90 protein-coding genes, 9 tRNA genes, 2 rRNA genes and 1 pseudogene are annotated in these 91,080 nt (G+C 49.2%); 36 read left to right on the top strand and 66 right to left on the bottom strand.

The annotated features are described in order from the left end of the window. The coding region (locus COV06_03470) for a histone (protein PIR47530.1) at window positions 1-135 on the top strand (135 nt) is incomplete at its 5' end. Window positions 136-201: 66 nt separating this feature from the next. Here the strand turns inward: COV06_03470 and COV06_03465 are convergent. The 9 genes from COV06_03465 to COV06_03425 form a co-directional block, all read right to left on the bottom strand. Continuing rightward, on the bottom strand, window positions 202-960 hold the full coding sequence (locus COV06_03465) for a hypothetical protein (GenBank protein ID PIR47484.1): 759 nt from the start codon (window positions 958-960) through the stop codon (window positions 202-204). Between the two features lie 62 nt (window positions 961-1,022). Further along, window positions 1,023-1,442, bottom strand: coding sequence for a hypothetical protein (locus COV06_03460; GenBank protein ID PIR47483.1), 420 nt, complete (start codon window positions 1,440-1,442; stop codon window positions 1,023-1,025). 138 nt (window positions 1,443-1,580) lie between these two features. Then, window positions 1,581-1,997 carry a hypothetical protein gene (locus COV06_03455; GenBank protein ID PIR47482.1) on the bottom strand — a complete coding sequence of 139 codons (417 nt, stop codon included), beginning with the start codon at window positions 1,995-1,997 and terminating at the stop codon, window positions 1,581-1,583. 113 nt (window positions 1,998-2,110) lie between these two features. Next, window positions 2,111-2,221, bottom strand: a 5S ribosomal RNA gene (gene rrf / locus COV06_03450). A 195-nt stretch (window positions 2,222-2,416) separates the two neighbouring features. Then, a 23S ribosomal RNA gene (locus COV06_03445) occupies window positions 2,417-5,443 on the bottom strand. A 630-nt stretch (window positions 5,444-6,073) separates the two neighbouring features. After that, window positions 6,074-6,664 carry a hypothetical protein gene (locus COV06_03440; protein PIR47481.1) on the bottom strand — a complete coding sequence of 197 codons (591 nt, stop codon included), beginning with the start codon at window positions 6,662-6,664 and terminating at the stop codon, window positions 6,074-6,076. A gap of 93 nt (window positions 6,665-6,757) precedes the next feature. Next, window positions 6,758-6,834 (bottom strand) — tRNA-Val (locus tag COV06_03435). Window positions 6,835-7,010: 176 nt separating this feature from the next. After that, a tRNA-Leu gene (locus COV06_03430) sits at window positions 7,011-7,095 on the bottom strand. Window positions 7,096-7,343: 248 nt separating this feature from the next. Then, window positions 7,344-8,333, bottom strand: coding sequence for a hypothetical protein (locus COV06_03425; GenBank protein PIR47480.1), 990 nt, complete (start codon window positions 8,331-8,333; stop codon window positions 7,344-7,346). Between the two features lie 289 nt (window positions 8,334-8,622). On the opposite strand from COV06_03425, the gene COV06_03420 reads away from it, so the two are divergent. Together COV06_03420 and COV06_03415 are read left to right on the top strand one after the other, a co-directional pair. Continuing rightward, window positions 8,623-10,164, top strand: a complete 1,542-nt coding sequence (locus tag COV06_03420) for a hypothetical protein (GenBank protein PIR47479.1) — start codon at window positions 8,623-8,625, stop codon at window positions 10,162-10,164. Window position 10,165: 1 nt separating this feature from the next. Then, a complete protein-coding gene (locus COV06_03415; GenBank protein ID PIR47478.1) occupies window positions 10,166-10,375 on the top strand; it encodes a hypothetical protein in 210 nt (69 codons plus the stop codon). 41 nt (window positions 10,376-10,416) lie between these two features. Here the strand turns inward: COV06_03415 and COV06_03410 are convergent, their stop codons facing one another. Together COV06_03410 and COV06_03405 are read right to left on the bottom strand one after the other, a co-directional pair. Continuing rightward, window positions 10,417-11,643 carry a hypothetical protein gene (locus COV06_03410; protein PIR47477.1) on the bottom strand — a complete coding sequence of 409 codons (1,227 nt, stop codon included), beginning with the start codon at window positions 11,641-11,643 and terminating at the stop codon, window positions 10,417-10,419. 621 nt (window positions 11,644-12,264) lie between these two features. Beyond that, window positions 12,265-13,059 carry a hypothetical protein gene (locus tag COV06_03405; GenBank protein PIR47476.1) on the bottom strand — a complete coding sequence of 265 codons (795 nt, stop codon included), beginning with the start codon at window positions 13,057-13,059 and terminating at the stop codon, window positions 12,265-12,267. A gap of 162 nt (window positions 13,060-13,221) precedes the next feature. Between COV06_03405 and COV06_03400 the strand changes: the two genes are divergently transcribed. Continuing rightward, entirely contained in the window at window positions 13,222-13,833 is a 612-nt protein-coding gene (locus tag COV06_03400; GenBank protein ID PIR47475.1) for a hypothetical protein, read from the top strand. Window positions 13,834-13,980: 147 nt separating this feature from the next. Here COV06_03400 and COV06_03395 read toward each other — a convergent pair. Continuing rightward, window positions 13,981-14,055 (bottom strand) — tRNA-Gly (locus COV06_03395). A gap of 141 nt (window positions 14,056-14,196) precedes the next feature. Here COV06_03395 and COV06_03390 point away from each other — a divergent pair. The 4 genes from COV06_03390 to COV06_03375 all read left to right on the top strand — a co-directional run bounded on the left by COV06_03390 (window position 14,197) and on the right by COV06_03375 (window position 16,695). Continuing rightward, window positions 14,197-14,282, top strand: a tRNA-Leu gene (locus COV06_03390). 544 nt (window positions 14,283-14,826) lie between these two features. After that, on the top strand, window positions 14,827-15,882 hold the full coding sequence (locus COV06_03385; protein PIR47474.1) for a Holliday junction branch migration DNA helicase RuvB: 1,056 nt from the start codon (window positions 14,827-14,829) through the stop codon (window positions 15,880-15,882). A 9-nt stretch (window positions 15,883-15,891) separates the two neighbouring features. Continuing rightward, window positions 15,892-16,137 carry a hypothetical protein gene (locus COV06_03380; GenBank protein ID PIR47473.1) on the top strand — a complete coding sequence of 82 codons (246 nt, stop codon included), beginning with the start codon at window positions 15,892-15,894 and terminating at the stop codon, window positions 16,135-16,137. 3 nt (window positions 16,138-16,140) lie between these two features. After that, window positions 16,141-16,695, top strand: coding sequence for a hypothetical protein (locus tag COV06_03375; protein PIR47472.1), 555 nt, complete (start codon window positions 16,141-16,143; stop codon window positions 16,693-16,695). Window positions 16,696-16,720: 25 nt separating this feature from the next. Here the strand turns inward: COV06_03375 and COV06_03370 are convergent, their stop codons facing one another. From COV06_03370 to COV06_03360, 3 genes are read right to left on the bottom strand one after another with little or no spacing between them, the layout of a single operon-like run. Then, entirely contained in the window at window positions 16,721-17,788 is a 1,068-nt protein-coding gene (locus COV06_03370; protein ID PIR47471.1) for a hypothetical protein, read from the bottom strand. A gap of 47 nt (window positions 17,789-17,835) precedes the next feature. Next, window positions 17,836-18,300, bottom strand: coding sequence for a hypothetical protein (locus COV06_03365; GenBank protein PIR47470.1), 465 nt, complete (start codon window positions 18,298-18,300; stop codon window positions 17,836-17,838). Between the two features lie 10 nt (window positions 18,301-18,310). Continuing rightward, window positions 18,311-20,164: a hypothetical protein gene (locus tag COV06_03360; protein ID PIR47469.1), complete on the bottom strand. Its 1,854-nt coding sequence runs from the start codon at window positions 20,162-20,164 to the stop codon at window positions 18,311-18,313. Between the two features lie 456 nt (window positions 20,165-20,620). Between COV06_03360 and COV06_03355 the strand changes: the two genes are divergently transcribed. Next, entirely contained in the window at window positions 20,621-22,057 is a 1,437-nt protein-coding gene (locus COV06_03355; protein ID PIR47468.1) for a hypothetical protein, read from the top strand. Continuing rightward, window positions 22,054-23,343 carry a hypothetical protein gene (locus tag COV06_03350; GenBank protein PIR47467.1) on the top strand — a complete coding sequence of 430 codons (1,290 nt, stop codon included), beginning with the start codon at window positions 22,054-22,056 and terminating at the stop codon, window positions 23,341-23,343. Before COV06_03355 ends, COV06_03350 begins: the two co-directional genes overlap by 4 nt. Here the strand turns inward: COV06_03350 and COV06_03345 are convergent. The 5 genes from COV06_03345 to COV06_03325 all read right to left on the bottom strand — a co-directional run bounded on the left by COV06_03345 (window position 23,332) and on the right by COV06_03325 (window position 26,869). Continuing rightward, window positions 23,332-24,801 (bottom strand): hypothetical protein, encoded by a 1,470-nt coding sequence (locus COV06_03345; GenBank protein PIR47466.1) that lies wholly within the window; start codon window positions 24,799-24,801, stop codon window positions 23,332-23,334. The genes COV06_03350 and COV06_03345 overlap by 12 nt on opposite strands. Window positions 24,802-24,927: 126 nt before the next feature. Further along, a complete protein-coding gene (locus tag COV06_03340) occupies window positions 24,928-25,629 on the bottom strand; it encodes a F420-0--gamma-glutamyl ligase (protein ID PIR47465.1) in 702 nt (233 codons plus the stop codon). Between the two features lie 178 nt (window positions 25,630-25,807). Beyond that, window positions 25,808-26,206, bottom strand: coding sequence for a hypothetical protein (locus tag COV06_03335; GenBank protein PIR47464.1), 399 nt, complete (start codon window positions 26,204-26,206; stop codon window positions 25,808-25,810). 4 nt (window positions 26,207-26,210) lie between these two features. After that, the gene (locus tag COV06_03330; protein ID PIR47463.1) at window positions 26,211-26,687 is read right to left on the bottom strand and encodes a TspO protein; all 477 of its coding nucleotides are present in this window, start codon (window positions 26,685-26,687) and stop codon (window positions 26,211-26,213) included. A 90-nt stretch (window positions 26,688-26,777) separates the two neighbouring features. Then, window positions 26,778-26,869 (bottom strand) — tRNA-Ser (locus COV06_03325). A gap of 217 nt (window positions 26,870-27,086) precedes the next feature. Between COV06_03325 and COV06_03320 the strand changes: the two genes are divergently transcribed. The 7 genes from COV06_03320 to COV06_03290 all read left to right on the top strand — a co-directional run bounded on the left by COV06_03320 (window position 27,087) and on the right by COV06_03290 (window position 31,793). Then, entirely contained in the window at window positions 27,087-28,010 is a 924-nt protein-coding gene (locus COV06_03320; protein PIR47462.1) for a UTP--glucose-1-phosphate uridylyltransferase, read from the top strand. Between the two features lie 38 nt (window positions 28,011-28,048). After that, a complete protein-coding gene (locus COV06_03315) occupies window positions 28,049-29,515 on the top strand; it encodes a hypothetical protein (GenBank protein PIR47461.1) in 1,467 nt (488 codons plus the stop codon). Beyond that, a complete protein-coding gene (locus tag COV06_03310) occupies window positions 29,512-30,063 on the top strand; it encodes a hypothetical protein (protein PIR47460.1) in 552 nt (183 codons plus the stop codon). Before COV06_03315 ends, COV06_03310 begins: the two co-directional genes overlap by 4 nt. Before the next feature lie 3 nt (window positions 30,064-30,066). Continuing rightward, window positions 30,067-30,402 carry a hypothetical protein gene (locus COV06_03305; protein ID PIR47459.1) on the top strand — a complete coding sequence of 112 codons (336 nt, stop codon included), beginning with the start codon at window positions 30,067-30,069 and terminating at the stop codon, window positions 30,400-30,402. 23 nt (window positions 30,403-30,425) lie between these two features. Then, entirely contained in the window at window positions 30,426-30,869 is a 444-nt protein-coding gene (locus COV06_03300) for a hypothetical protein (protein PIR47458.1), read from the top strand. Between the two features lie 85 nt (window positions 30,870-30,954). Continuing rightward, window positions 30,955-31,350 (top strand): hypothetical protein, encoded by a 396-nt coding sequence (locus tag COV06_03295; GenBank protein PIR47457.1) that lies wholly within the window; start codon window positions 30,955-30,957, stop codon window positions 31,348-31,350. A 38-nt stretch (window positions 31,351-31,388) separates the two neighbouring features. Then, complete coding sequence (locus COV06_03290; GenBank protein ID PIR47456.1) at window positions 31,389-31,793, top strand: hypothetical protein; 405 nt, start codon at window positions 31,389-31,391, stop codon at window positions 31,791-31,793. Between the two features lie 402 nt (window positions 31,794-32,195). Here COV06_03290 and COV06_03285 read toward each other — a convergent pair whose 3' ends face one another. Further along, the gene (locus tag COV06_03285; GenBank protein PIR47455.1) at window positions 32,196-34,196 is read right to left on the bottom strand and encodes a hypothetical protein; all 2,001 of its coding nucleotides are present in this window, start codon (window positions 34,194-34,196) and stop codon (window positions 32,196-32,198) included. A 485-nt stretch (window positions 34,197-34,681) separates the two neighbouring features. Between COV06_03285 and COV06_03280 the strand changes: the two are divergent. The 3 genes and pseudogenes from COV06_03280 (at window position 34,682) to COV06_03270 (ending at window position 38,238) form a co-directional block, all read left to right on the top strand. After that, window positions 34,682-34,798, top strand: a pseudogene (locus tag COV06_03280) (hypothetical protein). A 1,128-nt stretch (window positions 34,799-35,926) separates the two neighbouring features. Continuing rightward, window positions 35,927-37,129, top strand: a complete 1,203-nt coding sequence (locus tag COV06_03275; protein PIR47454.1) for a hypothetical protein — start codon at window positions 35,927-35,929, stop codon at window positions 37,127-37,129. 38 nt (window positions 37,130-37,167) lie between these two features. Next, window positions 37,168-38,238, top strand: coding sequence for a hypothetical protein (locus COV06_03270; protein ID PIR47453.1), 1,071 nt, complete (start codon window positions 37,168-37,170; stop codon window positions 38,236-38,238). A gap of 33 nt (window positions 38,239-38,271) precedes the next feature. On the opposite strand, the gene COV06_03265 is transcribed toward COV06_03270, so the two are convergent. Genes COV06_03265 through COV06_03255 form a run of 3 tightly spaced genes read right to left on the bottom strand, consistent with a single transcriptional unit; the run spans window position 38,272 to window position 40,446 of the window. Then, window positions 38,272-38,541, bottom strand: a complete 270-nt coding sequence (locus tag COV06_03265; protein ID PIR47452.1) for a hypothetical protein — start codon at window positions 38,539-38,541, stop codon at window positions 38,272-38,274. Continuing rightward, window positions 38,538-39,224, bottom strand: coding sequence for an iron-sulfur cluster assembly scaffold protein (locus tag COV06_03260; GenBank protein PIR47451.1), 687 nt, complete (start codon window positions 39,222-39,224; stop codon window positions 38,538-38,540). Before COV06_03260 ends, COV06_03265 begins: the two co-directional genes overlap by 4 nt. A gap of 4 nt (window positions 39,225-39,228) precedes the next feature. Continuing rightward, window positions 39,229-40,446, bottom strand: coding sequence for a cysteine desulfurase NifS (locus COV06_03255; GenBank protein ID PIR47450.1), 1,218 nt, complete (start codon window positions 40,444-40,446; stop codon window positions 39,229-39,231). Between the two features lie 88 nt (window positions 40,447-40,534). Here COV06_03255 and COV06_03250 point away from each other — a divergent pair, with 88 nt between their 5' ends. Then, a complete protein-coding gene (locus tag COV06_03250; protein ID PIR47449.1) occupies window positions 40,535-40,756 on the top strand; it encodes a hypothetical protein in 222 nt (73 codons plus the stop codon). 50 nt (window positions 40,757-40,806) lie between these two features. Here the strand turns inward: COV06_03250 and COV06_03245 are convergent, their stop codons facing one another. From COV06_03245 to COV06_03235, 3 genes are all read right to left on the bottom strand, one after another. Then, window positions 40,807-41,073, bottom strand: coding sequence for a hypothetical protein (locus tag COV06_03245; GenBank protein PIR47448.1), 267 nt, complete (start codon window positions 41,071-41,073; stop codon window positions 40,807-40,809). A gap of 445 nt (window positions 41,074-41,518) precedes the next feature. Beyond that, a complete protein-coding gene (tig, locus tag COV06_03240) occupies window positions 41,519-42,916 on the bottom strand; it encodes a trigger factor (protein PIR47447.1) in 1,398 nt (465 codons plus the stop codon). A gap of 251 nt (window positions 42,917-43,167) precedes the next feature. Beyond that, window positions 43,168-43,473, bottom strand: coding sequence for a hypothetical protein (locus COV06_03235; protein ID PIR47446.1), 306 nt, complete (start codon window positions 43,471-43,473; stop codon window positions 43,168-43,170). A gap of 240 nt (window positions 43,474-43,713) precedes the next feature. Between COV06_03235 and COV06_03230 the strand changes: the two genes are divergently transcribed. Continuing rightward, on the top strand, window positions 43,714-44,523 hold the full coding sequence (locus COV06_03230) for a hypothetical protein (GenBank protein PIR47445.1): 810 nt from the start codon (window positions 43,714-43,716) through the stop codon (window positions 44,521-44,523). 56 nt (window positions 44,524-44,579) lie between these two features. Here the strand turns inward: COV06_03230 and COV06_03225 are convergent, their stop codons facing one another. The 3 genes from COV06_03225 to COV06_03215 are packed head-to-tail and all read right to left on the bottom strand — an operon-like array spanning window position 44,580 to window position 47,292. Next, the gene (locus tag COV06_03225; protein PIR47444.1) at window positions 44,580-45,923 is read right to left on the bottom strand and encodes a hypothetical protein; all 1,344 of its coding nucleotides are present in this window, start codon (window positions 45,921-45,923) and stop codon (window positions 44,580-44,582) included. Between the two features lie 50 nt (window positions 45,924-45,973). Then, a complete protein-coding gene (locus COV06_03220) occupies window positions 45,974-46,672 on the bottom strand; it encodes a hypothetical protein (protein ID PIR47443.1) in 699 nt (232 codons plus the stop codon). Continuing rightward, window positions 46,669-47,292, bottom strand: a complete 624-nt coding sequence (locus tag COV06_03215; GenBank protein PIR47442.1) for a ribonuclease HII — start codon at window positions 47,290-47,292, stop codon at window positions 46,669-46,671. The genes COV06_03220 and COV06_03215 overlap by 4 nt, the downstream gene beginning before the upstream one ends. A 74-nt stretch (window positions 47,293-47,366) precedes the next feature. On the opposite strand from COV06_03215, the gene hppA reads away from it, so the two are divergent. Then, entirely contained in the window at window positions 47,367-49,358 is a 1,992-nt protein-coding gene (gene hppA, locus COV06_03210; GenBank protein PIR47441.1) for a sodium-translocating pyrophosphatase, read from the top strand. Between the two features lie 110 nt (window positions 49,359-49,468). Next, window positions 49,469-49,801 (top strand): hypothetical protein, encoded by a 333-nt coding sequence (locus COV06_03205; protein PIR47440.1) that lies wholly within the window; start codon window positions 49,469-49,471, stop codon window positions 49,799-49,801. Window positions 49,802-49,837: 36 nt separating this feature from the next. On the opposite strand, the gene COV06_03200 is transcribed toward COV06_03205, so the two are convergent. From COV06_03200 to COV06_03180, 5 genes are all read right to left on the bottom strand, one after another. Beyond that, complete coding sequence (locus tag COV06_03200; protein ID PIR47439.1) at window positions 49,838-50,728, bottom strand: Fe-S cluster assembly protein HesB; 891 nt, start codon at window positions 50,726-50,728, stop codon at window positions 49,838-49,840. A 137-nt stretch (window positions 50,729-50,865) separates the two neighbouring features. Beyond that, on the bottom strand, window positions 50,866-51,096 hold the full coding sequence (locus COV06_03195; GenBank protein ID PIR47438.1) for a hypothetical protein: 231 nt from the start codon (window positions 51,094-51,096) through the stop codon (window positions 50,866-50,868). Between the two features lie 151 nt (window positions 51,097-51,247). Further along, on the bottom strand, window positions 51,248-52,222 hold the full coding sequence (locus COV06_03190) for a hypothetical protein (GenBank protein ID PIR47437.1): 975 nt from the start codon (window positions 52,220-52,222) through the stop codon (window positions 51,248-51,250). Between the two features lie 20 nt (window positions 52,223-52,242). Next, window positions 52,243-52,944, bottom strand: a complete 702-nt coding sequence (locus COV06_03185; protein ID PIR47436.1) for a hypothetical protein — start codon at window positions 52,942-52,944, stop codon at window positions 52,243-52,245. A gap of 50 nt (window positions 52,945-52,994) precedes the next feature. After that, window positions 52,995-53,744, bottom strand: a complete 750-nt coding sequence (locus COV06_03180; GenBank protein PIR47435.1) for a cytochrome C biogenesis protein — start codon at window positions 53,742-53,744, stop codon at window positions 52,995-52,997. A 117-nt stretch (window positions 53,745-53,861) separates the two neighbouring features. On the opposite strand from COV06_03180, the gene COV06_03175 reads away from it, so the two are divergent. Next, a tRNA-Cys gene (locus COV06_03175) sits at window positions 53,862-53,935 on the top strand. Between the two features lie 95 nt (window positions 53,936-54,030). On the opposite strand, the gene COV06_03170 is transcribed toward COV06_03175, so the two are convergent. Beyond that, complete coding sequence (locus COV06_03170) at window positions 54,031-56,958, bottom strand: hypothetical protein (GenBank protein ID PIR47434.1); 2,928 nt, start codon at window positions 56,956-56,958, stop codon at window positions 54,031-54,033. A gap of 288 nt (window positions 56,959-57,246) precedes the next feature. Between COV06_03170 and COV06_03165 the strand changes: the two genes are divergently transcribed. Beyond that, window positions 57,247-57,762: a hypothetical protein gene (locus COV06_03165; protein ID PIR47433.1), complete on the top strand. Its 516-nt coding sequence runs from the start codon at window positions 57,247-57,249 to the stop codon at window positions 57,760-57,762. A gap of 37 nt (window positions 57,763-57,799) precedes the next feature. Here COV06_03165 and COV06_03160 read toward each other — a convergent pair whose 3' ends face one another. From COV06_03160 to COV06_03135, 6 genes are all read right to left on the bottom strand, one after another. Beyond that, complete coding sequence (locus tag COV06_03160; GenBank protein PIR47432.1) at window positions 57,800-58,330, bottom strand: hypothetical protein; 531 nt, start codon at window positions 58,328-58,330, stop codon at window positions 57,800-57,802. Window positions 58,331-58,425: 95 nt separating this feature from the next. Next, on the bottom strand, window positions 58,426-59,553 hold the full coding sequence (gene dnaN / locus COV06_03155; protein ID PIR47431.1) for a DNA polymerase III subunit beta: 1,128 nt from the start codon (window positions 59,551-59,553) through the stop codon (window positions 58,426-58,428). Between the two features lie 252 nt (window positions 59,554-59,805). Further along, on the bottom strand, window positions 59,806-61,251 hold the full coding sequence (gene dnaA / locus COV06_03150) for a chromosomal replication initiator protein DnaA (GenBank protein PIR47430.1): 1,446 nt from the start codon (window positions 61,249-61,251) through the stop codon (window positions 59,806-59,808). Between the two features lie 194 nt (window positions 61,252-61,445). Beyond that, the gene (yidD, locus tag COV06_03145) at window positions 61,446-61,706 is read right to left on the bottom strand and encodes a membrane protein insertion efficiency factor YidD (GenBank protein PIR47429.1); all 261 of its coding nucleotides are present in this window, start codon (window positions 61,704-61,706) and stop codon (window positions 61,446-61,448) included. Beyond that, a complete protein-coding gene (gene rnpA, locus COV06_03140; GenBank protein PIR47428.1) occupies window positions 61,703-62,089 on the bottom strand; it encodes a ribonuclease P protein component in 387 nt (128 codons plus the stop codon). Before rnpA ends, yidD begins: the two co-directional genes overlap by 4 nt. Window positions 62,090-62,105: 16 nt before the next feature. Continuing rightward, the gene (locus COV06_03135) at window positions 62,106-62,243 is read right to left on the bottom strand and encodes a 50S ribosomal protein L34 (GenBank protein PIR47427.1); all 138 of its coding nucleotides are present in this window, start codon (window positions 62,241-62,243) and stop codon (window positions 62,106-62,108) included. Window positions 62,244-62,481: 238 nt separating this feature from the next. Between COV06_03135 and COV06_03130 the strand changes: the two genes are divergently transcribed. Beyond that, a complete protein-coding gene (locus COV06_03130; protein ID PIR47426.1) occupies window positions 62,482-62,880 on the top strand; it encodes a hypothetical protein in 399 nt (132 codons plus the stop codon). A gap of 19 nt (window positions 62,881-62,899) precedes the next feature. Here COV06_03130 and COV06_03125 read toward each other — a convergent pair whose 3' ends face one another. From COV06_03125 to COV06_03100, 6 genes are all read right to left on the bottom strand, one after another. Next, a complete protein-coding gene (locus COV06_03125; GenBank protein PIR47425.1) occupies window positions 62,900-64,408 on the bottom strand; it encodes a magnesium chelatase in 1,509 nt (502 codons plus the stop codon). A gap of 11 nt (window positions 64,409-64,419) precedes the next feature. Continuing rightward, window positions 64,420-64,887, bottom strand: coding sequence for a hypothetical protein (locus tag COV06_03120; GenBank protein PIR47424.1), 468 nt, complete (start codon window positions 64,885-64,887; stop codon window positions 64,420-64,422). A 623-nt stretch (window positions 64,888-65,510) separates the two neighbouring features. After that, a complete protein-coding gene (locus COV06_03115) occupies window positions 65,511-66,515 on the bottom strand; it encodes a hypothetical protein (protein ID PIR47423.1) in 1,005 nt (334 codons plus the stop codon). Further along, a complete protein-coding gene (locus COV06_03110; GenBank protein ID PIR47422.1) occupies window positions 66,515-68,764 on the bottom strand; it encodes a polyribonucleotide nucleotidyltransferase in 2,250 nt (749 codons plus the stop codon). The genes COV06_03115 and COV06_03110 overlap by 1 nt, the downstream gene beginning before the upstream one ends. Window positions 68,765-68,940: 176 nt before the next feature. Next, window positions 68,941-69,672, bottom strand: coding sequence for a hypothetical protein (locus COV06_03105; GenBank protein PIR47529.1), 732 nt, complete (start codon window positions 69,670-69,672; stop codon window positions 68,941-68,943). 232 nt (window positions 69,673-69,904) lie between these two features. Next, entirely contained in the window at window positions 69,905-70,168 is a 264-nt protein-coding gene (locus COV06_03100) for a 30S ribosomal protein S15 (GenBank protein PIR47421.1), read from the bottom strand. A 584-nt stretch (window positions 70,169-70,752) separates the two neighbouring features. Here COV06_03100 and COV06_03095 point away from each other — a divergent pair. After that, the gene (locus COV06_03095; protein PIR47420.1) at window positions 70,753-71,682 is read left to right on the top strand and encodes a hypothetical protein; all 930 of its coding nucleotides are present in this window, start codon (window positions 70,753-70,755) and stop codon (window positions 71,680-71,682) included. A 99-nt stretch (window positions 71,683-71,781) separates the two neighbouring features. Here the strand turns inward: COV06_03095 and COV06_03090 are convergent, their stop codons facing one another. Together COV06_03090 and COV06_03085 are read right to left on the bottom strand one after the other, a co-directional pair. Then, a complete protein-coding gene (locus tag COV06_03090) occupies window positions 71,782-72,438 on the bottom strand; it encodes a hypothetical protein (protein ID PIR47419.1) in 657 nt (218 codons plus the stop codon). 105 nt (window positions 72,439-72,543) lie between these two features. Further along, window positions 72,544-72,620 (bottom strand) — tRNA-Arg (locus COV06_03085). 119 nt (window positions 72,621-72,739) lie between these two features. Between COV06_03085 and COV06_03080 the strand changes: the two genes are divergently transcribed. Further along, on the top strand, window positions 72,740-73,486 hold the full coding sequence (locus COV06_03080) for a hypothetical protein (protein PIR47418.1): 747 nt from the start codon (window positions 72,740-72,742) through the stop codon (window positions 73,484-73,486). A 42-nt stretch (window positions 73,487-73,528) separates the two neighbouring features. On the opposite strand, the gene COV06_03075 is transcribed toward COV06_03080, so the two are convergent. From COV06_03075 to COV06_03040, 8 genes are all read right to left on the bottom strand, one after another. Further along, window positions 73,529-75,298 carry a hypothetical protein gene (locus tag COV06_03075; GenBank protein PIR47417.1) on the bottom strand — a complete coding sequence of 590 codons (1,770 nt, stop codon included), beginning with the start codon at window positions 75,296-75,298 and terminating at the stop codon, window positions 73,529-73,531. A gap of 62 nt (window positions 75,299-75,360) precedes the next feature. Then, window positions 75,361-75,726: a hypothetical protein gene (locus tag COV06_03070; GenBank protein ID PIR47416.1), complete on the bottom strand. Its 366-nt coding sequence runs from the start codon at window positions 75,724-75,726 to the stop codon at window positions 75,361-75,363. 66 nt (window positions 75,727-75,792) lie between these two features. After that, window positions 75,793-75,867: transfer RNA gene (locus COV06_03065), tRNA-His, on the bottom strand. A gap of 99 nt (window positions 75,868-75,966) precedes the next feature. Continuing rightward, window positions 75,967-76,296: a hypothetical protein gene (locus COV06_03060; GenBank protein PIR47415.1), complete on the bottom strand. Its 330-nt coding sequence runs from the start codon at window positions 76,294-76,296 to the stop codon at window positions 75,967-75,969. A gap of 94 nt (window positions 76,297-76,390) precedes the next feature. Then, a complete protein-coding gene (locus COV06_03055) occupies window positions 76,391-76,795 on the bottom strand; it encodes a hypothetical protein (GenBank protein ID PIR47414.1) in 405 nt (134 codons plus the stop codon). A 125-nt stretch (window positions 76,796-76,920) separates the two neighbouring features. Then, window positions 76,921-77,154, bottom strand: a complete 234-nt coding sequence (rpmB, locus tag COV06_03050) for a 50S ribosomal protein L28 (GenBank protein PIR47413.1) — start codon at window positions 77,152-77,154, stop codon at window positions 76,921-76,923. A 47-nt stretch (window positions 77,155-77,201) separates the two neighbouring features. Next, window positions 77,202-78,014 (bottom strand): exodeoxyribonuclease III, encoded by an 813-nt coding sequence (gene xth / locus COV06_03045; GenBank protein ID PIR47412.1) that lies wholly within the window; start codon window positions 78,012-78,014, stop codon window positions 77,202-77,204. 24 nt (window positions 78,015-78,038) lie between these two features. Then, window positions 78,039-78,584, bottom strand: coding sequence for a hypothetical protein (locus COV06_03040; GenBank protein ID PIR47411.1), 546 nt, complete (start codon window positions 78,582-78,584; stop codon window positions 78,039-78,041). Here COV06_03040 and COV06_03035 point away from each other — a divergent pair. The 3 genes from COV06_03035 to COV06_03025 all read left to right on the top strand — a co-directional run bounded on the left by COV06_03035 (window position 78,544) and on the right by COV06_03025 (window position 83,258). Further along, complete coding sequence (locus COV06_03035; protein ID PIR47410.1) at window positions 78,544-79,002, top strand: hypothetical protein; 459 nt, start codon at window positions 78,544-78,546, stop codon at window positions 79,000-79,002. The genes COV06_03040 and COV06_03035 overlap by 41 nt on opposite strands. A 391-nt stretch (window positions 79,003-79,393) precedes the next feature. Further along, window positions 79,394-80,392, top strand: a complete 999-nt coding sequence (locus COV06_03030) for a hypothetical protein (protein PIR47409.1) — start codon at window positions 79,394-79,396, stop codon at window positions 80,390-80,392. A gap of 169 nt (window positions 80,393-80,561) precedes the next feature. Further along, a complete protein-coding gene (locus tag COV06_03025) occupies window positions 80,562-83,258 on the top strand; it encodes a DNA polymerase I (protein PIR47408.1) in 2,697 nt (898 codons plus the stop codon). A 33-nt stretch (window positions 83,259-83,291) separates the two neighbouring features. On the opposite strand, the gene COV06_03020 is transcribed toward COV06_03025, so the two are convergent. After that, a complete protein-coding gene (locus COV06_03020) occupies window positions 83,292-84,026 on the bottom strand; it encodes a hypothetical protein (protein PIR47407.1) in 735 nt (244 codons plus the stop codon). A gap of 202 nt (window positions 84,027-84,228) precedes the next feature. Between COV06_03020 and COV06_03015 the strand changes: the two genes are divergently transcribed. Both COV06_03015 and holA read left to right on the top strand, forming a co-directional pair. After that, the gene (locus COV06_03015) at window positions 84,229-84,711 is read left to right on the top strand and encodes a hypothetical protein (GenBank protein PIR47406.1); all 483 of its coding nucleotides are present in this window, start codon (window positions 84,229-84,231) and stop codon (window positions 84,709-84,711) included. A 154-nt stretch (window positions 84,712-84,865) separates the two neighbouring features. Beyond that, a complete protein-coding gene (holA, locus tag COV06_03010) occupies window positions 84,866-85,840 on the top strand; it encodes a DNA polymerase III subunit delta (protein PIR47405.1) in 975 nt (324 codons plus the stop codon). 35 nt (window positions 85,841-85,875) lie between these two features. Here holA and COV06_03005 read toward each other — a convergent pair whose 3' ends face one another. The 7 genes from COV06_03005 to COV06_02975 all read right to left on the bottom strand — a co-directional run bounded on the left by COV06_03005 (window position 85,876) and on the right by COV06_02975 (window position 90,340). After that, window positions 85,876-86,139 (bottom strand): 30S ribosomal protein S20, encoded by a 264-nt coding sequence (locus COV06_03005; GenBank protein ID PIR47404.1) that lies wholly within the window; start codon window positions 86,137-86,139, stop codon window positions 85,876-85,878. Window positions 86,140-86,243: 104 nt separating this feature from the next. Next, entirely contained in the window at window positions 86,244-87,005 is a 762-nt protein-coding gene (locus COV06_03000; GenBank protein ID PIR47403.1) for a hypothetical protein, read from the bottom strand. A gap of 1 nt (window position 87,006) precedes the next feature. Then, complete coding sequence (locus COV06_02995; GenBank protein PIR47402.1) at window positions 87,007-87,726, bottom strand: ABC transporter; 720 nt, start codon at window positions 87,724-87,726, stop codon at window positions 87,007-87,009. Window positions 87,727-87,872: 146 nt separating this feature from the next. After that, window positions 87,873-88,280, bottom strand: coding sequence for a hypothetical protein (locus tag COV06_02990; GenBank protein ID PIR47401.1), 408 nt, complete (start codon window positions 88,278-88,280; stop codon window positions 87,873-87,875). A gap of 14 nt (window positions 88,281-88,294) precedes the next feature. Then, window positions 88,295-88,606: a hypothetical protein gene (locus COV06_02985; protein PIR47400.1), complete on the bottom strand. Its 312-nt coding sequence runs from the start codon at window positions 88,604-88,606 to the stop codon at window positions 88,295-88,297. 3 nt (window positions 88,607-88,609) lie between these two features. Further along, a complete protein-coding gene (locus COV06_02980; protein PIR47399.1) occupies window positions 88,610-89,323 on the bottom strand; it encodes a hypothetical protein in 714 nt (237 codons plus the stop codon). 27 nt (window positions 89,324-89,350) lie between these two features. Continuing rightward, a complete protein-coding gene (locus tag COV06_02975) occupies window positions 89,351-90,340 on the bottom strand; it encodes a hypothetical protein (protein ID PIR47398.1) in 990 nt (329 codons plus the stop codon). Window positions 90,341-90,439: 99 nt separating this feature from the next. Here COV06_02975 and COV06_02970 point away from each other — a divergent pair, with 99 nt between their 5' ends. After that, complete coding sequence (locus COV06_02970; protein ID PIR47397.1) at window positions 90,440-90,781, top strand: hypothetical protein; 342 nt, start codon at window positions 90,440-90,442, stop codon at window positions 90,779-90,781. Between the two features lie 22 nt (window positions 90,782-90,803). Continuing rightward, window positions 90,804-90,879 (top strand) — tRNA-Arg (locus tag COV06_02965). The last annotated feature ends 201 nt before the right edge of the window (window positions 90,880-91,080 follow it).

Below are 91,080 nucleotides of genomic sequence, written 5' to 3'. Positions count from 1 at the left end.
TGCAAGCGAAAGCCTGCTGCGAAGAAAGCTGCTCCTAAGCGAAAGGCTGCTGCAAAGCGAAAGCCTGCTGCGAAGAAAGCTGCTCCTAAGCGAAAGGCTGCTAAGCGAAAACCCGCTGCAAAGCGAAAGAAATAGTTTTCTATCCCGGGATAGAACAAAAACACCCTCGATGCTTGTCAGGGTGTTTTTGCTTTCTAGCCTCTATTGTCCCTTATGATCTGGACAGATAAGGTTCTCAGCGATCGCAACCTCCTCCAATGTATTCACGCCAATGCCATGTTCTGGATCACAGTGAATTGTCTCCACACGCCGATCTTGTTGCAGCGCTCGTGCAATGAGATCTGTTAACAAATATTCTCCTTTTGCATTGTCATTTTGAAGCGCATCAATATTCGCCCACAACCAAGCTCCATCAAAACAATACATCCCATTATTTACCTCCGTGATCGTCTTCTCTTCCTCTGTGCAAAGTTTATATTCGGTAATCGATGCAACAAAACCCTGTGTATCACGAACGATTCTTCCCCAATGTAAAAACAACGATCGCCAACCATCATAATTCTGCAACTTCGTTGTAAGCATAGTAATGGTCGCATTCGATGCATCATGCTTTTCTACAATCTCTTTATACGTTATTGGCTTATACAGAGCGTGGTCTCCATAGGATACAAGAACCGTCTCGGCATCAAATAATTGGTCCTCTGCCACCATTACGGCATGTCCCGTTCCAAGTTGTTCGTTCTGAATCACAAACTCAGCACGATCTCCAACGTGCTTCATGAGATCCTCAAGATCATGACCCACAACAAGGGCCGGCTTTGAATCAACTCCACTTTCTGCAATCGCCTCCAAAATATAATCAATGATCGGCTTTCCACAAATTGGGACAAGTGACTTGGGCACTGTTGCTCCCATACGAGCCCCCTTGCCTCCTGCCAATATTAATACGCGTATATTCATAGTGAGGGTATTTTCTCATACTCTTATCAAAATAAAAAATGAGAGCGACCCGTACGGCCGCATTAGAGGAGGAAAAGGTTTGCACCATTCTCAAGCTGATCACACCAATCTTCTTGGGTTAGGGCGATCACTCGAATGCGCTCGTATAGCGCGTCGAAAACCGCTTCCGAGAGTTGAGGATCATTGATCAATTCGTCTTCCATGAGGCTGTACGTTCCTGCCACGTGTGTACCCTCAACAAGAAGTCGGTGTAATACTCCTACGGCAATCACGTGATCTGATAGAAGCACAACATCCTCATCGAGGCGCAAAACCTCCGTCAACACAGCTACCACGACGATTACCCAGGACCCCACCTGACAAGCATGCTCAAGCCGATCTCTCAGGTAATCGATAGCGTTCCCGGGTTGACGACGCACATCAAATCGCCCGCCGCCGGGATCAATGATTTTCATAACCCCCTCAATGTCAAAAGAAGTCATGCAACGAACAACGAATGTCCTGTTGGCCATCTCTCCTCCTTCTCTTAAGAGGTGTTCTTCTTTGAGATTAACACAAAATTGATAAATGTATAGGCGGGAACCTGTTGGCCCCGCCCACGTGTTGTTGGTCCGTTGTTTCTACGCCTTCGGAGGACCCTTGGAAACGTATCCTCCCTGTTCTACGTCAATGGTCCGCACGATCACCTCACACCAGGCCTTGGGCGAAAGGTGTTGTTTAACCCACGCGTCACAAACTATCGCCAGACACTCGGCAAGCTCTTGGCACAGCTGTGGAGTGCGTCGTATCATGTTCGCCTCCGCTCCAGTGACCTCTGCAAAGAGATCTGAGATGATCACTACCACCTTTCGCGTCATCTCCGGGGATGCGACCAGCTGATTCCCGTGCAGGAACACGGCCACAGCTTCCATACCTAGGCTCAAACCCCTTACACTCGCTACGGCGTCCTTGATCTGTCGCTCAAAACCTTCAAGTACTCCACTCAGGAGCACCGTTGGCAAGTTCCACGGAAGTCCATCAAGCATCACGTTCGGCATTGATTCTCCTTCTCACCGTTCATTGTGGCGATTTAAATCATCCTATCAGTCTGAATGATACGCGTCAACGCATCATACAAACAAAAAATCCCACCCGAGGGTGAGACATTTTGTCCTGGCGATGGCCTACTTTCGCGGCAAAGCCACTATCATCGGCGCTAAGAGGCTTAACTTCTGTGTTCGAGATGGGAACAGGTGTGACCCTCTTGCTTGAGATCACCAGGCATGTTTGAACCGGCAGACAGGACACGTAGAGTAGTGCCTCGCCTGATTCAAACAGGTCTAATGATCTCAGTTGTAACGATTGTGCTCAAAAGAACACAATCAATCATACAAGGAAGAGTTAAGTAAAGAAATTGTAACCACGTTTATAGATATCCTATACAGGATTCACCCACAAACGTCAACAAACAGCTCTGTGTGGTAATAGAGCTCGACCGATTAGTACTCCTCGGCTAAACATGTTGCCATGCGTACACCTAGAGCCTATCAACGTCCTCGTCTCGAACGGGTCTATAATGATGACTAATCTTGGGAATAGCTTCGCGCTTAGATGCTTTCAGCGCTTATCTAGACCGAACATAGCTACCCAGCGATGCTCTTGGCAGAACAACTGGTACACTAGAGGTTCGTCCACCTCGGTCCTCTCGTACTAGAGGTAGGCTCCCTCAGTCATCGACGCCCACAGCGGATAGGAGACCGAACTGTCTCACGACGTTCTGAACCCAGCTCGCGTGCCGCTTTAATTGGCGAACAGCCAAACCCTTGGGACCTTCTTCAGCCCCAGGATGCGACGAGCCGACATCGAGGTGCCAAACCCTGCCGTCTATGTGGACTATTGGGCAGGATCAGCCTGTTATCCCCGGAGTAGCTTTTATCCGTTGAGCTTCCGCCGTCCTATCTCGTACGGTCGGATCACTAACTTCTACTTTCGTAACTGCGCGACATGTACGTCTTGCAGTAAAGCTGGCTTCTGCGTTTGCACATTCAGCCCGATGTCCATCCGGGCTAAGCCAACCTTTGTAAACGCCTCCGTTACTCTTTAGGAGGCGACCGCCCCAGTCAAACTACCCACCAGCTACTGTCTCCGTCACCAGATTCATGGCAACAGATTAGGATTCACAAAACACAAGGGTGGTATCTCACTGGCGCCCGAAGGCTCCCACCTATACTGAACATGTGAGTCGTAAACCCAATAGCAAGCTGTAGTAAAGCTTCACGGGGTCTTTTCGTCCGGCTGCGGGAAAACGAGCATCTTCACTCGTACTGCAATTTCGCCGAGTACATCCTTGAGACAGTTCTCAGATCGTTATGCCATTCGTGCGGGTCGGAACTCGCCCGACAAGGAATTTCGCTACCTTAGGACCGTTATAGTTACGGCCGGCGTTCATCCGCGCTTCAGTCAAAAGCTTCTCTCCCGAAGGAGATAACCCTCTTCTTTAACGTTCGGACACTGGCCAGGCATCAGCCCCTATACATCACCTTACGGTTTAGCAGAGACCTGTGTTTTTGGTAAACAGTCGCCTGAGACCTTTCGCTGCGGCTCCCTATCTCCCGATAGGAAGCAGACCTTATCCCGAAGTTACGGTCGCTGTTTTGCCTAGTTCCTTAAGGATGTTTCTCTCGTTCACCTTAGTATACTCAACCCAACCACCTGTGTCGGTTTGCGGTACGGGTTTCTATTGTTTAGCCCTAGAAGCTTTTCTTGGACCTTTCTCCCTTCCCCTTGTCTACCGAAGTAGACTCGCGATCGGCCACGCCCTTATGTGAAACGGATTTGCCTATTTCACGGGAACGACCGCCCAACGTCATAGCCATAGGACGCGGGAAGCTCGAAAAACCGTCACTCCATCAGAAACAATAGAAAGTGCAGAAATATTAATCTGCTGTCCATCGGCTACGCCTTTCGGCCTCGTCTTAGGACCCGACTAACCCTGGGACGATTTACGTTGCCCAGGAAACCTTGGTTTTTCGGTGGGCAGGGTTCTCACCTGCCTTTTTGCTACTTATGCCAACATTCTCTCTTCCATACGCTCCACGCCGGGTCGCCCCTTACGCTTCAACGCCTATGGAATGCTCTCCTACCGCTCCTAGATAAATCTAGAAGCCCTCAGCTTCGGTGTATTGTTTAGCCCCGGTACATTTTCGGCGCAACGTAACTTGACCAGTGAGCTATTACGCTATCTTTAAAGGATGGCTGCTTCTAAGCCAACCTCCTGGTTGTATACGTCATGTCACCACCTTTTACACTTAACAATAACTTAGGGACCTTAGCTTGAGATCTGGGCTGTTTCCCTTTCGACCGATGGAGCTTCGCCCCCATGGTCTAACTGGCAGGAACATATGTGAGTATTCGGAGTTTGGCTGGGCTGGGTACCCGAAGGCCCCGAACCCAATCAGTGCTCTACCCCCCACATACTATTAACTGCCGCCAGTCCTAAAACTGTTTCGGAGAGAACCAGCTATTACCGAGTTCGATTGGAATTTCTCCGCTAACCTCAGGTCATCCAAGCGTGTTGCACGACGCAATGGTTCGGTCCTCCACGGCTTGTTACGGCCGCTTCAACCTGCCCAAGGTTAGGTCACTCGGTTTCGGGTCATGTAAACGCGACGAACGGGGGTTAACCCTCGCTTTCACTGTGGCTTCGCTCTATCGAGCTTAACCTGCCACGTCTACATACTCGTTGGCTCATTCTTCAATAGGAACGCCATCACGGACTAAATCCGCTTTGACTCTCTGTAGGCACACGGTTTCAGATACTATTTCAAACCCCTCCCGGGGTACTTTTCAGCTTTCCCTCACGGTACTTGTTCACTATCGATCAGGATGTGTATTTAGCCTTACCGCATAGTCGCGGCAGATTCCCACAGGATTTCACGTGTCCCGCGGTACTCAGGAACAAAACCATAGTAACGTGTCTATTTCGGATACAGGACTGTCACCCTCTTTGGTGCTCCTTTCCAGAAGCTTTTCCTATAAACAACATTATTCTATTGCTACTTTAGGGGTGTAGCTAGATTTTGTCCTACAACACCATATACACAACGGCCCCTGCCTTTCAACGTCGCACGCACCTAACCGAAGTTAAATACGGAACAACATTTTCATGTATATGGTTTAGGCTGTTCCCCGTTCGTTCGCCACTACTAAGGGAATGTATTAGACTTATTGCTTTTAGCGAGCCTATGTGACGAATCACATAAACCACTAAAAGCAAGTCTAACGTTATTTTCTTTTCCTCCAGGTACTGAGATGTTTCACTTCCCTGGGTGCCTGACGACTAGCTATATATTCACTAGCCGACGACGTGGCATTACCCACGCCAGGTTTCCCCATTCGGAGATCTCCGGATCAAAGGTTGTTTGAAACCTCCCCGAAGCTTATCGCATTCTACTACGTCCTTCTTCAGCACATCCTGTCAAGCCATCCACCGTATGCCCTTGATGCTCTATTACCACACAGAACTGCCGATTCATTCCTATTAAGATGAATCAGTGCGTGATCCTTTTGCAAGGAATCAAGCTGTCTATGTAACAATACTTTCGTTTTCTTTAATCTATTATGACCCGGACGGATCATAATAGAGTCAATGACTTTCTTTAACTCTTCACTTGTAATGATCATGTCTGACACCGGCGCGTTCGCGACGAGTGGTGCTGCATCGGGGTCAGAGAAGAATGCGGCAAAGCCGTACTCTTCTCTAGTCCAGATACGGACAGCAAGAAAAGGCGCGATCCATTTAGATCGTGTCGGAGGTCCCACGGGGACTCGACAAGGTATTCTTTAATTGTGTGCCCGGGGTTATGTGGGCATAACCTGAGCAGCAGAAGTAATTTCTGCAGGAGCGTTGAGTCCAACAACGTTTCCTACCTATCAACCAGAGGTTGAAAAGGGTTTGAAGAGATAGGCTTTAAATGGGACCGCCTTGTACGGTTCCCAAGCGTGGCCGCATTGTATACGACCCCTAAAAACCTGTCAAGTCTTTTGCTGGGGTGACCTTCTCCCCTGCCTTTCCACGGCTTTTCCACAGGGATTTCCACAGGTTCTGCACAGCAAAAACCAGCCTTGTGGCTGGTTACACAACAATATCAATTTCATCAAAGTCACTCGGAAGACTACTTCCCGGCTCTACGTTGCGATCATCAATCAAATCCAGAATTAACGGAAGCTCTTTTACCTCATTAAAATGTCCACCCGTCTCCAACTCCATTAGCTGACCGTGTAATAACTGCTCATGCTTCTGTGCATGGTTCAATGGAATTTTAACATCGTCTTGTGCGTGAATAATCACAAACCCCTGACTCTTCCATTCCACCGTGTCCCAATCCACGGGCGGTATAAAGAAGCTTTCAAACTTTTCTGATCCAATAAAGTACGGTGGAGCAATGAGAACAGTCGATTTTGGCGTACCCGTCATTTCCGCCTGCTCAAAATAATGTAATAACGCTACACAACCAATGGAATGGGCAATAAACATTGTATCCCCTCCTGGTTCGTGAATCGAGGTGTTGATTGCCTCCACCCAATCAGCACAATTTAATTCGTCGTCATTTGGAATCTCCGGTAACAAAACTTCATGGCCTCGATCGCGAAGTGCGCCAATTAACCACGGCCAAAAGCCGCTTTCAAAATCCGCTCCCAATCCATGGACTAATACAATTCGCATAGTAGGCGCAGCGTACCCAAGTCCACGGCGAGTGTCAACGCACAAACAGAAACCCACCGACGCGCGGTGGGTTTCGTGGATTTCAATTGAAGATGGTGGATGTACGTGGACTCGAACCACGGACCTCTGCAATGTGAATGCAGCGCTCTAACCAGCTGAGCTATACATCCTTCTTTATACAACAAGCCACTAGTAAAATTAGATATCTCTTTCAGCACAGAACAAAAAGGATCACATTGGATGCTATTTCGCTGAAGGTATGAGTCTCACAGAGAGTCGTACATAAACGTACGGCGGGCAAGAAACGCATGCGTAAAGTGAAAGATCGACAATTTGATACTTTTTGTGGTGGGCGAGGAGGGACTCGAACCCTCACACCTTGCGGCACTAGCTCCTAAGGCTAGCGTGTCTACCAATTCCACCACTCGCCCAACGGGGTGCAGCATAGCAGAATAATCGCCGGCGTCAACATCCTTCTAAAATCCTCTTGCTTGTGGATCGTTGGAGGTTGACAAAAAGACAAATGTAAACGAGCAAAATAATCCCATCTGCTACCCTTTATCTAGAACCCACCCAGCCTGGGACGGTTCTAGAAGTTACTAGAATCTAGTGGTGCTCACATACTACTGATAACTGATAAAAAATGGAGGCGGCCCAGGTTGGACCGCCAATGCATCGTCTAGTTGTTCAGAAGCTCTGCCAGCTGGCGCAGCAGGTCATCTGCCTTCGCAAGCTTCTCGTGATCCTTCGGTGCAGCCGCCAGGAGACGGTTCAGCTCTGAAAAGGCCGCCTCGCGAGCCACGAGCGTTTCCTCGCCCTTGCGCTTGGCTTCCTCAAGAAGGTCAGACGCTGCGTTGCACGACGCCAACAAGGTCTGTTGATGATCCCATGCTCGTTGCGATGTAGCACTCATGTCGTCAAAGACCGATCGTGCTTCAGTAAGCTGCTGCTCTAGAGCGGCAACATCTTCCTGTGCACGCCCAAGCCGCAAGTCAAAGCCAAGACACTCCCCTTCTGATTGCAGTACCTCTACCCGAACCAGATTGAATTGCTCCTCTGCTTCACGCTCCGAATCGCTCGCCTCTTGCAGCCTCTGCTCCATCCTGGCGAGCTCTACACGGGCAGCCGCCAGAGCACTCCCATGCTCAACGATCTCTGCCTGGCGAGACCTAAGGTTCTTCAGCAGCTGCACAGGATCCGGAGTGCTGACCTTGGCCACCGGTCTTGCGGTCGCGACCCCGTCTGGCACTCCACCCATGTCGGAGTCAGTGGCGGCCTCAGCCGCCGCAGCATCCTCCAGATCCTTCAGCAACCGACGCGCCCGCTTTGCTGCCGACTTGTGCGTCAGATGGTTCCAAGAACCATCTCCGTTGGTGTGCTGAACAAGCTGTTCGAATCTTGGCAGATCCACCACGATCCGACCATCTTCCAGTTCAAGCGCAACACCAAGGTTCAGGTATGCACGTGTGGCGTCATCTGCCTTTGCCCGGTCTCCGCCAAGACCACGTCCACCGTTGGACTTGATCCATGTCTTGAATGCGGAGTTGTCCGCAAACACAGGAACCACACCCAGCTTCGACAAAGCACGCAACGTTGTCTTCATCGCCAAGGGCGGGTTGCCTATGTGATAGCGCGTTGCGTGCGCCGCCTCAAATCGTTGTTCTGACATTACCCATCTCTCCCATGCCATGATTGGCATATGCTTCGTACCTGTTTTTTTAATTATTGTCAACCATCCCCACTCTATCCACAACCCGACCCTTGACACATAAAAAAACTGTGATGTAATGAAAGCACACGAGACAGCACTGCCATCTCGCCCACACAACACAACTCCCCACCAGTTTTTTTTGGCGGAGTTGTGTTTGTTTTAGGCGCAACGTATTTATCGACAGTACCTCGTGTTTCCTACTCTCCCTACGTCCCTACAAGGACACCTCATTCATAATGGATTCGCTATGCAAACCGTGCTTACACGTTTATTCGTGCTCGGACTTTTGGTCTCTGCGCCGTTTTCTGTATCGGCCGCCACCATTAATCTCTCAGATTGGAATGTGACCGCCACAGAAAGCGCCACGCACAAATTAAATCTTGCCGTGGAATACCTGGGCTCTGAAGACCTTGCACCCGCGCAGGATCCGATTGTCCTCGACGTAACGGCGCCACCAACCGATACGGTGGAAGCCGTGGTGACACCAACAGCGTCTCAACCAAACGATATTTTGATTAATGAATTTGTCAGCGATCCAATCGCCGGTCAAGAAGAATGGGTAGAGCTCTACAACAACACGGAACAGGAAATTAATCTTGTCGGTTGGTCGCTCGTTGATGGATCCGGCAAAGCAACGCTGCTAGATGGATCGATTGCATCTGAATCTTACGTCCTGGTGCATCAACCAAAGGGTGCGCTCAACAACAGCGGAGATTTGATTCAACTCTACAATGCGAGCCAGATTTGGATCGACGGTGTGGCTTACGGAGATTGGGAGGATGCCACAGCGTCTGCCGTCAACGATCCATTTTCTGTAGGTCGAGACTCTGCAAATGTATTTGTACAAATGGACCCAACGCCTGGAGAGCCAAACCGTGAACCAGTAGATGCGGCACAAACCGAGACGCAAAATGATGTCTCAATCGCAACAAGCAATGCCAACACAGACACCACACAAACAACAACACAAACAGATACGAGTTATGACAACGCTACGGGAGATGATTCGACAACAAGCACGAATACAACGTGCACAACGACAGAGTCTGCAGCAGTCACTTCGGATAACACTTCATCCGCAGACCCCTTCGTCCAGCTTAGTGACATTCGATCCTACCCCGCAGGAACCAAACTGCTAACGGAAGGGTTGGTTTCCGCGCTGCCGGGAGTTTTGGGCAAGCAGTTGTTTTATCTTGCAGGCTCTGGCGTCCAGGTGTTCTTGTATAGTGCAGACTTTCCAACGCTTCAACGAGGAACCCGCGTACGTGTGTCGGGAGAATTGACCGATGTTCAAGGAGAGACACGCCTCAAAGCATCACAGACGTCCGATATTCAAATAATGAGTCAGGAGGACGCACCGCAACCGCATGATGTTACAAGCACACAGGTAGGGGAAGAGACGGAAGGCTGGCTTGTGCGCCTTACCGGATCTGTAACAGAGAAGAGTTCCGGTGAGTTAATGCTCGCCGACGCCAACGGAGAGATCCATGTGGTAATCAAACCAACAACTGGCATTGCCATGTCCTCCAATGTGGGAGACACACTGACGGTTACCGGCGTTGTAAGTCAGACAACTTCCGGCTACCGTCTCTTGCCTCGTGATCAACAAGATATCGTGGTACGTACAGAAGCAGAAAATCAAGATCCCGCCGTCGCTGGAACACTTGGCTCAAGCGGAGGAGGAGGTGCAGGAATCGCTTTGTCTGGTGCAGCGCTTCTGTCCATGGCCGGGTCTGCAGGCGTGTACTATCTACGTAAGCGTGCGGCGGCAAAACTCGTAACCGCATAATATGCCCGAGAAGAAAACCTTTAAATCGGGTGAGGAGGTGCGCACCGAAATCACGCAAAAGTTTAACGCCCTCAATGTAGATGCATCCGTTCAGCAATCAATCCTAGATCTTGTTTTAGAAGAAAACAGACAAGCATGGATCCGAGGAAAAGAATACGGATGGACCAAGGCGTGGAATTGGAAACGGAAAAAAGAAGCGCAATCCGCGTAAAACAAATCCCCTGCACCGTGTGGTGTAGGGGATGTTTGTCTTTATGACAATCGTCCAATTACTTGATCCACCGTAAGTTCCTCAATCTCCCCCGTGGAACGCGGACGTAACTCCACAAAACCTTCAATCGCCCGGCGTCCAACGGTTACGCGATACGGCATACCAAGCAAATCCGCATCGGCAAACTTCTCACCCGGGCGCTTGTCACGGTCATCGAGCAACACCTCAATACCTTTTGCTTGTAGTGCACGATAGATCTGTTCCGCAATCGTTTTCTGCGTTTCATCCTCCCAACTAACCGGTACAATTTGCACCAAGAACGGCGCCACGAATTCTGGCCAAATAATTCCTGCGTCGTCATGATGTACTTCCACAATAGATCCCATGACACGCGATGGACCAATGCCGTAAGACCCCATAATAACCTCCTTCATTTGCCCATCGGCGCCCTGCACCTTTAGGTCGATCGCCTTAGAGAAGCGTGTCTCGAGCGGAAAGATATTCCCCACCTCAATCGATTTTTGAATCGTGTACTTGTCTGTATTCTCCCAATCCGCCTCATCTACGACCTCCTTATTCAGCACGTCACCCGTTTGTTTATCGGTATAAATCATATCTTCTCCAGACTCTGCGGGCACCTGAAATTCGTGCGAAAAACGCTCCGTAAAATCTCCGCCCGATGCCTTGGCAATAACCGCTTCAAGCCCGCATCGTTTGTAAACATTCAGATATGCTTCCTTGGATCGTTCGTAATATTCCGCAAATCCCTCTTGATCCAAATGGAAACTGTACAGATCCTTCATGGAGAACTCGCGTCCACGCAGCAAACCCGACTTAGCTCGTGGCTCGTTTCGGAACTTATCTTGGATTTGATACAGCGTGATTGGGAAGTCTTTGTACGACGTAACCTGCTCTTTTACAAGCGGAGTTATGAGATCCTCTGCCGTGCATTGAAGTGCGTATTCCTTTTTCCCGGCACCCTCTAATTTAAACAAGACGTCGATCGAATTCCATCGCCCCGTAGCCACCCATGGATCCTTTGGCGACAACATAGGAATGGAGATTTCTTGGCCGTCGATCGCGTTCATCTCCTCACGGACAATCTGTTTGATTTTATCGAGTACACGTAAGCCGAGGGGCAGATAGGTGTAGATCCCTGCCGCCATTTGACTCACAAATCCACCTTGCAACAACAGCCGCGCGTTTGCCGAATCGGCGTCTGAAGGCTTCATCTTATTGGTTTTTCCAAATAATTTTGAATAATACATAAATATCTCTAATGGAACATGAGATTAGTTTAAAACAAAAAACAGTCGTAGTACCCCGAAGGGACGGCGCGTATAGGTGTAAACAATATTCTTTGCCGTGTTCTTCATAGATATACAATAGCGTTCATTCTCCCTCCTGGCAAGATCGTTGACAGTCCCTGCCCCATATGACAAAATCTTGTTTGGTGGTGGACGAGTGTGAACACGTCGACCGCAGGTTGATCTCAGACTCCGACCCGGTGCGGGCGCAAGAAAAACGGAGCAAGATCATAACTCGTCCACCACCACCTACCGAAACGCGGGAGCCCCAAGGCTCTCGCTGTTCTTTTTTCTCCTATTTATCCACCAAAGATCCTTTACAAATGCACCAACGGGCGTACAGTTTACGTGGGGCCGGGGGCGAATGACAAACACGCTGTTCCCTCTACCGGAACGGAGAGACGAGTCGCACCTAAAGGCGAGCTCGAATTGGCGAGGATTCTGCCTCTCTCTTCCGTGTACGGATACAGTGACGGTTTCTTGTGTGGTCAGGCTAGCTCACACCCCATACAAGCGATCGATTTTCATCTCCCCGGACCCCTACTTCCTTCCCGGTGGCGCCCTCGTGGTTGCCGCCTTCTTTTATTTATTCTGTTTAACGATCAATTCTTCTAATATCGCTTTAAACAATGCACGTTGGTTCTCCGCAAATCGCGCATCTTTAATCTCTACCAAGTATTGCGGAGAGGAGGAGAGAACAAACATCACCACATATTCCCCCATGACCCACGTCGTAGCTGAGAATTTGATATTCTCTTTCCAAAATGTCATTTTGCGATCCGGAATCGTGCTCATAGCCACACGCTTCTCTGCCTCTGAATCATTGCTCAAAAGATTAAACTTCATACCTTTTGGGCTACGACCCCAATACCACTCAATCCAATCCGCATATTGTTCCGCGAGCGCCTGTTCTTGGAATCCCAAATATAATCCGTCGGTTTCCATGATGCTTCTATCCCATTCAGGCGAACGACTGTAAAGAAAATCTTCTAATTTTTCTTCCGTAATAAATTGGATCTTTGGTACGGCATACTGAGCCTGTCGCGAGATATCTTGCACTGCCGCCATGGCTTGATTCACGACGTCCTTCTCTTTATCAAGTTCTTTTTGCTTACGTCGAACTGTTCCGGCAAGGCTATCTGCGCTCGAAGCAATGAGAAAACGCTGCTTTTGACCTAAATCCTCTGCAATCACTCCCCTTTTAATGAGTTCCTTTGCGAGAGAATAAACTGTTGTACGGTTTATTCCCGTAACTTCTGCTAATTGAGCAGGAGTAATCTTTCCGTGTTTTTGCACGCCTAAATACACTTCTGCCTCATTTTTACTAAATCCTAGCTGAAAGAGCAGTGTTTCTAAGGTTTTTGTGTCTTCTGCCATGTTCCCAGGATAGCATGTTGTTGAGATTTCGTCAACACATTATTCTTTGTTGGCTAATGTTGGCTTATTATTGCGTTGATCAACCATTGACAAGGAGAGACTTTTCTGGTATAACGTAAGCAAGATCAAGCAAAGCAACAGCCAAGCCTCTGGTCTTAGGGAATGATCCCGCAACTGCCACACAGTGGCACGGAGGAACAAATGGAATCACTTCGCATTCTGGTTATTGACGACAGCCCCCGACACCGGGAGTCCGCAAAGCAGACGCTGGCCGAGCATGAGCTCACGATTGCCTCGTCCTTCAAGGAGGCTATCTCTCTCCTGACGTACACGGGATCGTGGGATCACTACCTGGAAGCGAAGCGCGAGGCAGGTCTGACAAGACAGAGTCCGAACTACGAGCAGGTGGACTTTGAACTCCTGCAGCAGTTTGCACCACCGAGCTTCGACGTGGTCCTTACGGACATGGAGCTTCCCGTAGAGAAGTTCAGTTACGAGGAGGTTCGTCCTGGCGAAACGGCGCCGCTTGGGCTCATTCTGGCAATGTTTGCCGGCTATGTTGCCGTCCCTTACGTGGCAATGGTTACGGACGCCGGGCATCACGGAACGGCCATGGCAAGTGCGTTGGGTCTCATCGGACGCAGACTCTTCGAAGAGCCGGCGTCCGCCCCAAGCTTCAAAGTCAACGGCTCGCGGGTCCAGTACGTACATGCGCCGCTCACCGAAGAAGGTGGCAAGGATTGGGGACAGGTCCTCAAGGATCTCCTCAAGTAACACACCTTCCGCCTGGTCCACTCACTCCCTTCCCGTCGGGTTTATAGACGGGATCCCCTTTGAGCAAAGAGACCCTTCTTTTCCCAAATAGGGATAGTGACAAACCTTTCATAACACAAAACACACCCATTGCTGAGTGCGCTTTGATGGAGCGGAAAACGGGGATCAAACCCGCGACCTCTTCCTTGGCAAGGAAGCGCTCTATCGCTGAGCTATTTCCGCACGTGCGAAAATATAACACGTCCCTCCCCGGCTGGCAAGACGCACAAAACCCGTAATTTACCTAAATAGACAATGGAATCGCCCCTTTTACAGCAAATCTCTCTCGACAAAGCATTTTAATTATGTTATGTTCTCGCCGATGCCGCGGTGATGGAATGGTAGACATAGGGGACTTAAAATCCCCGGGCCTCACGGCCTTGCGGGTTCAATTCCCGCCCGCGGTACCAGTTGACTCCTCCACGAGGAGTTTTTTTTATAGGGGAATTGAACCAGAGGGGGCGACGGGGGAACTGGGTGTTCCCCCGTGGCGGAAATATTAAAACCAAAGGGTTTTAAAGCGCAGGCAAAGCCGAGCAGTGAAATTCCCGCCCGCGGTACCAGTTGGCTCCTCCACGAGGAGTTTTGTTTTATAAGGGATTTTTTTCTTTACCTCATCCCTTGACAAATATAAATAAATCCTCTATACACAGTAAGGATGTGGGCTGGCGCTTATGGATTCGCGGGTTGTGGTATGTCTGCAATACGGCAGACGGAGACCAGCACAAAGATGAAAGAAAGCGAATAACGGTCCAGGCTACACGAAGCCCCGGGAGTGTCATCAACGACGAATCCTCCGCTCCCGAAAAAGGTACGTACCCGCCCCGGTCAATGACTGTGTGGGCTCGTACAAACACCTGCATCCACATTGAGTGGTCGCGCCCACCTGGCCGACCGCTCTCTTTATTTTACAAAAACCCGCATTTTTCTCCTTTTTGCTATACTGGTTCTACTATGTCAGCCCTTCCTGCCGATCCATTTGCCCCCGTCGTGACAGACGAGGCACCGGCCAACCCCGTTGTTGCAAACACCCTCACACAAGAGGAGGAGGTTTTTGATGTCGGTCTACGCCCACAGAAGCTTCAAGAATTTATTGGGCAACAGCCATTAAAGGATAACCTCTCGATTCTCATCGAGGCAGCACGTCGTCGCGAAGAACCCATGGATCACGTGCTCTTTTACGGAAATCCCGGACTCGGAAAAACAACACTTGCCCATATTATTGCTAACGAGGCCGAAGTCAATATTAAGGTTACGAGTGGTCCGTCGCTCACACGTGTAGGAGATCTGGCGGCTATTCTCACCAATCTCAAACGCGGAGATATTCTATTTATCGACGAAATTCACCGCATGAGCAAGGCCATTGAGGAAGTACTCTACCCCGCCATGGAAGACTACGTGCTGGATCTTATTGTCGGCAAAGGACCGTCGGCGCGCACCATTCGATTAAGTTTGGAACCGTTTACCATTATTGGCGCCACAACACGCGCAAGTCTCCTCTCTTCTCCGTTACGAGATCGATTTGGAGCCACGTATCACTTAGAGTTTTACAACGAGGTCGACATGCGGCAGATCATTGATCGGTCGGCGCAGTTGTTGGATGTAACCATCGACGCAGATGCGCTCAACTCCATTGCCGGTCGTGCACGCAGAACGCCTCGTATTGCCAATCGCCTCCTGCGCCGCGTGCGCGATTATGCGCAAGTCAAACACGATGGACACATTAGCCCCACCATCGCCGAGGCCGCCATGGACGCGCTCGCTGTGGATCCGCATGGACTCAATAGTGTGGATCGACTCATCCTCACGACCATCATTAACACATTCCAGGGTGGTCCGGTGGGGCTCAAAACACTCGCCGCTGCAAGTGCTGAGGACGAGCAAACGATTGAGGAAATGTATGAACCGTACTTATTACAACTTGGTCTGTTGAATCGCACCTCACGCGGTCGCATTGCCACCTCGCGTGCCTATCAACTACTCGGTATTCAACAACCACCAACCGCCTGAGCGTCGCCTATGATCCCCATCAACCTCTTCCTATTTGTCTTCTTGTTCTTTATGCTCCTAGTGCTGCTTTTTACCTTTTTTAACGTGTACCACATGGTGCGCTACGGGCGTGCGTGCAAATTTACCATCGTTATTACAACTCTATACGTGGTGATTGTCCTTGGAATGATTGGCCTCTCCATGTACTTCATCTCGCTCGCCGACTGGAGTACACGCATCTCCATTATTCCCGAGACCACCAATCAGATTTTTTAGACTATGTTGCATCTTCACCACCTCCCCAACAGTAAGCCCGGCGAGAAGCCTGTGTTGTTTTTACGACGTCATTGGCTTGCCGTTGCGCGACTCTTCTTCTTTGTCGCACTCGCATCCGTTGCCCCGCTATTGATCACCTGGCTCCTTGGTCAGACTATGCCGAGTCTCCTCCATAGTTCCGAGGGAGGCGCCATTGGTTCCGTGTTCCTCTCCATCTATTACCTTTCCGTCATCACGTTTTTATTCCAAGAGTTTATTGATTACTATTTGGACGTGTGGATTGTGACCACAGAACGTATCATTAATATCGAACAGCACGGATTGTTTAATCGCGTGGCGTCTGAGATGCACATTGCACTCGTGCAAGATGTCACGGCAGAAGTACAAGGTGCGACGGCGACGTTTCTTGATTACGGGCAGGTGTACATTCAAACCGCAGGAGAAGACAAACGCTTCCTCTTTAAGAACGTCCCGCACCCCGAGCAAATTCGTAACACCATTTTACGGCTCGCCGAGGAAGATCGATTCCGCGAAGAATCAGTTGGACACACCCTTTAAGTTAAAACGAGCCGCGAGGCTCGTTTTAGTTCCAATCAAATTCGCTCCACACCCACTTACTTAATCGTTGCACATTATCAAAACTCTCACCGCGCGAGGCGGACCCAAACACTACCACAATCAACTCACGTTCCCCTTCATACTGCGACGGTCGCAACTGCTCCACCACATTCCACTCCGACTCATAGAGGAATCCCGTCTTTCCACCCGTCACCCAAACGTCATCATACTGCGGCTTGTAGAGCATCCAGTTTGTGGTGGTAATGGTTCGCACAATCCCATCCGAACCCTGCAACGGCGCCCGCACGGTCTGCGTGGTTTTGCGCACGGTTTCATTATTGGCAAATACCTCTCGCGCCAGGTAGGCGATCTCTCTTGCCGTCGATTGATTCTCCACTTCTATCCCCGTAGGGTCCACCAAGGTCGTTCGTCTGAGTCCCATGGTGCGCACGCGGTCATTCATTAATCCTACAAACGTTGATTGGGGCACGCCGAGAACGCGGGAGATGGCATATGCCGCGTTATTGGCCGATCCAATGAGCGCGGCAGAGAGTAACTCCCGTACGGGAAACCACGTTCCATCTTCTACATACAAACGCGCACCTCCCACATTATCTGTATTGCGAACGTCCCAAGACTGATCGAGAGCTGTTGTCTGCTTAGTGACGACATCCGTTGTAACGAGTTTGGTGATACTCGCGATCGGCCACAGCTTCTCTGCCCCGTTTGCCGCTAAGATCTTTCCACTCGACCTGTCCACCACGATCCACGCCGCCGCATCCACCACAGGATCCGCATGGAGGTTTAACCTCTGCGGTGGCGCGACCTCTGGCGCGTAGGAAGCAAGCTCCGGAACAGATTGCCATCCATACTGCTGCGCCCAATCCTCCAAATGCATTAAAAATCCCGCCGCTCCGGGTGCAACCGTCTCGCCTTCTTGGGTAAACACCGCCTGCAAGTCTGGCCGTTGATCATACACATCTCGCAAGGTATCGGACATCGCAAAGACACTCTGCGGGAGCAAGAGCGTCAGCACGGTAAAAATATATAAGGGATATTTCATTTCTCCAACTATAACACAAAACGAGCTCATTCGAGCTCGTTTTCTTGGTTCTTTTTTAAATTTGATGTCCTGTACAACTATGATACGTCTTGCGTTGGTGGCTCAGGATATTCATCTTTTGGATGGGGTCTGTGTTCGAGGCCTAGATCCTCTTCTAACGTATAAAGGGAATTCTTAAGAACCTCGTAGATCTTATCAAGTGCCATCTTGAGTGCACCCTCATCCTTCCACTCCCTACCGTTCAAATCCATGCCTGCAAAATACTTTCTTAAAACCTTCTCTGACTGTTGTTGTGTGCGGTCCTCATTCAACAAAACGGCATAATCCGCAAATCCCTCTCTTATTGTATTGAGCTCCGATAAATCCGTATCCCTTACATAACGATCGTTCTCCATCGCTTCCATTACGCGATCAAAACGCAGCTGATCCACCGCTGCGTCCGTAACATCTGCAATCATTCCACGAAGTTCATAAACTCCTTTAATTTTTTCCGCCTGAGCCTGAGCACGCTCAAAATTCGGATTACCTACGTTTTCTCCCATACATCTCTAATTACCAACGTTTTATAAGATCCACATCTGTATAAAAGTGATGCAGAATTTGACTATAACTGTAACCTTCCTCCTCCGCTAAGCACACCGCACCCATGGCACTCATGCCAACACCGTGCCCCCACATGGTTTGTCCGACTTCGCAGGGAACACTCACGCCAATCGCATACGGCACATTGCGTCCCCACACATCCACCCAAGATCGTGTGTGCCCGTCAGACCGAGAAAAGTACGCCGCAATAATGGTCTGCCCGTCGTATTGAATGCTCTGCCCCGCCGTCGCTTTTACCTGCTCCACCCAATTTGGTCGACGAATCTCCGCACCATATCCGTGATACACCTGGTCGTACGTGTCGGATCGCAGGTCAATAAACTCTCCCGCGTACTTGGACTTATGCTCCCAGGCATACAACGCATATGTGCGTGCCGTGGTCGCAAGCGCCTTGTGATACTCGTCCGGCGCTGTGTTACTGGTCTCATCAACAGCATACAAATAATCCTCGATCTGTAATTCATTGATCAACCATGTGCGATCTTTGACCGTATTAAACCGCAGCTCCAACGTATCTCTAAATGTATTGTCATTCAGTGAGGTGTTCCAAGAACGAACATCGCTAAAACTGGCCACCGTAAAAATCGTGTTGTGATCTACGCCTTCAAAACGCAGATAATCACCCGCTGTGTAGACTACGCCTCCGGATTCAAACACGTATTGACCTGTTTTTACATTGTAATTGACTCGCATCGCCTGTTGCGCCGGGATCAGATACCGTTCTGTCTTGGCATCGGACTCCAATACGCGGACAGCTGTATTTGCGGAAAAAATCACTTCTTGCCCGGTTACTTGGTCGATTCCCACACGCACGCGAGGTTCCTCCATCATCTCACCCACGCGATACACTTGATTGACCACAGGTTGATTGAGCAATGCAGGCGATCCATCCGTTACAAACACGGGGATGTTGACCACCGCGTCTCCCAACTCCACGGTGTCTGCAACTAATTGAAACATTGCCGTGTGTTGACCATTAGAGGCAGGCGCTTGAAAAAAGACATCCGCTACAAACGTTTGACCTGGCGCCACATTTGCCTGCATATCACGATACGCAATCTGATCACTCACCCACGAGAGGTGACGAAAATCTGAGGCCGTCCCTGTGGCTACATGTGCACCAGGTGTTTGGAGAGAAACTTGCTTCCAAGTAGTGCTGCCTGTGTTGGAAAATGCGAGTTTGAGCGGGATCATTTGCCCAGCCTTTGCGCGCACCTCGTTGACGGATGATGCAACCAACACACCCCCATAATTAGATGAAGAAGAAACGGCGGGAGTGTTTGCTACAGGTGTTGCTTCCACGGACGTTTGTGTGTCACCTACCCGCATGGTGAGATCAAACGACGATCCAATCCACGATGTATCTTCGGCTGCCAATCTAAACGACTCAACGAGTGTCCCAGTAAATGCAGGTGGCCCATAGACAAAAAATTCGAGCGTACCTGTTTGCCCAGGGGCAACAGACGTCTCGAGTAGTTGGCCAAGTTGATGATCGCTGTACCAGCTCGGTCCACGGTAAGGACTCGTATGGTAATTGGGATTCACGGAGTAGGCAGAAACAAAGACATCACCGTTTTGATACCAGGTTTCTGTCCCCGTATTTTGCACCTGCACGTGCACAACTTGCGACGCACCAGAAGCCACAGAAACAGTCTGTGGAGAAACACTCATCACGAGACCGTCATACCCGGCGCGTGCGTCCACGGATGGCGCCAACAGGAATAAGAATCCAAGCACGGAAAGTGCCAAAATCGCACGTTTTATAAAGGAAATAGATGATTGGAGGAGAAAAGAATCCGACATGTGTTTTTCTGTTAGTGTAGGGCTATACTAGCACGATTTGGAACCCGACTCAAACATGTGAGATAAAAATCGATCCCCCGCGCGGCCATATGCCACACGAGGGTCATGAGTGCCTCCAATGAGGCAATGTTGGATCAGGTCTCAGGCGTTGCCGAGGACGCGTCCTTCAGCGGCATGCCCGGATGGCACATCCACGTCCGCAACGTACTCAATTGTTCTCTCATGCGCATCACAACCTCCATCGCGCTTCACGCACGCTCGTTCAACACCCCATATAGGGCATTATCCGCCGCCGCCAACGTCGCAGAATATAGTTGTTGAGCGTTACGCTGAGACTTCGGCGCTGCCGGCCTCGAAGCTGCGTATGATTGGCACCCACATTTAGCCTGTTTATTTTGAATGTGTTAACTCCTCCACCTCCTATCTCCCACCCTTCCCTTTTGCTATACTGCCTCCATGTCACAGGTTCACGCGATTGCAAAAAACACCCTTGTTCAACTTATCGGCCGCGTGGTTGGTACCGCGTTTGGCGTGTTTACTATTGCTATTCTCACCCGCTCGCTGGGCGTTGACGGGTACGGTCAATTTACGCTTGCTATGACGTTCTTGGCCGTGGCCGGCGCCCTGGCCGATTTTGGATTTACCCTCACAACTACACAGATGATCAGTGAGGAGAAAGCCAACATCAACACCATCGTCTCCACCGCGTTTACCTCTCGCCTGCTCTCCGGGCTCTTTTTCTTTGCGCTTGCCGTATTGATCGCCTGGTATATGCCCTACGCACCCGTGGTCAAACTCACTATTTCCGTGGGTGCCTTCTCCTACTTCTTTATGACGAGCAGTCAGATGCTCATTGGCGTCTATCAAAAAGGCCTCGCAATGTGGCGCCCAGCGCTCGCCGAAGCCGTAAGTCGCGGACTCATTTTGCTCGTGGTTGCCTGGTTTGCCACCGCTTACCCAAGTGCACCGTACATGATGGGAGCCTTTGCCATTGGCAATGTGTTGCTCCTTATTATGAACATTGCGTTTGCACGTCGTTTTGTGTCCATTCGCTTCTCCATCAATTTTGCGCTCCTTAAACAGTTTCTTTCTCGCAGCTGGCCGATTGCCATTTCTATTTTCTTTAACCTCCTCTACCTTAAAGGCGACATTCTCTTTCTCTCCTTTTACAGATCCGACGCCGAGATTGGTCTCTACGGCGCCGCCTACAAAGTATTAGACGTTGTGACCGTTATTCCCACCATGTTTATGGGGCTTCTACTCCCAATGATGGTGCGTGCCTGGAGCACAAAATCCAAAGACAAAATGAACGCGCTTATCCAACAGGCGTTTGATTTTTTTGCGCTCGCCAGTTTTCCTATGCTCGGAGGTGCCATTATTCTTGCGGAGCCGATTATGCGACTCATTGCAGGTGCGGAATTTTCCGGTGCTGCTCCCTACTTGGTGATCCTTATGATTGCCAACACGATCGTCTTCTTTGGAATCCTGTTTGCGCACGCAATCGTAGGCGTTAATAAACAACGCGCGATTCTCCCCGCCTACATTGCAACGGCCGTCGTCGCAACCACCCTATACCTTATTACAATTCCTCTCTACGGCGCGTTTGGTGCCGCCTGGACTACCGTTATCTCCGAGCTACTTATTGCCATACTCACAACAACGGTCGTCATCCGCCAGACATCGTTTAGACCACGCGTACGCAATGTCAGCGTCTATCTCCTCGCAACGGCTGTTATGACAGTAGCCCTAGCAAGCATTACCTCCATCTTGGTCGTCAATCATCTCCTTCTCCTCGCCCTTATACTCGGAGGAGGAGCAATTTATGTCGCTATTGTGTTGGGCCTTGGTGGTGTTAAGATGGAAACAGTCAAACTCTTTCTCAAAAAATCATGACCGCGCTGTTATCCATCGTGCTTCTCTCCATCTACGCCTACCTCTGCACACGTACCGTTCGCAAAGGCGTTCTTGTGTTTGTCGCTTCTCTCCCCCTCTATTTGATCAAATTTACAATCGGTCCATTTCCAACCAACTTCTTAGAGCTCATGTTTTTAGTGCTTGTTGTAGTATGGGCGCTCGGATTTATGCAAGAACGTCGACGTGATTCGTTAAAGAATCTGTCATCTGGGCACCGACTCATCAGTATTGGGATTCTACTCGTACTAATAGGTGGAATCTTGGGTCTTTTGCAAACATCCGACCCATTAAGTGCCATCAACGTGATGAAAAGTTATCTCATTGAGCCAATGCTTCTTGGCGCAATTATGTGGAGCATAAGTCGATCCTCTGAAAACTTCCGCATGCGTCATTTTTTGATCGCCCTCTCCATCCCCGTAATCATTCTAAGCGTGGTCGCCATCTTCCAAGCGCTTACCGGTATTACCATCCCAGAGGCTTGGGCGCTCGAACGCCGAGTAACAGGTCTCTACCCTTATCCAAACGCGCTTGGTCATTTTATTGCGCCCATTATTACCATGCTGGCGGTGTTTTTTATGGATGATAAAAGTCGACTCACCACGGCACAGCGACGCGTGTTGGGGTCCGCGTTCTTCTTGGGGCTTATGGCCGTTTACCTCGCACAGACAGAGGCGGCGCTCTTTGCTATCGTTGCAAGTCTCGTCTTGGTCAGTTTTCTCTACAAAAAAGGAGCGTCCATCACCCTCCCAATCGTTATTTTTCTCAGTCTCACGATCCTCGTTATTCCATCCCTTCGCGCGACCGTCTTTCAAAAAATCACACTGCAAGATTGGTCTGGTCAGACACGCACCGCTCAATGGAATGAAACGGCCCATTTTCTCCTTGCCTCTCCTCAGAATTTTTTACTCGGCGCCGGACCCAACAACTTCCCTGTTGCCATCGCCCCATTCCACACACATACGCATTTGGAAATTTTTCAATATCCACACAACGTCTTTTTAAACACCTGGGTTGAATTTGGCGTACTTGGACTTGCCGGATTTTGTTTGATCGGATTTGGTATTTGGCGCGTCACGACCAAAAAAGCAAACCGCTATTATGTGGTTGCGTTTGGCGCCGGGCTCACAGAAATGATGATCCACGGAATGGTAGACGTTCCCTTTCTTAAAAACGACCTCGCCTTGTTGGGCGCGGTGTTTATCATCCTGCTCCTCATCGCAGCAGAAAAAGAACGTGCATTTTCACCTAAAAAGCTACTCGGCTAGCGTCTCATACAACGACAAGAGATCGAGCTCAAGCAGCTCGTCTTTTTTTATTGCCATCCGTTCCAAAATTGTCTCGCGAGACAAGCCGAGATCGTCGTGGAGTTGATTCGCCACGCGCACAATGAGTCCAAAGACGGGTCCCGGTTTGAGTCCAAGATGCATAAGGTCTGATCCGCGTACCACATCCCCTGGCGGGTGATCCAATACATCCTGTTTACACGCCTGCTCGCGGAACCAATCCGCAATTTCTGGGCGTCGCATGCCTGTTGCATCTGCTGGGTACGGACCACGACTGCGTAAATCTACCTCCGTGGCGTAGGAGAGCATGCGCATCGTGAGGGGTTTAAGCTGTCGCGCGAGTGCATGAAGGCGACCCTCTGTGGATTCCTCCTGATGTTCAAACAGCCACATGGGGTGGTGGTGAAATCGCATAATTTTTTGTGACGAATCCACAAATTTTTCAAATCCCATTGCCGTTAATACAGGTGCAATATAGGGTTGACCAACTTCCTGGTGTCCCGCCGAGTGCACATGGCCTCCACTACGTGTGGTCGTGTCGATCTTTCCAATATCGTGGCACAGGTTTCCTAAAACAAGCGTAAGACGATCCTCTTCCGAGAGTTCTTCGCGTTCTGCAAGCAATGCCGCTTCGTCACATCCCCACACCGTATGATTCCAGACAGATCCCTCCGGATGCCAAGTGGGGTCCTGCTCGGTCTGCGCCATCTTCTCTAAAATCGCCAACGGACCCACAAACAAATCCAGATCGCGTGCTAGTTGCAATCCAATGGAAGGCTTCCGTGCCTGTAAAAATAATTTTTGCCATTCTACACGTTTGCGATCTATGGAGAGTTCCGCAAGTTGATCCACCATGCCACGCATAAGCGAGCACGTCTCTTCTTCGACCATGAGTTCAAACCGCGCGGCAAACTGCACCGCTCGCAACACACGCAGAGGATCGTCGCTAAACAAATCTACATCAACGGCACGCAAAATTCCCGCCTCAAGATCCAGTTTTCCGCCGAACGGATCCACAACCTTACCCGTGAGTACATCTTGCATCATCGCGTTGATGGTAAAATCACGACGTTGTGCCGCTGCCTCCACGCCCATAAACGGATCCACTCGTACATCAAATCCCGTATGGCCCGGAGCTACTTTTGAGTCTGTTCGCGGAAGCGAGATATCAATTTCTACCTGTTCCGACTTATCCGACGACTGCCAAAAGACACGCAACACACCAAATGACTCTCCTTGTTCTTGTACGTCCTTAAAATGGTTCTCGACAATAAGCCGTAGTGTCTTCGGCTCCACCCCGTGCACCTCAATATCAATATCCTTGCTCGCAATCCCGCGCAGCTGATCGCGCACGTACCCACCCACAAAATAGGCTCGTCCTTTATTGAGGGATACCGTCTGCGCAAACGTGATCAAGAATTTTTGAAGTTCTGCATGCATGCGTGCATTCTATCAGGAATCCCGATTCCCTCTCAATCCGCAAACCAAAAAGGTTTCAAAACACCGACGATCGTCGTATATTTGAAACCTCTCAAAATACACCACTCAACGCAGAATTGATTCCTCCTAAGCCGCAAGACGCACAATACAAATCGGCGTTTGCTCGGTGCTCTGTCCCATAGGATTGTCCTTAAACAACTCCTTACAAAAACGTGTAGAAATTTTACGGCTCGACTTACCAAGAATATTGACGCCAAGATCATTTGCATCGATCACTACCACGTCAAACCCGAGCTCGCGCTTGAGTTCCTTGGCCACGCGGCTTGGTTTCTGTGGAGCCATTTTTGCATAGTGATTATAAGGCGGGATCGCAAAGTCACAAGGACCATCGATCGCGTTTACACTGTTACCCGCCACCAAATAAAAGACTCCATGAATTCCAAATGGTCGCGTAAGCGCAGAGGCAACAGTCGCCAATAACATACGTGCTACACCAGCCTGTTTAAATGCAAGTTCCATGGTATAGGGGCTCGCGAGTCCAATACCGTTTGGAGATTTTGAAACGTACTGGCTCAGCCACACCGCAAGAGGACGCGGGTGAATATGCATCAACGGATACGCGCGGCCCTGACTAATAGCTACGATCTTCTCGCTCACAAACAAAATATCATCCTGTTGCATCAAGGATTTCGTGCCGCTTACACACACGTCCACGAGATTATGCTCCTTTGTAATAAGGGGCGTCTTGATAGGCAATCGATCATAAGAACGGCCTCCCACATGGATGGACTTGTTTTTGTGTTTTCCAATAGTGATGCTGTTTTTCATAACGCGCGATCATACAGCAACTGTTGCTTTTTGTCAACCCATAAGCCTCAATCTCGTGAGGATCACGCGCCCATAAAAAACAGCACGCAATTGCGTACCATCCTCCTTTAATGTTTCAAAACACCGACGATCGTTGTCTATTTGAAACCTTCTATAATGCGCCCTACGTGCCACCCGCTTAACCGAGTTGATCCTTGATTGATGCAAAAAATGCTTTGTCGCTAGCGTACGTAAGGCGAGCCTCAACCGCATCCAACGGCACCCACACGGCTTCACCTCCCGCAAATTCCGGCTTAAGTTCTGCGTCGTCATGTGATTGTGTCCTAAACCAGTGCACGGATATTTCCTGCCCATTTGGATGTATATATTGGGTGACTCCCAACTCCTCACCTACCTCAACATCTAGTCCTGTCTCCTCTTTTGTTTCTCGTCTCGCTGTTTGCGCGAACGATTCACCAGGTTCCACGTGTCCTTTTGGGAATGTCCAATCCCGCTGTTTGGTTTGATATAGAATCACCACGCACATTGGATGCCTATGACTTACAATGATGGATCCAGCCTTCTCCAAAAAAAACATAGCGTTAATTTAACAGCCAAAGAGCCAAGTTAAGATACGTTGCAAAACTCACCCAAGCCGCATAGGGTAGGAGGAGATATGCGGCTGGGCGAGAGATTTTGTAAAACTCCACAATGGTCCAAACAATCGCAAGGAGTAATAAGACGATGTCAATAAATGCGAGTCCAAGGTTGTGTGCGCCAAAAAAGATGGGTGTCCAGATACCATTAAGGACGAGCTGCGCGGCAAACACGGCCAATGCGCGATTGTGCGATGTGCGTTTTGTGCGTTTCTGCCAGATCAAGAACACGGCGATGCCCATGAGCGCGTAGAGCAGTGTCCACACCGGACCAAAGACCCAGCCTGGAGGATTGAGCGCTGGTGTGGCGAGCGTGGTGTACCAATTATTAACGGACGAGAACGTAAACAACGATCCAGCAATTCCAACAAATTCACAGATAAGTATAGAGGCAACGAGCTGAAGGGAGGATTTGAGTGTCATAGGTGTTGGTGTTTGCTGATGTGATTATAGCATGGCATGTGCTCTACCTCGCCAAAGAAAAAAGCTCGTCTTGCAACGAGCCTTTTTCTTTGGCGGAGAAGGAGGGATTCGAACCCTCGGAACCACTTGCGTAGCTCACTTGATTTCGAGTCAAGCCCATTCGACCACTCTGGCACCTCTCCGTATAGTGATATGTACAGGTCTGATGCGATCAGATCAAATATCATAGGCAACATATACACTCTATAGATCATTTTGCTCGGTTTCAAAACACCGACGATCGTCGCATATTTGAAACCTCACTCATCGACACCCTAAACCTCCCCACAACGAGCACAAACCTACCACGCCCACAGTCATTGGTCAATCGTGATTTGTGCTAGACGTCGCCCCCAAAATATGCAATCATCCCCACATCTACTGATTCAAACACCTATGAACAATCGACCAATCACCAAAGCCGTGTTCCTTGTCGCCGGTATGGGAACACGCGCACTCCCTGCCTCAAAAGCCATGCCAAAAGAGATGTTTCCTATTGTCGACAAGCCTATTTTGCAATATATCGTCGAGGAGTTTGTAGAGGCTGGCATTAAAGACATTATCTTTGTAACGTCCAACGGTAAGGCAGCCATTGAAAATCACTTTGATCGCAACTTTGAGTTAGAGTATCGCTTGGAGCAATCCGGAAAAACAGAGCTCCTCGCCAAAGTAAAAAACGTAGGCAAGCTCGCGAACTTTGCGTACGTGCGACAAGACAAGCCCCTGGGTGACGGACACGCGCTACTCGCAGCCATCCCGTTTATTGACGAAGGTGAGGCCGTGGCCGTGTGTTATGGAGACGATTTGATTGAAGGCACGTCGGGTCCGGCGATTGGTCAGCTCATGGATGTTTACAATGAGTTCGGGGGGTGTGTGACGCTCGTGGAAGATGTGGGAATTGATCGCGTAGAGCGTTTTGGTGTGATTGATGGCGAACCCGTAAACGACGTTGCATGGAAAGTGAGTAAGTTTGTGGAGAAACCCGCAAAGAAGGATGCACCCTCTACCTACGCGCACATTGGGCGTGAGATTCTCACGACAGAATATATCAACGTATTGAAGAATGAACCAAAAGACGCCTCGGGTGAGATCCGACTCGCAAACGCTTTTGATTCCTACATCAAAACCGGTGGTACCCTACACGCGCGTATCTTGGATGGAACCTGGTGGGATTGCGGCACCAACCTCGCCTATGCAAAAACCTCCATAGCCTACGCACTCAAACATGCAGACATGAAGGACGACATCCTTGCTTACATGCGTTCGCTTATTGACCAAGCCTAAACACAAAAACATCCGAGCGATCGGGTGTTTTTTATTTCATGCACACACATCTTTTGCATAAATCCGCTATAATAGAATCATCTTTTGAAATGAATGAACAATCGGTACGTATGTTACGAACACGTCTTTGGATCCTTACTCTCTTAAGCGTTGGACTCGCCATCTTTCCTGGTCTTGGTTGTCGTGGTGGAAGCAATGCCGCACAACAAGCATTGCAACCAATTGAACTCACGGTTTGGCGTGTGTTTGATGGACAGGATACATTCGATCCCATGATCGAAGCATATCGTCGCATTCACCCAAACGTTAAAATCAACTATCGCAAATTGCGGTTTGAAGAGTACGAGGGCGAGCTGATTCGCGCGCTTGCGGAAGACCGTGGACCAGACATTTTTTCCGTGCACAACACCTGGATGAAAGGCTACACGGATCTCATTTCCCCCATGCCTGACACAGTTAAACTCACCTACCAGGAGATGAAGGGAACCCTCAAAAAGGAACTCGTCGTCGCCCTTAGAACTGAACAAACGCTTTCGTTACGAGAGCTGACGGATTCATTTGTGCAAGTGGTTCCAGAATACGTGGTCTACCCCGCAACGGACGCCGCTGGTACAAAGAATCGTATCTATGGGCTTCCACTCTCCGTAGATACACTGGCGCTGTACTACAACAAAGACATTTTGGATGCGGCTGGTATTCCTCAACCGCCAGCAACGTGGGAAGAATTTCAAGCAGACGTTGTTAAACTCACCAAGTACAACGCCAATGGAGGGATTGCTCAATCAGGTGCAGCGATTGGAACCGGTAGTAATGTAGAACGATCAACGGATATTCTCTCGCTTCTCATGATGCAAAGTGGCGCACAGATGAGCGACGCAAGAGGACAAGCACGTTTTGCAGAGACAGTGAGCGGCCCTAGCGGTCGAAGCCTTCCTTCCGCCGACGCGCTTCGCTTTTATACCGACTTTGCCAATCCAACCAAGGAAGCCTACACCTGGGACAAGAGCTTTACGGGGAGTTTCGATGCATTCGTTGCGGGTCAAACAGCATTTTTCTTTGGCTACAGCTACCACGATCCGCTGATTAAGGCCCGTGCACAGAAGCTCAACATCGGGCTAGCGCCTATGCCGCAGATCTCAGAAGACCTTCGCGCACGCATTAACTACGCTAACTTCTGGATCGAGAGTGTCTCTAAGAAAAGTGATAACCCAGACTGGGCTTGGGATTTTATCCAGTTTACGGCAGCAGAAGAAAACGTCGACAGTTTCCTCAGTGCTGCGAGAAAACCAACAGCGCTTCGCAGCCTCGTGCTCAAACAAAATGAAGACTTTGACCTTTCCGTCTTTGCAGATCAGGTCTTGTCGGCGCAGGCCTGGTACAATGGAAACGATGCAACAAGCGCAGAGAAAGCTATGGAGAAAATGATCGACAGTATTGTATCGGGAACGCATACCATCGAAGAAGCCTTGGGTATTGCACAAAACGAAGTCAATCAAACGCTATGATCCCATTTATCCATACAGCGCTCGCGGCGAATGCGACGATTCCCAATACACCGGGACTCTCAACAGGAACCGCAATCGATGCGTCCGGTATTATTCCCACATGTGCGACAAAGCCTGGGGGACCAGATGCAAATCTTGCCCTCGACTGCGCGCTACAGCTCTTTATCAACATTGCCGATATCCTTATGGGAATGGTGGGGATTATTCTGCTCGTCGTAATTGTTTGGGGAGGTGTTCTCTATCTCACCGCGCGTGGAGATTCTGCAAAGGTAACCAAGGCAACCAAGATGTTTATCTCTTCCTTTATTGGACTTCTGATTGTCTTCGGGGCGTTCTCTGGCGTGCAGTACGGCGTCAACGTCTTGCGCAGCGGTGATGCAAGCAGCGTGAGTAGCAGTGAATTCCTTACCTGTGGTGCACCACCACCCGCGCCAGTTTCCGAGCAACTCAACAATGGAAAAGCCTGTGCTCCAGGATTTATCTGTAAAGCGGGTGTTTGTTGTGACACGACCGATGCAGAAGGCGAATGTTATATTCAACAACCATAGATTATGAAGCGTCTCTACTATTTGTTTCTCTCACTCGGTTTGAGCCTATTACCGCAAGCAGCGTTTGCAAGTCAGTTGTACAATCCATTGGGGTCACGCAGTATTCCGCAGCTCATAGGATTCGTGATTCAGGCGGTTCTTGGAATCACCGGATCGCTCGCATTGGCCATGGTTATTTGGGGTGGATTTCTTTGGTTGACGGCCGGAGGTAAACCTGACAGAATTACAAAAGGAAGAGACACGCTCATCTGGGCGGTCATAGGCCTCGCGGTTATTTTCGCGGCAAACATTTTAGCAACCTTCGTCATCAACACACTTGGTGGCGCGACAGCAGCCTAAGCTGTCATAAAAACAAACACTGTATGACCAACGTACGTTTCGCTCTTCGCAACCTTCTTACATCGTTCGCAATCGCTGCCCTCTTGTTTGGCGGTACCATGGCCGTGTCTATGCTTACACCTGTGCTCGTTGATAGTGCACACGCGGCGTCAACACTCACGGCCGATGATTTGTTGAGTGATGATTTTACGGGTGCAACAGGGCTTGGACAGGCAAACCTCAAGTCCACAATCGGAAACATCATTAACGTGCTACTTGGATTTTTGGGAATCGTAGCTGTCATTATCATTCTCTACGGTGGTGCCATTTGGATGACCGCTGGTGGAACGGAAGCAAAAGTACAAAAAGCACAGCAGATTATTGTGGCAGGTGCGATTGGGCTTGCGATCATTCTCTCCGCTTACGCAATCACCAACTTCGTTATTACTGAGTTTATTAGCGCAACAGCAAACTCGATCACTGAGTAAGCTAGGTTCCCTACCCCTCCCAAATCGGGAGGGGCGCCCCTTGTGGGTCCTGGCGTGAGCAGATGAATCCTCGTCCTCTCACGTTATGACCGCAACCAAACAACGACTGTTGTTGGCGGGCATGTCGCTCTTTCTCTTCTTTGGTCTTGCCGTTGCAACCCCTGTTTTAGCCGTCATTAACGCGGAGACGACAGGGCTGAGCGAAACCGCTTCTGCTGCAGCGTTTGCGTCTGACCCTGTATCACTCCCCTTCCTCATTGGTAGAATTATCGATGTGGTCGTAGGGCTCTCAGGACTACTCGTCTTTATCCTGTTTGTCTATGCAGGGACGATCTGGATGACGGCGCAAGGGGACCCGGCCAAAGTAAAGAAAGCGCAAGACATTCTCGTCACAGCCACTATCGGCCTCCTCATACTGCTCTCGGCGTTCTCCATTACCAACTTTGTGGTAACGCAGCTCGATATTGCAACAAACGTTTAACGGTTCTCTCTAAAACACATTGATTCAACTTTTTACCTATGACACGCACACAACAATTCTTCACAACACTCTTTGCGAGCTTCCTCCTTCTCGGCGCCTTTGCATTCTCAATTCCTGCGCAAGCAGTTTTTGATGCGGGTGACCCAACGGCTGCGCTTGATCAGGCGGCAGATATTACAACCATCGGAGGTGGAGGCCAAGATCAGATCTTTAATACAATCGGAAACGTTGTAAACGTGCTCTTGGGTCTCTTGGGAATCATCTTCTTCCTCATTACACTCTACGCAGGTTTTATTTGGATGACCGCGCAAGGAGATCCTGCAAAAGTGACCAAGGCAACCACGATGCTTACACAGGGAGTTATTGGCATGATCATTATTCTGTCCGCATTCGCAATTTCCAACTTCGCGATAAGCCAGCTCCTGCTCGCCTCCCAGGTCTAGTAACAAGTTGAGTAGCAAATTGATCGGATCCAGTGAGATCGAATCAGATAAAACCACTCGCCTCTTGGCGGGTGTTTTTTTGTATCAGATTTGTCATAGGTACGACATTTTTGATATGGCAGATGTAAATAAGTTTGGTGGAGGTGAGTGAGCAAACAAAAGAAATGAACGAGGGAGGGAAGACGAAGCGATCTGAGATGGAATGATCAAAAAAATGAAAGATAAATACAAAGACACAGGCGCAACGAACGGTGAAACAGCAAAAGCCAAACACCTATTGTAAAAAAGAAGACACCCCCGACCGTGAACCGGTCGAGGGTGATGTCTTCGTGAGTACTCAGCTTTGGGTCCTAGGTGCTGAGCAACCTGTGTCCTAACCCCGGCGTTGCACCGGGGTTTACATCACCTACGCGCATTCCGTTGCGCGCGGTGGTGGTGGGCCGACGTGCGGCGGGAGGAGGGCCGCGGACGGTGGTGAACCGTACGCTGTGCCCTTTCCTCCCGCTCGCGGAGGATCTCTCTGATGTTCGGCTTCTCCGGCACGAACATGTCGAGGTCCTCCTCCCACTCTTCCTCATCCTCAATCTGGATCTCCTCGCGCTCGGTTGCAGCCGAGCTTTCGCGAGGCACCCGCAGGGCGATGTCCGCCTTGCGGGTGGGGCCACCCAGTTGACGCATTGCGAGGACCGGGTCGCCGACGACAATGACGGTCTTCCCCGCCTCCGCCACCTGCCGCTGGAGACGAAGGGTCTCCAGCTGGAGGGCATGTTCCTGCGCCCTCTGCTCCTGTGCGGCCTCGGCGCGCTTGGGCGCCGAAACGGAGCAGTCCACGATCCACGAGAGGGGGACCGCGATCACCACGAGGGCGATCGCGTGCCACACCTTGCCCTGCTTGAGGGCGAAGGCGACTGCGGCCACCAAGAGGATCGTGAGTCCTCCCGTGACCACCTGTCCCATGCTGAAGCTGGTCGCCCAGCCCCAGAACTCGTGGACATTGCCCATGAGCCGCATCCCCTTGCCGGGGAGTTGGCTCTGGGTGAAGGCGTCGTACACGTCCCAGGCCATGGAGGCCAGCAAAACGGGGAGGAGGTACTTGATCCCCGCATCGAGGAAGAACTTGGCGTGGCTCGTCTTGGCCATGTCCCAGATGCTGATCAGGATACCGACCGAGACGGTCGCCATCAAGATCATGATCGCGAAGTTGAATGCTCGCGGGGTCTCCCCCAGGAGCAAAATCAAGATCGCGTTGAGCACAGTAGCCACCAGCAGGGGGCTGGAGGCCTGCGCCCTCAGGGACTGGAGGGCAGGAAGCTTGTCCCCGCCACCCTCCTCCTTCTGGCCGAGGAAGTGCAGCACTCCCCGGTACAGGGACGAATGAACCCCGACGACCAGACCCAGCACCTTGAGGGTGAACTGGGTCACGATCAGATTGAGCGCCGCAAGGATGAACATCCCGACGAAGCTCCCCGCACGCGCGGCGTAGAACCACGGAACCGCCGTGGTCACGTAGCACGCGACCCAGAGGGCCACGAGGAACGCCACGAACTGCCCGTCCTTGAGCAGTCCGGGGGCGATCCAGTTCCCGAGAACGTTCATGAAGTTCTGGCGGGTCCCGTTGACCCCGAGCCAGTTGAGGCCGCGCGCCAACAAGCGGCGCGCCATGAACGTGGTCCGCATGCCGCTGTGGTCGGCGGCGGTGTTGGCCTGGACCACGGCCGCGCACGCGTATACCAGGTTCTCGAAGGATCCCTGGTGCTTCTTGGCCGTCTCCACGAACGTGATCACGGAGACCACGCTCGAGAAATCGCCGTGGTTGAAGGCCATCCCGGCCTCCACGGCGAGGCTGTCCTGGACGTTCATGTCCAGGGCTGCCCTTGCGAGGCAGCTCACCCCGTGGCAGTACCACGCGAGGATCTCCCTGACGGAGTCCTCGTCGTACTTCTCCTCCAAGGCCTTGAGCACGGCATCCGACAGCACGAAGCTGCCGGGCTTGACCGCCCCCCCGGAGACCGGGGCGTGCGCGATCATGGACTCGTTGGCCGCAGCCAACAGAGCCATGCGCGCCTGGGCGTCCGTCGCACCGGGGAACTTGGCGAGGTGGGAGAAGAACCCGTTGAGGAGGCCCTCCATGGCCTCCTCCAGAACGGGATCCGCGAGGTTCTTGAGGACCGGGATCCGGCCCTTCAAAACCTGGAACGCCGTCTTGCCGACGCCGGCCGTCAAAGACGGCCCCGCCAACCTGAGCGCTCCGAGAACCTGATCGTTCATCATCGACACCAGGAGGGTGACGATGTGGGAGTGCGACAGGCCCTTACCTGCCGCGTGACCGACCTGCTGGCCGATCATGTCCTCCACCGTCTTCCAAAATGGAACGGTAGGGGACGGGGTCTTCTTGGGTGCCATATTTGGCTCCTTCCGTGTTGGGTGTCTCGTACGCTTTCGCGTTTCAATTTTAGAGAACGGTTCAACACGGCAGAAGCCGCGGCTATTCCTAAGGAATAACGTAGAAATATACCAGAAAAACACGGTTTTGTCAACCCTCACCCAAACACCTCCCCCATTGACAAAATTGCATTTTTCTGGTATGTTGCTTGGCTCACACAAGATGTGAGAAACCCCAAAAACAAGGGCTAAACGCCCGGAAAGGAGGCCGCATGGCCCACAGATTCAGGCTCCTCCGGAGTACCGGCGTTGCGTTGGGCCCCGACGAGGTCTCAAAGGGTCACTACATGGTGATCCTCGAGACCACCCCCAACCCCGACCTCCTGGCCTGGGTGGAAGCTGCCAGAGGGCTCCAGGGGGATTTGGAGGCAGCCGTCAACCTCCGCCGGCCCTTTGGCGGCGGAGAGACGGAGACCTCGCGGCGAGAGTGGGTAGCACGGCAGTGCGCCGCCCTCGTGCCGGCGGCCAAGGCTGCACCGGTCCCGCCTCCCGCGGCACCCGCAGTTCCAAAGGCTGCACCGAAGGCAGCTCCCAAAGCTGCCCCTGCGGCCGCCCCCGCCCCTCCGACGGCTCCGGCCAAGAAGGTGAAGCTGGCCAGATTCACCTTCACCCCTGTCGGAGGGTCTACCCCACCGGCCAAGAAGGCCCTCAACCTCGGGACCATCGGCACCAAGCCGACGGTGTTCTACAAGGTGGTGGAGAGGAAGAAGGAGAAGGTGGTGAAGATCGCCAAGGAGCCCTTCACCACCACCTCAGCTGGGATGTTGCGGCTCTACGCCCTCATCCCCGCCATGGTCCTGGCCCTCTGGGGCCTGGCGGTGATGGTGGCCGGCGCCGGCACAAACCCCGCCGGCGAGCCTCGGGGGATGTGGGCCCTGGCCTACATCCTCATGGGGCTCGCCCTCTGCGGTGTGGGAGGCTTGTTCGCCTTTTATGCCGTGATGGGCTGGTGGCCGATTCGGAGGGGCGGGAAGTTCCTCCAGTTCGCCCCCCGCCCCACGACGGCCACCGACGACGAGGAGACCTGAGCCGCCCCCCACCTCGCGCAATGCTGATCGTGCGCGAGAGAACAGACTCCCCGTCCTGGGTTGAGTCAGATCAGAACACGAACGACGCGCTCCAGGAATCCTGGAGCGCGTTTCGTTTTCATTGAGAGTTTGAAGTCAGGCATCCAGATAATCCTAAAAATTACTATCGTGTCCAAATATCAAACATGTGCCGATCGTCACATGTTTGATATTTCTTCATCGCCTCTTAAATCATTGTTTATTGCGGTTTGTTGAAATCTCTTAAAACCACCTGTTTCAAAATACGGGCGATCGTCACATATTTGAATATTGAGGATTCGTATAAGTGTGAGATGCATGGGTCAGATCTGGACCTTATCAGATCCAGCCTTCGTCCCCGAGAACACAGGTGTTTTGAAAGATGGAGCCACAGCGCAAGTCTTCTCAAAACGACTGTGTTTGAAGATAAGAGTACTCGACGAAGGAGTTCAGGCAATGTAGGGAGCGAAGGGTTGTGTTTACAAAAAGGGACAATCGGATAGAGACGTACAAGGCTTACTCCTGGCTAGCTGTCTTCTGAGTGCGAAGGCACGAAGACGTGTCTCTACTTCCGAGTCACTTTTTTAAACACAATCCGAGCGACCTCTCGATACAGACCGGGATCCTTGATACAATCCAATCACTATGACCCATTACCTGATTATTGGCGGAGGAATCGCAGGGACTTCGGCCGCTGAACAACTTCGCAAGCTGGACCCAACATCGGAGATCACCATCCTTAGCAACGAGGACCATCCACTTTATTCGCGTGTGCTCCTCCCCCACTACATCACTGGCAAAACCCCTCGCGAACGGGTCTTTTTAAAAACACCCGATTGGTACCAAACACAAAACATCCACCTCGCTATCCAAGAGGTGCAACACATCCATCCACAAACAAAAACAGTCACAACGACCTCCGGCGCCACCTATACCTACACAAAACTCCTGATCGCAGGCGGCGGAATTACTCGTCATCTCCCCTGGCCTGGCGAGGAACATGTTTTACACTTTCAAACGATCGAGGACGCCGACCGCATTAAGGAATTCCTGGATGATCACACATCTGCAGGTCTCAAAGCCGGACTCATTGGCGGTGGATTCATTGCTATGGAGTTTGCCGAACTTTTTGCCAACAAATCCTGGAGTACGCACCTTTTTTTGCGGGGAACGACCTTTTTTTCTCACACGTTTGACCAAGCCTCTTCCGACCTACTCGAGGAACACCTCACAGCGCACAACATCACCGTTCACAAAAACATGTCCCTTGCCTCTTACAATGGAGCTATTGCAAAGACGGAGGACAACGGGACGTTTCCCTTTGATGTATTGGCCGCAGGCGTTGGAATCAGCAGTCAATTTTCCTGGGCGTCCGATGCAGGAGTTACCGTTGGAACCGGTGTAAAAACCAACGAGTTTTTAGAAACAAACGTCACCGATATTTACGCGGCAGGTGATTGTACCGAGTATATGGACACAATTGTTAATCGCCAAGTGCACATTGGTAATTGGATGAATGCACAGATGCAGGGTCGACATGTTGCAAAGGTTATGACAGGTGAGCGCGCACCGTTTGAGCTCGTTTCCTCCTATGCCACGCATGTGCTAGGGATTGATATTGTGGCAATTGGAGATGCAAACATTGTACACGCCGAACAGGTATTAGCCCGTGATTATGGCGACGGTCGCACGCTGCTCTTTGTGCGAGGAGATCGCGTCGTCGGTGCATCGCTCCTTAAACACAACACCGATCGCGCTCCAATCATTGCTCTGATCAAATCAAAACAACGGCTCTGTGAACTATCGCGACCCCTTTCTGACACAACAATCGATCTACGAGAGTTTTAACCATCCTACCCATTCACTTCACACATAACACGTACCCTATGCCTCTCCCCCTTAATACAAAATCAACCTACGAACAACTCGACGGATCTAATGCGCTTATGTCCATCTCTATGTTTCCAGAGCAGTGTGCGCAAGCCTGGAGCGAGACGAAGAGTATGGTTTTCCCAAAACATTATCTCAGCTGTACAGAAGTCGTCGTAGCTGGCATGGGCGGATCCGGACTAGGCGGGCATTTGGTAAATGCGATCTTTGGTCATGAGATGAATATCCCCCTCATCGTCCTCAATGATTATGACTTGCCAAAATGGGTTAATCGACAAACACTCGTTATTGTCGTCTCCTATAGCGGATCTACAGAGGAGGCGCTTTCGATGTGTAAGCAATCCGTCTCACGGCATTGCGCGACGGTTGTGATCGCAAGTGGTGGTAGGTTGGAAAAAGCGGCTAAGCGTGCAAAGGTACCGGCCTATATTTTTAGTGATTTTCTGACCAATCCTGCCAACATGCCACGTATGGGCATTGGCCTTACCCTCTTTGCAGAACTTGGAATCCTTAAACAACTTAGCTATCTACGATTAAGCGACAATGCCGTCAAACAAGCCGTGAGTCATACACTCGGACTCAGCGAAGCATGGTCTGCTGCCGTTCCTCAGTCAAAAAACATTGCAAAAAAATTAGCCGTGAGTTTACAAGGTCTCGTTCCCGTATTTGTCGCGAGTGAGCATTTGGTAGGAAATGCGTTAACAGCACGAAATCAGACGCATGAAAGCTCAAAATGCTACAGTGATTGGCATGAAATTCCCGAGATGAATCATCATCTCCTAGAGGGGCTTCAGCACCCGGAAGAGGCCAAGAAGCTTGCGTTCGTGCTCTTTGCCTCAAACCTTTATCACACGCGCAATCAAAAGCGGCACGAAATTACGGCGAAGGTATTAAAGAAGAGTGAGATTGCCGTGCACGTCATTGATGTCCTGGGAGAGACAAAGTTAGAGCAAGCGCTCGCAGCTCTTCAATTAAGCAGCTATGTGAGCTTTTATCTCGGGACGCTCAATGGGGTAGATCCATCTCCAATCCCTTGGGTCGACTACTTTAAAGAACAACTCGCGTAAACCAAAACCCCCGGCATGTCCCGGGGGTTTTTACTACATTTCTGGAAACAGTTGCTCTCCCGCCTCGTTGTAAATAAAGATGGCAAGTGTTGGGCACGACTGCGCACCAAGTAACAGATTCTCGTACCCTTCCTCGTCCAACATCACCCAGCGCTCGTACGTTTCTGAGAGGTCCGTCTGTGTCGGATCAAGCACAATCGCTTTATTCTCGGCGTTAAGTTGAAAAATCTCCGGAGCAATGGTCACGCATGATGCCGCTCCAATGCACAAGTCTTCGTCAACACGGATTCGGTAATTGGTCATAGGGTATCAGCTCCAAAATATTTTTCTCTATAAAACCGGATTAATTCTTCTACTGCTGGTAAACACGTTGGGTTTCCAATGCCTACTTTTGTGCGTTGTTGCACGGCCTCCAAGGTAATAGCGCCGTCTAGCACGGCCTCCTCAATGTCGTGATCCGTAACTTGCGAGACAGGATCGACTAATCGTTTTGCGGCTACAATGATTTTATCAAACTGATCGGTTCGACGATAGTAGTCATTAATTGCATCACGCAGGGCCTTGTCGCACAGTACCGAACAGTGAAACTTTCGCGTTGGCAGTCCACCCAATCGCTCCATAATATCTTGCGGTTTGAGTTTACGCGCCTCGTCCAGCGTCATCCCACCGTTCTCTGTAACCATCACGCTTGCCATGGACGTAGACGCGATGGCCGACCCGCATCCAAATGTTTTCCACCGAAAATCGGCAATGCGTTCTGTGTTTGCGTCGACCTTCATCCACACGCGTAGCTCATCTCCACAGGCGGGTGACCCTACTTTTCCGATAGCATTGTATGCTGACATGTCTTCCTCGCCCATCACGAAGTTTTTTGGGCTAAAGAAATGTTCCTTTACCGCGTCGGAATAAAACCAAGACTCCGCGCCACTTTGTGAAGACACATCTCCCTGTCTCCCTTGGACGGCTTCTGATTTGTAGTCTGCCATAGTCTTACGCTTCTAATTCAAAATACTTCTCATCTACACAAACAGGGCTCATGGCACGTAAACGCTCCACAAGGGGTGGTAACACCTCTAAAAGGTACTCAATATCCGCCATCGTTGTAGATCGACCGAGCGAAAATCGCATACTGCCGTGTGCCACCTCAAACGGCATGCCGAGTGCCAAAATCACGTGTGATGGATCCAACGACGCGCTCGTACATGCACTCCCCGTAGAGGCATAGACACCTACCGCATCTAAATAAAGCAATAGCGCTTCGCCCTCTAAATCCATAAAGGAGATGTTGACGTTGTTTGGGATCCGTTGCGCACGGTCGCCATTAAGTCGCGTCTTGGAAATCGTTGAAAGAACACCATCAATGAGTCGCGCTTGTAATGGCTGCGAATGATCCGTATCTTCCTCACGTCGATCCACCGCGAGTTGTAACGCCTTGCAAAGGCCAACACTCCCCGCAACGTTCTCCGTACCTGGCCGCAATCCACGCTCCTGCGCACCACCAAATTGCAATGGCGTGAGTTTAACACCGCGCTTTACATAGAGAAGACCGGATCCTTTTGGTCCATAGACTTTTGATCCATTCAACGAGAGAAGATCCACGTGTAGTTTGCGCACGTCCAAGTCCAAGTACGCCGCTGCCTGACACGCATCCGTATGAAATGCCACGTGTTGCGCGTGCCCCTCTTGTTTTTTCTTCTCAATCGCCCGTCCAATATCGGCAACGGGTTGAATCGTTCCAATCTCATTGTTGACCAACATAACCGATACGATGGTTGTGTCCTCTCTGATCACATCCAACACCGCCTGCGCATTTACAATCCCGTTTTTCTCTACAGGGACAATCGTTAATTCAAATCCTTCCTTGCGTTCCAAATGCTGCATTGCCTCCAACACCGCGTGGTGTTCAATAGACGTCGTTACAAGATGTTTACCTTTACTTGCCATGGCGCGCGCGTATCCCAAAATTGCCAAATTATCACTTTCCGTACCACCGCTTGTAAACAAGATCTCATCAGACCTACAAGCAAGCAACTCCGCAATTCCCTCGCGAGCCGCAATCACCGCGTCGTTTGCCTGTTTGCCAATGGAATGAAAACTCCCAGGATTCCCGTAAGTCTCCTGTAAATAGGGCATCATAGCCTCCAATACTTCTGGCGCGAGTGGTGTGGTGGCGGCGTGATCCAAGTAGACGTGTTTGTTCTGGTCCATAGTTGTTGGACTATAGCAAAATGAGCGCTTGCGTCAATCATTGACACGGGCAGCAACAAGGCGTACGGTCTCGTTGAAAGGGGGTCCCATGAAACCCGACATCTCCAAGGCTCACGAACTGTTCCTCTTCTTGTTACAAGTTGCGTCGACCGCAAGCAACGAATTCGAGATCCGCGAGCAGCTGCGCACGGCCGGCTTCCCCAACCCGGAGGTCGTCTCCATAGAGATTGTCTCGCGCGACCCAGACACCAACCAGCCACGCTTCCGGATCATCGCACAGACTCCTTTTGAGGGAGTGGTGCATGTCTGATCCTCAACCTCAACCCCGACACGAGAATCCTGGCGTGCCGGGGTTCTCTGTTACATGGGTTTTTGTAAAATTGCACGCAGCTCCTCCCATTCTCTTTCGGGCAGCCCAACGACTTTGTCACGCGACGTCGTGCCGCGCAAAACCGTACAAGATGATTTTGCAATCCCGAGTTGCTTTGCCAGAAATGCAATCAGTTCTGCATTTGCTTTTCCTTTTTCTGGCTGCGCGTTGAGACGAATCTTTACCGTGGTCTCGTCCAACCATCCCATGACCTCCGTTCGCTGTGCTCCCGGGATCGCTTTTACATTGAGTTTCATAGATATCAAATTACCAACTTCTGCTCCTATCAACTTAAGGTGATTTTCTCACAGTCGTACAGATTTCGGCTTAAATTTCTAATCTCATCTAGACTTCGCCCCCGAGAACACGTGTGTTTGAAGATGAATGAACTCAGCGAAGAAGTTTAGCAATGTAGGAGCGAGGCGTGTTGCTTCTAAATAATCCGTGTTGGGCGTCGACCCAATCTTTAGCAGACGCAGGCAATACACTGGTACATCGACGACTCCTTGCAGATTATTTAAAGCAATGCACCGAGCGCAATTCTCAAAACGCATGTGTTTTAAAGTATGAGCTCTCACTTCGCACGTTGTGCTACGTTAGGGACAAGTCGGCGAAGGAATCTAGCCTGTCACAGCTCGAGGATAGGTATGGTTAAATGATCATGAAAAAAACGAGGCCGTAACAGCCTCATTTTAACATCTCCTACGCCTTTTTCACCATTTTCTCCAAGAGAAAATCTACAACCTTCTCATTACGCATTCGGTAGCGCATATAGTCCCTATACGCATCCGAGGAAAGCTTATCGCGTGCTTCATCATCCTCCTTATAAAGAGCAAGCTGCTTCTCAATCTCCTCTTGTACGTCGTCGTTACTTACATCCAATCCTTCTTTGGTTCCAATCGCGCGGAGCAACAATGCAACCTTTACGCGCAATAGCCCTTGGTCGCGCATCCCCTCCCGTAGCTCTCCCGCCGTTTTCCCAAGCGACTTCATGTAGTCATCAAACACCCCACCGCGAGACGTCACGGCGTGCTCCAACTCATGAACCATCTTCTCCACTTCATCTTCCACAAGGAATTCTGGGATTGTGCCAAACGCGGACTTCTCTGCCAACAACTCAAGCGCCTCCCGTTCTATACGTCGCTTCTCTTGTTCTTCATTTTCCTTTTCTAGGTTCTCGGCAATCTTTTCATGGAGATCTGCAACACCCTTCAGTCCGAGTGACACAGCAAACGCATCATCCACTGTTGGTGACTCCAACGCGTAAATTTCTTTTACCGTTACATCAAAATCCACAGGGGCTCCTGCTAGATGCTTCTGAAAGTGCTCTTTTGGAAACGCGAGCGTAAAGACCTTCTGATCTCCTTCCTTCATCCCAAGCATCTCATCTTTCATGCCAGGAACGTAGTGATCCTCTTGCATGTACACACGGAATCCCTGTGTTGATCCACCTTCCACGGGTACAAGATCCCTTTTCATTTCAAGATCAATGACCACCATTTGATCCATGGTCACCTCTGTGTCCTTTGGGGCACGAACCTCCTTGGTCTGCATGCCTGTAAGCTCTTTAATGGCTTTCTCAATATCTTTTTCTTCCGCCTTCGTTGATTTCCCCTCAACAGTCAATTTGTCATATGAGGCAATCTTGCTTACCTCTGGCATAAGCGTAACAGTTGCCGTAAACACAAGTTCATTTCCTGGCACCATCTTCTCAATATCTACGCGTGGTTGGCCAATTGATTCAATCTTCTCGTCCATTAACGCCTTTGCCACGTGCAAACGCACCATTGGCTCAATCGCCTCTTCTAACACACGCATCTCTCCAACATTATTCACGATTGCCTCGTAAGGAGCTTTTCCACGACGGAATCCATCAATATTCATGTGCTCGGAGATATGACGTGCGGCCGTCACCAAAAATGGCTGCACCTCCTCCGGAGAGATGGTAATGGTAAGTTTTACCTCGGAATCAGAAACGGTTTCGCGCTTTATATCCATACGTGTAATTGATTTTGTGCCGGAACAATAGCCAAAATGTGGGTCTACGTCAAGGAGCGCCCGGAGTGGTGCAAAAATAAGTGACTCGGCAGGCCACGCCACTCTGCGTGCGTTCGCACGCAGAAGACAGCTTGTCAGAGATAAGGTCTTGTAAGCATGGCGCCGGCTTGTCCCTTATTTTTGCACAACTCCTCGCTCCTAATTGCTGAAATACTTCGTCGAGGAGGCTTATCTTCAAACACATGCGTTTTGGTTACGCAGGTTAAATATAAAGTGAGATCAATATAAAACACGAAACCGCCCACCGGAGTAGGCAGCTCGTGTAGCTGTCTCGGTTGGACGGTTGAGCGACCTCAGTCGGTCGGCTTGTCCTCACTGACCACCTTCGCTTGATGCTCGGCGATCACCTCCCTCACCAGGATGAGTCTCTCGCTGTTGGGATCGCACTCGCTCCCATCCTCTGCTTCCCCGAAGATCAACCAGCGGAGCTCCCCCTTGATATCGGCACGGCGAACAGGGTCGTCCATCCCGCTGTCTTGCATCACATCGAGACACAACAGCGTGCACTCGTTGCAGATGTTCGCGTCTGGACTCTTGACCATGGCCCGAACTTCCTTTGGCTTCCTGCCGCAGAAGCTGCATTTTAGATCACCCGACATGACGATCTCCCTACTGAATGATGAACTGCCATTGTGCTTTGACCTTTTGGTCGCCACACATCTAAAAACATGTTTTTTATAACAGAATATCTACAAATTGTCAACTCTCTCGCCCATCATTTAAATAGAGACGTCAAAAATCCTTCACAGCCAACATGGAGGGATTTTATGCGGCAAGAAGATTTTAAACACAACCCCATACTTTGCTGTATACTCGATATATCTTTAATGCGACTTTCTATGAACCCAAAACGACATCTCGATTCAGGAGCAGCAGTGGCCTTCTCGGAGCCAGACCACGATCTGATTGGTACTCTGCCAAGTCACGCACCCGTTGAGGCTGCAAATTCTGAACCCCGTCTTGACGCGGTTCAGATCAAGGATCTTTCTTATGCTTATATTGAAACAGGCGCGCCCTGGCAATCTCGCGAAGAATTACAAAAAGAAGCCGACTTAGAAAATCGAGCAAGGAAGGCGCACGAGCAAGAACAAACAGGACGAGAACTAATACGTTTGCAAAAAGAGGAAGCGCTTGCCGCTGCGGGCAAGTACGAGAATAATATGGCTTCCATGAGAAAGACGCAGGCGATCGAGTTACGACGCCGTGAGGTCGCACTTCAAAATCAAATGGATGCGCTCCGACCATGGAACATTTTACAAAAAGGCGAACTCAACAAGCAGCTCGCGATCGTGACAGAACGTCTTAACGGACTTACTCAATCCACACCCGACATGCGGCATCGAGAACGACAAGCTGCAACCGTTCAGGCGGTTCGCGAAACAATCCCGGGGAGAACCGTGCGTCAACCAGAAGAACATCGACCAACACATATCCAGGCCCGAGATAACATGCATGCCGACGCAAGGAAGCGAGATGACATAGGATTTTTTGGACGATTGTTTGGAAAGAAAAAAATGAATATCGCGCGCGGAAAAGCGCTTGGGTCTTCTGCACGTTATGGTCAAGAGCTGCGCAAAGGCCACGGTGAGGTTGCTATCTCTCAACAAGAGCTCGACGATCTCAACGATCAACTTGATAACGTTGCCTAGTGACCGCAATTCAAAACACCCACGATTGTGGGTGTTTTTGTGTTCACGATTAGCTGTTAACGCACGTATTCCAGCGGGTTGGTAAATCGCCCGCCAGAGATCACTTCAAAGTGCAAGTGTGTTCCCGTAGAGTTTCCTGTTGTTCCACACAATCCAAGCGCCTGGCCCTTTGCGACGGTTTGTCCATTTGATACATAGAGTTTTGCATGGTGACCATAACGCGTCACAAGACCATTTCCGTGATTAATCTCCACCGTGAGTCCATATCCACCCTTCCAACCGCTGTACTGCACAACACCATCATCGGCTGCATAGTTATTGTTGTCAAAATGACAGTCAATATCCACGCCTGTATGCTTCCATCCAAAGTATTGCGTAATAATGTGCAGATCCGTTGGCCACACCATACGCCCGGACGCCGCCGTGCTTGGTGCCGTTGCATTTGGATTGCCGGTAGGCGTAGATGTAGATGGTGCACTTGTAAAGACCCTTGCCACAGAACGAGGAGCTGGAACCGCAGCCGGCTGCACGCCATTTGGAATAATCAATTCTTCTCCAATACTCAATGCGCTACTGGACGTAAGGTTATTAAATTCCGTAATCTCTGTTGCGGCCGCGTCGTACTTACGCGCGATTGCTAAGATCGTGTCTCCCGACTTGACCTTGTGCGTCAGCCCGTCTACAGGAAGAATTTGCAATGTATCACCAGGTCGAATGGTCGACTTTGCTGTAATATTATTGGCCCACAACAACGTGTTCAACGAGATTCCATGAGCCTGCGCGATAGTACCAATCGTATCACCGTCCTTAACTGTGTAGGCAAGTTTTTCCGTACGAGGAGCAACACTTGCACCCGACTCAGAGATAGTCAGCGCAATAATAGCGGATCCTCCAGATGTCGTTGCAACATAATCGTCGGCCGGTGTATGAAAGTCAATGTCAGATTGCACGCTCAATGCTGCAGATCCAAGATAACGCGAAGGTTTTGACGTTACGGTATCCGCGCGTACGGCAACAACTCTATTTGTTTGTCCGGTTACCATTTCGTACAATAAACTTTCTTGACCAAAGTCATCCGCACGCACACCACTCGCTTGCACGTTCATTGCCGTCGTGGTAAACGCCAACAATATAACGACGGTATGAATGGCGTAACGGTTGGTCAAAAAATACATGAACTTATTTTTTCCCGGAACATAGATGCGTCCAAAAAATCGGCGCAAGAGGAAGAGCCCGCGATAAAGAGGAACACCAAAAATAGAAACAAAAAAATGCGCAATTGTTCGAACAGGCGAGAGCAATGGTCTGAGTACCTGTTTGGAATAATAGGCAACGTTGGCACCAAGTTTTACAAAGAGGATAAACCCCCGTAACGCAAGACGTTTGAGTTGTAATAGCATGTAATGCCACGCTATCAGAGTGCCTGTACGTCGTCAACTTATTTTTTTACTTACCGTTCAAAAGAAAAGAGACGTTCATTGTCGATTGGCAGCATAAACACGGGAGCGAATGAATGTCTCGTGGAAAATCCGGATAGGGACGGCAGAGTCAAAACAGGTTGTTTTATATATAACGATTCGTAGCCATTCTGTATCGTACTGCCGCTCACGCTCCATGACATTTGTGAAGACGATTTTGCAAATGTATTACGATCCGTCAGCTGACCGTCTTCGCTATAGCGTTCTTCTAAAATAAGACACTGGCCATTTGTATACTGACACCAACGCTGTGCACGTACGGATTCGTTGACCAGGAATGTTTCGCCTTCAATCAACCCTGATGCATTAAACGCACGAAGAAGTTGTTGATCGACTCGATCCACCTCATCTCGTTGTTGAATCTCTTGCAACGCAATGCGACCATCCACAAGCTCCGCGTAACGATACGTGCGTTCCAAGGCAGTCGTTGCGTCTTGTCGTGATCGGTCTTCCCAGAAAACATTTGTCACCTTATGTTGTTGATCCAAAGGGTGGATATATTCCCCACTCACCATCACACCTTGTTGTTGCACAAAAATATGCGGAAATTTTGCCGACACAGGGCGCGCGGAGTGATCCCGTGCAACACCGTACTGCAACAAATCCACGCCATGGTGGACCACACCTGCAGACACCGATGTATCAAAACGTTGTGCTCCTGCTAAACTCATACCTCTATCGTAAACGATTCTCGATGCAAAGAACAGCGCCCATGTGTTTGCACCGCCATTCTGTGCGCCAATGTTCCGTATCCTTTATGTTGCGCAAAGTTGTACTGCGGAAATAATTGATGCACCTCCGTCATAAATCGGTCACGCGTCACCTTGGCAATAATCGACGCAGCCGCAATACAGAATTCTTGCTGGTCTCCTCGGATAATAGCGGTCTGCGAAATTTTGATATGTGGAATTTCCCGTGCGTCTACGAGGATGTGATCAACATGCGTCAGTGCCTCAGCCGCTTTTTGCATGGCCAATAAATTCGCTGGTCGGATTCCAAGTTTATTAATATCCTCCACATGAACGATGCCAACGCCGACAGCTATAGCAACCGCGTGAATTTGATCAAATAATGTCTCACGTTGACGTTGTGAAAGCGTCTTTGAATCCCTTACCGCCAAACCATGACCCTCGGGTAAGATCACCGCCGCCGCAACAACCGGACCCGCCAACGCCCCAGCCCCCGCCTCGTCCACGCCCGCAATCAATTGCACACCTTGCGCACGTAATTGTATCTCTAATTTGCCCGATGGGAGGATAATACTCATTCTATTGACGTTTAAGGCTAACATTCGTATTATATCGGCATTCGCCCCTTAGGGACAAGCGATTTAGACAAAAACTCATTCTCTTAGTCTTGTAACCTATGAATGTCGTGATTTTCGCGATTGTTTCAAGTGTTATTGCGCTTCTCTATGCGCTCTATCTTATTCGTTGGATCCTTCGCTTACCGGCAGGAGAAGGAAAAATGACCGGGATTGCACATGCAATTCAAGAAGGGGCAAAGGCCTTTTTAAACCGTCAGTACCGTGTGATCGGCTATATTGGGGCTGTTGCATTTGTGCTTTTGTGGCTGTTTCTTGGATCAACGACCGCTATCGGATTTGCTGTTGGTGCCATTTTATCTGGTGTTGCCGGCTATATTGGAATGAATGTTTCCGTGCGTGCGAATGTCCGTGTGGCAGAGGCGGCTCGCAAGGGCATCCACGAAGCACTCGACATTAGCGTTAAGGGCGGAGCCGTTACAGGATTGTTCGTGGTTGGTCTCGCCCTCTTGGGAGTCACTCTTTTCTACTACTTTACACGGGATGTAAGCGCTTTGATCGGATTGGCGTTTGGAGGATCCCTCATCTCCGTGTTCGCACGTTTGGGTGGAGGTATTTTTACCAAAGCCGCAGACGTGGGTGCTGACCTTGTTGGAAAAGTTGAGGCAGGGATTCCAGAAGATGATCCACGGAACCCAGCCGTGATTGCCGACAACGTGGGAGATAACGTGGGAGACTGTGCCGGTATGGCTGCCGACTTATTTGAAACTTACGCCGTTACGGCCGTAGCAACCATGTTGATCGCTGCCATCACCTTTGTAGATGTGGAGGCGGTTATTCTCTACCCATTGGCTCTTGGTGCTGCGTCTATCATCACCTCCATTATTGCGCTGTTCTTTATCCGACTCGGACAGAAAGAAAACATCATGGGGGCATTGTACAAAGGGTTGATCGCGGCCGGTGCTTTGTCGGCAATTGCGTTCTATCCAATTACCAAGTTTTTACTTGCTGATGTTCCTGGGCTTAACTGGTTGAACGTGTTTTATAGTGCATTGATTGGACTCGCCGTCACGGCTGCCATGGTTTGGATCACGGAATACTACACCGCAACCACGTACAGCCCGGTAAAGAATCTTGCTAAGGCATCTGAGACAGGCCATGGAACAAACGTGATCGCTGGCTTGGCTCTTTCCATGAAGTCGACCGCAATGCCTATTCTCGTGCTTGTAGCTGCCATCCTTGGTGCCTACGCGCTTGCTGGATTGTTTGGAATCGCGATCGCTGCTATGGCGATGTTGTCCTTGACTGGAATTATTGTGACACTTGATGCCTACGGTCCGATTACGGACAACGCGGGTGGAATCGCTGAGATGGCAAACATGCCAGAAAAAGTTCGCGAGGTGACCGACAAACTCGACGCGGTTGGAAACACGACAAAGGCCGTCACAAAAGGCTATGCCATTGGTTCTGCCGCCCTTGCAACACTTGTCTTATTTGGAGACTACACACACAAACTCGCAGAGCTTGGAGGGCCAACAGAGTTCTTGATCGACAATCCACTTGTGATTGCTGGCCTCTTTATTGGAGGGCTTCTTCCTTACCTCTTTGGGGCATTTGCCATGGAGGCTGTTGGAAAAGTCGCTGGTCGCGTGGTTGAGGAGGTGCGTCGACAGTTCCGAGAAATCCCTGGAATCATGGAAGGAACCGCCAAGCCTGAGTATGGCAAGGCCGTTGATATTGTCACCAAGGGAGCGTTGAGTGCCATGATCATCCCAGCACTCTTGCCGATCCTCGTGCCAATTTTGGTCGGGTTTGTCTTGGGACCAATCGCATTGGGCGGTGTCTTGATTGGATCCATCATTACCGGAATCTTTGTGGCGATCTCTATGACCACAGGAGGTGGTGCATGGGACAATGCAAAGAAGTACGTAGAGCTTGGTAACTATGGTGGAAAGGGATCCATCGCACATCAAGCGGCCGTAACAGGTGACACCGTTGGAGATCCATACAAGGACACCGCGGGACCTGCCATTAACCCAATGATTAAGATCATCAACATCGTTGCGTTATTGATTGTCGCGTTGATCATCTAGGTAATTCATCCTTGTTCAATCCAAAAACCTCGGGCGTATGCTCGAGGTTTTTTGTTTGACACAGTCTACCCTCATTGCTATAAACAACGTGTTGCAAACCCGGAGGCACCATGGCACGCAGTAGGCTGTCGATTTACGACTGGGCATGTGGGGAAGTTGATCGACTCGTTGATCTGCACAACATCCGAAACGTCAACTACACCTCGGGAGAATCAGATGCTACATGGAGTTTTACCAAGACACCCTGCTCACTGTTGCTAGAGCAGACAACCCACGGGTACAGGTTCTCCCTTTGCTTCACCCATGTCGCAGTCGTGACGATGGACCTTTCCAGCCACGTAGAAGGGATCAATGATCAAACTCTGCATGAGCTCCACTGGCCCATGATCACCTGCTTCACCGAGATGTGTCTGAGCCTCTTGCAGGCCAGCCGCACCTCCTAATCGCCATCGACCGCATACTGCGCCGGGGGTGAAACATTATCTAAAAATAACGCTCTTCCCTTTTTGCACAAGCATTCCATCCGCCGCAAGCCGATTAATCATCGCCTCCAACCAAGTTCGATCAAGCTCATCGTCATACTCGTTGTCGATCTTGCATCCAATCGAATCAACAGTAACTAACTGAACCGATTCTCGAACGAGTTTCAATATCCGCCCCCGGTAAATGCGATCCGGGTGTTTTTTATTGCGATGAATGGTCTCCTGTGCCTTTGCGACCATCTGCTTTGGTGCCGTCACTTCGCCCGACAAAAATTGCTTTGCCGCCAGACATTCCTTTTGCATTGGGCACGCGGCGCAATTGGGAACCTTGGTGCAATACATCGTCGCCACATCAAAAATCGCCTGCGGGATATCAAACGCCTGAGCCGATCCCATGAGAGTTATTTGAGCCTTTTGTTGAATTTGCTCGTCATCCGCCGGCTGCGGATACGTTTTTCCCAATAAAAACCGCCCACAAAACCTGCGAATATTGGTGTCAATCGGTAAATACGGTTGTTTGTACGCAAACGCCATCACCGCCGACGCTGTATAGGGTCCAATTCCCTTAAGCGCGAGCCACCCCTCGCGATCCCTGGGTTCTCCACGCTCCACAATCTGCCGTGCAATGTCTCTCAATACTAGCGCACGACGGTTGTACCCTAAACCCGCCCACGCGTGCAGCACATCGGCGTTTGAAGCCTCTGCAAGTGCCTTCCACGTGGGAAACCGTTTGAGCCACGATGCATAAAATCCCTTTACACGATCCACCTGCGTTTGCTGTAACATGATCTCACTCACCAAAATGCGATACGCATTATGCGTACGTCGCCATGGGAGTTTCCGTCCGTGCGCGGTATACCACCGCAAAAGTTTTGTATCAGGTTTCATGGCGCTCAGTTTAGCAAATTCAATGCAAAAACAAATACCCCATAACGAGGTATAAGCTTAGTAATCAAATTCAATGGTACACGTTCTACATTGTGGGCGGGGAGACAGTGTGTCCCCCCGAAGATGAGAAGTGGGTCCTAGGCCGCTACCGCCGCACGAACTTGCTGTACAACCTCTTCCATGTACGCCACAGCCTCTTCTGGAGAGGCAAAGCCCGGCCTGGAAGAAAGAAGCGTGATGTGAAAAACACCGCTGCGGTACAGATTCACCGCGCCAGCAAATCTCCCCGTTCCAGCGTCCTGACCGTACAGTTCACAGCGGATGTCGTTGTCCGTGGAACCGATCACAAGTGCCGTGGCATGAGTCACTTACACGTCCTTCCTAGCTGTTTGATACAGCTTTCCTTGTTACCTGCCTTAACGGATATACCCTCTTTGATCTTAGCAAAAAACGGCAAAGTAGAGAAACAAAAAACCTTTATGAAAATAAACCACTATCTCTCACCTAGCTCAACCTCTCCTACTCGCATGCGGAACCAAAGGTGAGCGAATACAGGCGCACGCCACTTGGAACGTTGAGTGTCAATACGCCTGTTAGGTGTGCACTAGCTGCAAGCAACCGATACATGCGCGGCTCGCGTGCAAAAATAACAGAATCATCACCGTCAAAAACAATATCGTCGCCCGCCTCGTTCGTCGCAAGAGCGTTTCCATCACGCACAACCGCAATCCGCTGCTTCTCTCCATCGCTCGTCTGTGCAACCAAGTTGATGGACCCCGCCATAAACGGCAAGTGAATTTTTCCGCCGTGTGATTCTACGTATCCTTCGCGGACAGTCCATTCCCCCTCCAAACTTGGCGTGTCACGTTGATCGCTTACGCGTTTATAATTATGGCAATGATTCGCCTCAACGTCTGAATTTTTAAAATGTCCGCGTGAGAATCCAAGATATATCTCGGGAGTTGTAGGAAAACAAACCCCACCAGACGACTTCGACTCTCTCTCAATCTTTGGCAACGCCTTCGCCCCCACGCCTCGCAACGCCTTTTGAATTTCTTTCTCAATCTCTACATATCCCCCCTCTCCTACGTGATCAAAAGCAATTTGACCCGCCTTATTGATCAATACAAGTCGCGGCCACCAATGGTTGTTATACGCCTCCCAAATCTTTGATTCTGAATCAATCGCTACCGGATACGTGAGATCAAATTCTTTTACAGCTGTTTCGACATTTAATACGTCTTTCTCAAACGCGAACTCGGGCGTATGTACACCGATCACAACGAGACCTTTCTTTGCATACAGCTTGTGCCATCGGCGTAGATGTGGCATGACGTTGAGGCAGTTAACGCAGGAATATGTCCAAAAATCAATCAAAACGATTTTTCCTCGCAGCTGTTTTAACGTGAGTGGTTCCGTATTCAACCAAATGATTCCTTTTGGAAACTCTGGTGCTTGTAGTCCAAGATTTTTTCCAAATGCGCGTAAGTTCATATCAAATTACTTTGCAAAGACTAAATCACAACACCAAACATCTGCCGCACCACATACCCCAACACATACGCAATTCCAGCCGCGGCCCCTGCAATGGCCAGCATCTCCAAACCACTTTTCCATTTGGATTGTCGTGTCAGTGAAGCTTTCCATACACCAAACGCAAACAACGCAATTAACGTCACAACCACAGAAATAGGAATAGCCATCCGCACAGGGAAAATGAAGTAGGCACCAAGAGGGATGATTCCTGCCAACAAGTAGCTGACCCCCATTACGCTCGCGGCAAACACAGGCGCTTGATTTCCAGAAGGAGAACTTGCTCGCTCGTGCCGAATAATTTGTCCCAGCCATCGCCTACGCTGCACCTCGATCGCTTGCAAAATTGCGTAACTTGTTTCTTGCTTTACTCGCTCCTGCTTTAACACTGCGTGAACCGGTCCTCTCCCAACCCCTTGCTTCTTCATCAGCTCATCCCAATCTGACTCATGCTCCTGCAACCACACTTCTCCTTCTGATTTTGAGGACAAGTAGCTCCCCGCCGTCATGGACGTAGCCTCTGCAAACAGCAGAACAATCCCGGATAAAATCACAATGTAGGTACTTTGCGTTCCCGCGGCAATACCGGTAATTGCACCCAACGTCGAAACAAGGCTGTCTTCTACACCAAAGACGACCTCTTCCACGACACGTCGTAATTTAAACCACTTCCTCCTTGCCATAACGTTATTCTATCACGTTCAAGGCCAACTGTTTGTTGCACCGTGAGCTCCTACAGCCGATCTATTAAAAATAATTCGAGCGATCCAAGATTTGTGAGTGGCGCCGTAACCACTGTAAGTAAGTTTGTAAGCAACAAAAACCCAATAATCAAGATGAGATATCCTGATGCCATATGAACAATCTGTTGTAGCCGCTGCGTCTTACGAATCCATGGCATGAGTTTATCCAAAAATACACTAACCAATAAAAATGGTGATCCGATACCGAGACCAAATGCCAACATCAACAAAAACCCTTGTCCCAACGTGGCGGCCTGACTCGTCCACAGAAGAATGACTGCAAGGACCGGGCCAATACAGGGCGTCCACGCAAATCCAAATGTCAGACCTAGCACAAACACATTCAAACTTTGATAACGAGTGAATTGTGCGTGTAGATTCAATTTACGTTCTCTATACAATGCTGGATTTTTAAATACGCCCAAAAGATACAAACCAAGAACAATGAGAACGACCCCCCCGACGCGAGATAAGATCATCTTGTAATGCGCAAGCAAGGATCCGATCCATGTAGACGACATTCCTAGCAACAAAAAAATCACCAGGAACCCTAAGACGAATATGAGCGTGTGAGAAAAGAGCTTAATCTTGTTTGCCCGATCATCTGTATCTGCTGCGCCCAACCCAGTAAAATAAGCAACATATGCTGGGAGGAGTGGCACAACACAGGGAGCAAAAAATGACGTGAGTCCTGCCACGTAGGCGATTCCAAGAGATAAATGGTTACCGTCTAACAACATAGATGTGAACAGTATAGCAGGTCAGATAAAAAGAGATGAGCCGACAGATTGACACTGACAATAAATTAGCATAATATCCTTCTCGCAAGCGCATGAAGCGTTGTAACCATCCGATTCGGCGCGATAGCCAAGTGGTAAGGCAGGGGACTGCAAATCCCTTATCGTGGGTTCGATTCCCGCTCGCGCCTCCAACAAAAAGACCGACAAACGTCGGTGTTTTTTTTGAGGTGCAGGAGAGAACATAACCAGAAAGCACTCATCGGTATTGAGTGCTTTATCTTCTTACTTATCCGCCTTCTTCAGAAGCAGGAGCGAGCGGTGGAGCCTCGACCTCCAAAAGCACGTTTCCGGCAGAGATGGTCTCCCCCGTTTCCACAAGCGTCACCAGTGCCGAAACAATGTACTCGCCAGGCACAGGGAGCGTCCATGTTTGCGTTTCTATAAACTTGGTCGGATTGATCGTCACGCCGATAAGTGATCCACCGGATCCTGTCCGCGGCCCCGCAAAATACTCAATTTTCTGGTAGAGGTTTGGGTTATCGAGTTCAATTCGAATGGGATAGGTAGGTTCCTTTGCAACGATAATCTGACCGGGTCGAGGATCAACAATCTGAATGCTTCCTAAATCTCCACTTGGAATTTGAATCTCCGTGGTTGCAGAACTCTCGTTCTCCACATCATCAAATGCCACCACGCGCAACGCACGTTCTCCCGCCAAAATAAACGGTGGAATTGTGACATTGATTCTGTAGGGCGAGTTACTCGTTGCTCCAAGATAGAAGCCATCCACATACACCTCTACGCGCGAGATTTCTCGACGAGCAGACACGCGCGCCTCAACCGTAAAGGTCCGAGACTCCAGGTTTCCATTTGCCGGTTGCTCAATCCGTACATCTGGAATGTTTCGCGCCACATGCACGTCGTCAAATTCTGTCGGCGGCTGCTCATTTACAAAGGCCTCTCCAAGTTCAGCCATTTTTCGTGCAACCCAATCCTGTACCGCGGATTCCCAATTTGGATATTGCGGATCTGTCGAGTCCGCCCCAGGTGCGGCTCCTGTAATATTCTTTCGATCCACGTAATACAGAATTGAATGATGTGTAACGTACGTCTTTTGTTCGCGCAATCGTACCGGTGTCTCGTCGGTTGCGAGCAAGCCCGACACACGATCAATCGTCAATGTTTGTGTATTACCAATCTCACCATCTAACGCCGGCTTTCCAAGTGTTGGGATCGATGGGCCTGCAAATGATTCGACAGGTTTATCTGCCAAGTAGCGTCGCATAACCGCGTTCCAGATAGGCCCTGCAACAGAGGATCCTCCTGCGCCACGTGCCATCTTGCTATTGTCATTATTCCCTCCCCAGACACCCATTGCGATTGATGGCGTGTATCCCATAAGCCAACCATCACGGTAATCATTCGTCGTTCCAGACTTTGCCGCAACTGGACGTCCTGGCAATGTGAGCGCTGAGCCCGCACCAAACGCGTATTGCCGAGCACCGTCGTCGGACAACACATTCGTCGTCATGCGTGCAATATTCGCATCGACAATCTTTTTACCGTCTACTGGTTTCCATTCAAATTGAATGTCTCCACGTGAATTCTCAACACGCAAAATAGAGACCGGCTCATGTTGCATGCCGTCTGCCGCCAACGTTGCAAAAGCACTTGTGTGATCTAGAAGCGTCACCTCTCCCCCTCCAAGAACAACCGCAAGTCCAAATCGGCTGCGATCCGCAAACGTCGAGTAACCCATCCGTTCTGCAAAATTCAAGAACGTGTCCACGCCCACAAGATAGAGCGCTTTTACGGCCGGAATATTCAAGGATCCCTGCAGTGCAGTTCGCACGGTTACCGGCCCATGCTCTTTAAGGTCATAGTTGCGAGGGTGATAGATCCCAACATCAGATGGAAAATCTGTTTCTACGTCGTAGAGAACGGTGTTTGGTGTGTATCCTGCTTCAAACAATGCGGTATAGACCATCGGCTTAATAGAGGACCCAGGTTGTCGTGCACGGATTGCCACATTCACCGCACCGTCGCTCTCCTCATCAAAATAGTCGTGACTTCCAACCATCGACAAAATCTCGCCTGTCTTTGGATCAATCGCAACGAGTGCTGCGTTACTAAAATTAAAGGATTCTCCACGCTCAGCCACGGCCTTCGCCACCTCCTCTTCGGCAATCTTTTGTAAGTCGTAATCAATGGATGTAATCACCTTCAACCCGCCTTCTTCTATCTCGCGATCACTATAATCAAACTGGGACTGCAATAATTCCCGCACATAGAACACAAAGTGCGGAGCGGTAATGTCCCCCACCGTACGATTCAACGCAAGCGGCTCAGCCTGTGCCGCGTTCTTTGCGTCCTCCGTAATATACCCTTCCTCAAACATACGACGCAGAACAAAATCCCGACGCTCCTGTAAACGATCTGGGTTATTCAAATACGTAGTGGGTGCTTTTGGTAGTCCGGCAAGCGTCGCTGACTCTGCAAGCGTCATCTGCGAAGCAGGCTTTCCAAAATAACTTTGTGCCGCTGATTCCACTCCGTAGTTGGTGGAGCCGTAAGGAATCTCATTAAAGTAAATTTGGAGAATCTCATCCTTTGTATACTTCTGCTCTAGTCGAAGAGACAAAATAATTTCCTTGATCTTACGCGTAAAACTACGCTCGTTGGTCAAAATTGCATTTTTTACCAACTGCTGCGTGAGTGTGGACGTTCCCTCAACACGACGATTAGGCAAGAGACCGTACAAAACCGCGCGTGCCATACTCAACGGCCGAATCCCCATGTGCGTATAGAACTTGGTATCCTCTGTTGCGATCACACCGTTGACCAAATCCTTAGGTAAGGTGTCCAACGGAACAAGTGTGCGTTTTTCGTCCACATAAATCTCAAACAAGATATGCTCGCCGGTACGATCGTAAATTTTTGTGCTCTGCGCAACGGATCGATCTTGTAGCGCATTTGGATCAGGCAGGCTTCCCCCCATAAAGAGGAACAATCCTCCAAGCAAAACAAACAGGCCCACAACAGCAACGGCCGCAAGCAGGAAAACATTCGTTAGAAACGTCTTTGAGAACACAGTTTTAAACGTTTGCTTAAATCGAGAAGATGAAGTGCGCGTGTGTTGTTGCGTCGCGCGTCGTTGACGCTTTGAGCGATGTTTTTTCCATCGATGCGTCCGATTGTACTGTGGGTCAGCCATGTAATTTGGTTGATGGTTGTATGAACTGATTGTACACCAGATACCAGTCGTCTGCGATCAATCAAACAGAAACTTATGTTAATTTCGGATAAAATGGAATAGATCAGTTTCTCTCATAATTCCAATAATTTCGCCTTATTTTATGACTAACCTTAGCACAGTATTTGATCTTGACATTCTAAGATCCTCCTCTTGAAAATAAGCCTCAATCCCTTGACAAAATGGCCTAAATATGATATAAGTTCCACGTCTCCTGCTAAGGGAGATTTCTTATTACCACTGGTTTTTATGACAAACCTATTCAACAACCTTGCGATCAAGCTGAAGGTATCGATGCACAAGATCACCACATTGGGACTTGTGGCTTCTTACGCCTTTTCCGCTGTGATTCCTATGAACGTACCGACCGTTCAGGCGCAAATCGTCTTGGATGAGTTTGTCACCGGAATCACTGCACAGCCCCAGAAACAGGTTTTGCCTGTCTCTGCGGATCGTGAAGCCCCACGTACTATGAAGATCCCCGTATCTGCATATAACTCGTTGCCAAACCAAACGGACGCAACGCCATTTAACACAGCCGACGGAACCTACGTGCGTGACGGTCTTATTGCGGCAAACTTCTTGCCTTTGGGAACACGTGTTAAATTCCCCGAGCTCTACGGAGATAAGGAGTTTATTGTCAAAGACCGTATGAACCCGCGTTACAACTACAAAGCGGACATCTGGATGGAAAACTATTCCGATGCAATCCACTTTGGTGTGCATTACACGACCATCGAGATTTATCCCGTGCGTACAAAGTAATGTATCCAAAAACACCCCTCATCGAGGGGTGTTTTATTCATTGAAAAAGTTGAAAGCTTTGCAGGATTGCCTGATGTGCCTCATTAAACTCGTGATAATTGAATACGAGATTATGATCCGGCAACGTCATGAATAAAATCGTGTCGTCCGTTCCTATTTCTGTACTAATCTTAAACTTCTCTGTGTGATCAAATCCTGCGACATCCGTCTGCTCGTCAAACACGCGTACAGACTCACTGGTAGCCTCTCGTGCCGCCTTATACTCCTCAGACGACAATTGGGTCACCTCGATGTAAAAGGCGCGCCCACTGACGATACTTGATGGGATTACCGACACGCGTTTTCCCGATTCCTGTACGGTCCATCCTGTTGGAACCTGAAACCCAAACCGATAAGCCTCGCTTCTATAGACGCCCTCCGACGTCTCGCTCACGTAGGCGCTGTAATCAATCTCCAGCGGTTTAGATGGAATATAGGCGCTTTTCCAATAGAGAGCCCCCACAAATACAATAACCCCTGTCAGAACAACCATGCCCAGGAAGACAGAGACGGTTCGTTTGTAGGACATAGAACGACGAGATTAAATCAAAGCGTACGTTTCAAACAAGAGTATACCACTCTACAAATCCAATAAAAAAAACCGCCCTTACTCGGGCGATCTCTTTATTGGCGAATTGGCATCACAATGTAGGTTTGCGATCCAGGTTCAAGGAGACCATTTGGCATGACAAGACATGGGTTCATTGCATCGATTAACTTTAACGTAACACCTTCCGAGCTCATTGTGTTGAGACCATCAAGTAAGTAGCGAAAATTAACCGTCATTTTATTTTCCTTCCCAGTGATATCTGCATCACAACTCACCGTGTTTGTTCCACGCGTTACCTCATTTGCGGTAACCGTTAGTTTCTTGGTATCTGGAGAGATCTGCAAGATCACATCAAACACGCCCTGCCGCGAAAAGAGACTTGCAGTCTTAATCGCCTTTATCAACTCATTTCTCCCCACAATCACCTCCGTCGTAAACACCGTGGGGATAATCTGTGTGTAGTCGGGATAATTTCCATCAATCGTTCTTGTAATCAATTCTGCTGGTCCATAGACAAAAACCGCCTGAGAATCCGAGAGTCTCAATTCCAGCACGTCGTCTGCTTCCGGGTCATCCTTAAACACGGATAGCATGCGGTTTACTTCATTCACGGTCTCTGCCGGTATGATCAGTTGTCGATCCTGTGCAGGTTCGGTGAGAATTACCTTTCGTTCAGAGAGACGATAGCTATCCGTTGCCGCCATGGTAAGCGTCTTCTCATTAAACTTAAGGAGAACACCAGAAAGTTCTGGTCGCGCCTCGCTATGTGACACTGCAAATGCAACCTGAGAAAGAGCCTCGCGAACGAGTTGTGCAGGCATTTTAATAACGGCCGTCGTCTCCACCTGTGGAATGAGTGGAAACTCTGCAGCATCAATTCCGTTCATTGTTGTTGCTGTATCTCCACATCGAACCTCCAAAAGCTGATCAACGCGCTCTACATCCACACGATCATTAGGCAACAAACTCACAAAGTCGTAAAAAAGTTTTGCAGGAACTGTAAACTCACCCGGCTTATCAATTTTTCCTCGAATACTAATACGCATGGCGATTTCTAGATTCGTTGTCGAAAGAACAATACTTCCTCCCTCCGCTTTTAGATGGACATTCTGCAAGACAGGTAGATTTACCTGTTTATTGGATATGTGGCTTACCACATTCAGTCCTTTTTGCAGATTGTCTTTTGTACACGAGAAGATCATGTTTACGTGTTCTTATGAATATAGATATATAACTAGTAATAGTAATAGTGCTGTGGATAGGGTGGAAAAGTCCTATTGAATGAATGTTTAATAGTCTATTCAGTGCACAGCCACTGTGTGTATGGATGGGACGCAGCCTGTGAACAACTATGTCCCCACCCCCGCGGGTCTATTATCCACTTATTATCCACGTGCCCATACACATACTTTTCTACAGGGTTATAAGCAGGGTTATCCCCTAAACCTGTGGACTTATGCTGCGTACAATCGCTGCTTAATGATCTCCATATCGTGACACAGCTTCTCATCCGATTCGAGGCAGCGCTTTATTTTTGAATAGGCGTGCATTGCTGTCGTGTGGTCTCTTCCGCCGAGCTCCTGTCCAATTGATGGGTAGGAATAACTCATATCCTCGCGCAAGAGATACATAATGATTTGACGTGGAAATGCGAGTCGCTTCTCTCGACTTTTTCCAACGAGCTCGTCCATAGTTATGTCATAGTACTCAGCCACCACATGCATAAGTTCTCGCGGAGTGGCCGTTTTTATGATGTCTACGGGCCTAAAACTCTGCACAATTGGGGCAACGGATTCCAAGGTTGGTACCTGATTTTTTAACTGATGGTACGCAATAATTTTATTAAGGGCGCCTTCAAGTTCGCGAACATTTGATTGGATATTGTCCGCAACGTGGCGCATGACCTCTTGTGGCATGCTCCATTGACGCTCTCGACACTTTGCCTCCAATATCGCAACACGTGTCTCATAGTCGGGGCTACTGATATCGGCCGTCATTCCCCATTCAAAACGGGATAAAAGACGATTTTCTAACGCGGTGATGAGTTTTGGTGGTCGATCGGCGGACAAGATGATCTGCTTGTTCTGCTGGTGAAGTGCGTTGAATGTGTGAAAAAACTCTTCCTGTGTTTCTACTTTTCCACTAAAAAACTGAATATCATCCACAATTAACACGTCCACGGTTCTATAAACATCTTTAAACTCACGCGCACGTCCGGTTCTAACGGCCTGGATAAAATCATTGGTGAACTTCTCACTCGTAACGTAGAGTACACGCTTTCCGGGGTTGAGCTGAACAACCTCATGCCCGATTGCTTGTAAAAGATGCGTTTTGCCAAGTCCTACGCCTCCGTAGATAAATAGGGGGTTGTAGGTGGTTCCGAGATTTTTAGGAACAGCCATGGCGGCAGCATGAGCAAACTCGTTTTGTTTTCCGACGATGTAAGCATCAAAAGTGTAGCGTGGATTGAGGGTGTTTCCGATTGGATCGTCCTGCAGGTCACTACGACTAAAGGCAATCGATGTATCAACCTGGGTATTATGAATCGGGATTGGTTGTGGGCCGTTTGAGGATCCTTTTACCTCTACGTTGTATGTTACTTCTCGTACGGCGTCACTTGTTGCCCTCTGTAGAGATTTGAGAATACTTTTATGATATTTATTCTCTAACCATGTTTTTGTGAAATTGTTGGGGACCGCAATGACGATATGGTCGTGTGTGATCTCGGTGATGAACGTGTCCTTGAACCAGGTTGTAAAATTTGCCTTTGAGAGCTCTAATTCAAGCTCCCCTAATGTGGTTTCCCACAACTCTTGTGTATCCATAATTTTGTTTGAGTGATACGCGTGAAGCGGACTAACGGCCGTGCGCCTGGCTGTATTTCCGAGTGACAGAATCATACCACATATCCACAGTTGAATAGAAAGCCTGTTTATAAGCTCTAAGTTGTCCACAGCATTCGTGCATAAGTCGTGAATACTGTGGATAGTTTTGGCCAAGATTGGGGTTGTAGTAAATAATAGTTGCACAATAAGAAACAAAAAATCCGTGCACAAGGCACGGACAACATGGGGATAACTTGAGGGTAACTTATTTATTGAGGTTCATCGACTCCCCCACGACTCCACGGGTTACAGCGAAGAATACGATACAACGTTTTAACACCTCCTACTATGATGCCCTGGTTTTTAATCGACTTATATCCATACTCAGAGCACGTTGGATGAAAGCGACAATAGCCATGCGGATAAAATCCTTTAAGCGGCCCATGATCAAAGGAAAGCGTTTTTTGATAGAGACGAATCATCCCCAACACGGGAAGCCGTAGTGGATAAACAAAGTTTTGAAACCTCATAGTATAGGAACGTCATTCAAAACGCCGGCTTTCTTGAGCGCGGAGAGAACGGATGTTTGAAGCTCCTCATATGAGGCTTTAAGCGCCTCTGGTCGCGCGATGATTGCGATGTCGTAGTCTGTGGCGATGTGGCTCAAATGTGCTTCTAGAATTGCACGAACACGTCGACGAATACGATTACGACGGAAGGCTCGCTTGTGGACCTTTACTCCGACCACGATCACAAACCGAGTTTGCTGCAATCCGTTCTTGCGGACCTTGGCACCCACCTTTACGTCAAACACCCCTTTTCCTTTAGAAAAGAGCTTTTTAATGTCCATTTCCTTCTTGAGACGATAATCGTAGGGGAGCATAGCTCTATAATACAAGAAAGACACGCACATGGCATGTCTTTCGGGTTTAGACGGTCAATTTGAGTCGTCCCTTTGCTCTTCGTCGTTTTAAGACGAGTCGCCCTGTTGCAGTACGCATTCGGGCTCGGAAGCCGTGCACACGCATCTTATGTCGTTTTTTTGGTTGGAACGTTCGCTTAGGCATAGGTTCATTCAATGTGTGGAGATTGTAGTAAAAAGAGCAGATATTGTCAATAGCTGAAGCTTAGGTGGATCGTCGCCCGATGTTTTGCGGGTTTTGTTGGTGTTTTGGACATTATTTGAATAATAGTGCTGCTTGCATTGTTTTTATATTCTGAATGGCCGTGAGTCGATTCACTCATAACGGCTACAATGAACCTGATCTAATACGCATACGGCGGCTAATTTGCTAGAATGTGTACATGAAAACAACCGCAACCTGTCCCGAGTGTTTGGAGAAGCTAAAGGAGCTGCAGAAAATCTGTGGATCTTGCGGGTATACGGTTGAGTTGGTCCCCGCGGAGGAGTTGATTGAGCGTTACCTTAAACGGCCATCTCCCGGCGGGTTATTTTGGACACAGGCCTATGCGTTGGGAACACGGCAATATCTTTGGTTTCTTGTCTCCTTAATTCCGATTGCGGGTTTTGTTGCCCTGGGCGCGATGTTCCTATTTGGCCGCCGTTTATCCTGGAAGTCGGGTGAATGGGATAGCTTTGCAGAATTCAAAAAGCGACAGCAACTCATGGATGGTCTTGCTTACGCGTGGCTCGGTCTGCTAATTGCTGTATTTTTGTACATGCGCTACGTGGGCCAAGCGTAATAAATATTTTTTGTAGAAATCACGGTGTAAGGCGCTCTCTATACTGAAGCGCTTCTGTGATGTGAGGGGTCTCAATAAGATCGACGGCGGCGATGTCGGCAATCGTGCGTGCAACTTTTATGATGCGAATGTAGGCACGAGCAGATAGGTGTAGCGATCGCGCGGCGGTTCCCAAGATAAGTGTTGCCTCTTTGGACATGGGACAATAGGTTTTAATGTCGCGTGTTCCAATGTCTGCGTTTGTCACAAGTTCAACTGTTTCAAATCGTTTTGTTTGAATATTCCGTGCCGCTTGAACGCGTTTTTGAAAATCCGTTGACGTTTCTCCGGCATCTAGTTGCTCCAATTTTTCAATCTCAAGTTTTGGAACCTCTAAATGCAGGTCAATGCGATCGAGTAAGGGGCCTGACAATTTTTTTTGATAGCGAATGATTTGTGTGGGTGTGCACACGCAAGGATGAAACGGATCACTGGCATACCCACAAGGACACGGATTCATGGCGGCAACGAGCATAAATTTTGCCGGGAATTCTGCCGTACCCGCCGCGCGAGAAACAGTAATAAACCCGTCCTCTAATGGTTGTCGAAGATTTTCGAGTGCTTGCTTAGAAAACTCTGGGAATTCATCCAAGAATAGAACGCCACGGTGTGCAAGACTCACCTGTCCTGGTTTTGGTGTTGTGCCCCCGCCGATCAGTGCCACCCCGCTTGTTGTGTGATGAGGGGACTGAAACGGTCGCTGTGTTACCAAGGGCATTCCTTTGAGTGCGCCGCTCACTGAGTGAATGCGTGTAATGTCGAGTGCTTCGTCGAGTGTAAGTTGAGGAAGAATCGTAGGAAGCGATCGTGCAAGCAATGTTTTTCCAGACCCAGGTGGACCCGATAAGAGAATATTATGACCACCAGCGGCGGCAATCTCTAACGCGCGCTTTGCACGCTCCTGCCCTTTTACGTGTGCCATATCGTAGGCGTAGGAAATCGGTTGATGGTCGAGTGCGACAACGTGAACCGTTGGCTTGATAAGCTTTGTCCCCTCAAGGTGCAGAACAAGATCTTTTAGGTGGCTAACACCCAGAACATGAATTCCGTCCACGAGAGCGGCTTCCTGTGCGTTACAGGCGGGAACAATAATGGTTCTGTGTCCGCGTCTCTTCATCTCTACGGTGATCGGAAGCACTCCGTCAACATGCCGGATTGACCCATCGAGCCCAAGTTCCCCCAAAATAACCAGTGGTTCTTTGGGTAATTGTATGTGTCCTTGTGCAGCAAGGAGGCTAATTGCAATAGGAAGGTCGTACGCGGGACCTTCTTTTTTTAAGTGTGCAGGAGCTAGATTGACCGTTACTTTATAGCGGGGAAAGGGGAAACCGCTTTTTTTCAGGGCTGCCTCTACCCTGCCGGATGATTCATTGACGGCACGATCCGGCAGACCAACGATCAAGAATTTACGAAGACCAAACGCAATATCAACTTCAACATAGATCGGTTCGGCGGAAAGGCCGATGATCGCTGCAGATAAAATAGACATAAAAACCTCCTTTATGATTGATGTGGGGAGGTTTTGTTTGTAGCGAACAAAATACCCAGTATGCCAAGAACAATGAGTACGTCCGACAGATTTATGATGCTCCGACTGAATAGCAGGAGATAGTCTGTTGTAAACCCGTGGACAACACGATCGACCAAATTACCAAAGGCTCCTCCAATGAGTAAGACCAGACTAATGGCTAAACTCGGCTGATGACTCCAGATGCGAGAAAGCCACATACTGCATCCGATGAGAATAACAACCGAAAGAGGTATGACGAGCAGGAGAGGTATAGGTGTATTTGCAACAACACCTAGGTTTTTGTGGAGATAAAACTCGGCGACACCCGGTAAGACTGGAATAAATACGTCTCTAAGGCGCGATAATGCAATGAACTTAAATAATCCATCGCTTATAACGAGAAGACATGTAACAATCAATGCAATCACCACGGAACGATGGGGGGTAGATAGTTTCATGGACTACTAGTATACCAATTAAGCAGTGATCTATTATGAAAAAACTGTCAAGGGTTGTGGAAACGAAAAGACTGCCTGAACTACGAGCGTCTCCCTTTATAGATAGGTGGAGCGCTGGTGACTCGGGCAGTCGGACGTTAGGTCCACTGCAGAAGAGCGCTCCAGTAGACCGGGATCCAGCGACAAGGATTGTCTTCAGATCTCGGCCTACGAGCTGCCTGCACGTGGTAGAACATTTCCCTCATAACCGTTCTATGGCATCCCTCGAGCGCCGGTCCAATTTGAGACCAACATGTATTGAGGGGAGCCCTTCGTGGCGTTTGTTTTATCCCAATTTTATGTTTTTATTTTTAAACAATGGAATAGAACAGTTGCGAGGAGAGGTGCGCAGCCAAGATGTACCAGTCTTCGCTAGACACCCCTGTGGTAGGGGTTTTGAAAGAACGATTGTTTGAAGGGTACATACACATAGTAGCACGTTGAACACTATTTGTCAACGGATGTATTTGGCTTATTTTAGATAAAAAAACAAAAACTTGTTCGTTATTTTTAAACAAAAATGTGGATAAGTAATTTCTTATCCACATTAATCCACAGTTACCCTCAGGTTATCCACAGAATGGTTACTCTGCACAGATACGCCAGGAATTTATACTTCGAACAAGTGTGTAGGTCGATTGCGTGTTTTCCTCTAACATTGGCAAAGAATGATATCTGTAAAACGAGACTGGGTGTTTTTCACAAATTGTATTTGTCCACGTAGCTGTAGACATCTCTGATGTGTACTCATTTAGGAGGTCTGTTGATGTTGATGCCAAGAGCACGTCACGATCTTCATTGATCTGATAGTACCATCCAAAGGTTGTTCCTCCTGTGTAGTGCGTTTGCAAAGCTTCGTCTGTAATAATTGTGTCGATCGTGTCTGCCGGGACGAGCTCTGAGATCGTACGCCCATCGTTGGTGAGCCGATCTCTTTCTATGGGGTTCTGCTGCTTGCTACTCACATAAATAAATTGCATAAAGGACGCTCTATTTTTTGCGTCCGTTGCGATCATGAGTTGATGATCGGTAGAAATAAGGTCGAGCCCTTCTGGGAGGACGAGGCTTGTACCAGGAATAGAGCAGTTGTTGGAGCAATGTATTCCGATTGTTGCATTGGGATGAATGGGGATTTGGATTGCCTTTTGACCTGGCATAGAAACAGCTATGCCATTTTTGATACGAAATAGACGGCGCGTTGTGACAGTATCCCCTTCTCTCACGTAGACAACGCCTACTGTTGTTGGAAGAAACCATGCAGGAGGTCTTGGCGCCGATGGAACCATTTGGTTAATAGACACGATTGATCCGTCATTTTTAACCGCGAAAGCCTGACCTACAAGCCCTGTGACATTAAAGAGGAGTTCCTTTTGGTCTGTATTAAAAAATATCGCAATAGCGTAATCATCTTCAGGTAACGTGACAGCACCACCAATGGATGAGGAAGCGTTAGGAATAGCATTGCCCTGATGTATCCACGTAATCGCTAAATAACCCACAAGTAAGAGATACAAAACAACAGCAGCCCAACGGATCCAAGGTCGGGCTGACTGCTGTGTGTCTAAATAGTTGTCGCGGTAACGATACATTATCCGTTATTACGGTGTGGTGGACGTGGACCGCGTGGCGCTGATGGTCGATCCGATCCTGGTCGACGTGCAGGACGATCCCCTTCTGGCTTTCGTTCTGCCTGTGTGGGTGGTTCTGGGTACACATTTCCCTCTGCTTGCTTCATAGAGAGGTTCGTGCGACCCATTTGGTCTACCTCGGTGACCTTTACATAGACCTTGTCCCCTTCCTTTACAATGTCCTTTACCTGGTTTACGCGGTAGGGCGCCATCTCGGAGACATGCACAAGTCCTTCTTGCTTTGGCAGGACTTCGACGAACGCACCAAAATCCATAAGACGTGTAACCGTTCCGTGATACGTCTTTCCTACTTCAATTTCTGCAGTAAGCAGCCTAACCCAATCCATTGCTTCCTTCATTCCCTCTGCCATACGTGAGGTAATCGTGACAACTCCATCATCTTCAATATCAATTTCTACACCCGTCTTGGCAATAATTTCGTTAATCATCTTTCCTCCTGGGCCAATGACGTCACGAATCTTGTCTGGATTAATACGCATACTCTCAATACGAGGCGCGTAGAGAGAAAGCTCGGCGCGTGGTTCTGCAATAGTGTTGGAGATAACTTCAAGAATCTGCCCTCGTGCCTTTGAGGCTTGTCGGAAGGCTTCCTTTACAATGTCCATGTTGAGTCCGAGCGTTTTTGTGTCCAGCTGAATTGCTGTTACGCCGTCTGTTGTTCCTGCGACTTTAAAGTCCATTCCGCCCTGTCCATCCTCTAAATCCTGTAGATCCGTAAACACTTTCCATTCGTTCATGTCGGGTGTCGATGCAAGACCGACAGCCACACCTGCGACGGGCGCTTTAAGCGGAACGCCTGCATCCAATAGTGAGATTGTCGATCCGCAGACGGATCCCATAGAGCTAGAGCCGTTTGATCCCATGGTGTCCGATGTAACACGGATTACGTAAGGGAATACCTCTGCGTCTGGAAGAACAGGCTCGAGAGCTTTTTCTGCGAGTGCACCATGACCAACCTCACGACGTCCTGGTCCTCGCAATGGTCGCGTTTCCCCGACACTAAATGGAGGAAATGAGTAGTGATGCATGTAGCGCTTTTTCTCGTCTACTTCCATTGTATCGATCACCTGCGCTGCACCTGGGCCTGCGAGGGTTACGGTTGAGAGAACCTGTGTTTCTCCGCGTGCAAAAAGTCCTGATCCATGCGTGCGTGGTAAAAGCCCCACGGTACAGCTAAGAGGACGAATTTCTTCGATTGCACGGCCGTCAACGCGACGATCATTTTTGAGAATTTGTTGAGAGATGACGTGTTCGATCTCGTGGTACACCATGCTGGTGCCAAAAGAAAGGTTCTCTTCCTCTACACCTTCACTGAGTAAGAAATCCTTGAGCTGATCTGTGAGAACTCCTCGGGCCATAGCACGATCAATTTTGCGATCAAGTGGTGCGCCAAAGAAGAGCTCCTCCACTTTTTTGCTGATAAATGGCTTTGCAAGAGATTCTACCTGCTCACGTGTCGCCATTTGTTCAGCTGTTTCCTTGCCTTGTAAGGGATCGATTTTCTCGGATCCGACGGCATCACGAACTTGCTGAATGAGATCCAGAACAGGTGAGAGCGATTTGAGCCCGGCTTCTACCCCTTCCATCATGGTTGCGTCTGGTATCTGTTTTGCACTTGCTTCTACCATGAGCAGTCGGTCAGTTGTTCCGCAGACCACGAGGTCCGATACGCTTGTTTCTCGTTGCGTGTAGGTTGGATTGGCAATCCATGCGCCGTCTATGTGTCCCATACGAATACCAGCAACCGGTCCCTCCCATGGGATTTGAGACATATGGAGAACAACGCAAGAAGCAATGATTGCCACGATATCCGGATCATTTTCCTCATCGAATGACAACACGGATGCGATTACCTGGATATCGTTACGAATACGCTCATCAAAAAGCGGTCGTAGCGTACGGTCGATCATACGGCCAGCCAAAACGGCTTGGTCTGATGGTCGTCCCTCTTGCTTAATGAATCGCGATCCCTTGATCTTACCAGCAGCGGAATACTTTTCCTCGTAATCCACCATGAGCGGGAAAAAGTTCATTCCAGGACGTTCTTCCTTGGACATAACGACCGTTGCCATAACGACCGTGTCGCCATAGCGCACGGTACAAGCGGCGTCTGCCTGGAAAGCCATTCGTCCTACTTCGATCGTAAGCGTTTTACCTGCCCACTCCGTAGAGAATTGTTTTGGTTCCATAAAATTGGTTCCCCTGGCAGTCAGACTCAAGAACTCAATGTGTTGAGGTCTCTATCTTGCCACCAGGCTGTGAATGAGATGTCGTTTTAGCGACGAAGCAATCATATCATCTGACGCTCTGTGTTGATATGCACGCTTCGTTGCTCACAAGCCGTAGCTTATGAGACAACGGGTTTCTAATTGTTTAAGGCACGCTCATTGGGTGAGAGTCCGTCGTAATCTACAGGTTTTGCAGTAACGTGAGCTCGCGCAGGGTAACGAATCTGCTTGGGAGCGGGTGCTTGCATGTGCTTGATTTGAGGTTTTGAAAGAGATCTAACTACAGGTTTTGCCTCAACCTTCTCCTGTGCAAGCGGTTGAGCGGAGGTTGTGTCTGATACCATCGTTCCGGCTCCGTGGCTACCAGTTGGAATGAGGAAACTACGCTTATTCTCCGACAAGTTGATGTAGTTTGAGCTCCCAACCTTCTCGATAAGACGAGAAGATGTTGTTTCTCGGAATGCTGCAACCTCTACAAATTTTCCTCTGCTGTGGAGGTAATCAATGAGTGGCATGTAGTCACCGTCACCGGAGACGAGAATGATCACGTCTAAATCTGGTGCGGAGCTAATGGCGTCCACGGTAATACCAACGTCCCAGTCGGCCTTCTTTTGGCCACCGTCGTATTCCATGAGCTCTTTCTCCTTGGTTTCGATTCCAAGATTATTGAGCGCGTCAAAAAACGGCTGGTTCTCTCCGGTTTTTGTAGAAACGACGTACGCAGTTGCACGAATGAGTTGGCGGGCTCCAACCGCCTTTTTGACAATATTGCCAAAGTTTACCTTTCGGTTATAGAGATTACGAGCGCTATAGTACAGATTCTGTACGTCGATAAAGACACCGACACGCTGATGTTTGTGATGGATCATGATAAAAAGTGATTGAGAGATGCGTGGAACATGCGTGACGCGATTGTGTGCGGCACAAATTTGAGAAAACCGCACAATTAGGAATAAAGGAAACGGTGTTACGTTTTTCCAACAAAACCTCCCAAAATGTTTATAAAACGGTACAAGGTACCGGGCGTATTCAGCAGAACCGAACACGACTAGGATCTTGTTAGCCAAATCCCCGCGACAACAAAGCCGCGGGGACGGAAAATTACTTCAACTTCAACGCTTCTTTTAACTTTTTGTGGGCCTTGAGGTCCTCTCGCTCCAAGTATTTGAGCAAACGGCGACGCTCATTTACCTTGCGGATGAGTCCGCGTCGGGATGAGTGGTCCTTTTTGTGTGTTCGCAAGTGACCCGTAAGATCTTTGATCTCGGAGGTAAGAATCGCAACCTGCACCTGTGGTGACCCCGTGTCACTCTTGTGGGTAGCAAATTTGCTAATAATATTCTCCTTTTGCTTCTTTGTAAGCATAGTAATCGATTAGCGAAGGCCGAGTGACCCGTCGGAGAGATCAGGTACCAAGCGATCGTTGGTGAATAACGCTAGGAATATACAAGAAAGCGTGTTATTTGTCAATCCCGAAGGTGGATTGAGGGGTAGAAACAACAAACCGTCCAGAGGTGGACGGTCGGATAGCGTGACCCAGCCCACGCCCGGCCTAGTCCCTGGTGGGGGATATTGGCCGGACGTGATCGTCGGTCGGGTAAGCTCCATCCTACGGTCGAATGGTGCGAGAGAACATTGCTCCTTCATTGGTTCTGGGTCAAGAAACAGCAAAACCGCCTGTTTAGCGGTCCGAAAGAGAAGGTTAGTGGCCGGTCCGAGAGTTACCTCGGACCGGCCTGCTGGGAATGCACGGGAGCAGGCACCATAGACCTGAGCGTTCGAATTAGGGGGAGGGGGTTGATTCGATAGCTCCTAGTCTTAGTCGGGCTTTCCTTGCGACAAGCCGGTCGACTCCTTGTGTGCAGCGCCAACAGATCCAACCTAACGTAAATTGGGTTGTTTGTCAATTCACACTCGCTCGTCTGCACCAAGTGTCGTATAATACGGATATGGCAACATCAAAAACAGAAATATTGCTTCTTGATTTCTTTGAACATCTAGAGATTGAGAAGGGGCGCAGCGCACGGACGCTGAGAAACTATGATTTTTATTTACGACGGTTTTTTACATGGGCGCACTGGCCGGCGCCAGGGGATATTACACTTGAGAAGGTACGCAAGTTTCGTGTGTGGTTAAATCGAGAAATTCACGGGCGTGACCAAGAAGCTCCAAAAGCCACCACGCAAAACTATCACCTTATCGCCCTCCGATCATTTTTAAAATATTTAGCAAAACGGGACATTAAGTCTTTGGCGGCAGAGAAGATCGAGCTCGCAAAGCATCCGGACCGGCAGGTGGAGTTTTTGGAGGAGGACGAGCTGATCCGACTCTTGGACATTCCAAAACGCGGTAAGGGACTCGTGTCGTTACGAGATTCGGCAATTTTGGAAACGCTTTTTTCTACGGGGTTACGTGTATCAGAGCTCGCACGACTCGAGATTGATCACGTCAATTTAAAGCGCGATGAGTTTACGGTTACAGGAAAGGGTGGAAAACGACGCATTGTTTTTTTGTCGGAACGCGCGCGTGATGCAATTAAGGTATATCTCAGCAGGCGTGCCGACACGGCTCCCTTCCTGTTTGTTTCACACGATCGTGCAAAAGCAGGGAGAGATGTGGATCAGGGGCTGACGCCAAGATCTATTCAACGAACAGTGGATGGATATGCACGTAAAGCTGGCATTACAAAACATGTGTCGCCGCACACTATGAGGCACACGTTTGCTACGGATTTATTGCGAGGAGGTGCCGATATTCGATCTGTTCAAGCTATGCTGGGTCACGCCTCCATTACAACCACACAAATCTACACACACATTACAAACAACCATTTGCGCGATATCCACAAAAAACATCACGATAAAAAACGGAAAAAATAATACGAGATTTCAATTTATTCGGACAAGGGATTTTTCCCTTCTAAAATTAAAACACTCTCAACAACGGAGAGTGTTTTTTTTGACCGCACTTTTGTGAACCTAATCATAATAAGGTAAAAAACTATTTACCTCATCGCCTTCCGCTAGTACACGGCCAATACTAAATGTGTAGATTCCGTCTTGAGATAGGGTCTCATAAGATCTCACTAGTTGAGCGGGCACGCGCTGTTCTTGAGCGGATAAGCTTGGATACCGCAATAAGTCTCTTTCTATAACCCATTGTCCGTTGTGCAATTCAACCGTGGTTGTAGTTAAGAGCCGAGTCAGAGATTGTGGCATTTCTGATACGGAGTAAGCAGGCTCAATTCCCTGCACTGGATTTTGTTCTAGTAAAAATTTTGTTGGTTCGGAGGTAAAAAAGCTGACAAAGGCTAAAACTTGCTCTCTCGTGCTTATCTGACCTGTTATTCGAGAGAGTTCAGAAACGTTTTTGATTTGCGTTAAACTGCCGTTAGAACCTTTAACGTAAAACAATTTACCCATTGGAACGATACTTCCATCGAACTTCATGTACAACAAGTGGTCGGGCTGTAATGGAAAACCAACGGATAAAAGCTGATTACCAACCCATGACGGTGTTGTTGGTTCAATAGGTTTGGTGTCCGGTACAACGACCGGTTGTTGTGGCGATGGATTTATGGAAACAGGAACGGCCGCAGGTGCGGGTACATCTTTTAAAATATACAACACGGCCATTGAAGCAAGTATGACGACCGTTATTGCTACCAAAAGGCTATTTTTTTGATTCATAGATGTATCAAGTTTTGTAAGATGGATTTCTAAAACTGGCAATTTCCTACGTGGTGCCCCGGGCAGGACTCGAACCTGCAACCTTGAGGTTAGAACCCTCCTGCTCTATCCGGTTAAGCTACCGGGGCGTGTGCTCACGACGTATCGCGAGGCTCATAAAGTATAGCAAATCAGCTGATTTGTCAATGTGAGTGAGTTACGTTAAACTCAGTTTAAGGAAACACTTATTGTCATAATTTCTCACCCTATGGGTTACTTTATTCCGGTACTGATTTTTGTCGCATTTTTGTTGTTGATTTCTGTTCGACAGGTCAACCAGTACGAGCGTGGCGTCAAGTTTAGGCTTGGAAAGTTTATCTCTATCAAATCACCCGGTTGGCGACTCGTGCTGCCGATTTTTGAACAGATGCAAAAGGTGGATATTCGCGTAAAAGTGGTAGACGTGCCGGACCAAGAAGCGATTACGAAGGATAATATCTCTGCCCGTATTAACGCCGTTATCTACTACAAGGTGAAAGATGCGCAGAAGGCGGTAATTGAGGTTCAGGATTTCCGTTTTGCTGTGAGTCAATTAGCACAAACAACCATGCGTAACGTGGTTGGAGAAATGGAACTGGACGAATTATTGTCTAACCGGGAGGCAGCAAGTAAAAAGATTAAATACATTGTGGACGAGTTAACGGACCCATGGGGGATTGCCGTAGACAACGTGGAGTTGAAGGATGTTACGTTGCCGGAGGATATGAAGCGTGTGATTGGAAAGCAGGCCGAGGCGGAGCGAGAGCGACGTTCCGTGGTTATTAAGGCGGAGGGAGAAGTACAAGCAGCTGCAAACCTGCAGAAGGCGGCAGAGATGTTGAGCAGCACACCGGGTGCACTCCACTTGCGAACATTGAGCACGTTAAACGATCTCTCTTCGGATCAATCCAATACGGTGATCTTTGCGATTCCGTTAGAGGTGTTACGAGCATTTGAGACAATGGGATCAAAGTAATCGTTGTTAAGTAAAAACATCCGACGTACGCCGGGTGTTTTTTTATTTGAGGTAACCTCCCGATTGTAGCTTCCAAAGACGTTGATAGAGCCCACCTTTTTGCATAAGCTCGGCATGGGTTCCGATATCTGCGATCGTGCCTTTATCGATCACCGCTATTTGATCTGCGAGGTAGACGGTGGAGAGGCGATGGGCGATGAGGACTGTTGTTCGGCCCTTCATAGCTGTTTTAAGCGTTGCTTGAAGTTTGTGCTCCGTTTGGCTGTCGAGCGCACTTGTTGATTCATCGAGGATGAGAATCGGTGTGTCGGCGAGGAAAATGCGTGCCAGAGAAATTCGTTGCCGCTCTCCCCCGCTTAATTTAACACCACGCTCTCCAACAATACTGTCGTACCCTTTTGGAAGCCGTGAGATAAACGCGTGGGCCTGTGCTTTTTTACATGCCGCGATAACTTCTTTTCTTGATGCACTTGGTTTTGCGAAGCGGACGTTGTAGAGGATCGTATCTTGGAAGAGGTAGGCTTCTTGCGTAACGACCCCGATGTTAGACCGCAGTGACTGCAATGTGTAATCGCATACATCGTTTCCATCAATACAGACGTGACCACGTGTCGGATCAACTGTACGATTGATAAGTTTTACCAAAGTACTCTTTCCTGCTCCACTTGGTCCTATGAGCGCACAACTCGTTCCGGCGGGAATGGCGAGTGAGATATTACGAAGTGTTGCCCGTCTTTGATTCGTGTAGGTAAAGGTGACGTTTTGCAGTTCGATCGATCCACGCACATGTTTAAGCTTTGTTGCTTGTGGTGATTCTGCAACGTCGTTTTTGTCGGACACGAGCACGTAGAGTTGTTTGATTTGAGACAGCGCACGCGTGTAACTCGGCAATGCATTAGCGATTGTGTATTGGATTGGGTTGAGTAAGTACCCCAGCATTCCAAGGAATGTAATGAGCACTCCCAGTGTCAACGATCCATCTGAGACAAAGTAAACACCGGCACTAAACACCACAATACGTGTGAGAATAATAGCGGTATTCCCTCCTCCATCAAAAATCGACCAGAAGACATTGAGCTTAAGCTGCTTATCTGTAACACTGTCATGACGTTTGTTAAAGAGTTGCTCTTGCCTTTCTTCTTGCGCAAAATCCTGCACGGCACGCATATTGCCAATCATCTCTCCAAGCAGACGGGAGAGGTCGGACCACCCTTCCGATATTTTTGCTTGTTTTGGCTCGGCCTTTTTCCATGCGTAAAGTCCCATGGTTAATGCAATAGGGAGGCCAACCATGGAGATGAGAGTGAGTCGCCAGTCGAGGACAAAACCGAGAATCAACACCGTAATAAAGGAAACGGTGGAGGGAAGTATGTTGTCGATGAATGTCTGTGTAACGACCCAGATGGCGCGCCAGGCTTCGTCACAAATTTTGAGGATGGATCCGCTGGAGTGCTTGCCGTACCGTTGCTGACTCCACCCGAGGACGTTGCGAATAATATTCGCAGAAAAGTGACGAGAAACAATGTTGTTGGCATGCCACATCATATATTGATTGAGCGTGCCAAAAATTTGTGTAAAGAAAAAGAGACCAACCCAGAGTAGTAGATAGCCCGTTATACTATGGAGCAGACCGACCGTGTCATTATTTGTGAGACCGGTAACAACCACATCCACAATGCGTCCATAAATAGCTGGCTCAATAACGCGCAATACCGCAAGAAGCGTAGCAATAAATGTTACAAAAATAAATCGCCATCGCGCGACGGAGATAAAGGAGAGCGTGTAATTAAAAACGGTTTTGTTTTCCTCCATGTGCAGAGATTATACCTCAAACAAAAACACCGACCTAGTGTCGGAGTATCTGTAAGACGAATCTATTTTAGTCGCACGTCTCCGTTGTGTTCTAAGATTGCAATGGTGACGCCCGAACTTTCGGCACCTGATGCGGGGACTGATGTTTGAATGTGCTCGTGACTTTTGAGATGCTCTCTCACGGCTTTACGTAATATGCCTGTTCCTGCGCCGTGAATGATTTTAACGCCACGATCTCCACGGATAAATGCACGGTCAATGAAAAGGTCGATTTCATGAAGTGCGTCGTGCACATCGAGACCGTGTAGATCTACCTCTGGAGTCTCTGCGGATCTTTCTGCCGCAAAAATGATTGCAGCAAGTTCTGCGTGTTCTGCAGGAATGTCTGGCGAAAATTCTGAGATAAAGCGTGGTCGCTGTCTTCCCATAATAAAAAGATTCTACTACAAATAACCCGTTAAACAAAAACACCGACCTTTGGTCGATGTGTTTGCTGGGGCGGCCAACGGGAATCGAACCCGTAATAGAGGTACCACAAACCCCTGTGATAACCGTTTCACCATGGCCGCCATGCACGCGACATCCTAACGCATTTCACTAAAATGATCAAGACCTCTGTGTAAAAATGTGAGGCGCCCTCAAGTGGGGCGCCGGTGGAGTACGTCGCATCATGCGGCAAAGAGAATCGAGGGGAGCTCGGCAGGCAGGTGAATGCGGTATTCCACATGATCACAGACCAGAACGACGTGGTGTCCTTCATGCACTAGCTTGAGGAACAACGTCATGTCTCCTTTCTCGATTGCCTGCATGAGCCTGATCTGCATCTTGATCTGATGCACGGGGAATGCCGCCCAACGAACGGCCGAACAGTTGCCGAGTCGGAGAATCACGCCGATGAGTTGCTTGCCCTCGCTTTGGCGGAACTGCAGCTCTGCCGTCGTGCCCTCGCTCAGACCCGAGATACGTACGGGATACCGAACGATCGGTTTATGTGGCATGCTCGCCTCCCTTCTCTTACTTGTTACCACGCACACACGCCACCGTCAACTAAAAACCCCTCCGTGTAGGAGAGGTATTTATTCTGTACTCGACTTACGGTTTGAACGCCGACTTTGCTGCGACGCTCGAGCTTGATGTTGGCCGAATGCGCAAACGGTCTTCACTAATTTTTTCACCCGTGTACTTGCAAATTCCGTAGGTTCCTTTTGTAAGTCGATCAAGCGCTCCGATCACGTCACGCAATTGACTTTCACATTCAACCTTCAGATTTTGATTCACCACAAACTCCTCAATCTCGTGAACGGCGTCCTCGTCCTCGTCACCATACTCTGGGTAGGTTCCATCTACATCCACCTCCTCGCCCTTAACGGGAGCGTGTGTTCCAAGTACGCCAAGCTTCTTTTCTAACTCCTCACGTTCTTGTTCTAAAAGCCCCTTCATTTCCACAATGAATTCTGGGGAAAAGAGATCCTTTGTGTTCTGTTTCTTGTCTGCCATAAGCTCTGTTTAAATACGCACAAAGCGTACCGCATTTGTATCTGTTTGGCAATGGTGAAAGGTAATATAGAAACCGTTTATTTTTAAACAAAAAACGAGCCGCCCGATAGACGGGCAAGCTCATGTTACGCCTTTTTCATTTTGAGAAGATCGTAGACCTTTCCAGCGGCATCCCACTTCTTAAGTGTACGAAGCATGGAGGTTGCAAGAAGAACTTTTTCCTTCTTTCCTGTTGCGGGATTAAGGAGGTTCTTAAGTTGCAAGTTAGGCTTTTGGGTTCGGCGTGTGCGTCGCTTGGAGTGGCTTACGTTGTTTCCAGCCAAGGCGCGTTTTCCAGTAAGTTGGCAAGTTCGAGACATAGACTCTATTAAGTGTGGCCTGATCCTACCTTGTGGAGAGAATCTTGTCAACTCTCGCGCGTTATAACGATCTCCACCGGGCAATGATCCGATCCCATAACCTCGGGGTGGATTGCGGCACTTTTAAGCCTGTTTGTAAGGGAATCACTTAAAAATATGTAGTCGATACGCCATCCAACATTGCGCTCCCTCGCCTTTTGGAAGTGACTCCACCACGTGTAGGCTTCGGTCTTTTCTGGATAGAGATGTCGATACGAATCAACAAATCCTGCTTGAATTATCTTACTAATCCCCCCTCGCTCTTCATCTGTAAAGCCGGCGTTTTTATGATTGTCTTTTGGACGTGCGAGATCGATTTCCTGATGCGCCGCATTAAGATCGCCGCAAAAAATCACTGGTTTCTTTTTCTGCAATTGCTTCATGTAATGCAAAAATGCCGGGTCCCAGACGGTGTGGCGATAGGTAAGACGTTCGAGTCCGCGTTTTGCATTAGGCGTGTAAACAGTTACAAGGTAAAAATCTTCAAACTCAGCACAGACAACACGTCCTTCGTTGAGAGTGTTGCCAAATTGATCAACAAATTTTTCTACGTCCGCACCGGGGATATCGAATGTGATAGACAATGGTTTGATCTTTGTAAAAATGGCCGTGCCAGCGTACCCTTTTTTATCGGCCGAGTTCCAAAGCTCCTCATACTCGGGGAGATCGATCTCCGCTTGGCCTTGTTGCGCTTTTGTCTCCTGTAAACACAGGATATCGGGTTGGTGCTCTTTTATGAACGGTAAAAATGCGTCCTTGCGCAAAACGGCTCGTAGGCCATTAACATTCCAGGAAATAATTTTCAGTGTTTGTTTAGACATAGTAGATTGCGACGAGTAGAAAACCTATGTATTACGGGCGCACGTATTGCAGGTGCCAAAGAATTCCAAATGGTGATGATTGATGGAGGAAAATGCGGAGCTTTTGAGAACATGTTTTGTAATGGAATCAACTTCGCATGTGTGGACATCTTCGATTTTGTGACAGACGACACAGACAAGATGATGATGATCGTCGCCACGGTCTAATTCGAAAAACTTTGCCTGTGTGTCTAGATCAATGCGACGCACGATGCCGGCATCTACGAGCGCGTTCATGGATCGATACACGGTTGCCGTGTCTGCGCTGCCTGTTGGGAGTTTTTTGGCGATCTCTTGTGCGCGTAATGGGTGCTTGGCGCAGGATAAAACCGCAAGAAGGGCGATGCGAGGCTGTGTGATACGCAAACCTGCTGTTTGCAAGAGGGTTGTTGCTTCTTGTACCATGTAGAGTAAGATACAGGGAGACGCTCCGTTCGGCAATACGCTCGCCGCGGATGGAGGAACATTTAAAGTATCGTTATCCATTTCTATGAAAAAGCTTATTACGGTTTTTGGGGCATTGATGTTCATTGGCTCTGGTTGCTTGACGGTAAACGTAGATATTAATGCGGATCAGGGGGAGGTTCCTGATGTCTCACTCTCGATTGCGGCAGATGAGGTGCTCGAAATGGCGACACCAAGTGATAATATTACCGTGTTTGAACCGTTGGTGAGTCAGGAAGTGGATTCTGTGATTTTTGTAGAAGGTGAGGCACGTGTGTTTGAGCAAGCGTTTACTTGGCGATTAACGGATATGGTTACGGGAAACGCCTTTGAAGGTCATGAAACGACGAGTGCAACGGACATTGGATTGTTTGGACCGTTTAGCTTCTCGATCAACGTGCCAGCCGACTATGGATCAAACCTTCTTCTCGAGGTGTTCCAATACTCCGCAGCGGATGGCGCACAGATTGATACCGTGAGCATCCCACTCATCCTTACCAACTAACAGCGCAAACAAAAAACCCCCGATTTGGGGGTTTTTGAATACATGGGTTTCTATAGGATTCCAGCCGATACTGTAAGTTCTGTGCCGATTCAACTAAATTGTTCCCGTGTTCACCACGCTCATCCATTTTTTTAGATGCCTGTGGGGTTGCCTCGCGGCCGATTGGCCAATGGGCTTTGACGACGACAACTACTTAATACCATGGATTCCGTTATCTGTCAATCGATTGGGGTGGGTTTGGAGCAAATTAGCGTTATTTGAGCCAACGTTAGCCTTTTTGTAGATTTCGGGGTGGATGAGGGCTTGACGAGAATCGTGGTGTCGTGTAGATTCCCGTTTGTCTCGCAATTACAGGAGGAGGGATCCTGTGAACGCGTTACATGAGCCAAAGGTGACCGTCTTGGCCACCTCGCTCGCACGCCGTGTTTGGGCCCCAGCGCCCACACGGCTAAGGAGACCCTTGAACCATTCCAACAACCTGGATTCCGGCAAGAAGATCGACCGCGTCTACGTGGCCGAGGGTAGCCCCGAGATGGTGACCCGCGGCCTGCAGTTGATGATGGACGCCGAGATGGGTGGGGTCATCCCCGCTCGGGCGGTCGGCATCGTCGAGATCGACTGCAACCGGATCCGCTTCGGCATCGACATCGACGGCGACGCCGTCAACGCGGTCATGGTGCCTCACCCGGGCGTCGTGGCCATCCCCAACTACCTGGACATGGGCGGGCGCCGCTACATGGCCGTCAACCTGGGGATCGACGGCGACACGTTCAACCTCCCCACCCTCCTGCAGGACAACGCCGACGCCCTGCAGGGGCTGAAGATGGTCTTCCAGGAGCTGGGCGTCGAGGGCAACATCGGCTGCGTGATCGACGCCTCCGGTCGCACCCAGGTTGTCCTCTGCGAGGACGACACCGCCACCTTCGCCGTCCTCATGGACAAGGAGGGTCACTACGTCGTGGACTTCGCCGAGAGCGACAGCGACATCACGGCCATCACGGCCACCCACGGGGGCACGATGGTCGACGACACCATGATGACCGAGGTCTGCTTCGCCGACCTCGGGATCAACCTGCCGGCCCGCCGCATCGCGGTGGCCCCGGACGGCACCAAGGTGGCCTCCTTCGTCGACTTCGACGCCGGGAAGGCCTACACCGCCACCTTCGATGAGAGCTGGAAGATGGTGGGCACCCCCACCGAGGACATGGGCTACGCCCTGCGCCTCGACAAGGGCACCATGACCTACCAGAACATCACCGGCGGCTTCGGCACCCGGCCCTGGCCGACCCCCACCGACATGGCGAACCCCGGCATCGACGGCGACACGCCGACGGTCACCCTCGCGACCGGCACCGAGCCGACCGCGACCGGCGACGCCCCCACGGCCTAGCCCCCGCGTCCATTCGGACGCAACTCAACCGATCGGCCGGTGCTACGGGCCCTCCCCCGCAGCACCGGCCGCACCGGTCACCAACGTCCACGCCCGCAGGCCACTCCTCGCGGGCGTTGTTGTTTGTTCGGCTTATCAAATAGGCCAATTCATGCGAAAATAGGCTTACATGCAAGCAATCACAAAACGACTCTACATTATTGACGGCAATTCTATTCTTCACCGCGCTTGGCACGCCATCCCCCCACTCACCACACACGAAGGTCTGGTCGTGAATGCGGTCTACGGCTTTGCAACGGTGATTGATCGATTGATTTTGGAACAACACCCAACACACCTGGTGGTTTGTTGGGACGTAAAAGGCGGCACATTTAGAGACGAGGTATTTGATGATTACAAGGCTGGGCGCGAGGTTAAGGAACAGGAGCTGTACGATCAAGTAGCCTACATTAACGAGATTTTGGACGCGTACGGTATTCCCTACTTCGGGATCGAGGGATATGAGGCAGATGATTTGATTGGCACGATCGCAGAAATCGAGCGACACAACGATGCAACGGACACCGTGATTATTACGGGCGACTTGGATGCTCTTCAACTGGTAGACGATTCCACGGAGGCACACATTTTTGTAAAAGGATTCTCCAACATGAAGGTCTACGACGTGGAGGCGGTGAGGGAACGTTTTGGATTTGGGCCGGATCACGTGATTGATTACAAGGCACTGGCAGGTGATTCGTCCGACAATATTCCTGGGGTCAAAGGGATTGGTGCAAAGACGGCCACGACACTCATTCAACTCTACGGGGATTTGGATGGCATTTACGCGGCGCTCAACGATGGGAGTATGGAAGGGTCTATCTCACCGGGTGTTCAGAAAAAGTTGCGAGAGGATGAGAAGAACGCGCGCATGAGCTTGGAGTTGGCCACGATCATGCGAGATGTACCTATGAAATTCTCCTTTAACAAGGCGCAGGTTGAGGAAGCGGACTGGCAAAAGGTTAAACAACTGTACAAACGATTTGAGTTTGCCAATCTCCTGCAACGTTTGGAATCGCGTGGATCGGTAGAGAAACAGGAAGCCAAGGCACCTACAAAGAAGATTGTACGTGGTTTCGTGATTGTTGATGCAACGGGCGATAACGTCTCAGACCTTTTGGATGTATTTTCTGGTACAGAGACGCAGTACGCACTGGAAGTTGTCTCGCACACACCCGATTTGTTTGGGTCTTCCCTCACGGCACTCGCGCTTTCCAATGGTTTGCAGACGTATGTATTTCCTTCTCCATCAAAAAGAACGATTCAATCACTGCTGCCGTTTCTTGTGTCACGTGCATTTATTACGTACGACCTAAAGCGATTGTTAAAGCTCTTTGAAACTGTAGATGCGACACTTTCGCCAGAGGGATTTGATGTGATGGTGGCAAGCTACCTGGTATCAGTTGGAGATCGAAAATTGTCACTTGATTCTATCTTTGCCTCGCAACTTGGATCAAAAGCGATCGATATTCCTACCGATTTTACCAAGGACTCAGGCTTTATTACCTTTGGAAACGCTGTTGCGCAGTACGTGCCGCTAGCAGAACATCTCACAAAACGTTTACAGGATAGTGGGATGCAGTCCTTGTATGAGACGATTGAGCATCCGTTGATTCAGGTGTTGTTTGAAATGGAGCGAGACGGCGTCATGTTGGATGTGGATGTACTTAAGAAGATGTCTAAGGTGCTTGAAAAGGAACTGGAGACGCTCACAAAACAGATTTGGAAGCTTGCAGGGCGTGAATGTAACATTAATTCCCCGTCGCAATTGGCGGAGGTGTTATTTACCGACTTGCAGTTGCCGGTGAAGGGAATTAAAAAGACCAAGACAGGCTACTCAACAGCGGCGAGTGAGTTGGAGAAGCTCTGGGAGACGCATGCCATTGTTCCGCTCATCTCTCAATACCGAGAAATGAGTAAACTGAAGTCGACGTACGTGGATGCATTGCCCGAGTTGGTGGGAGCCGATGGACGATTACATACGTCATTTAATCAAACGGTCGCGGCAACGGGCAGGCTTTCGAGTTCTGACCCTAACCTGCAAAACATTCCAATTCGCACGGAGCTTGGGCGCGAGATTCGTAAAGCGTTTGTGACACCAAAGGGGCATACGTTGCTGGCACTTGATTATTCGCAGATTGAACTACGGCTAGTCGCGGCGTTTTCTAAGGATGAGAAAATGATAAAGGTGTTTACGTCGGGAGGTGATATTCATAAGTCTACCGCGGCAGAAGTCTTTAACGTGCCGGAGGAGGAAGTGACCAAGGAGCAACGAAGGGCGGCCAAGGCGGTGAACTTTGGGATTATTTATGGCATGGGACCACGCGCACTATCTCGTAATATTGATGTGTCGTTTCAAGAGGCAAAAGAATTTATTGAGCGGTATTTTGAGGTATTCCCTGCGGTTCGTGCGTATTTGGATGCGTCGTTGGAGACGGCAAAGGAGGCGGGGTATGCGGAGACGCTGTTTGGGCGACGACGTGAGCTGCCAGATCTGGATTCTGGCATGCAGATGCTTCGTGCGTCAGCGGAACGTATGGCGGTGAATATGCCGTTGCAAGGGGCGGCGGCGGATATGATCAAGATGGCGATGGTAGAGGCGCAGGCGTGGCTTATGGAGGAAGGCTACGGAGGAGATGCGCGGATGATTTTGCAGGTACACGATGAATTGGTGTTTGAAGTTAAGGATTCGTTGGTGGATACAGTTGCTAAGAAAATGAAGGCGGTTATGGAAGGTGTTGTGCAACTCCCTGTTCCGTTAACGGTGGATGTGGAGGTGGGGCAAGATTGGAAGGATATGCAACCATGGAATCAAACAGGCTCGTAAGAGCTTGTTTTGCTATGTGCTAGGTATCATTACCTACGATTGCAACGAACGTGACATAACTCTCGCTACCAGTCTGAACGATTCGGCGATCGCTGGACTTGTAATAATGGTTCCAAATATTGGTTCCTGCAATGAAATGAGTGCAACGTTGTCTCCCCAAATCAAGATGTCGGTTGCCATCTCTCCATATTCGGGTGGCAAGACGGTAAGATCATACAAACCCTTCAATTCTACCGATGTTGAACCCTCGGCAACTTCACGAGAGCTGGCGGTTACAATATCGTGCAGGATGGTCCCCTTTAACAGAAGGGATTTTTCAAACTCCGAAAAAAATGGTTTATCTAATTCAACCAGCCGTTTTGTAGAGCCAATAGCAAACAGCTCTTTTCCCACGGTTGACTGACGATAAATTTCTTTTACACTTTCCCATCCATCGTTAAATCGAATCTTTGGCTTATTTTTTTGCGTAACATGAAGTGCACGTAAGTCAGGAAGGACCCTTGTGAGCGCTTCCTTCTTTCTATTGAGCGTGTCCAGGAGCGCTTGCGGGTCGCGCGCAATGTAGGCGCGTTTGTGTCCCTCCAAATGTTCCTCTATCAAACCCATTCCAATTAAACTTTGTAGAACGTTGTAGGTATTTGTGCGTGCGATCCCTGTCCCTTTTGCAATTTGTGGTGGAGTGGATAGCCCTGATTCCAACAGGTACAGATAGAGCAAAATTTCTGTTTTGGTTAAATCAAGTTGCTTAAGTTCGTTTTGGATGTCCATATGTCAATATTATTTATACCATATTGTGCTTATCTGTCAAATCAATGCGTATATAGTATAGAATACGGATATATTAGGTATTGACAATAGTCGATTTTCGTGATATAACAGAACCAAGATCAGGAAGGCAGAAACGCAAGAGCCTGATTGAAACAAGAACGCAAATAAACCCGCCACGTTCTGTGGCAACGAGGAGAGCGTCATGAGCTACGTTATGAGCGAGAGCCGCAAGATCAAGTTCGAGCAGAAGGTGAATGAGACCCTGGAGCTTGCCAAGAAGAAGATCATCCGGCCCTGCGAGGCCACGGAGGGCGGGTTCGACGGGGCGATGGCGCGGATGGTGGAGCACGAGCTGCCCGAGTGCCATCACGGGGGCACGGGACAGTTTTGCGGGTGCGGATTCAATTGGGCCTACATAATCCATGCGCCCGTCCAGGTGTTGGGCGGCGGATGCTATGAGCATGTTCTGTCCAACATCCTTCATGGACTCCAGGCCATGGAGTGCGGGGTTATGAACCCCGCACTGCTGATCGAGGCGATGCGTCGCGACTATCGCCTGTATCGGTTCCTGGTGGCGTGCCGCGATCTGGCGATCAAGATCGGTGACCACCCCGTACTCGGGGGCCTTGGCCCCATCGTGGAGGCCGAGCTCATTGATGAGCTCATCCTCTGCCACTTCGAGTAAAACCTTCAACCCCGCCAAACGGCGGAACGTCTAAGGCCCCTTACCATCTGGTTTGGGGCTTTGGCTTTTATTAATGTCTTGTTTTGTGGGCAACAAAGAACCGGACAGCATGAAAGTCATACGTCGTTTGGATCTGTGGTAAAATCCCTTCACTATGGTACTCACTATTTACGGAGAAGACAGTTATCGCGCCAAGCAAAAGGTGGAGGAGATGGTGGCGCGATTTAAGGAGAAATACGATCCAAGCGCAATGAACATGGATCGTTTTAGTATCGGCGAGCACGAGGTGGGTGAGATTATGAGCGCGGTAGGTGCTCCGCCGTTTTTGGCAGAACGTAGAATGGTGATTATTGTTGGACTAGCACTGTCTATCACAAAGAAGGCAGACGCAGAGCTGTGGGCTAAACGACTTGCGGGCCGCGGAGAGGAGACGATTGTTATTTTATTGGATACGGGTGTTACAAAAGAGCGTGCAACAAAGAACAAACTTTACCTTGCACTCAAAGAGACAGGTGATCTGCATATGTTTCCGTTTGGAGAAATGACTTCATCGGAGGCACAAGGTTTTGTTGGATCGCTCATAGTGGCAAGATCTCAAGCCTGGCCATCGAATGCGGTGCAGGAGCTGATTGTTCGAGCAGATGGTGATACGTGGCGACTCGTGAATGCGTTCAATAAGGTTTCGGCAGCGGCAGGAACGAGTGCGGTAACAAAAGCACTTGTAGAGCAATATGTGGAGCCAACGTTTAACGATAAGTTGTTTGCATTTTTGGATGCTGTGCGAGAAGGTAAACAACAACAAGCCGTTCAATTACTATCTAACGAGTTGTCGCGCGGAACGGCGGCGGGTCAATTACTCATGATGTTGGAACGCGAGGTGCAATTACTTGTGGAACTACGAGCGTTTGCCATGGTGCACGGCCGCGGAAGCGAGCGGGATGCTGCGCGCGTGTTGGGACTGCACCCGTTCATTGTTAAAAAGACGTTGTCGCGCGCCATGCAGGTAGAGGCCGATGATTTAAAAATGATGGTAGACGCTGTTATGAAGGCGGAGTTGAGACTTAAGCGTGAATCCATGGGAGACGTAGACGTACTCAAACAACTCGTGATCGATCTCGTAGTCACCTAAACAAAAACAGCCCGAAGGCTGTTTTTTAGAATCCGTTATTTGATCTTTGCAATGAGCTTGCTGAGGCGAGAAATCTTTCGGCTTGCTGTGTTCTTTTTGATCACGTTCTTCTGTGCAGCTTTTGCAATAAGTTTCTGTGCAGCGATGAGCTCCTTGCGAGCGTCGTCGGCGGTACCGGCGGCTGCGGACTTGCGAACCATCTTGGTTGCAACGGTCATACCGTGCTTTACCATCTTGTTTCGTTGTGTGCGCTTAATAGTCTGACGAAGAGCTTTTTGTGCGGATGAAGTATTTGGCATAGGTGATAATAATGTGTAAACCCTCTGGTCGTGTCCATTGGGAATACTCAGGTTTTTTGTCGAGTGCCCGCAGGGTACCAATCAGAAGCGAATTTGTCAATACACTACGCTCGTAGCTTCCAACCTCGCTTAAAGAGTGTTAAAACAATCAGGAATAAGATAATCGTTCCGATGATTAATCCAATGATCCCCCCGAGGATATTACTCTCTGTAAACCCGATCATGGAGTAGCGTAGGCCGTCCACAAGATAGAAAAACGGGTTGAATCGCGCCACGGTCTGCATCCCAGCTGGCAGCATACCAATACTGCTAAAGACACCTCCAACGTAGAGAAGTGGTGTAATGACGAATGTCTGTAGGATACTGAGGTGTTCCATCTTTTCTGCCCAAAGGCCCACAATTAAACCCACGAGAGAAAATATTACTGATGTAATAATGGCAAAGAAGAAGAACAGACTAATGTGCGCTAACGTGGCACTGGTAAAGAACAGTGCGATCACATAGATTCCTGTTGCAACAATAACGGAACGAAGGACGGCACCAATAATGTAGCCGCTAATCATCTCAATGTAGGAGAGTGGCGAGGTGAGTGTCTCGTGGATTACGCGTGTCCAACGTTGGAAGAATAGCGATGTGGAGCTTTGACCAAGCGCGGACATCACCACGTTCATCATTAAAATACCGGGGAGGACAAAATCAATATAGCGAATATTTTCAAATAGGTTGATGTGGCTTCCAATAATCACGCCAAAAACGAGGATGTAGAGTGTGGCCGAGATCCAAGGAGCAATGAGTGTTTGAATCGGAATGCGGAAAAAACGTTGCGTCTCTCGTCGGACAACCGCTGTGAGTCGGATGATGTTCATATTAAAGTGCTGATCCCGTAAGAGTAAGATAGGTTTCCTCTAATGATCCGTTTTGTTTAAAGTCCTTCTTTTCTAGTTCGGTGAGAATAGCTCCGTTGTGCATGATTGCGACGCGAGAACAGAGGTGCTCAACTTCTTCCAAATAGTGTGACGTGAGGATGATAGTTTTTCCAGCCGTGTGGAGTTCTTGTAGGTACTTCCAAAGGGCGCGGCGTTGTTCTACGTCGATTCCTGCAGTTGGTTCGTCCAGGATCAAAATTTCTGGATCATGCATGAGCGCACGCGCAAGAATCGCACGACGTTTGAGCCCGCCCGACAGTGCTTGAAACGGCTTTTTGCGGTGTTCGCTGAGATCCATCATCTCTAACAACTCGTTTATACGTTTTGTACGTTCTGGCTTTTTCATTCCAAAGAAGCCACCCACAAAATCCATCGTCGTCTCAATCGAGACAAAGATGTCTGCATTAAACTCCTGCGGTGAGAGGCCAATGAGCGCACGGGTCTCTTGGTAGTCCTTTTGCACATCCTTTCCCATGACGTGGATTGTGCCCTCAGAAAATTTGGAAATGCCTGTAATGCAGTGAATCGTTGTGGTCTTCCCTGCTCCGTTGTGGCCTAATAGCCCAAAAAACTCGCCTTTTGGAACGGTCAAACTAATATTATTCACCGCGATAGACCCATTGTAGGATTTGGAAAAGTTTTTGATCTCTAACGCGTTCATAGTGTTGTATAAAGAAGTAACGGTGATAAAACAGACAATGAATCAAAATCAGCTATTTTGGGATTTGTGATCTGCGCAATTCTATCACAGAGAGCGGGCGGGTCTTTTACAAACTAAAAACCCGGAGTTTTCCGGATTTTGATCAGTTACTTTTTATGATGTGTATAGACGTATACGGCATTGATCACGATCGCCCAGAGGGAAACACCAAGCATTATTGCTTGGTAGGCTTCACCAAGCCCGCCATAGTACCCATGAACGAGAAGATTACTCCCGTTGTGAATAGCAAGAACATACCCCAACAACGATTGATAAATATGCGTTAAAAACCCGTTTTTGACGGAAGAAGCTCCCCTGTTGGTTATCTTGCTACCTATCCAAAAGAGATACGTTCCCAGTGTGAGCAGCGTAAAGAGGATTTCAAGGAGGCCGTTCATGCCAAAGGGAAGCAAACCGATAGTCGCGTCTGAAACAATCACGACGGCCATAACGGCAACAAGCACTAAAATCAGAAAGGCTCCGTAGATGATTGGTGAGAGGAATCGTTTGTTCATAAGGAGACGGTGATCTATTGTGATCGGGTACTGACGAGGATGATTTGTTTGGTATACCCTCCACGTGCTTCTTCTTTTTGAGCGCGGATGTTTTTCAATTCTTCCAGGTCTACGTGAAGTATAGCACAATACGCTCTTAGAACCTCTATAATGTCTGTAGCCTCTTCTGCGGAATGATTTTCTATAAACTCTCGCACTTCTTCATGGAGTTTTTGAACGAGCTTCTCCTGAAATTCTCTGGAATCCGCAATGCGCACTTCAGCGATGTCTCCATTCTGACGGATGATTTCTGGGATCCTGTCGCGTACAAGTTTGTTATGTTCCATAGACTATTCATTTCCATTGAGTTGTTTGAGTAGCGGATGATCTGGCATGATCCGTTGAATGATCTTTTTCTCATTTTTATACCATTCGGTGACGGCCTCCGTGTGCGTAAGACCTTCTCGTTCTCGTTGTCGCAAATAGGCAAATTTCTTTTGAAAGAATTCATGATGTCGTGCAAGCCGTTCTGGGTTAGCGAGCGTCCAGAGACCTTCTATGATGGCTGCCTCCTCCTTTCTTTGCAAAATCTCTGGATCCAGATAGCGATTATCAGAGATATCGAAATCGATTCCCTCTACCGTTACAGTCTGAGCTTGAAAGATCGCCTGCGCGAATTGCTGTATACGATCTACACGCGTGTGCTCGCAGAAAATAGTGATTGGCCCTGCGAGGTCATTCTTTTCAATAAGGGCTTTGGAGAAGACGAGGTTCTCAAGCGATGATAGTGATTTGTCCTCAAGTACTACATTCCACAAGGTTGTCTTGTCTTGCACTCCGGGTCGATTGATAAGGGACTGTAGATACGTTCCAATCACCTCTGCCTCTGTTCCCTTATATGGCGGCGTGCAACTGCTGGGGCCACCTGTTGGAATGATGGTTGCCGCTCGTGTAGCGCTTTGAGAAAAAATGGTATTAAACACCGTATGTAGGTATGTTGTGTAGTTGCCGTCGGTCGCAATGCTCTCCGGAATTCCATAGCCACAGATGAGGTAGGTGTTCATAGGATTATCAGCGATCGTGTAACGACATTATTGCAATAGCTTAACTTGATCCACCTTACTGGAAAGTTTTGTGTATTCCCCGCTCACGGTTTCCATAGCACTTTTGGCATTGGTGACGTGGCGATTAAGGACGCTTAACTTCTCTCCAAACTTTTCTGTTTCCTTTTGTACGCCTTTTAGAATTTCCCAAATTTGTTGCGCCTGTTCCTGTAACTTATTGCGCTCCATTCCCATCATAACTACATGTAAAAAATTAAAGAACGTGTTTGGACTGGTTACCATGACGTTACTTTGTTGCGCGTAGGTGTTGAGCTCCTCGTGCTGCATGGTCACCTCGTAGTAAACGGACTCAGACGGAATATAGATAACCGCAAAGTTAACCGTTCCCTCCTGCGGCAGGATGTACTTGGTGGAAATATCGCGAATGTGCTTGCGTACGGCATTTGTAAACTCTCTGTGCGCAAGCGACTCCTCTTTTTTATCGTCTGTTGCAATATAACGTTGGTACGCCTCCATGGGAAACTTTGAATCGATAGGAATAATACCGGCAGAAGTTTTAAGAATGGCATCCACTGTCTGCCCGTCTTTGAACTTGTATTGATGCACACACTGCTCTGACGAGAAGACTTGATTCAATGTGTCGTACAATAATTGCTCACCAAGGTTTCCGCGTAACTTTGGTGATTTGAGAAAGGCTTGAAAATCTGAGATAGATCGTCCGATTTCCTTCATACTCCCCATCTCTTGTTTAAGGGACCCGATGATCTTTGCCGCGTTGTCGAGTCGTTCATTAAGGGATTCTGTTGTCTTGTCTACGCTTTGCCGCATGCCCTGCATGTTCTGATCTACAAGCTTCTGAACTCCTTGAAGATTATCGTTGAGTTGTGAGATTAATTTGTCATTTTGAGAGACAAGTTGGAGCTCCTTCATCTCCTGAAGCTTTTTAAGAATAATAAAGGTGGCAATGGCGAGGCCAGTGAGCGCGATTAGTGATACAATGATGACGGTTGATTCCATAGTTGTTCAAGTATAGCACACGTAATAACGTTTTACGACACTTAGTGTGTTGTATGTTTAGGTGGGATGGACTAATCAATTAATACATAATTGTTTTACATGAAACATACAATGCATTTGGATGCACTTCCGTATAATCGAATTGTTTTTGGTACAAAGCGGATTGAAATGAGATTATTTGATGAAAAACGAGAACAGATTGGACCTGGGGATGAAATCGAATTTTTTTTAGCGGGTTCTGAGAATGAGAGCTTTGTTGCGACCGTGGAGAAGATCGACCGATACGGTACGTTTGAGGATTTACTTCAAGCGTATTCAAGAATTGAACTTGGATGCTCTGAGGAAGAATCAAGTAAAGTTATTTTGAAACTCTTGCGAAAGATTTACACAAAAAAGCAGGAGGCTCTAGCAGGTGTGGTGGCGATAAGAATCAAATTGTGATACATGTTTCATGTGAAACAATGCTCCGGTAGCTCAACGGATAGAGCAATTCCGTCCTAAGGAAGAGGTTGTAGGTTCAATTCCTACCCGGGGCACCAGTAAAACACTCTCGAAAGAGGGTGTTTTGCGTTATTTTAGAAAAAATGTTTCACGTGAAACAAAGAGCAAGACCTTGGGCGAAGGGCTGGACTCCTTCGCCGAACTCGCTCATCTTCGGACATGCGTGTTTTGAGAATTGCGCTCGGCACATTGCTTTAAATAATCCGCAAGGAGTCATCGCCGTACCAGTGTATTGCCTG

The organism is Candidatus Uhrbacteria bacterium CG10_big_fil_rev_8_21_14_0_10_50_16 (assembly GCA_002774875.1).
GTDB lineage: Bacteria > Patescibacteriota > Patescibacteriia > UBA9934 > UBA11717 > UBA11717.
The sequence above is the reverse complement of the archived record's forward strand: the minus strand, read 5'-3'. Positions and strand labels throughout refer to the sequence as shown.

What these genes read in the sequence shown, in the direction of transcription:
- COV06_03465 (PIR47484.1), bottom strand. Translation starts at nt 960, where the DNA reads ATGAATATACGCGTATTAATATTGGCAGGAGGCAAGGGGGCTCGTATG.
- COV06_03460 (PIR47483.1), bottom strand. Translation starts at nt 1,442, where the DNA reads ATGACTTCTTTTGACATTGAGGGGGTTATGAAAATCATTGATCCCGGC.
- COV06_03455 (PIR47482.1), bottom strand. Translation starts at nt 1,997, where the DNA reads ATGCCGAACGTGATGCTTGATGGACTTCCGTGGAACTTGCCAACGGTG.
- COV06_03440 (PIR47481.1), bottom strand. Translation starts at nt 6,664, where the DNA reads ATGCGAATTGTATTAGTCCATGGATTGGGAGCGGATTTTGAAAGCGGC.
- COV06_03425 (PIR47480.1), bottom strand. Translation starts at nt 8,333, where the DNA reads ATGTCAGAACAACGATTTGAGGCGGCGCACGCAACGCGCTATCACATA.
- COV06_03420 (PIR47479.1), top strand. Translation starts at nt 8,623, where the DNA reads ATGCAAACCGTGCTTACACGTTTATTCGTGCTCGGACTTTTGGTCTCT.
- COV06_03415 (PIR47478.1), top strand. Translation starts at nt 10,166, where the DNA reads ATGCCCGAGAAGAAAACCTTTAAATCGGGTGAGGAGGTGCGCACCGAA.
- COV06_03410 (PIR47477.1), bottom strand. Translation starts at nt 11,643, where the DNA reads ATGTATTATTCAAAATTATTTGGAAAAACCAATAAGATGAAGCCTTCA.
- COV06_03405 (PIR47476.1), bottom strand. Translation starts at nt 13,059, where the DNA reads ATGGCAGAAGACACAAAAACCTTAGAAACACTGCTCTTTCAGCTAGGA.
- COV06_03400 (PIR47475.1), top strand. Translation starts at nt 13,222, where the DNA reads ATGATCCCGCAACTGCCACACAGTGGCACGGAGGAACAAATGGAATCA.
- COV06_03385 (PIR47474.1), top strand. Translation starts at nt 14,827, where the DNA reads ATGTCAGCCCTTCCTGCCGATCCATTTGCCCCCGTCGTGACAGACGAG.
- COV06_03380 (PIR47473.1), top strand. Translation starts at nt 15,892, where the DNA reads ATGATCCCCATCAACCTCTTCCTATTTGTCTTCTTGTTCTTTATGCTC.
- COV06_03375 (PIR47472.1), top strand. Translation starts at nt 16,141, where the DNA reads ATGTTGCATCTTCACCACCTCCCCAACAGTAAGCCCGGCGAGAAGCCT.
- COV06_03370 (PIR47471.1), bottom strand. Translation starts at nt 17,788, where the DNA reads ATGAGCTCGTTTTGTGTTATAGTTGGAGAAATGAAATATCCCTTATAT.
- COV06_03365 (PIR47470.1), bottom strand. Translation starts at nt 18,300, where the DNA reads ATGGGAGAAAACGTAGGTAATCCGAATTTTGAGCGTGCTCAGGCTCAG.
- COV06_03360 (PIR47469.1), bottom strand. Translation starts at nt 20,164, where the DNA reads ATGTCGGATTCTTTTCTCCTCCAATCATCTATTTCCTTTATAAAACGT.
- COV06_03355 (PIR47468.1), top strand. Translation starts at nt 20,621, where the DNA reads ATGTCACAGGTTCACGCGATTGCAAAAAACACCCTTGTTCAACTTATC.
- COV06_03350 (PIR47467.1), top strand. Translation starts at nt 22,054, where the DNA reads ATGACCGCGCTGTTATCCATCGTGCTTCTCTCCATCTACGCCTACCTC.
- COV06_03345 (PIR47466.1), bottom strand. Translation starts at nt 24,801, where the DNA reads ATGCATGCAGAACTTCAAAAATTCTTGATCACGTTTGCGCAGACGGTA.
- COV06_03340 (PIR47465.1), bottom strand. Translation starts at nt 25,629, where the DNA reads ATGAAAAACAGCATCACTATTGGAAAACACAAAAACAAGTCCATCCAT.
- COV06_03335 (PIR47464.1), bottom strand. Translation starts at nt 26,206, where the DNA reads ATGTTTTTTTTGGAGAAGGCTGGATCCATCATTGTAAGTCATAGGCAT.
- COV06_03330 (PIR47463.1), bottom strand. Translation starts at nt 26,687, where the DNA reads ATGACACTCAAATCCTCCCTTCAGCTCGTTGCCTCTATACTTATCTGT.
- COV06_03320 (PIR47462.1), top strand. Translation starts at nt 27,087, where the DNA reads ATGCAATCATCCCCACATCTACTGATTCAAACACCTATGAACAATCGA.
- COV06_03315 (PIR47461.1), top strand. Translation starts at nt 28,049, where the DNA reads ATGCACACACATCTTTTGCATAAATCCGCTATAATAGAATCATCTTTT.
- COV06_03310 (PIR47460.1), top strand. Translation starts at nt 29,512, where the DNA reads ATGATCCCATTTATCCATACAGCGCTCGCGGCGAATGCGACGATTCCC.
- COV06_03305 (PIR47459.1), top strand. Translation starts at nt 30,067, where the DNA reads ATGAAGCGTCTCTACTATTTGTTTCTCTCACTCGGTTTGAGCCTATTA.
- COV06_03300 (PIR47458.1), top strand. Translation starts at nt 30,426, where the DNA reads ATGACCAACGTACGTTTCGCTCTTCGCAACCTTCTTACATCGTTCGCA.
- COV06_03295 (PIR47457.1), top strand. Translation starts at nt 30,955, where the DNA reads ATGACCGCAACCAAACAACGACTGTTGTTGGCGGGCATGTCGCTCTTT.
- COV06_03290 (PIR47456.1), top strand. Translation starts at nt 31,389, where the DNA reads ATGACACGCACACAACAATTCTTCACAACACTCTTTGCGAGCTTCCTC.
- COV06_03285 (PIR47455.1), bottom strand. Translation starts at nt 34,196, where the DNA reads ATGGCACCCAAGAAGACCCCGTCCCCTACCGTTCCATTTTGGAAGACG.
- COV06_03275 (PIR47454.1), top strand. Translation starts at nt 35,927, where the DNA reads ATGACCCATTACCTGATTATTGGCGGAGGAATCGCAGGGACTTCGGCC.
- COV06_03270 (PIR47453.1), top strand. Translation starts at nt 37,168, where the DNA reads ATGCCTCTCCCCCTTAATACAAAATCAACCTACGAACAACTCGACGGA.
- COV06_03265 (PIR47452.1), bottom strand. Translation starts at nt 38,541, where the DNA reads ATGACCAATTACCGAATCCGTGTTGACGAAGACTTGTGCATTGGAGCG.
- COV06_03260 (PIR47451.1), bottom strand. Translation starts at nt 39,224, where the DNA reads ATGGCAGACTACAAATCAGAAGCCGTCCAAGGGAGACAGGGAGATGTG.
- COV06_03255 (PIR47450.1), bottom strand. Translation starts at nt 40,446, where the DNA reads ATGGACCAGAACAAACACGTCTACTTGGATCACGCCGCCACCACACCA.
- COV06_03250 (PIR47449.1), top strand. Translation starts at nt 40,535, where the DNA reads ATGAAACCCGACATCTCCAAGGCTCACGAACTGTTCCTCTTCTTGTTA.
- COV06_03245 (PIR47448.1), bottom strand. Translation starts at nt 41,073, where the DNA reads ATGAAACTCAATGTAAAAGCGATCCCGGGAGCACAGCGAACGGAGGTC.
- COV06_03235 (PIR47446.1), bottom strand. Translation starts at nt 43,473, where the DNA reads ATGTCGGGTGATCTAAAATGCAGCTTCTGCGGCAGGAAGCCAAAGGAA.
- COV06_03230 (PIR47445.1), top strand. Translation starts at nt 43,714, where the DNA reads ATGAACCCAAAACGACATCTCGATTCAGGAGCAGCAGTGGCCTTCTCG.
- COV06_03225 (PIR47444.1), bottom strand. Translation starts at nt 45,923, where the DNA reads ATGCTATTACAACTCAAACGTCTTGCGTTACGGGGGTTTATCCTCTTT.
- COV06_03220 (PIR47443.1), bottom strand. Translation starts at nt 46,672, where the DNA reads ATGAGTTTAGCAGGAGCACAACGTTTTGATACATCGGTGTCTGCAGGT.
- COV06_03215 (PIR47442.1), bottom strand. Translation starts at nt 47,292, where the DNA reads ATGTTAGCCTTAAACGTCAATAGAATGAGTATTATCCTCCCATCGGGC.
- hppA (PIR47441.1), top strand. Translation starts at nt 47,367, where the DNA reads ATGAATGTCGTGATTTTCGCGATTGTTTCAAGTGTTATTGCGCTTCTC.
- COV06_03205 (PIR47440.1), top strand. Translation starts at nt 49,469, where the DNA reads ATGGCACGCAGTAGGCTGTCGATTTACGACTGGGCATGTGGGGAAGTT.
- COV06_03200 (PIR47439.1), bottom strand. Translation starts at nt 50,728, where the DNA reads ATGAAACCTGATACAAAACTTTTGCGGTGGTATACCGCGCACGGACGG.
- COV06_03190 (PIR47437.1), bottom strand. Translation starts at nt 52,222, where the DNA reads ATGAACTTACGCGCATTTGGAAAAAATCTTGGACTACAAGCACCAGAG.
- COV06_03185 (PIR47436.1), bottom strand. Translation starts at nt 52,944, where the DNA reads ATGGCAAGGAGGAAGTGGTTTAAATTACGACGTGTCGTGGAAGAGGTC.
- COV06_03180 (PIR47435.1), bottom strand. Translation starts at nt 53,744, where the DNA reads ATGTTGTTAGACGGTAACCATTTATCTCTTGGAATCGCCTACGTGGCA.
- COV06_03170 (PIR47434.1), bottom strand. Translation starts at nt 56,958, where the DNA reads ATGGCTGACCCACAGTACAATCGGACGCATCGATGGAAAAAACATCGC.
- COV06_03165 (PIR47433.1), top strand. Translation starts at nt 57,247, where the DNA reads ATGACAAACCTATTCAACAACCTTGCGATCAAGCTGAAGGTATCGATG.
- COV06_03160 (PIR47432.1), bottom strand. Translation starts at nt 58,330, where the DNA reads ATGTCCTACAAACGAACCGTCTCTGTCTTCCTGGGCATGGTTGTTCTG.
- dnaN (PIR47431.1), bottom strand. Translation starts at nt 59,553, where the DNA reads ATGATCTTCTCGTGTACAAAAGACAATCTGCAAAAAGGACTGAATGTG.
- dnaA (PIR47430.1), bottom strand. Translation starts at nt 61,251, where the DNA reads ATGATTCTGTCACTCGGAAATACAGCCAGGCGCACGGCCGTTAGTCCG.
- yidD (PIR47429.1), bottom strand. Translation starts at nt 61,706, where the DNA reads ATGAGGTTTCAAAACTTTGTTTATCCACTACGGCTTCCCGTGTTGGGG.
- rnpA (PIR47428.1), bottom strand. Translation starts at nt 62,089, where the DNA reads ATGTGCGTGTCTTTCTTGTATTATAGAGCTATGCTCCCCTACGATTAT.
- COV06_03135 (PIR47427.1), bottom strand. Translation starts at nt 62,243, where the DNA reads ATGCCTAAGCGAACGTTCCAACCAAAAAAACGACATAAGATGCGTGTG.
- COV06_03130 (PIR47426.1), top strand. Translation starts at nt 62,482, where the DNA reads ATGAAAACAACCGCAACCTGTCCCGAGTGTTTGGAGAAGCTAAAGGAG.
- COV06_03125 (PIR47425.1), bottom strand. Translation starts at nt 64,408, where the DNA reads ATGTCTATTTTATCTGCAGCGATCATCGGCCTTTCCGCCGAACCGATC.
- COV06_03120 (PIR47424.1), bottom strand. Translation starts at nt 64,887, where the DNA reads ATGAAACTATCTACCCCCCATCGTTCCGTGGTGATTGCATTGATTGTT.
- COV06_03115 (PIR47423.1), bottom strand. Translation starts at nt 66,515, where the DNA reads ATGTATCGTTACCGCGACAACTATTTAGACACACAGCAGTCAGCCCGA.
- COV06_03110 (PIR47422.1), bottom strand. Translation starts at nt 68,764, where the DNA reads ATGGAACCAAAACAATTCTCTACGGAGTGGGCAGGTAAAACGCTTACG.
- COV06_03105 (PIR47529.1), bottom strand. Translation starts at nt 69,672, where the DNA reads ATGATCCATCACAAACATCAGCGTGTCGGTGTCTTTATCGACGTACAG.
- COV06_03100 (PIR47421.1), bottom strand. Translation starts at nt 70,168, where the DNA reads ATGCTTACAAAGAAGCAAAAGGAGAATATTATTAGCAAATTTGCTACC.
- COV06_03095 (PIR47420.1), top strand. Translation starts at nt 70,753, where the DNA reads ATGGCAACATCAAAAACAGAAATATTGCTTCTTGATTTCTTTGAACAT.
- COV06_03090 (PIR47419.1), bottom strand. Translation starts at nt 72,438, where the DNA reads ATGGCCGTGTTGTATATTTTAAAAGATGTACCCGCACCTGCGGCCGTT.
- COV06_03080 (PIR47418.1), top strand. Translation starts at nt 72,740, where the DNA reads ATGGGTTACTTTATTCCGGTACTGATTTTTGTCGCATTTTTGTTGTTG.
- COV06_03075 (PIR47417.1), bottom strand. Translation starts at nt 75,298, where the DNA reads ATGGAGGAAAACAAAACCGTTTTTAATTACACGCTCTCCTTTATCTCC.
- COV06_03070 (PIR47416.1), bottom strand. Translation starts at nt 75,726, where the DNA reads ATGGGAAGACAGCGACCACGCTTTATCTCAGAATTTTCGCCAGACATT.
- COV06_03060 (PIR47415.1), bottom strand. Translation starts at nt 76,296, where the DNA reads ATGCCACATAAACCGATCGTTCGGTATCCCGTACGTATCTCGGGTCTG.
- COV06_03055 (PIR47414.1), bottom strand. Translation starts at nt 76,795, where the DNA reads ATGGCAGACAAGAAACAGAACACAAAGGATCTCTTTTCCCCAGAATTC.
- rpmB (PIR47413.1), bottom strand. Translation starts at nt 77,154, where the DNA reads ATGTCTCGAACTTGCCAACTTACTGGAAAACGCGCCTTGGCTGGAAAC.
- xth (PIR47412.1), bottom strand. Translation starts at nt 78,014, where the DNA reads ATGTCTAAACAAACACTGAAAATTATTTCCTGGAATGTTAATGGCCTA.
- COV06_03035 (PIR47410.1), top strand. Translation starts at nt 78,544, where the DNA reads ATGAAAAAGCTTATTACGGTTTTTGGGGCATTGATGTTCATTGGCTCT.
- COV06_03040 (PIR47411.1), bottom strand. Translation starts at nt 78,584, where the DNA reads ATGAACATCAATGCCCCAAAAACCGTAATAAGCTTTTTCATAGAAATG.
- COV06_03025 (PIR47408.1), top strand. Translation starts at nt 80,562, where the DNA reads ATGCAAGCAATCACAAAACGACTCTACATTATTGACGGCAATTCTATT.
- COV06_03020 (PIR47407.1), bottom strand. Translation starts at nt 84,026, where the DNA reads ATGGACATCCAAAACGAACTTAAGCAACTTGATTTAACCAAAACAGAA.
- COV06_03015 (PIR47406.1), top strand. Translation starts at nt 84,229, where the DNA reads ATGAGCTACGTTATGAGCGAGAGCCGCAAGATCAAGTTCGAGCAGAAG.
- holA (PIR47405.1), top strand. Translation starts at nt 84,866, where the DNA reads ATGGTACTCACTATTTACGGAGAAGACAGTTATCGCGCCAAGCAAAAG.
- COV06_03005 (PIR47404.1), bottom strand. Translation starts at nt 86,139, where the DNA reads ATGCCAAATACTTCATCCGCACAAAAAGCTCTTCGTCAGACTATTAAG.
- COV06_03000 (PIR47403.1), bottom strand. Translation starts at nt 87,005, where the DNA reads ATGAACATCATCCGACTCACAGCGGTTGTCCGACGAGAGACGCAACGT.
- COV06_02995 (PIR47402.1), bottom strand. Translation starts at nt 87,726, where the DNA reads ATGAACGCGTTAGAGATCAAAAACTTTTCCAAATCCTACAATGGGTCT.
- COV06_02990 (PIR47401.1), bottom strand. Translation starts at nt 88,280, where the DNA reads ATGAACAAACGATTCCTCTCACCAATCATCTACGGAGCCTTTCTGATT.
- COV06_02985 (PIR47400.1), bottom strand. Translation starts at nt 88,606, where the DNA reads ATGGAACATAACAAACTTGTACGCGACAGGATCCCAGAAATCATCCGT.
- COV06_02980 (PIR47399.1), bottom strand. Translation starts at nt 89,323, where the DNA reads ATGAACACCTACCTCATCTGTGGCTATGGAATTCCGGAGAGCATTGCG.
- COV06_02975 (PIR47398.1), bottom strand. Translation starts at nt 90,340, where the DNA reads ATGGAATCAACCGTCATCATTGTATCACTAATCGCGCTCACTGGCCTC.
- COV06_02970 (PIR47397.1), top strand. Translation starts at nt 90,440, where the DNA reads ATGAAACATACAATGCATTTGGATGCACTTCCGTATAATCGAATTGTT.